The organism is Pseudomonas entomophila, assembly GCF_013523165.1.
Classification (GTDB): domain Bacteria; phylum Pseudomonadota; class Gammaproteobacteria; order Pseudomonadales; family Pseudomonadaceae; genus Aquipseudomonas; species Aquipseudomonas entomophila_A.
Genome location: NZ_JAAMQI010000003.1, coordinates 56,830 through 172,172, shown reverse-complemented (window position 1 = coordinate 172,172; position 115,343 = coordinate 56,830). Strand labels below are relative to the sequence as shown.

79 protein-coding genes and 1 pseudogene (2 of these 80 only partly in view) are annotated in these 115,343 nt (G+C 68.6%); 45 read left to right on the top strand and 35 right to left on the bottom strand.

Going from position 1 to position 115,343, the window contains the following annotated elements; genetic code table 11:
• The 6 genes from G7Z99_RS03675 to G7Z99_RS03650 all read right to left on the bottom strand — a co-directional run.
• Nucleotides 1-1,937, bottom strand: partial view of an MdtB/MuxB family multidrug efflux RND transporter permease subunit gene (locus tag G7Z99_RS03675; protein WP_181092152.1) — the 5' portion only. It extends 1,156 nt beyond the left edge of the window; the window shows 1,937 of its 3,093 coding nt (coding positions 1-1,937); its start codon is at nucleotides 1,935-1,937; its stop codon lies beyond the left edge, outside the window.
• A complete protein-coding gene (locus G7Z99_RS03670) occupies nucleotides 1,934-3,202 on the bottom strand; it encodes an MdtA/MuxA family multidrug efflux RND transporter periplasmic adaptor subunit (RefSeq protein WP_181092150.1) in 1,269 nt (422 codons plus the stop codon). The genes G7Z99_RS03675 and G7Z99_RS03670 overlap by 4 nt, the downstream gene beginning before the upstream one ends.
• Before the next feature lie 576 nt (nucleotides 3,203-3,778).
• Nucleotides 3,779-4,279 (bottom strand): thiol peroxidase, encoded by a 501-nt coding sequence (gene tpx / locus G7Z99_RS03665; protein WP_181092148.1) that lies wholly within the window; start codon nucleotides 4,277-4,279, stop codon nucleotides 3,779-3,781.
• Nucleotides 4,280-4,460: 181 nt separating this feature from the next.
• Nucleotides 4,461-5,750, bottom strand: coding sequence for an HAAAP family serine/threonine permease (locus G7Z99_RS03660; RefSeq protein ID WP_181092146.1), 1,290 nt, complete (start codon nucleotides 5,748-5,750; stop codon nucleotides 4,461-4,463).
• A gap of 194 nt (nucleotides 5,751-5,944) precedes the next feature.
• Nucleotides 5,945-7,138 carry an amino acid aminotransferase gene (locus G7Z99_RS03655; RefSeq protein WP_181092144.1) on the bottom strand — a complete coding sequence of 398 codons (1,194 nt, stop codon included), beginning with the start codon at nucleotides 7,136-7,138 and terminating at the stop codon, nucleotides 5,945-5,947.
• Between the two features lie 166 nt (nucleotides 7,139-7,304).
• Nucleotides 7,305-8,327, bottom strand: a complete 1,023-nt coding sequence (locus G7Z99_RS03650; protein WP_308812276.1) for an Ldh family oxidoreductase — start codon at nucleotides 8,325-8,327, stop codon at nucleotides 7,305-7,307.
• A 414-nt stretch (nucleotides 8,328-8,741) separates the two neighbouring features.
• Between G7Z99_RS03650 and G7Z99_RS03645 the strand changes: the two genes are divergently transcribed.
• The 6 genes from G7Z99_RS03645 to G7Z99_RS03620 all read left to right on the top strand — a co-directional run bounded on the left by G7Z99_RS03645 (nucleotide 8,742) and on the right by G7Z99_RS03620 (nucleotide 16,869).
• Nucleotides 8,742-9,554: a gamma-glutamyl-gamma-aminobutyrate hydrolase family protein gene (locus tag G7Z99_RS03645; protein ID WP_181092142.1), complete on the top strand. Its 813-nt coding sequence runs from the start codon at nucleotides 8,742-8,744 to the stop codon at nucleotides 9,552-9,554.
• A gap of 775 nt (nucleotides 9,555-10,329) precedes the next feature.
• A complete protein-coding gene (gene kdgD / locus G7Z99_RS03640) occupies nucleotides 10,330-11,241 on the top strand; it encodes a 5-dehydro-4-deoxyglucarate dehydratase (RefSeq protein ID WP_181092140.1) in 912 nt (303 codons plus the stop codon).
• 104 nt (nucleotides 11,242-11,345) lie between these two features.
• On the top strand, nucleotides 11,346-12,716 hold the full coding sequence (locus G7Z99_RS03635; protein WP_181092138.1) for an MFS transporter: 1,371 nt from the start codon (nucleotides 11,346-11,348) through the stop codon (nucleotides 12,714-12,716).
• Between the two features lie 76 nt (nucleotides 12,717-12,792).
• On the top strand, nucleotides 12,793-14,346 hold the full coding sequence (gene garD, locus G7Z99_RS03630; protein WP_181092136.1) for a galactarate dehydratase: 1,554 nt from the start codon (nucleotides 12,793-12,795) through the stop codon (nucleotides 14,344-14,346).
• Between the two features lie 34 nt (nucleotides 14,347-14,380).
• Entirely contained in the window at nucleotides 14,381-15,952 is a 1,572-nt protein-coding gene (locus G7Z99_RS03625) for an aldehyde dehydrogenase (NADP(+)) (RefSeq protein ID WP_181092134.1), read from the top strand.
• A 215-nt stretch (nucleotides 15,953-16,167) separates the two neighbouring features.
• Entirely contained in the window at nucleotides 16,168-16,869 is a 702-nt protein-coding gene (locus tag G7Z99_RS03620; RefSeq protein WP_181092132.1) for a DUF3053 domain-containing protein, read from the top strand.
• A gap of 411 nt (nucleotides 16,870-17,280) precedes the next feature.
• Here the strand turns inward: G7Z99_RS03620 and G7Z99_RS03615 are convergent, their stop codons facing one another.
• A complete protein-coding gene (locus G7Z99_RS03615) occupies nucleotides 17,281-18,033 on the bottom strand; it encodes a FadR/GntR family transcriptional regulator (protein ID WP_181092130.1) in 753 nt (250 codons plus the stop codon).
• A gap of 214 nt (nucleotides 18,034-18,247) precedes the next feature.
• Here G7Z99_RS03615 and G7Z99_RS03610 point away from each other — a divergent pair, with 214 nt between their 5' ends.
• From G7Z99_RS03610 to G7Z99_RS03600, 3 genes are all read left to right on the top strand, one after another.
• Nucleotides 18,248-18,589: a hypothetical protein gene (locus tag G7Z99_RS03610; protein ID WP_181092128.1), complete on the top strand. Its 342-nt coding sequence runs from the start codon at nucleotides 18,248-18,250 to the stop codon at nucleotides 18,587-18,589.
• Between the two features lie 195 nt (nucleotides 18,590-18,784).
• Nucleotides 18,785-19,618, top strand: coding sequence for an AraC family transcriptional regulator (locus G7Z99_RS03605; protein WP_181092126.1), 834 nt, complete (start codon nucleotides 18,785-18,787; stop codon nucleotides 19,616-19,618).
• 46 nt (nucleotides 19,619-19,664) lie between these two features.
• On the top strand, nucleotides 19,665-20,264 hold the full coding sequence (locus G7Z99_RS03600; protein ID WP_181092124.1) for a LysE family translocator: 600 nt from the start codon (nucleotides 19,665-19,667) through the stop codon (nucleotides 20,262-20,264).
• Nucleotides 20,265-20,291: 27 nt separating this feature from the next.
• On the opposite strand, the gene G7Z99_RS03595 is transcribed toward G7Z99_RS03600, so the two are convergent.
• The gene (locus tag G7Z99_RS03595; RefSeq protein ID WP_181092122.1) at nucleotides 20,292-21,494 is read right to left on the bottom strand and encodes a sugar transporter; all 1,203 of its coding nucleotides are present in this window, start codon (nucleotides 21,492-21,494) and stop codon (nucleotides 20,292-20,294) included.
• Nucleotides 21,495-21,921: 427 nt separating this feature from the next.
• Nucleotides 21,922-22,977, bottom strand: a complete 1,056-nt coding sequence (locus G7Z99_RS03590) for an NAD(P)-dependent alcohol dehydrogenase (RefSeq protein WP_181092120.1) — start codon at nucleotides 22,975-22,977, stop codon at nucleotides 21,922-21,924.
• Nucleotides 22,978-23,153: 176 nt separating this feature from the next.
• Between G7Z99_RS03590 and G7Z99_RS03585 the strand changes: the two genes are divergently transcribed.
• A complete protein-coding gene (locus tag G7Z99_RS03585; protein WP_181092291.1) occupies nucleotides 23,154-24,056 on the top strand; it encodes an AraC family transcriptional regulator in 903 nt (300 codons plus the stop codon).
• 10 nt (nucleotides 24,057-24,066) lie between these two features.
• Here the strand turns inward: G7Z99_RS03585 and thpR are convergent, their stop codons facing one another.
• On the bottom strand, nucleotides 24,067-24,600 hold the full coding sequence (thpR, locus tag G7Z99_RS03580) for an RNA 2',3'-cyclic phosphodiesterase (protein ID WP_258196941.1): 534 nt from the start codon (nucleotides 24,598-24,600) through the stop codon (nucleotides 24,067-24,069).
• Between the two features lie 163 nt (nucleotides 24,601-24,763).
• On the opposite strand from thpR, the gene lpxO reads away from it, so the two are divergent.
• From lpxO to G7Z99_RS03560, 4 genes are all read left to right on the top strand, one after another.
• Nucleotides 24,764-25,663, top strand: coding sequence for a lipid A hydroxylase LpxO (gene lpxO, locus G7Z99_RS03575; protein ID WP_181092116.1), 900 nt, complete (start codon nucleotides 24,764-24,766; stop codon nucleotides 25,661-25,663).
• Between the two features lie 419 nt (nucleotides 25,664-26,082).
• Nucleotides 26,083-26,730 carry a TIGR04211 family SH3 domain-containing protein gene (locus G7Z99_RS03570; RefSeq protein WP_181092114.1) on the top strand — a complete coding sequence of 216 codons (648 nt, stop codon included), beginning with the start codon at nucleotides 26,083-26,085 and terminating at the stop codon, nucleotides 26,728-26,730.
• A gap of 127 nt (nucleotides 26,731-26,857) precedes the next feature.
• Complete coding sequence (locus G7Z99_RS03565; protein ID WP_181092112.1) at nucleotides 26,858-27,544, top strand: GNAT family N-acetyltransferase; 687 nt, start codon at nucleotides 26,858-26,860, stop codon at nucleotides 27,542-27,544.
• A 710-nt stretch (nucleotides 27,545-28,254) separates the two neighbouring features.
• On the top strand, nucleotides 28,255-29,172 hold the full coding sequence (locus tag G7Z99_RS03560) for a LysR family transcriptional regulator (RefSeq protein WP_181092110.1): 918 nt from the start codon (nucleotides 28,255-28,257) through the stop codon (nucleotides 29,170-29,172).
• 10 nt (nucleotides 29,173-29,182) lie between these two features.
• Here G7Z99_RS03560 and madM read toward each other — a convergent pair whose 3' ends face one another.
• From madM to mdcA, 9 genes are read right to left on the bottom strand one after another with little or no spacing between them, the layout of a single operon-like run.
• A complete protein-coding gene (madM, locus tag G7Z99_RS03555) occupies nucleotides 29,183-29,947 on the bottom strand; it encodes a malonate transporter subunit MadM (protein ID WP_181092108.1) in 765 nt (254 codons plus the stop codon).
• Between the two features lies 1 nt (nucleotide 29,948).
• On the bottom strand, nucleotides 29,949-30,377 hold the full coding sequence (gene madL, locus G7Z99_RS03550) for a malonate transporter subunit MadL (protein WP_181092106.1): 429 nt from the start codon (nucleotides 30,375-30,377) through the stop codon (nucleotides 29,949-29,951).
• A gap of 59 nt (nucleotides 30,378-30,436) precedes the next feature.
• A complete protein-coding gene (gene mdcH / locus G7Z99_RS03545) occupies nucleotides 30,437-31,363 on the bottom strand; it encodes a malonate decarboxylase subunit epsilon (protein ID WP_181092104.1) in 927 nt (308 codons plus the stop codon).
• A complete protein-coding gene (locus tag G7Z99_RS03540; protein WP_181092101.1) occupies nucleotides 31,360-31,983 on the bottom strand; it encodes a malonate decarboxylase holo-ACP synthase in 624 nt (207 codons plus the stop codon). Before G7Z99_RS03540 ends, mdcH begins: the two co-directional genes overlap by 4 nt.
• 27 nt (nucleotides 31,984-32,010) lie before the next feature.
• A complete protein-coding gene (mdcE, locus tag G7Z99_RS03535; protein WP_181092099.1) occupies nucleotides 32,011-32,793 on the bottom strand; it encodes a biotin-independent malonate decarboxylase subunit gamma in 783 nt (260 codons plus the stop codon).
• Nucleotides 32,790-33,644 (bottom strand): biotin-independent malonate decarboxylase subunit beta, encoded by an 855-nt coding sequence (locus G7Z99_RS03530; protein WP_181092097.1) that lies wholly within the window; start codon nucleotides 33,642-33,644, stop codon nucleotides 32,790-32,792. The genes mdcE and G7Z99_RS03530 overlap by 4 nt, the downstream gene beginning before the upstream one ends.
• Entirely contained in the window at nucleotides 33,641-33,937 is a 297-nt protein-coding gene (locus tag G7Z99_RS03525) for a malonate decarboxylase subunit delta (protein ID WP_181092095.1), read from the bottom strand. The genes G7Z99_RS03530 and G7Z99_RS03525 overlap by 4 nt, the downstream gene beginning before the upstream one ends.
• A gap of 1 nt (nucleotide 33,938) precedes the next feature.
• Nucleotides 33,939-34,793, bottom strand: coding sequence for a triphosphoribosyl-dephospho-CoA synthase (locus G7Z99_RS03520; RefSeq protein ID WP_181092093.1), 855 nt, complete (start codon nucleotides 34,791-34,793; stop codon nucleotides 33,939-33,941).
• Nucleotides 34,793-36,454 (bottom strand): malonate decarboxylase subunit alpha, encoded by a 1,662-nt coding sequence (mdcA, locus tag G7Z99_RS03515; protein ID WP_181092091.1) that lies wholly within the window; start codon nucleotides 36,452-36,454, stop codon nucleotides 34,793-34,795. Before mdcA ends, G7Z99_RS03520 begins: the two co-directional genes overlap by 1 nt.
• A gap of 269 nt (nucleotides 36,455-36,723) precedes the next feature.
• Here mdcA and G7Z99_RS03510 point away from each other — a divergent pair, with 269 nt between their 5' ends.
• Nucleotides 36,724-36,903 carry a hypothetical protein gene (locus G7Z99_RS03510; RefSeq protein WP_181092089.1) on the top strand — a complete coding sequence of 60 codons (180 nt, stop codon included), beginning with the start codon at nucleotides 36,724-36,726 and terminating at the stop codon, nucleotides 36,901-36,903.
• On the top strand, nucleotides 36,903-37,550 hold the full coding sequence (locus tag G7Z99_RS03505; protein WP_308812275.1) for a hypothetical protein: 648 nt from the start codon (nucleotides 36,903-36,905) through the stop codon (nucleotides 37,548-37,550). Before G7Z99_RS03510 ends, G7Z99_RS03505 begins: the two co-directional genes overlap by 1 nt.
• 80 nt (nucleotides 37,551-37,630) lie before the next feature.
• On the opposite strand, the gene G7Z99_RS03500 is transcribed toward G7Z99_RS03505, so the two are convergent.
• Together G7Z99_RS03500 and G7Z99_RS03495 are read right to left on the bottom strand one after the other, a co-directional pair.
• Nucleotides 37,631-38,803, bottom strand: coding sequence for an XdhC family protein (locus tag G7Z99_RS03500; RefSeq protein ID WP_181092087.1), 1,173 nt, complete (start codon nucleotides 38,801-38,803; stop codon nucleotides 37,631-37,633).
• 8 nt (nucleotides 38,804-38,811) lie between these two features.
• Nucleotides 38,812-39,036, bottom strand: a complete 225-nt coding sequence (locus G7Z99_RS03495; RefSeq protein ID WP_181092085.1) for a DUF2188 domain-containing protein — start codon at nucleotides 39,034-39,036, stop codon at nucleotides 38,812-38,814.
• A gap of 180 nt (nucleotides 39,037-39,216) precedes the next feature.
• Between G7Z99_RS03495 and G7Z99_RS03490 the strand changes: the two genes are divergently transcribed.
• Nucleotides 39,217-41,223 (top strand): peptidase U32 family protein, encoded by a 2,007-nt coding sequence (locus G7Z99_RS03490; RefSeq protein ID WP_181092083.1) that lies wholly within the window; start codon nucleotides 39,217-39,219, stop codon nucleotides 41,221-41,223.
• On the opposite strand, the gene G7Z99_RS03485 is transcribed toward G7Z99_RS03490, so the two are convergent.
• The gene (locus tag G7Z99_RS03485; RefSeq protein WP_181092081.1) at nucleotides 41,220-41,756 is read right to left on the bottom strand and encodes a cupin domain-containing protein; all 537 of its coding nucleotides are present in this window, start codon (nucleotides 41,754-41,756) and stop codon (nucleotides 41,220-41,222) included. The genes G7Z99_RS03490 and G7Z99_RS03485 overlap by 4 nt on opposite strands.
• A 151-nt stretch (nucleotides 41,757-41,907) precedes the next feature.
• Between G7Z99_RS03485 and G7Z99_RS03480 the strand changes: the two genes are divergently transcribed.
• Nucleotides 41,908-43,458, top strand: a complete 1,551-nt coding sequence (locus G7Z99_RS03480) for an FAD-dependent oxidoreductase (RefSeq protein WP_181092079.1) — start codon at nucleotides 41,908-41,910, stop codon at nucleotides 43,456-43,458.
• Between the two features lie 555 nt (nucleotides 43,459-44,013).
• Here G7Z99_RS03480 and G7Z99_RS03475 read toward each other — a convergent pair.
• Both G7Z99_RS03475 and G7Z99_RS03470 read right to left on the bottom strand, forming a co-directional pair.
• Nucleotides 44,014-44,244 (bottom strand): metallothionein, encoded by a 231-nt coding sequence (locus G7Z99_RS03475; protein ID WP_181092077.1) that lies wholly within the window; start codon nucleotides 44,242-44,244, stop codon nucleotides 44,014-44,016.
• A gap of 2 nt (nucleotides 44,245-44,246) precedes the next feature.
• Complete coding sequence (locus G7Z99_RS03470) at nucleotides 44,247-44,711, bottom strand: phosphotransferase system, HPr-related protein (protein WP_181092075.1); 465 nt, start codon at nucleotides 44,709-44,711, stop codon at nucleotides 44,247-44,249.
• A gap of 158 nt (nucleotides 44,712-44,869) precedes the next feature.
• Between G7Z99_RS03470 and ligD the strand changes: the two genes are divergently transcribed.
• Genes ligD through G7Z99_RS03440 form a run of 6 tightly spaced genes read left to right on the top strand, consistent with a single transcriptional unit; the run spans nucleotide 44,870 to nucleotide 50,672 of the window.
• Nucleotides 44,870-47,368 carry a DNA ligase D gene (gene ligD / locus G7Z99_RS03465; RefSeq protein WP_181092073.1) on the top strand — a complete coding sequence of 833 codons (2,499 nt, stop codon included), beginning with the start codon at nucleotides 44,870-44,872 and terminating at the stop codon, nucleotides 47,366-47,368.
• On the top strand, nucleotides 47,368-47,616 hold the full coding sequence (locus G7Z99_RS03460) for a hypothetical protein (RefSeq protein ID WP_181092071.1): 249 nt from the start codon (nucleotides 47,368-47,370) through the stop codon (nucleotides 47,614-47,616). The genes ligD and G7Z99_RS03460 overlap by 1 nt, the downstream gene beginning before the upstream one ends.
• Nucleotides 47,613-48,644, top strand: a complete 1,032-nt coding sequence (locus G7Z99_RS03455; RefSeq protein ID WP_181092069.1) for an acyl-CoA dehydrogenase family protein — start codon at nucleotides 47,613-47,615, stop codon at nucleotides 48,642-48,644. The genes G7Z99_RS03460 and G7Z99_RS03455 overlap by 4 nt, the downstream gene beginning before the upstream one ends.
• Nucleotides 48,641-49,396: a PIG-L deacetylase family protein gene (locus G7Z99_RS03450; RefSeq protein WP_181092067.1), complete on the top strand. Its 756-nt coding sequence runs from the start codon at nucleotides 48,641-48,643 to the stop codon at nucleotides 49,394-49,396. Before G7Z99_RS03455 ends, G7Z99_RS03450 begins: the two co-directional genes overlap by 4 nt.
• Nucleotides 49,393-49,992 carry a class I SAM-dependent methyltransferase gene (locus tag G7Z99_RS03445; RefSeq protein ID WP_181092065.1) on the top strand — a complete coding sequence of 200 codons (600 nt, stop codon included), beginning with the start codon at nucleotides 49,393-49,395 and terminating at the stop codon, nucleotides 49,990-49,992. Before G7Z99_RS03450 ends, G7Z99_RS03445 begins: the two co-directional genes overlap by 4 nt.
• A complete protein-coding gene (locus G7Z99_RS03440; RefSeq protein ID WP_181092063.1) occupies nucleotides 49,989-50,672 on the top strand; it encodes a glycosyltransferase in 684 nt (227 codons plus the stop codon). Before G7Z99_RS03445 ends, G7Z99_RS03440 begins: the two co-directional genes overlap by 4 nt.
• Before the next feature lie 365 nt (nucleotides 50,673-51,037).
• Here G7Z99_RS03440 and G7Z99_RS03435 read toward each other — a convergent pair whose 3' ends face one another.
• Complete coding sequence (locus G7Z99_RS03435) at nucleotides 51,038-51,925, bottom strand: polyprenyl synthetase family protein (RefSeq protein ID WP_258196940.1); 888 nt, start codon at nucleotides 51,923-51,925, stop codon at nucleotides 51,038-51,040.
• Nucleotides 51,926-52,182: 257 nt separating this feature from the next.
• On the opposite strand from G7Z99_RS03435, the gene fni reads away from it, so the two are divergent.
• The 5 genes from fni to crtB are packed head-to-tail and all read left to right on the top strand — an operon-like array spanning nucleotide 52,183 to nucleotide 58,120.
• Nucleotides 52,183-53,211: a type 2 isopentenyl-diphosphate Delta-isomerase gene (gene fni, locus G7Z99_RS03430; RefSeq protein ID WP_181092059.1), complete on the top strand. Its 1,029-nt coding sequence runs from the start codon at nucleotides 52,183-52,185 to the stop codon at nucleotides 53,209-53,211.
• Nucleotides 53,208-54,488 (top strand): glycosyltransferase, encoded by a 1,281-nt coding sequence (locus tag G7Z99_RS03425; RefSeq protein ID WP_181092057.1) that lies wholly within the window; start codon nucleotides 53,208-53,210, stop codon nucleotides 54,486-54,488. Before fni ends, G7Z99_RS03425 begins: the two co-directional genes overlap by 4 nt.
• The gene (crtY, locus tag G7Z99_RS03420) at nucleotides 54,478-55,644 is read left to right on the top strand and encodes a lycopene beta-cyclase CrtY (RefSeq protein WP_181092055.1); all 1,167 of its coding nucleotides are present in this window, start codon (nucleotides 54,478-54,480) and stop codon (nucleotides 55,642-55,644) included. Before G7Z99_RS03425 ends, crtY begins: the two co-directional genes overlap by 11 nt.
• Nucleotides 55,641-57,131: a phytoene desaturase gene (locus G7Z99_RS03415; RefSeq protein ID WP_181092053.1), complete on the top strand. Its 1,491-nt coding sequence runs from the start codon at nucleotides 55,641-55,643 to the stop codon at nucleotides 57,129-57,131. The genes crtY and G7Z99_RS03415 overlap by 4 nt, the downstream gene beginning before the upstream one ends.
• On the top strand, nucleotides 57,128-58,120 hold the full coding sequence (gene crtB / locus G7Z99_RS03410) for a 15-cis-phytoene synthase CrtB (RefSeq protein ID WP_181092051.1): 993 nt from the start codon (nucleotides 57,128-57,130) through the stop codon (nucleotides 58,118-58,120). The genes G7Z99_RS03415 and crtB overlap by 4 nt, the downstream gene beginning before the upstream one ends.
• Here the strand turns inward: crtB and G7Z99_RS03405 are convergent.
• Nucleotides 58,002-58,538, bottom strand: coding sequence for a sterol desaturase family protein (locus G7Z99_RS03405; protein WP_181092049.1), 537 nt, complete (start codon nucleotides 58,536-58,538; stop codon nucleotides 58,002-58,004). The genes crtB and G7Z99_RS03405 overlap by 119 nt on opposite strands.
• Before the next feature lie 142 nt (nucleotides 58,539-58,680).
• Here G7Z99_RS03405 and G7Z99_RS03400 point away from each other — a divergent pair, with 142 nt between their 5' ends.
• The 6 genes and pseudogenes from G7Z99_RS03400 (at nucleotide 58,681) to G7Z99_RS20085 (ending at nucleotide 66,917) form a co-directional block, all read left to right on the top strand.
• Nucleotides 58,681-58,848: a hypothetical protein gene (locus G7Z99_RS03400; protein ID WP_181092047.1), complete on the top strand. Its 168-nt coding sequence runs from the start codon at nucleotides 58,681-58,683 to the stop codon at nucleotides 58,846-58,848.
• Between the two features lie 398 nt (nucleotides 58,849-59,246).
• Entirely contained in the window at nucleotides 59,247-60,482 is a 1,236-nt protein-coding gene (gene mexE / locus G7Z99_RS03395; RefSeq protein ID WP_181092045.1) for a multidrug efflux RND transporter periplasmic adaptor subunit MexE, read from the top strand.
• Between the two features lie 13 nt (nucleotides 60,483-60,495).
• Complete coding sequence (locus G7Z99_RS03390; RefSeq protein WP_181092043.1) at nucleotides 60,496-63,675, top strand: efflux RND transporter permease subunit; 3,180 nt, start codon at nucleotides 60,496-60,498, stop codon at nucleotides 63,673-63,675.
• Entirely contained in the window at nucleotides 63,672-65,099 is a 1,428-nt protein-coding gene (locus tag G7Z99_RS03385) for an efflux transporter outer membrane subunit (protein WP_181092041.1), read from the top strand. The genes G7Z99_RS03390 and G7Z99_RS03385 overlap by 4 nt, the downstream gene beginning before the upstream one ends.
• Nucleotides 65,100-65,252: 153 nt before the next feature.
• A pseudogene (locus G7Z99_RS20090) lies at nucleotides 65,253-66,062 on the top strand (MCP four helix bundle domain-containing protein); the annotation flags it as partial.
• Entirely contained in the window at nucleotides 66,036-66,917 is an 882-nt protein-coding gene (locus tag G7Z99_RS20085; protein WP_375139133.1) for a methyl-accepting chemotaxis protein, read from the top strand. The pseudogene G7Z99_RS20090 and the gene G7Z99_RS20085, both read left to right, overlap by 27 nt.
• Before the next feature lie 582 nt (nucleotides 66,918-67,499).
• On the opposite strand, the gene G7Z99_RS03375 is transcribed toward G7Z99_RS20085, so the two are convergent.
• The 5 genes from G7Z99_RS03375 to G7Z99_RS03355 all read right to left on the bottom strand — a co-directional run bounded on the left by G7Z99_RS03375 (nucleotide 67,500) and on the right by G7Z99_RS03355 (nucleotide 75,284).
• A complete protein-coding gene (locus G7Z99_RS03375; RefSeq protein ID WP_181092037.1) occupies nucleotides 67,500-68,714 on the bottom strand; it encodes an MFS transporter in 1,215 nt (404 codons plus the stop codon).
• 80 nt (nucleotides 68,715-68,794) lie between these two features.
• On the bottom strand, nucleotides 68,795-72,667 hold the full coding sequence (locus G7Z99_RS03370; RefSeq protein ID WP_181092035.1) for a non-ribosomal peptide synthetase: 3,873 nt from the start codon (nucleotides 72,665-72,667) through the stop codon (nucleotides 68,795-68,797).
• A gap of 183 nt (nucleotides 72,668-72,850) precedes the next feature.
• Nucleotides 72,851-73,600 (bottom strand): maleate cis-trans isomerase family protein, encoded by a 750-nt coding sequence (locus tag G7Z99_RS03365; protein ID WP_181092033.1) that lies wholly within the window; start codon nucleotides 73,598-73,600, stop codon nucleotides 72,851-72,853.
• A 71-nt stretch (nucleotides 73,601-73,671) separates the two neighbouring features.
• Nucleotides 73,672-74,547, bottom strand: a complete 876-nt coding sequence (locus G7Z99_RS03360; protein WP_181092031.1) for an NAD(P)-dependent oxidoreductase — start codon at nucleotides 74,545-74,547, stop codon at nucleotides 73,672-73,674.
• A 155-nt stretch (nucleotides 74,548-74,702) separates the two neighbouring features.
• The gene (locus G7Z99_RS03355; protein ID WP_181092029.1) at nucleotides 74,703-75,284 is read right to left on the bottom strand and encodes a TetR/AcrR family transcriptional regulator; all 582 of its coding nucleotides are present in this window, start codon (nucleotides 75,282-75,284) and stop codon (nucleotides 74,703-74,705) included.
• Between the two features lie 235 nt (nucleotides 75,285-75,519).
• Here G7Z99_RS03355 and G7Z99_RS03350 point away from each other — a divergent pair, with 235 nt between their 5' ends.
• Nucleotides 75,520-75,951: a Rid family hydrolase gene (locus G7Z99_RS03350; RefSeq protein ID WP_181092027.1), complete on the top strand. Its 432-nt coding sequence runs from the start codon at nucleotides 75,520-75,522 to the stop codon at nucleotides 75,949-75,951.
• A gap of 64 nt (nucleotides 75,952-76,015) precedes the next feature.
• Nucleotides 76,016-76,792 (top strand): helix-turn-helix transcriptional regulator, encoded by a 777-nt coding sequence (locus tag G7Z99_RS03345; protein WP_181092026.1) that lies wholly within the window; start codon nucleotides 76,016-76,018, stop codon nucleotides 76,790-76,792.
• Between the two features lie 414 nt (nucleotides 76,793-77,206).
• On the opposite strand, the gene G7Z99_RS03340 is transcribed toward G7Z99_RS03345, so the two are convergent.
• Nucleotides 77,207-94,972, bottom strand: coding sequence for a non-ribosomal peptide synthetase (locus tag G7Z99_RS03340; protein ID WP_181092024.1), 17,766 nt, complete (start codon nucleotides 94,970-94,972; stop codon nucleotides 77,207-77,209).
• Entirely contained in the window at nucleotides 94,969-104,469 is a 9,501-nt protein-coding gene (locus G7Z99_RS03335) for a non-ribosomal peptide synthetase (RefSeq protein ID WP_181092022.1), read from the bottom strand. Before G7Z99_RS03335 ends, G7Z99_RS03340 begins: the two co-directional genes overlap by 4 nt.
• Nucleotides 104,470-104,749: 280 nt before the next feature.
• Here G7Z99_RS03335 and G7Z99_RS03330 point away from each other — a divergent pair, with 280 nt between their 5' ends.
• Nucleotides 104,750-105,529: a helix-turn-helix domain-containing protein gene (locus tag G7Z99_RS03330; protein WP_181092020.1), complete on the top strand. Its 780-nt coding sequence runs from the start codon at nucleotides 104,750-104,752 to the stop codon at nucleotides 105,527-105,529.
• Between the two features lie 608 nt (nucleotides 105,530-106,137).
• Here G7Z99_RS03330 and G7Z99_RS03325 read toward each other — a convergent pair.
• Both G7Z99_RS03325 and G7Z99_RS03320 read right to left on the bottom strand, forming a co-directional pair.
• The gene (locus G7Z99_RS03325) at nucleotides 106,138-106,563 is read right to left on the bottom strand and encodes a DNA methylase (protein WP_181092018.1); all 426 of its coding nucleotides are present in this window, start codon (nucleotides 106,561-106,563) and stop codon (nucleotides 106,138-106,140) included.
• 15 nt (nucleotides 106,564-106,578) lie between these two features.
• Nucleotides 106,579-107,109: a hypothetical protein gene (locus tag G7Z99_RS03320; RefSeq protein ID WP_181092016.1), complete on the bottom strand. Its 531-nt coding sequence runs from the start codon at nucleotides 107,107-107,109 to the stop codon at nucleotides 106,579-106,581.
• Between the two features lie 328 nt (nucleotides 107,110-107,437).
• On the opposite strand from G7Z99_RS03320, the gene G7Z99_RS03315 reads away from it, so the two are divergent.
• The 7 genes from G7Z99_RS03315 to G7Z99_RS03285 form a co-directional block, all read left to right on the top strand.
• Nucleotides 107,438-108,973: an ABC transporter substrate-binding protein gene (locus G7Z99_RS03315; RefSeq protein ID WP_181092014.1), complete on the top strand. Its 1,536-nt coding sequence runs from the start codon at nucleotides 107,438-107,440 to the stop codon at nucleotides 108,971-108,973.
• A complete protein-coding gene (locus G7Z99_RS03310; protein WP_181092012.1) occupies nucleotides 108,970-109,905 on the top strand; it encodes an ABC transporter permease in 936 nt (311 codons plus the stop codon). Before G7Z99_RS03315 ends, G7Z99_RS03310 begins: the two co-directional genes overlap by 4 nt.
• Nucleotides 109,902-110,723 carry an ABC transporter permease gene (locus tag G7Z99_RS03305; protein ID WP_181092010.1) on the top strand — a complete coding sequence of 274 codons (822 nt, stop codon included), beginning with the start codon at nucleotides 109,902-109,904 and terminating at the stop codon, nucleotides 110,721-110,723. The genes G7Z99_RS03310 and G7Z99_RS03305 overlap by 4 nt, the downstream gene beginning before the upstream one ends.
• Nucleotides 110,720-112,186: an ABC transporter ATP-binding protein gene (locus tag G7Z99_RS03300; protein ID WP_181092008.1), complete on the top strand. Its 1,467-nt coding sequence runs from the start codon at nucleotides 110,720-110,722 to the stop codon at nucleotides 112,184-112,186. The genes G7Z99_RS03305 and G7Z99_RS03300 overlap by 4 nt, the downstream gene beginning before the upstream one ends.
• Before the next feature lie 10 nt (nucleotides 112,187-112,196).
• Complete coding sequence (locus tag G7Z99_RS03295; protein ID WP_308812274.1) at nucleotides 112,197-113,543, top strand: OprD family porin; 1,347 nt, start codon at nucleotides 112,197-112,199, stop codon at nucleotides 113,541-113,543.
• 618 nt (nucleotides 113,544-114,161) lie between these two features.
• On the top strand, nucleotides 114,162-115,298 hold the full coding sequence (locus tag G7Z99_RS03290) for an epoxide hydrolase family protein (protein WP_181092004.1): 1,137 nt from the start codon (nucleotides 114,162-114,164) through the stop codon (nucleotides 115,296-115,298).
• Nucleotides 115,295-115,343, top strand: partial view of a winged helix-turn-helix domain-containing protein gene (locus tag G7Z99_RS03285; protein ID WP_181092287.1) — the 5' portion only. The gene runs 1,127 nt beyond the window's last position; only the first 49 of its 1,176 coding nucleotides appear in the window; the start codon lies at nucleotides 115,295-115,297; the stop codon falls past the right edge of the window. Before G7Z99_RS03290 ends, G7Z99_RS03285 begins: the two co-directional genes overlap by 4 nt.

The window sequence follows — 115,343 nt, the reverse complement described above, 5'->3', positions numbered from 1 at the left end:
ATCCCGACCAGGCGCTCGAGCTGCGGTTGCAGGCGGGCGATCACTTCGGTGGCCGTGTCGGCACGCGCGGCATGGGGCTTGAGATTGATCAGCAGGCGCCCGCTGTTGAGGGTCGCGTTGTCGCCGTCGACCCCGATGTAGGACGACAGGCTCTGCACCGCCGGGTCCTCGAGGATGACCTTGGCCAGGGCCTGCTGGCGCTCGCTCATGGCGGTGAACGAGGTGGACTGCGGCGCTTCGGAGATGCCCTGGATCACGCCGGTGTCCTGGACCGGGAAGAAGCCCTTGGGCACGGCCAGGTACAGGATCACCGTGAGCACCAGGCTGGCGATGGCGATCAGCAGCGTCAGGGGCTGGTGACGCAGCACCCAGGTCAGGCCGCGGCCATAGTGGTGCACCAGCCAGTCGATCCAGGCCCCGCTGGCCCGGTAGAAGCGGCCCTGCTCGTGGGCCTCGGGCTCGCGCTTGAGCAGCCGGGCGCACATCATCGGCGTCAGGGTCAGCGAGACCACCAGGGAGATCAGGATCGCCACCGCCAGGGTGATGGCGAACTCGCGGAACAGCCGGCCGACCACGTCGGCCATGAACAGCAGCGGGATCAGCACCGCGATCAGCGAGAAGGTCAGCGAGATCAGGGTGAAGCCGATCTGCCGGGCGCCCTTGAGTGCTGCCTGCAACGGCGTCTCGCCCTCCTCGATGTGCCGGGAGATGTTCTCGAGCATGACGATGGCATCGTCCACCACGAAGCCGGTGGCGATGGTCAGGGCCATCAGCGTGAGGTTGTTGATGGAGAAGCCGGCCAGGTACATCACGCCGAAGGTGCCGATCAGCGACAGCGGCACGGCGATCGACGGGATCAGGGTGGCACTGACCCGGCGCAGGAACACGAAGGTGACCATCACCACCAGCACGATGGCGATCAGCAGCTCGTGCTGCACGTCCCTGACCGCCGCCCGGATGGTCTGGGTGCGGTCGGTGAGCACCGACACGTCCAGGCCGGCGGGCAGGTTGTCGGTGATCGAGGGCAGCGTCTGCTTGATCAGGTCGACCACCTGAATGACGTTGGCCCCCGGCTGGCGCTGGATGTTCAACAGCACGGCCTGGTTCTGGTTGGCCCAGGCGGCGAGGCGTTCGTTCTCGGCGCCGTCGACGATCTCGGCCACGTCGCGCAGGCGCAGCGGCGCACCGTCCTTGTAGGTGAGGATGAGGTTGGCGTACTCCTCGGGCGAGCGCAGCTGGTCGTTGGCGTCGAGCATCGACACCCGGGTCGGGCCGTCGAAGTTGCCCTTGGGCTGGTTGACGTTGGAAGCGCCGATCAGCGTGCGCACGTCTTCCAGGTTGAGCCCGGCCGCGGCCAGGGCATCGACGTTGACCTTGATGCGCACGGCCTGGCGCTGGCCACCGGCGATGCTGACCATGCCCACGCCGCTGATCTGGGCGATCTTCTGCGCCACCCGGGTGTCGACCAGGTCGTTGAGCTTGGGCAGCGGCATGGTCTTGGACGAGATGGCCAGGGTCAGCACGGGCGTGTCGGCCGGGTTGACCTTGTTGTACACCGGCGGGGCCGGCAGGTCGCTGGGCAGCAGGTTGCTGGCGGCGTTGATCGCGGCCTGGACCTGCTGCTCGGCGACGTCCATGTTCATGTCGAGGTTGAAGCGCAGGGTCAACACCGAGGCGCCACCGGAACTGGTGGAGGCCATCTGGCTCAGCCCTGGCATCTGGCCGAACTGGCGCTCCAGCGGCGCGGTGACCGCACTGGTCATGACCTGCGGGCTGGCGCCGGGGTACAGGGTCATGACCCGGATGGTCGGGTAGTCGACCTGGGGCAGCGCCGACACCGGCAGCATGGAGTAGGCGATCAGGCCGGCCAGGACGATCGCCACCATGCTCAGCGTGGTGGCGACCGGGCGAAGAATGAACAGCCGGGACAGGTTCATGCGCCCGCCTTGCCCGCTTCACCGGCCTCGGCTGCGCCCTTGGTCTCTTGGCCCTGCAGGTGCTGACCTGGCGTGGCCGGGACTTGCGCGCTGTCCTGGACCACCTCGACCTGGGTACCGTCGCGCAGGCGGTCGGTGCCTTCGAGCACCAGGCGGTCGCCGGCGGCCAGGCCTTCGAGGATCACGCTGCGTTCGCCGTCGCTGGGGCCGACCTTGACCGGCTGGATCTTGACCTTGTCCTGGGCGTCGATCACGTAGGCGAAGGTACCGTCGGTGCCGAACTGGATGGCCGCGGCAGGCGCGGTCACCACCTGGCGCAAGGTGTCGGCCAGCAGACGCACGTTGACAAACTGGTTGGGGAACAGCGCCTGGTCCTTGTTCTCGAAGCGTGCCTTGAACTTGAGCGTGCCGGTGGTGATGTCGATCTGGTTGTCGAGGCTGGCCAGGGTGCCGGTGGCCTGCAGGCGGGTGTCACCCCGGTCCCAGGCTTCGACCGACAGCGACGCGCCACTGCGGTAGCGTGCCAGCACGGTGGTCAGCTCGCTTTCCGGCAGGGTGAAGGCGACGTCGATCGGCTCGGTCTGGGTAATGACCACCAGTGCCGTCGTGTCGTTGGCAGCCACCAGGTTGCCCAGGTCCAGCTGACGCAGGCCGACGCGGCCGCTGATGGGCGCGCGGATCTGGGTGAATTCCAGGTTCAGGCGGGCGTCGTTCACCGCCGCCTGATTGGTCATGATGGTGCCGCGGTATTGCCCGACCAGCGCCTCGGCGGTGTCCAGCGTCTGCTTGGCGATGCTGTCTTCGGCGTACAGGCCCTTGTAGCGGGCGAAGTCGACCTGGGCGTTCTTCAGCTGGGCCTGGTTCTGGGCCAGCGTACCCTCGGCCTGCTGCAGGGCGATCCGGTAGGTGCGCGGATCGATTTCGGCCAGCAGATCGCCCGCCTTGACCTGCTGGCCTTCCTTGAAGTGCACCTTGACCAGCTCGCCGGAAACCCGGCTGCGCACGTTGACGGTGTTCAGGGCGGTCACGGTGCCGAGGGCCTTGTAGTACAGCGGGAAGTCGTTGACCGTGGCCGGCTCGACCCGCACCGGCACAGGGTCGGTCGACGCCCCGAACCCAGGCCGCCCGCCCTTGCCCGCGTCGGCAGCGGTGTCCTGGTGTGCCGTCGAGGCAGGCCACAGCCACCAGGCCAGTACGGCGACGAGCCCGAGGATCAGCAGGCCGAACAGCCAGCGGCGAGAGGTGCGGGGAGCAGAAGAATGCATGGGTTGAACGAACCTTGTTCGAGGGTGGCGACGTGAGGAGGGTGAACGATAAGCACTTGAACGTGTTTAGCAAAGGCCCTTTACGCGGGTTTTACCTTCATTGACAGGGTTCTGCGTGGCAGGCGACCGTGAGGAAACAGGACCTCGACCCTCGCAGGCGCAGCGTTCTGGCCAGTTGGGCAAGCCGTATGGGAGCCTTCAGGCCCTATCGCCAGTCAGCAGGCTGAGGCCAGGGAGTTGCTGGAACGGGAACTGGTGGGAGCAGGCTTGCCTGCGATAGGGCCTGGTCAGGCGCCGCCTGCAGCGCGGGCAAGCCCGCTCCCACAGGGTCCGCTCAGCAGGCTGAGGCCAGGCAGTTGCCTGGAATTAGGACCAGTGGGAGCTGGCTTGCCGGCGATAGGGCCTGGTCAGGCACAGCCTGCATCGCGGGCAAGCCCGCTCCCACAGGGTGCGGTCGTCAGGCTGAGGACAGGCAGTTGCCTGGAATAAGGACCCGTGGGGGCTGGCTTGCCAGCGATAGGGCCCGGTCAGGCGCCGCCTGCATTGCACGCAAGCCCGCCAGGCCCCAGGTCATGCTCACTTGAGGACGGCGAGGGCCTGCTCGTAGTTCGGCTCGTCGGCGACTTCGCCGACCAGTTCGCTGTGCAGGACCTTGTCGTGCTCGTCCAGCACCACCACCGCGCGGGCGGCCAGGCCGGCCAACGGACCGTCGGCGATGGCCACGCCGTAGGCCTCGAGGAACTCACGGCCACGCAGGGTGGACAGGTTCTTGACGTTTTCCAGGCCTTCGGCGCCGCAGAAGCGCGCCTGGGCGAACGGCAGGTCGGCCGAGATGCACAGCACCACGGTGTTGGCCAGGTCGTTGGCCTGGGCATTGAATTTACGCACGGAGGTCGCGCAGGTCGGGGTATCGACGCTCGGGAAGATGTTCAGCACCTTGCGCTTGCCGGCGAAGTCCTGCAGGGACTTGTCCGCCAGCCCTTCGCCGACCAGGGTGAACGCCGGGGCCTGGCTGCCGACCGCGGGCAGGCTGCCTGTGACCTGAACCGGGTTGCCTTTGAGAGTGACCTGAGCCATGAACGGGTTCCTTGTAGGGATGAAAGAGGATGACGAGTTAAGCATGAAGCCGCTCGAGTGCCTATGCCTTGGGCGGCAAAATGTCTGTAGGCGATGCCTGACGGTTGCGCGGGCATCACGCCCGGCAGCCATGCATCGATCACCGGCCGGGGCCACGAGAGGCCCCGGCCTGTCCGAACACTCAGTCGAACAACCCACCGATCACCGAATACAGCACCGACGACATCGCCACCAGGCCGACCACCACCACGAACGCATTGGACAACGCACCGCGGTACTTCTGCATGGCCGGTACGCGGCGGATGGCGTACATCGGCATGAGGAACAGGATGGCGGCGATCACCGGCCCGCCGAACGACTCGATCATCGTCAGGATGCTCGGGTTCAGGGTCGCGACGATCCAGCACACCACCAGCATGCCGATCGCCACCAGACGATCGAGCCCCTTGCCCTGCGGGCTGCGGCCGGTCTTGGCGATGATGCCCTTGAGGCCCTCGCTGGCACCGATGTAGTGGCCCAGGAACGACTTGGCGATGGCCACGAAGGCGATCAGCGGCGCGGCGAAGGCGATGCTGGGGTTGTCGAAGTGGTTGGCCAGGTAGGACAGGATCGACAGGTTCTGCGCCTTGGCGTCGGCCAGCTGGGCGCTGTCGAGCGTCAGCACGCAGCTGAAGACGAAGAACAGCACCATCGCCACCATCAGCAGGTGCGCGCGGGCCAGCACCTGACCGCTGCGCGCGTCGGCACGTTCGCCATGCAGGCGTTTCTGGTCGACGGCGAAGGCCGAGATGATCGGCGAATGGTTGAACGAGAACACCATCACCGGAATCGCCAGCCACAGGGTGTGCAGGAAGGCGCCGGCCGCTGGCACTTCGCGGGCCGTGTCGAGGATGCCGCCGTTCCAGTGCGGGATCAGGTAGAGCGCCAGCAGCGCCAGCGCCACGATGAAGGGGTAGACCAACAGGCTCATGACCTTGACCGTGGCCTGCTCGCCACAGCGCACGATCGCCAGCAGGGCCAGGATCAGCACGAATGACAACAGCACCCGTGGCGGCGGCGTCATGTGCAGCTGGTGCTCCATGAAGCTGGCGACGGTGTTGGTCAAGGCCACGCTGTAGATCAGCAGGATGGGGAAGATGGCGAAGAAGTACAGCACGGTGATCAGCGCACCGGCCCTGATGCCGAAATGCTCCTCGACCACCTGGGTGATGTCGCCGCCGTCGCGACCGGAGAGCACGAAGCGAGTCAGGCCGCGGTGGGCGTAGTACGTCATCGGGAAGGCCAGCACGGCCAGCACCAGCAGGGGCCAGAAGCCGCCCAGGCCGGCGTTGATCGGCAGGAACAGCGTGCCGGCGCCGATGGCCGTGCCGAACAGGCCGAGCATCCACGTGGTGTCTTGACGTAACCAGCTGCCTGCAGCAGCCGAGTCTGTTTCAAGGCGTGCTTCGACGCCGGGGGCCCGCTCGTTCATCCGGATGCAACTCCACTCGCACGATTGCAACAGGCTGAAGACGCCGCGACGCAGGCCACGCGCACCTCAGCCGAAAAGAGGGGCGCGATTGTGCGCTGGAACGCCTGCACTTGCAAAGCCAAACTGCCCGGCGTGCGACCGGCTGGACGCGGTGGGCCGTCAGGCCGGCCCGCCGCGTGGCGCCCCGTGGGGGGTCACTGCACCGCGGCGAAGGCCTCGGCCACGCGCTCCAGGTTGTCCGGGCGCAGGCCGGCCATGCAGACCCGACCACTGTCGATCAGGTACACCCCGAACTGGTCACGCAGACGGTGCACCTGCTCGACGCTGAAGCCGGTGTAGCTGAACATGCCGCGCTGGCGCAGGAGGAACTGGAAGTCCTGGCCGGGCAGTCGTCGGGCCAGGGCATCGACCAGTCCCTGGCGCATGTCGAGGATTCGCAGGCGCATGGCCTCGACCTCGTTCGCCCAGTCCTCGGCCAGCGCCGGATCGGCCAGCACCGTGGCGACCAGGTGCGCGCCGTGGCAAGGCGGGCTCGAGTAGTTGCGGCGCACCGTGGCCTTGAGCTGGCCGAGCACGCTGGCAGCGCTGTCGGCATCGTCGCTGACCACCGACAGCCCCCCTACCCGCTCGCCGTACAGGGAGAAGATCTTCGAGAACGAATTGCTCACCAGGCACGGCACCCCGGCTCGGGCCATCTCGCGGATGGCGTAGGCATCCTCGGCCAGGCCTTCGCCGAAGCCCTGGTAGGCGATGTCGAGGAAGGCGATCAGCTCGCGTGCCTTGACCACTTCGATCACCTGCTGCCATTGCGCCGAGTCCAGGTCCACGCCCGTCGGGTTGTGGCAGCATGGGTGCAGCAGCACGATGCTCTGGGCCGGCAGCTGACGCAGGGTCGCGAGCATCCCGTCGAAATCCAGGCCACGGGTGGCCGGATCGAAGTACGGGTAGGTGTTCACGGTGAACCCGGCGCCTTCGAAGATGGCACGGTGGTTGTCCCAGGTCGGGTTGCTGACCCAGACCTGCGCCTGCGGGAAGTAGCGCTTGAGGAAGTCCGCGCCGACCTTCAGCGCGCCCGAGCCACCGACGGTCTGCACGGTGGCGACCCGTCCGGCGCTGACCATCGGGTGCTCGGCGCCGAACAGCAGGGCCTGGATCGCGGTCCGGTAGCTGGCCAGACCTTCCATGGGCAGGTACAGCGACGCGCCATGGGCCTGACCGGCCAGGCGCCGCTCGGCCTCAGCCACCGCCGCCAGCTGCGGGACGGCGCCGTCGGCATCGTAGTACAGGCCGATGCTCAGGTTGACCTTGTCGGCGCGCGGGTCGGCCTTGAAGGTGTCCATCAGCGAGAGGATCGGGTCGCCGGCATAGGCATCGACATGTTTGAACACAGCGTGCAGCTCCTTGGGATCAGGATGGGTCGGGAAAGGCTGGGTGCAGGATACGCGTTGTCGCGCCATGGCGACATATCGACCGTGCATCGACGGCCTGCACGGTTGCACGGTCGCTGGCGTGGGCGCACGCAGCGCCTCGCCAGGTTCCTCAGGTGCCTGCGCCTCAGTCGCCGGTGGCCAGCGCCTGCAGTTCGGCAAGTTCGTGCCGGGTCAGGGCCACCCCCTCGCGTGCCGACACGGCCCGCTCGTGGTAGCGGCGCTCACCCGGCAGGCGCTCCAGCCCCACCGCACGCAGTTGCGCCACCAGCTCCCCGGCCCGTTCGGCGAACCGCTGGCCCTCGCTTCGGGTCGGGTCGATGACGATCAGGGCCTGCCCGGTCCACGGCGTCTTGGCCCCTGGGTGCGTGGACCAGTCGAACTCCCAGGAGAAATGCCCGCCGGTCAGCGCGGCCGCCAGCAGCTCGACCATCATCGACAGGGCCGAGCCCTTGTGCCCGCCGAACGCCAGCAGCGCCCCCCCGTCGAGGATCGCCTGGGGGTCGCAGGTCGGCTGCCCGGCGGCATCCACGCCGACGCCTGGCGGCAGGCGGCGACCCTCGCGCGCGGCGATCTGGACGTCGCCGTGGGCCATGGCGCTGGTGGCCATGTCGAAGACCAAGGGGTCGTGGCCAGCGCAGGGCGCGGCGAAAGCGATGGGGTTGGTGCCGAACAAGGGTCGTCGGGCACCGTGGGGCACCACGCACGTCATGCTGTTGACCACGGTCAGTGCCACCAGCCCGACGTCGGCGAAGGGCTCGACATCCGGCCAGAGGGCGCCGAAGTGGTGCGAATTGTGGATGGCCAGGGCGGCGATGCCGGCGCTGCGTGCCTTGTCCATCAGGGCCGTCCGTGCAGCGGCCAGGGCCGGCTGGGCGAAGCCACCGGCCGCGTCGACCTTGAGCAGGCCGGTGGCCACGTCCGACACCACCGGCTGCGCCTTGCCGTCGACCCAGCCGCTGGCCAGCGTCGAGACATAGCCTGGCACGCGAAACACGCCATGGCTGTGGGCGCCATCGCGCTGCGCGGCGGCGCAGTTGTCCGCCAGTACGGCGGCCACCGGGGCACTGCATCCGTGTCGCACCAGCAGGCGGGTCAGCAGCGCGACGAGGTCGGCGTGTGGGAGGCGGACGGTGTCTGAAGGGTTCACAGGCAGGGCAACTCCGTGTCGGGACGCCTAGGCGGCGCGGGTCTCTGCACTGTCGGACGATTCGGCTGGCCTTGTCAAAGGTCGTACGCGACTGCACACCAAGACGCTGGCAAGGGCTGTGATCATTGCAGCGACGCAAACCACCGATTGCACCGTCAACCGATGCGACCGCGCACCCCTCGCAAGGCCTTGATGCCAAAGGCCCGGCGCCCGAATGCGCGGCCTGGGCGCCGTCCGCACCGCGCTTTTACCCGTTTGACATCTCGAACGGCTCTGGCAAGCTGACCGTGAGTCCCGACCGGTCCATCGCCGCACCTGCGGCCAGCCGGCAGTGCTCGGGACTTCAGGCACGGCACACGCGTCTCGCCGGCCTGCACGACAACGGCAGGGCATTTCCCTGTCCCAAGGTGACTTATGTCCAACAGCAACATTGGCGAGAAGACTCAACCCCTGCGCAAACCGGTCGTGTTGATGACCATGGGCACGCAGGAGCGCAAAGGCCATGACTATCAGGTCATGACGCACAAGTACATCACCCCCCTGGTCGACTTCGCCGGCTGCGTGCCGGTGCTGGTGCCGACCTGCTGCGGCACCGACGACCTGGAGGCCTACCTCGACATGGCCGATGGCGTCTACCTGACGGGCGCAGGCAGCAACATCGACCCGGCGCTCTATGGCCAGGCGAACGAAACCCCCGGCAAGACCCAGGACAAGCAGCGCGACCTGTTCGACATCCCGCTGGTGCAGCTGGCCATCGCCCGCGGCCTGCCGATCTTCGGCGTGTGCCGAGGCATGCAGGAAATCAACGTGGCCCTGGGCGGCGATATCTACCAGAAGGTCTATGCCGAGCCGGGCTTCAACGACCACCGCGAGAACCCGGACGACCCGGTCGACGTACAGTACCAGGCGGTCCATGACGTCACGGTCGAGGCCGGCAGCTGGTTGCAGGCCACGCTGGGCTGCGACACGATCCGCGTCAACTCCTTGCACGGCCAGGGCTTGCGCACCCTGGGCGACGGGCTGCAGGCGATCGCCTGGGCACCGGATGGCCTGGTCGAGGCCGTGCACGGCCCGGCGATCTCGCCCTTCCTGTTCGCCGTGCAATGGCACCCGGAATGGAAGGCGGCGAGCAACCCGGACTCGATCCGGTTGTTCCAGGCCTTCGGCGAAGCGTGCCGGACGCAGGCACGCAAGCGTCAGACCGCGCCGCGGCAGGCCATGGCCTGAGCGACGGGCGTGAAGCCATGAGGCGATCCTGATCCAGAAGGCCTGATACGCCTCTAGATGTGATTGCTCGAACGCCCCGATCACCTGTGTGATCGGGGCGTTTTGCGTTTGCAGGCTGTTTGCCAGGGCATTGGCGTGTGGATGGAAATCGCGGGGGAATGCGTTATCACATCGCGAGCAAGCCTGCTCCCAATATGGGAGGCGCACCCGCTATGAGGGGTTTTTTCTGGGAGGGGTGAGCTTGGAGGGGTCGAGTTGCTGATTTTACGGCCCCTGCGGGCCCACATCACACTTGGCAGAAACCATAGAATCTCACAGGGGATCGCGATTGCCTGTACCACTGCGGCGGGAGCCAGTTCAAATCAGCATTGCGGTCCATTTGGGGAGCGGGCTTGCCTGCGATGCAGGCGGTGATGGCAGGCATCTGGACCTGGCCCTGCATGTCCTTTGTATCGGTCCGGACATGATCGACAAACCCACGCTTACCCGTCCGAGTTGTCGTACCTCTTACAGTCGTTTTGATTTCCCAGGCCCCTGTGGAAGCTGGCTTGCCCGCGCTGACGATAGCGCAGGCACCTTGCCTGAAGCCTCCAAACCAAGCTCGGATCAGACTCGACCACCAGCCCAGGCGCCTCAATACTGCCCTTTCTCAACCCGAAGACCTGCTGCCCTTCGCAAAAAATGTTGGCAACCCCTCTAGGCATCCATGCAGTTGTACGATAACTTACCTCAAGCGCCACAATGACAATCAACCGCGCCACAGGATGCCTCCCCCATGACGCCAACCGAACTGCACTCCATCCTTTCCCACGGCCTGCTGTCCTTCCCGTTGACCGACTTCGACGCAGCCGGTGACTTCCACGCCGAAGGCTATCGCAAGCGCCTCGAATGGCTCTCCCCCTACGGCGCCACGGCGCTGTTCGCAGCCGGGGGCACGGGCGAGTTCTTCTCGCTCGCGGCCAGCGAATACAGCCAGGTGATCAAGACCGCGGTCGATACCTGTGCCGGCACGGTGCCGATTCTGGCCGGGGTGGGTGGCGCGACGCGTCAGGCCATCGAATACGCCCGCGAAGCTCAACGCCTGGGGGCCAAGGGTCTGCTGCTGCTGCCGCACTACCTGACCGAAGCCAGCCAGGACGGTGTGGCCGCCCATGTCGAGGCGGTCTGCAAGGCCGTCGACATCGGTGTGGTGGTGTACAACCGCAACGTCTGCCGCCTCAACGCCGACCACCTCGAGCGCCTGGCCGAACGCTGCCCGAACCTGATCGGCTACAAGGACGGGCTGGGTGACATCGAGCTGATGGTGTCCATCCGCCGTCGCCTGGGCGAGCGCTTCAGCTACCTGGGCGGGCTGCCGACTGCCGAAGTCTATGCCGCGGCGTACAAGGCCCTGGGCGTGCCGGTCTATTCCTCGGCCGTGTTCAACTTCGTGCCCCGGACCGCGATGGACTTCTATACCGCCATCGCCCACGACGACCACGCGACCGTGAACCGCCTGATCGACACGTTCTTCCTGCCTTACCTGGACATTCGCAACCGCAAGGCCGGCTATGCCGTGAGCATCGTCAAGGCCGGCGCGCGCATCGCCGGTCACGACGCAGGCCCGGTGCGCACGCCGCTGACCGAGCTGACCCAGGACGAATACGCACAGCTCGCGGCCCTGATGGACACGCTCGGGCCACAATAGGCACCCTGGCCCGGCGGCCTGCCCTGCCGCCCTCGAGCGGGCCCGTGCCCGCTCACCCGACATGATCGACCCCGCATAACAATAACGAGTGGGAGTACTTTCGCATGCAAGCGCCCAAGAAGACGCATGTGCGTTACCTGATTCTGTTGATGCTGTTCCTGGTGACCACCATCAACTACGCCGATCGAGCGACCATTTCGATCGCTGGCTCCGCCCTGCAAAAAGACCTTGGCATCGATGCCATCACCCTGGGCTACATCTTCTCGGCCTTCGGCTGGGCCTACGTGCTCGGGCAGATCCCCGGGGGCTGGCTGCTCGACCGCTTCGGTTCGAAGAAGGTCTACGCCCTGAGCATCTTCACCTGGTCGCTGTTCACCGTGCTGCAAGGCTTCGTCGGCTACCTGCCGCTGGCCAACGCCATCGTCGCGCTGTTCATGCTGCGCTTTCTGGTGGGCTTCGCCGAAGCGCCCTCCTTCCCCGGCAACGCCCGCATCGTGGCGGCCTGGTTCCCCACGGCCGAACGTGGCACCGCCTCGGCGATCTTCAACTCGGCCCAGTACTTCGCCACCGTGCTGTTCGCCCCGCTGATGGGCTGGATCGTCCACTCGTGGGGCTGGGAGCACGTGTTCGTCGTCATGGGCGCCCTGGGCATCGTGTTCTCGCTGGTGTGGCTCAAGCTGATCCACAACCCCAAGGAACACCCGATGATCAGCGCTGGCGAGCTGGAGCACATCGAGCGCAACGGCGGCCTGGTGGACATGGACAAGCCCCGCGCGGCCGGCAATGGCGGGCCCAAATGGGGCTACATCCGCCAGTTGCTCACCAGCCGCATGATGCTCGGCATCTACCTGGGTCAGTACTGCATCAACGCCATCACCTACTTCTTCCTGACCTGGTTCCCGGTGTACCTGGTGCAGGACCGCGGCATGTCGATCCTCAAGGCCGGCTTCATCGCCTCGCTGCCGGCGATCTGCGGCTTCATCGGCGGCGTGCTCGGCGGCGTGATCTCCGACCATCTGCTGCGACGCGGCCACTCGTTGACCTTCGCCCGCAAGGCACCGATCGTGATCGGGCTGCTGCTGTCGACCACCATGGTCATCTGCAACTACGTCGACGCCGAGTGGATGGTGGTGGCGATCATGGCCTTGGCTTTCTTCGGCAAAGGGCTGGGCGCGCTGGGCTGGGCCGTGGTCTCGGACACCTCGCCCAAGCAGATCGCCGGGCTGTCCGGAGGCATGTTCAACACCTTCGGCAACATCGCCTCGATCACCACGCCGATCATCATCGGCTACATCATCAGCGCCACCGGTTCGTTCAAGTGGGCGCTGGTGTACGTGGGGGCCAACGCCCTGGTGGCGGTGTTCAGCTACCTGGTGATCGTCGGCCCGATCAAGCGCATCGAATTGCGCGACCTGCCGCGTGAAGACGCACCGGCCCGGCCGCCGGCCGGCGACCTGGCCGACGCGCGCCGTTGACCCCACGCCGGTGACCTGCAGACCAGGTCACCGGCCGACGATACACGCCTGAGAGCACCGTGAGAGGGGCCTTGTCATGCAACTGATCGAAACATCCGAATCGCCTCGCCACGTCCGCCTGCACCCCGACGACAACGTGGTGGTGGTGGTCAACGAGGGCGGCCTGGGCGAAGGTGCCCGCTTCGCCGACGGCCTGACCCTGGTCGAGGCCGTGCCGCAAAGCCACAAGGTGGCCATCGTCGCCATCGCCAAGGGCATGCCGGTGCGCCGGTACGGGCAGATCATCGGCTACGCCGTCGAGGACCTGCGCCAGGGCAGCTGGGTGCGCGAAGGCCAACTCGACATGCCCGACGCACCGTCCCTGGACAGCCTGCCGCGGTGCGACGCCGTTCCGCCGCCCGCACCTGCGCTGGAAGGCTACACCTTCGAAGGCTACCGCAACGCCGACGGCACGGTCGGCACCCGCAACCTGCTCGGCATCACCACCACCGTGCAATGCGTGACCGGCGTGCTCGAGCACGCAGTCAAGCGCATTCGCCAGGAGCTGCTGCCGCGCTACCCTCACGTGGACGACGTGGTGGCGCTGACCCACAGCTACGGCTGTGGCGTGGCGATCAACGCCCGCGATGCCTACATCCCGATCCGTACCGTGCGCAACCTGGCGCGCAACCCCAACCTCGGTGGCGAGGCGTTGGTGATCGGCCTGGGCTGCGAGAAGCTTCAGGCCGAGCAGGTGATGCATGCCGGCGATCCGTCGGTGGACCTCAGCGAACCCTGGCTGTACAAGCTGCAGGACGCCAGCCTGGGCTTCACCGAGATGATCGAGCAGATCATGGCCCTGGCCGAGACGCGGCTGCGCAAGCTCGACCTGCGTCGGCGCGAGACGGTGCCGGCCAGCGAACTGATCCTGGGCATGCAGTGCGGCGGCAGCGACGCGTTCTCCGGGATCACCGCCAACCCCGCCCTGGGCTTCGCCGCCGACCTGCTGGTGCGTGCCGGGGCCACGGTGATGTTCTCCGAGGTCACCGAAGTGCGCGATGCGATCTACATGCTCACCTCGCGTGCCGAGACGCCCGCGGTGGCCGAAGCGCTGGTGCAGGAGATGGACTGGTACGACCAGTACCTGCAACGCGGCGCCGCCGACCGCAGCGCCAACACCACGCCCGGCAACAAGAAAGGCGGGCTGTCGAACATCGTCGAGAAGTCCCTGGGCTCGATCGTCAAGTCCGGCAGCGGCGCCATCCAGGGCGTGCTGGGGCCTGGCGAGCGCGCCGCGCGCAAGGGCCTGCTGTTCTGCGCCACCCCGGCCAGCGATTTCATCTGCGGCACGTTGCAACTGGCCGCGGGCATGAACCTGCACGTGTTCACCACCGGGCGCGGCACCCCCTACGGGCTGGCCATGGCCCCGGTGATCAAGGTCTGCACCCGCACCGAACTGGCCCAGCGCTGGCCCGACCTGATCGATATCGATGCAGGACGCATCGCCACCGGCCAGGCAAGCATCGAGACCCTGGGCTGGGAGCTGTTCCACTACTACCTGGACGTCGCCAGCGGGCGTCAGCAGACCTGGGCCGAGCGGCACCGCCTGCATAACGACATCACCCTCTTCAACCCTGCTCCGGTGACCTGACTCAGGCTCGCCCCCTCACTTCGAAGGAGTTTCCATGCACGAGATCCTTGGCCACAACTTCATCGCCGGTCAGCGCAGCGCCGCTGGCGAGCAACGCCTTCACAGCCTCGACGCCAGCACCGGCGAGGCCTTGCCCTTCACCTTCAGTCAGGCGACCGAGGCCGAAGTCGATCAGGCCGCGCGCGCTGCTGCCGATGCCTTCGCCGCCTTCCGTCAACTGCCGCCCGCGCGTCGGGCCGAGTTCCTCGAGGCCATCGCCGCTGAACTGGATGCGCTGGACGAAGCGTTCGTCGCCATCGTCTGCCGTGAAACCGCCCTGCCAGCCGCCCGCATCCAGGGCGAGCGTGGCCGGACCAGCGGGCAGATGCGCCTGTTCGCCCAGGTCCTGCGCCGTGGCGACTTCCTGGGCGCACGGATCGACCTTGCGCTGCCGGACCGCCAGCCCCTGCCGCGTCCCGACATTCGACAGATGCGCATCGGTGTCGGCCCGGTCGCCGTGTTCGGTGCCAGCAACTTCCCGCTGGCCTTCTCCACCGCCGGTGGCGATACCGCCGCCGCATTGGCCGCCGGCTGCCCGGTGGTGTTCAAGGCCCACAGCGGACACATGGCGACCGCCGACCTGGTCGGCTGCGCCATCCAGCGCGCGGCCGAGCGTACCGGCATGCCCGCCGGGGTCTTCAACATGGTCTATGGCCATCGCGTCGGCGAATGGCTGGTCAAGCATCCGGCCATCCAGGCCGTGGGCTTTACCGGCTCGCTCAAGGGGGGCGACGCCTTGTGCCGCCTGGCGGCCGAGCGCCCGCAGCCGATCCCGGTGTTCGCCGAGATGTCCAGCATCAACCCGGTGATCATCCTGCCGAGTGCACTGGCCAAGCGCGGCGCGGCCATCGCTCGCGAGCTGGCCGGTTCGGTCACCCTGGGGGCTGGTCAGTTCTGCACCAACCCCGGCCTGGTGCTCGGGGTGCGGGGGCCTGCGTTCGAACAGTTGCTGGCCGACCTGGGCGATCACCTGGGGCAGCAGCCGCCGCAGACACTGCTCAACCAAGGGGGGCTGGACAGTTATGCCCGCGGTCTGCAGCACCTGGATGCCCATGCCGGCATCGAACGCCTGGCCGGCCAGCCCCAGGAAGGCCAGCAGGCCCAGGCCCGCTTGTACAAGGCCCAGGCCGACCTGCTGGTGAACAGCGACGCCCTGCTGCAGGAAGAGGTCTTCGGCCCGGCCACCGTCGCGGTGGAGGTGGTGGACGACGCGCAGCTCAAGGCCGCGCTGCAAGGCTTGCGCGGTCAGCTGACCGCCACCCTGATCGGCGAGCCGGACGATCTGGAAGCCTACGCCTGGCTGGTGCCGATCCTCGAAGAAAAGGTCGGTCGGATCCTGCTCAACGGTTACCCCACCGGGGTCGAGGTCTGCGACGCCATGGTTCACGGCGGGCCTTACCCAGCCACCTCGGACGCCCGCGGCACCTCGGTCGGCACCCTGGCCATCGACCGCTTCCTGCGCCCGGTATGCTACCAGAACTACCCGCAGTCGCTGCTGCCGGCCGCGTTGCAGGACGCCAACCCGCTCGGGCTGCGGCGGCTGGTGAACGGTGCCTGGGAGGGGTAAGGCTGGAGAGCTGCAAGCTGCAAGCTGCAAGCGGAGTGTGTCGAGGGCTCAGGCGATATCGATCTTTAGCTCGCGCTGCGCTCCGGCAACACGGTCTGCTTGTGCTTGTGGCGCGTAGCGTGTGACTCGCGGCCCGTGGCGCGCCGCCGGGGAACCGGGCAGTGATGGCAATGTCCCATGACCGTTCCACTCCCTCACTCAAGGACCCTACCGACATGAACGTCTCATTCCGCCCGCAGTGGTTGCTCGCCCTCGCCCTTCCCCTGGCCCTGGCTGCCTGTGGCGACAAGGAACCTGAGCAGCGTGCGGCTTTCAGCCAGTTCCTGCAGACTCGGATCATCGACAAGCCGGGCGTGCGGGTGCCGCAGCTGACACCGGAAGAATCCAAGGCCTTCGGCGACTACACCAGCCACTATGCCGTGATCACCGACTTCAATGGCAGCATGGATGCCTCGATCAAGCCGATGAAGGGCCTGGTGGAGAAAGGCGCCGTGCGCTCGATCAACGACGTGATCGCACGACGCGCCGACATCGAAAGCGCCAAGACGGGGCTGCACGACATGGGCACCGCGCTCAAGGCGGAGCAGGCCAAGGCCGATGCGGCGCATGCGGCGCTGAAGCAGCCGGACGACCTCAAGCCGGTGTACGACAAGGCCTACGAAAAGACCGTGACCTTGCCTTCCACGACCTTCCTGGGCGTGCTGCCGAACCTGGAAGCGACCCTGGACAGCAGCCTGAAGGTGGCCGACTACGTCAGCGCCCACAAGGACCAGATCGAGGTCAATGGCGCCATCGTGCGCGTCGCCGACCCCAAGGTTCAGGCGGAACTGAACGGCCTGCTGGGCGAGCTCAATGCCCAGGCCAAGACCGTGCAAGAGGCGCAGGGTCGGGTTCAGCAGGTACTGCTGGGACGCTGATCGCGTGTAGGGCATGAGCCGGGCAGGTGTATCGCCGGCTCGAGCAGACAAGGCAGCTCCGGGTGGGCTGCCTTTTTCATGGATGATTGGCAGCTGTGCCGCTGATTGATTTCTGGGGCCGCTTTGCGGCCCATCGCGGCCGGTCCGGCGCCCCGGCGGGGGCCGCTCCTACACCCGTAGCCCCACTGCGGGGTTGCAAGCTATCGCGGTCACCCGTGGGAGCGGCCCCTACCGGGGCGCCGGACCGGCCGCGATGGAGCCTGCAAGGCCCACAAAGATCTTCAAGCCATTTCCTTTTAAATCAATAAGATAATTGATTATTTTGAGATCGGACTGTTCATGACGAGACGGTGACGGACCGGGCGTTATCGCGGGCAAGCCCGCTCCCACGGGGTCATGAGCTGTCTTTACTCATGCGCCTGACGACTGCTGCGCCTGCTGATGCGCATGGCGCAAGCGTTCGCGGCTGTTGCACAGGTGCATGCGCATGGCCAGCTTGGCGCTTTCAGGGTCGCGGCGGACGATGGCCTCGAAGATGGCTTCATGCTCGTAACGCAGGCGGCTGAGGTAGTGCGCCTGGTCGTCCTGGGCCAGGCTCGCCGAGTTCAGGCGGGTACGCGGGATGATGCTGGTGCCCAGGTGGCCGAGGATGTCGGCGAAGTAATGGTTGCCGCTGGCCTGGGCGATCTGCAGGTGGAACTGGAAATCCGCCGCCACGGCATCGGAGGCCTTCGCCGCGCCCAGGTTGATCTCGTCCAGAGCCGCGCGCATGGCCGCCAGGTGCGTCTCGTCACGGCGTTCGGCCGCCAGGCCCGCGGACTCGATCTCCAATGCAATGCGCAGCTCGAGCACCGCCAGCACGTCACGCAGGGTCACCACCGTGGCCGGATCGATACGAAAGCCGTTGCTCGGCGGCGTATCCAGCACGAAGGTGCCGATGCCATGGCGCGTCTCGACCTGGCCGGCTGCCTGCAACCGGGAGATGGCCTCGCGCACCACCGTGCGGCTGACCCCTTCCTCGACCATGATCTGCGATTCGGTGGGCAGCTTGTCGCCGCGCTTGAGCTGGCCACTGCGAATGCGCTCGGTCAGCACCGTGACCAATTCCTGCGCCAGACTGCGAGGCTTGCGCCGGGCCCGTGGCTGTACCTGCTGCTCTGTCATGCCCTGTACGTTTCGTGTGAGGAAGCCAGTGCGCATGATACCTCATGCAGTTGTACGATCACACCGACCCGTGAGAAGCCGTTCCACGGCACGCGCACGCCGAGGCAGGCCAGGCGGTACGTCATCCGCTCGTCCATTGGCGGCATTTTACTGGCCCCTACCCCTTCGAAAGCACGGCAGACTTCGCGTCTTTTCAATGGGTTAGGACAACCTCATGATGTCATTTCCACGCGTTCTGGCCGGGTGCCTGTTCATGGCGGCCGCCTGTTCAGCACAGGCCAGGGGGCTCACTGCCAGCGACCGCCATGTCTGTGAATGGGGCGCGCGTATCGCAGCCGAGGCCCAGCAGTCCAAACTGTCCGGCGTCAGCTTGTATGCCGTACGCAAGCGCCTGCAGACCCGCCGATTCCCCAAACCGTGGATGCGCATGACAGCGTTCGGCATCACCGAACAGACCTACACCAGCGCGTCGCGCCTCACGCCCATGGCGATTCGCCAGACGTATCATGAGCAATGTTTGGCCCATGCGGTGGCCGCACACCAGGCGCGTCGATAGCGTACTTGAGAACTTACATTAGGTTTTTGAAGAAAACATTCTTAAATCAACTTTTTAATTACTATTCTTAACCTTATTTATAGATTAGAACATTCTCGTCTTGTGCGCAGTCACGCGCCTGCGCTGCACAAATCTTCCAGCATCCACGCCTACGCTGTCGTACAGTTCAAGGCCTCCCCTCGTCACGGGCCGCCCATGGACAACTGGATCGACCTGGCCGTGCACGCCGACACCGGCATCGAATCGGTGCGCGCGCATTTCAAAGGCCATGCCTACGAGCCGCACTGGCACGACAGCTTCCTGATCGGCTTCACCGAGCAGGGCGTGCAGCAGTTCCACTGTCGACGCCTGCGGCACCACAGTACGCCGGGGCAGGTGTTCCTGCTCGAGCCCGGCGAGCTGCACGATGGGCATGCGCCGACCGAGGACGGGTTCACCTATTCGACGCTCTACCTGCGGCCCGACTGGCTCGAGAAGGCCTTGGGTGCGCTGTTCGAACAGGCCCCTGCCCAGTGCCTGCCCGGGTTCGCCGACACGCTGAGCCAGGACCCTGCCCTGGCCCGATCGATCGCGCGGGCGTTCCAGGCCGTGCACGCCGGCTCGCTGCGCATGGCCCAGGACGTGGCGCTGGATGACCTGCTCGCTCACCTGACACGCCATGTGCACTGGCGACGCCTGGTGAACCCCGACCCGCGCCTGCCCGGCGTGGCACGCCGCGCACAGGAAGTGATCCATGCCTGCTTCGCCCAGGACGTGAGCCTCGACAGCCTGGCCGAGGCATGCCAGGTGGATCGCTTCAGGCTGACCCGGGCGTTTCGCAGCGCGTTCGGCCTGCCCCCCCATGCCTACCTGGTGCAAGTCCGCCTGGCCAAGGCCCGTCACCTGCTGGCCCGTGGCGACACGCCGGCCCAGGTGGCCAGCGCCGTGGGCTTCGCTGATCAGAGCCACCTGGGCCGCTGGTTCCAGCGGGCGTATCGCCTGACGCCGGCGGACTACCGACGACGCTGCTCAAACCTTCCAGACCGCTAGCCAGACGTGCGGCACCCTGGTGGCTCGATGTCCAGGAGCCCTTGTCATGTCCGCCGTCACGTTGTCGTTTCTGTCGTTCGCCCTCGTCGCCAGCCTCAGCCCTGGCCCCAGCAACGTGCTGATCCTGGCCGAAGGCGCTCGGGTCGGCACGCGCCGTACCCTGCCGCTGGTACTGGCCGCCTGCGTGTCGGCCGCCGCCGTGGTGCTGGTGGTCGGCCTGGGCCTGGGTGCCATCCTGGTGCGCCACCCGCTGATCGAGCAGGCGATGGCCTGGTTCGGGGTCGCCTGGCTGAGCCTGATGGCGTGGCGGATGCTGCGCGCCGCCGGGCAGCCGCTGCAGACCGACGCCGTGCCACGCCACGGCCTGGCGAGCCTGGCTGCGCTGCAGGTGATCAACCCGAAGGTCTGGGTGATGGCGATGGCCGTGATCGGGGTCTTCGCCCTGCCCTCTGGCCAGGACCCGACCGTCACGGTCGCCTGGCTCTCTGCCGCCTTCCTGCTGGTCGCCGTGCCCTGCATGACCCTGTGGGCGGTGCTGGGCGCCGCGAGCGCGTCCTGGCTGAGCAGCCCACGGGCGCTCAAACGCCTCAACCAGGCGCTGGCGATCCTGCTGCTGGCATCGGCGTGGTCCGCGCTGTGGCTGTGACCTGCCGTGGACCGCGCCCGTTCGCCGTCAGCGCCCCCCCGAAGGACCTGACAAGGCCTGGGCGAAACGCCGTGTGTTCAGCGCGGCCAGTACCAGGCCGACCAGGGCCACGCTGCCGCCGACCAGGCCGATGTTCGCCACGCCCACCTGCGAGCTGACGATGCTGCCGAGCAGCGCGCCGCCACCGATGCCGATGTTGTAGATGCCCGAGAACAGGGCCATGGCCACGTCGGTGGCGTCCGAGGCGAGCTTCAGGGTGCGTGACTGCAAGGACAGACTGAAGCTGAGGATGGAAATGCCCCAGCACATGCTCAGCCCGGCGAACACCGGGAAGTGGCTGGAGAGTGGCAGCAACAGCAGCAGGCAGGCGGCCAGCACCCCGATCGACCCCAGCAGCAGGCCATGGGGGAACCGTTCGCTGTAACGGCTGAACAGCACCGACCCCAGCACGCCCGCCCCGCCGAACAACAGCAACAGGACGGTCGTCTGCTGGCCGCTGATCTGCGCCACGTGCAGGGCGAACGGTTCGATGTAGCTGTAGGCGGTGAACTGCGCGGTGATCACCAGGGTGACCAGCAGGTAGACGACCACCAGCGCCGGGCGCTTGAACAGCACCGGCAGGCTGCGCAGCGACCCGGAGTTCTGGCTGGGCAGCAGGGGCAGCGACTTCATCAGGCACAGCAGTGTCGCCAGCGCCACGCCGCCAATGCACAGGAACGTCACCCGCCAGCCCAGGCTCTCGCCCACCACCCGGCCCAGCGGAATGCCCAGGACCATGGCCAGCGTGGTGCCGGTGGCCAACAGCCCCAGCGCCTTGGCCTGTTGCCCCGGTGGCGCCACGCGCACCGCCAGCGACGCGGTGATCGACCAGAAGATCGCGTGCGCCAGGGCGATGCCGATCCGGCTCACCAGCAGCATGGCAAAGCTTTGCGCCATCCAGGACAGCAGGTGGCTGACGATGAACACCGCGAAGACCACGGTCAGCAACCGGCGGCGTTCGACGTTGCGCGTCAGCAGCATCATCGGCAACGACGCCAGTGCCACGACCCAGGCATAGATGGTCAGCATCAGGCCGACCTGCGCAGGGGTCATGGCGAAGCTGCGCCCGATGTCGCTCAGCAGCGCCACCGGGACGAACTCGGTGGTGTTGAAGATGAACGCCGCCAGCGCCAGGGCGATGACGCTCAGCCAGCTACCGCCAGCGTTGGGAGAGGGGGTGGACGTGTGCATGGGCAGGGTGCGGACTCCGAAAGCGCAACGACCCGCCGGCGCCTGGACGAAGGTCGACCAGACGCGGGCAGGTTGTTGTTGGAATGGGAAGTGCGGCCATGGTACGGGCTGCATGTGGCAGGCGGCAAGCGTTGAGGGAGGTGATGGCCGCGCGGCAGGCCATTGCGGTCTCCCTGTGAGAGATTCCATGGGTTCTGCCGAGCGCGAATGCGGGCGCTGCGGCAGATGCTATGGATTCTGCCAAGCGAGACTGTGGGCCCTGCAGGCCCAATCGCGGCCGGCCCGGCGCCCCGGCAGGGGCCGCTCACCCGTAGCCCCACCGCGGCATGGCAGGCCATCGCGGTCACCTGTGTGGGCCCCCGTGCCGCAATCGGGCCTGAAAGGCCCGTATGTCGCAGCCCACCGCGCGGTTGCGCCTGCTACGCCCTCACTCCGCCTTCAAAGTCGCCATGTCGATCACGAACCGGTACTTCACATCCCCTGCGATCATCCGCTCGTAGGCCTCGTTGATGTGGCGGATGTCCAGCATCTCGATGTCGCAGGTGATCTGGTGCTCGGCGCAGAAGTCCAGCACTTCCTGGGTCTCGGCGATACCGCCGATGAGCGAGCCGGCCAGGACACGACGCTTCATGACCAGGTTGGCCGCATGCACCGGCGGGTCGATGGGTTCGATCAGACCGACCAGGATGTGCACGCCACCGAAGGTCAGGGTCTCGAGGTAGGGGTTGATGTCATGCTGCACCGGGATGGTGTCGAGCAGGAAATCGAAGCGCCCCGCCGCCGCGCGCATCTGCTCGGCATCGGTGGAGACGATCACGTGATCGGCGCCCTGGCGACGGGCTTCCTCGGCCTTGGCCGTCGAACGAGTGAACAGGGTGACTTCCGCGCCCAGCGCCTTGGCCAACTTGATCCCCATGTGGCCCAGGCCACCCATGCCCAGCACGCCCACCTTGTGGCCAGGGCCGACACCGTGGTGCTTGAGCGGCGAGTAGGTGGTGATGCCGGCGCACAGGATCGGCGCTGCGCTGGCCGGATCCAGGCTGGCAGGAATGCGCACGACGAAGTGTTCGCTGACCACGATGCTGTCGGAGTAGCCGCCCATGGTGTTGCTGCCATCGACCCGGTCAGGGGTGGCGTAGGTCATGGTCGGACCTTCCAGGCAATACTGTTCCTCGCTCGCCTGACAGGCCGGGCACTGGCGGCAGGAGTCGACCATGCAGCCGACGCCGACCAGGTCGCCGACCTTGTGCTGAGTGACCTTGTCACCAATGGCGGTCACACGACCGACGATCTCGTGACCCGGCATCAGCGGATACACGGCGATGCCCCACTCGTTGCGTGCCTGGTGGATGTCAGAGTGGCAGACGCCGCAGTACAGGATCTCGATCGCCACGTCGTCCGGGCGCGGGCTGCGGCGCTCGAAGGTCATGGGTGCCAGCGGGCTCTTGGATGTCTGGGCGGCATAGCCGATTGCGGTGTACATGCGATGGACCTCTCGATGAAACGGTTAAGTGACGACAGTGTGCAGCGGCAACGCGCGCATGCCCACCGCAGATCCTCCGGCACTCGTGCCTGATTCTCCGGACCTTCACGAGACAGCTGCCAACCTCCGTTGGTTCTGCGAAGATAGGCATGTCCAATCCTCTTTTCGGTTCACCCATGCAGCTGACCCGTCACCTCGACGCCAACACGTCGCTCTGTGCGCTGATCGAAGCGCTGGCCGTGCGTCCCGGCTTCGTTCCCACCGCCCTGCCCCAGGTCAAGGTCCTGAGCTGGGACCACTACGTGGCCAGCAGCCCGCAGATCTACGAACCCAGCCTGATGATCCTCGCCCAGGGCAGCAAGCTGGCGCGCCTGGGCCCACGCACCTTGGAATACGGCGCTGGCCATTACCTGGTGCAAGCCCTGTCGGTGCCCTTCATGTGCGAGACCTTCGCCACCGGTGAGGCGCCCCTGCTGGGGGTGGCGGTCGACATCGACCGGGCCATGCTCGGGGAACTGGTGCAGAGCATGGGCCCGCTGCTCGACGGACCGGTGCAGGCGCAGACGCCCCAGTCGATGACCTCGGCCGCGCTCGATGCGCCGATGCGCGACAGCGTCGAGCGGTTGCTGCGCTGCCTGCAGGACCCGGTGGATGCGCGCGTACTGGGGCCGGCCCGGGTGCGCGAGGTGCTGTACACGGCGCTGCGCGGGCCACAGGCCGGGGTCCTGCGCGCGCTGGTCGAGCAGCAAGGGCATTTCGCACGCATCGGCACCGCGCTGAGCTACCTGCGCGAGCACTACGCCGAGCCGTTGAACGTGGACACGCTGGCCGAGCGCGCCAACATGAGCGTGTCGACCTTCCACGAGCACTTCAAACGCTGCACGGAGCTGGCGCCGATCCAGTACCTCAAGCGCCTGCGCCTGCTCAAGGCCCAGCAGATGCTGATTGCCGAAGGCCTGGGCGTGGCCCAGGTCGCGCACCGTGTCGGCTACCAGAGCACCTCGCAGTTCAGCCGCGAGTACAAGCGCCAGTTCGACTGCAGCCCCGGCCAGGAGCAGGCGCGTCTCGCCTCGGTGTGAACCGCCTCGATCACGCCAGCGTCCAGTCGGCCAGAGGCAGGTAACGGCCCTTGTACGACTCGAACAAGGTGAACTGCCGCACCTTCAACCAGAATGCCGGCGCGCTCGCCGCCTCCGGAACCTGCCCGCGGAACTCGCGCATCAAGGTCAGGTGAGGCCGGTATTCCTGCGCCGGCTGCTGCGCCACCCAAGGCAGCACCGCCTGGTGCAGGTCGTAGGCCAGGCGGCGTAGCGCAGGCGGGGCATCGGGCGCTTCGAGCACCAGGACGCCAGGACGCTGCCAGACCGTCAGGCGATCGAGCACCAGCCGCATCGCCACAGGCCTGGCGACACGCTCGATCGCGGCGCACACGGCCGGCACCTGCAGGCTGTCGACTTCCCCCAGAAACAGTAGCGTCAGGTGGAACTGCCCAGGCGGCACCGGCTTGCCCGTGCGCAGGTTCAGCGCATGGCGAAACCGGGCGATGTCGCGCCGCTGCGGCGCCTCGCAGTCGACGGCGATGAACAGGCGCTTGAAGGGTTGCCCGGTTTCACGTGTGTCCATGACGAAGGATTCCAATCGAAGGGTGACGATTGGAGAGGGCCGACGCCACATTGGTGCGATCGCCTTGTTCCCCGACGAACGTAACAAATTGTACAAAGCCGTCGGCCATTTGTTTATGCTGGCACGTTCACGCCCTGGGCTCGACCTGCTGACCTGTATTCCCATGAAAATCGCACTCGTACTGCTCTTTGTCTTCTCGATCGCCTATGTCCACCTGCGCGGTCGTGTGCGCCACAAGCTGACCCGCCAACTGGGCGATCACTCGAGCTTCCTGGCGCCCATCAACACCCTGCTCTACCTGTGCTCGCGCCACCCGGCCAAGCCGTACTTGCCCGTCGAGGCCTTCCCCGAGCTGCAGCCGCTGAAGGATCACTGGCAGGAGATCCGTGCCGAAGCGCAACAGCTGCTGCAGGTCGGCGAGATCAAGAAGTCCGACAACCACGACGACGTGGGCTTCAACTCGTTCTTCAAGAGTGGCTGGAAGCGCTTCTACCTCAAGTGGTACGGCGAGAGTCACCCCTCGGCCATGACCCTGTGCCCGCGCACCACCGAGCTGCTGCAGGGCATCGGCTCGGTCAAGGCGGCCATGTTCGCCACCTTGCCACCCGGCGCCAAGCTGGTGCGCCACCGGGACCCGTATGCAGGTTCCTACCGGTACCACCTGGGGCTGGACACCCCGAACGATGACGCCTGTTTCATTGAGGTGGACGGCGAGCAGTACGCCTGGCGCGACGGCGAAGCGGTGATGTTCGACGAGACCTATATCCACTACGCGGCCAACACCACCGAGCAGACCCGGATCATCCTGTTCTGCGACGTCGAGCGGCCCTTGAAATACCGCTGGGCGACGGCCTTCAACCGCTGGTTCAGCCGCAACGTGATGTCCGCAGCCGCTGCACCGAACGATGCCAAGGACAAGACGGGCGGCATCAACCGGCTGTTCACTCGGATCTACGCGATCAGGGCGCGCGGCAAGGCGCTGAAGAAGCGCAACCGCATGCGCTACTACCTCGAGAAGTGGGTGGTGGTCGCGGCGTTGGTGGGGCTGTTCATCTATATCTGACGAGGTGGCGGTTGGGCGGTGTTTGCGGGGCCCCATCGCGGGCAAGCCCGCTCCCACCCGGGCCCGTGCAGCCTGCCATTAGCCAGGGTTGCACAACCTCCTTTCAAAAGCTGCCCTCTTCAAAGCTGCACCTCTTCCTTTCAAAGGCTTCACCCCCCTGTGGGGGATCGCCGTCGAGGGGGGACGTGCAGCGATTGAATCGATTGGAGTGCACGGGGATCGAGCGATAAAGCCGCTGACGGATCCGGCCATGACTACGGCGCCCGTGCTCGCCAAAGCCACCCTATGGTCGGACTTTTCTGACCGTCCCCAGTGAACCGAACCATCAAAAAAAGGTCTTTGGCTGACGGTCGTTTACCCGGCCCGTTCGCCGGCCCGCCCATGGGCCTACATTCGTCCTGTACATGCGAAGACTCACAATGCCCGATTCCCGCTCCTTCACTGCCCTCGCCGCCCTGCGTGGTGGCTTGATCGGCGCCATGCTGGCACTCGCCGCGCCCGCTCATGCCGAGGACGCTGCCAGCGACGCCCGCTGGGTCAGCGACAGCCTCAGCACCTACGTGCGCAGCGGACCGACCGATGGCCACCGCATCGTCGGCACGCTCAAGTCCGGGCAGAAGGTGACGTTGATCGGTACCCAGGGCAACTACAGCCAGGTGCGCGGCCAGAGCGGCGACGTGGTCTGGATCAACAGCAGCGACCTGCAGGCGGTGCCCGGCCAGTTCGAGCGCCTGCCCCAGCTAGACGCCCAGGTGGTGCAACTGAGCGACCAGCTCAAGAACATCGACGACACCTGGAAGAACCGCGTGCGGGGCATGCAGGAAACCCTCGATTCACGCAAGGCGCTGATCACCGAGCTGGAAGCCCGCAACAAGGACCTGAACGAACAACTCGACCAGGCGCAGTCCAACCTGCGCGATACCCAGGCGCGGCTGGGCGACGAGAACAAGCAGGTGATGATGCGCTACATGGTGTATGGCGGCAGCATCGCCGGTGCCGGCCTGTTGGCCGGCCTGATTCTCCCGGCCCTGACGCGGGGCCGCAAGCGCAACGATCGGTGGTTCTGAGGGGCGGCGCAGGGGGTGAGCGGCAAGCAAGCCGAAGGCCCTGGCGGAGCACCAGCGTGCAGGCACTGCGGTATGCTTGCAGCTCGCCACTCGCCGCTCATCACCGCTTTCCCGTTGGAGTCATGTGATGTTCATCCTCAGCCGTCTTGACGGCATGCCCCCCGAATCCTTCCAGAGCCAGATCCGTCAGTTGGTGATCGACCACGTCGGGGACGTGAGCAGCGTGGGCATCGCGCCCTCGAACACGCTTTATCCGTTGTACCAATATGGCGTGGGGCTGGAGGTCCATCAGTACCTGGAGGCGCTCGATGGCACCCGTGGGCTGCATGTGCGGCTGACCCTGGCGCTCGACGCCGAGGCACCGGACCGGCTGCTGGGCTTTGCCCTCGGCCTGCCCGCGGCAGACCGGGACGATACCTGTGCGCTGGCGTTCCTGATCGTGGCACCAAAGGCCCGCCGCCAGGGCATCGCCCGGGCCCTGCTGGGCGAGTTGCAGGCCGACTACGCCTGCGTCGAACTGGCGGCGTTCGCGCATCAGGTGCCAGGGTTCGAGGCCATGGGCATGCAGGTGGTGGCCGCCAATGGCCCGCAGGTACTGATGACCAGCACTGGCAAGGTCAGCCAGGCCCTGATCGGACGCCTGGACATCGCGCCGCTGTACCAGACCACCGAGGTGCGGCAGATCCATGCGTACCTGCTCAAGCACAATGGCGAAGACGCGATGGTCGAGGCCGAGCGCCAGCGCGATGCGCGGCTGGACCAGTTGACGCTGGAAGCAGCCCAGTGCACCGAGAGTCGCAAGCGGGTGCATTGAAGCCAGCGGTGACGCTGGCACCGTGCAGGGGGAGTGACAGGCCTGCCCACAAGACAGGCACCGACCTGCTGGCACCCGGTGGAGGCACAGCCCAGCGCGGACAAGCCCTGTTCAGCCCAGCCCAGCCGGCCAGAAAACAGAGGCTCAACCCGTTCCGTGAACGCGGGCTTGCCCGCGATTCAGGCGCCGCCTGGTCGGGCGCTATCGCTGGCAAGCCAGCTCTTATAGAACATAAAATATCTTGTTGATTTTAAAAGGAATAATCTCAGGATTTTGTGGGCCCTGCGGGCCCAATCGCGGCACAGGGGCCGCTCCTACACCCGCCGCAGTGGCACAGGCAATCGCAGTCCCATGTGGGAGCGGCCCCAGTGCCGCGATGGGCCGCAAAGCGGCCCTAAAATCGATTAGCAATGAAGCTCTGGATCCTGCCAGCTATCGCCATGTTCTCTGCGCGACAGCGCGGCGCCAAGGCGGCGGGCGAACTCCCACTGGCCCTCATTCCAGACAACTCCCGGCCATCAGCCCACCGACTGTCCCCCCTGTGGGAGCGGGCTTGCCCGCGATGGCGGCAGCCGCTTCGCCGCATCGTCGGCAGACAGACTACCGGTCAACCGGCGCCCACCAGCCTCTCCCCTGCACCAAAGACCAAGGCCCGTGCGCGCCGTTTCCCCGTACACTGTCACCCCACCGACCGTCTCAGGAGCCCGCCGATGCAGATCGATGAAGAACTCACCCTGAAGAAGCTGGAGATCTTCCTCGCCTTCATGCACGCCGGTAACCTGGCGCGCGCAGCCAGTGCGCTGGACACCAGCAGCGTCAGCGTGCACCGGGCCATCCACTCGCTGGAGAACGCCCTGCGCTGCCCGCTGTTCAAGCACGAAGGCCGCAGCCTGACGCCTTTGGAAAGCGCCTACGTGCTGGAAGAAAAGGCCCGCAAGCTGATCCAGGACACCAGCGAGATGGTGCGCCTGACCCGCGAAGCCGCTGGCTTCTCGTCCGAGCGTTTCAAGCTCGGCGCGCTGTATTCGCTGACCGTGCGTACCGTGCCGCAGCTGATCATGGGCCTGAAACTGCGGCGCAGCGAGCTGAACATCGACCTGACGCTCGGCTCCAACGTGGACTTGATGTACCGGCTGAAGAACCTCGAACTGGACGCGATCCTGGTGTCGCTCGACGAGAGCACCGGTGACGTGGCCTGCGAGCAGTTGCCGCTCTTTGAGGACGAGATCTTCCTGGCCGTGCCGACCGACTCGCCGTTCGCCCAGGCCCGGGAGGTCGACCTGGCGGACTTCGCCGAGTCGACCTTCCTCACCCTCACCCCAGGGTTCGCCACCCACCGCGATGGCGAACGGGTGTTTCGCCAGGCAGGCTTCGAGCCGAAGGTGGCCATGCAGGTGAAAGACATCTTCACCTTGCTTAGCATGGTCAGCTCCGGGGTCGGCTACGCCCTGCTGCCGGGGCGCATCTCGGCGGTGTACGAGAACCAGATCACGCTGATCGCGCTGCGCCCCCAGTACCGCCACCGCCAGCGCATCGGTGCGGTGTTCCTCAAGACCCGCGAGCGCGACCCGAACGTGCTCGCGCTGGTAGCCGAGTGCCGCATGTACAGCCGCCGGCACTCGGCGTGAGGCAGACGCTCTACCCCACCAGCGCCCGCACGCAGAAGTACAGCACCGACGGCCCCAGCAGGCAGCCCAGCCCGGTGTGGAAGGTCGCGGTCAGCGCACCATAGGGCACCAGGCGCCGATCGGTGGCCGCCAGCCCGGCGGTCACGCCGCTGACGGTGCCGGCCAACCCCCCGAAGACCATCGCCGAACGCGGATTGTCCAGGGCCAGCAGGCGCGCCGAAACCGGCGTGAAGACCATCACCAGGATGGCCTTGATCAGCCCGGTGGCGATCGACAGCGCCATCACGTCGGAACTGGCGCCCAAGGCCGCGCCGGTGACCGGCCCGACGATGTAGGTCACCGCACCGGCGCCGATGGTGGTCATGCTGACCGCATCCCGGTAACCGAACGACCAGGCCACCGCCGCGCCGACGATGAACGGCAGCACCGTGCCCAGCAGCAACGCCACCGCGCCGATCAGGCCGGCCTTGCGCGCCTCGGTCGCCTGCACCTCGAAGGCCGTGGCGACGATGGCGAAGTCGCGCAGCATCGCCCCGCCCATCAGCCCGATGCCGGAGAACAGCGCCAGGTCGGCGATGCCTTTCTGTCCGCCGGTCAGATTGCCGCCGACCCAGGCCAGCACCAGGCCGATGACGATGGCGATGGCCGAGCCGTGCACGCGGCCGAAGGTCAGGTACCTGGACAGCAGCACCGACACCCACATCACCGCGCCGACCACGGCGAAGGCGGTGACCAGGCCATTGTGTTCCAGTGCATTGCGCAGAAGATCGATCATCTCAGCGGCCTCCTGCCGGTACGGCCAGCGCGACCGGCTTGGCCGGCACGGTCTCCGGCAAGGGCTCCAGCGGCTCGCCACGGTGGGTACGGCTGATCAGCGCGATGGTCGCGCCGCACACCAGCACCGCGCCCACGGCCGCCAGCAGGGCGACCGGCCCGCCGTGCAGCGCGGTGACCACGTTCTGCTGCGCGGCCATGGCCACCACGATCGGGATGTACAAGGCGCCCCAGAAGCCGACGCCGAACTCGCACTCCTTGCTCAGCCCCCCGTGACGGTGCATGTACAACCGCGCGCAGATCAGCAGGATCATGGCGATGCCGACTCCGCCGACGTTGGACCGAACGCCGAGCAAGGCGCCCAGCAAATCACCGATGACGACACCGGCAAGCGTGCAGATGGCCAGCAGGGCCACTCCGTAGATGATCATTGTGGTTATCCTCGTGATGGATCGATGTGCTTGTTGTTGTTGTTCGAAAACCCACGGCCTCACTGCTCGGCGCTCACCTCCCGACGCATCAGCGCCTCCAACGTGTCGAGCCGGGCGCCTTGACAGGCGACCACCACGCCCTCCTTGAACACGGGCCGGGCCAGGCCGCTGAGCACCGCGCCCGGTGGCAGCTCGACCAGCAGGCGCACACCGCGCTCGTAAGCCACACGCAAGGTGGCGTGCCAGTCCACCGGGCGGCACATGTTGAAGGCCAGGTCGTCGCGCAGCGCGTCGGCCTGGTGAATGATCCGGGCCGTGGTCCCGCTCAGGTAGCCCAAGGTCGGCCGCCGCAGCGCGACGTCGTCGAAGGCGACGGCCAGCTCGGCGGCGGGTGCGTCGAGCAACGGGCAGTGCGACGGCACGCTCATGGCCAGGCGCCTGGCACTGCGGGCGCCCAGGCTCAGAGCGCGCTCGGCGACCGCCGCCAGCGCGGCATCGCTGCCGGCGACGACGAACTGGTCGTCGGCGTTGAGGTTGGCCAGGTACACCGGCGCGGTGGCCTGCCGAATCAGGTCCTCGACCGTCGAACGCGACAACCCGACCACGGCCGTCATGCCATAGCCGTGGGAGTAGGCCTGCTGCATCAACCGGCCGCGCTGCGCCACCAGGCGCACGGCATCGGCGAAGGACAGCGCACCGGCAATCACTGCCGCCGGGTAGGCGCCGATCGACAGGCCGCTCACGTATGCCGGTGGCGGCGCGTCGCGCATCAGGCGACGTGCAGCGGCGACCCCGCTGACCAGCAGGCACAGTTGCACGGCGCGGGTATCGGTCAGCGCTTCACGGCTGTCCAGCTGCTCGACCGGCTCGCCCAATGCATCGCTGGCCTCTTCCAGGCAGGCGCGGGTTTCAGGCTCGTCCTGCCAGTGACGCAGCATCCCTGGGCGCTGCGCGCCTTGGCCCGGGAAGGCGAACAGCACGCTCACGCAGCGTCCTCCTGCGGTTGCCACGGGTCGTCCACCAGGCCGGCGCCGTGGGCACGCTTGAGCAGCACGCGTCGTGCCGGGCCGGCCCATTCGGCCAGGGCCACCGCGCCCCAGGGGGTTTCCAGTTGCGCGTCGATGCGGCAGTCGCCGGTGTTCAGCAGCGCATACAACGCACGGGCCTGTTCACGCGGCATCGGCTGCGCGGCGCGGATCACCAGGTCCAGGTCGCTGCCGGTCTGCAGCACCTCCACCCCGCTCGCCAGCTGGTAGCCCACGCTGCCGGTCGGCCCCCAGGCCAGGCCGTGGGTATCGAGCAGCGGCGTCACACGGGCCAGGGCCGCGAGCGCCGGCCGGCTCAGGGGGGCGCCTGCGTCGAGACGCAACTGTTCAGGGCTGCAGCGTCGGCTGATCGCCCTGGCGGGCAGCCAGGCCCCCAGGCGCTGGTGACGCTGCCCGCCACGGACGCCCACGGCCACCTGGCCCGGGGCACCGACGGCACGGCGCACCACCACGGGTTGCCCGGCCTGGAGCGCCTGGCGCGCCCACTCAGGTGCCTGGGCCGGCAGGTCCGTCGGCGCCATGCCCCACAGCAGATCGTGTGCCCGGTATGTCGTACCCATGTCCACCTCCTGAGGGGCGCGAAGGATTCACCACTGGTCCCGCAGGCGCTGCCGCACCTCGGACGACAAGGCCCGGTTCGATGCGCCCAGGCGTGACGCCAGGCCGGTGCACGTGCCGATGTCCTGCACGGCGCGGGCCAGCACGTCGCACACGGCCTCGACATCGGCCGGGCCAGGTCGCTCGGCGGCCTGCACGGCCACACGCGCCCACAACAGGCCCAGTGACGCGTAACTGTCCAGGTCGTAGGCCATGGGCGCGACCTGGGCGGCCAAGGCCTCGAGCTCCTCGACACTGCGCAGGGTGATGCGCGCCGCCGCGGCCTTGCCCATGGCGTGGACCATCACCCCGCTGTCGTCCAGCGCGATCAACCGCTGCGCCTGGTAACCATGGGCCAGGAACGCACCGGACATGGCCTTGCCCACCAGCAGCCCGATCGACGGGTGGCCGGCCAGCCGGGCCCGGGCGTAGGCGTCCACGGCGGCGGCCAGCGCCTGGTGAATGCCCAGGGCCTCCTCGCGTCGGCCATACGCCTGGCTGGGCACGTCGACCACCGACACCAGGACCCGTGGCACGCCGCCGCGATCGGCCTCGATGGCGTCATCGACCGCCTTGGCCAGGCCCCAGCCCTCCAGCAGCCCGACCTCCCCCTGCCGCGCACGCGGGAACGGGTTGCGGGCGTCCGGCACCACGGCCAGGAAGCGTGCCGGGCGGTTGCCCACCTCGCCATCGACCACCCGCACCGAGGCTGGATAACCCGGCAACGCGGTACCGTGGGTCAAGGCTTGCAGCCAGTTCAGTCCGCGACTCATTGCACATCCTCCTTGAGCACGGCGCGGGCAGCGGCCGCGTCCAGTTGTTCACAGTCGTCGCCCAGGCGAGCCAGACGGGCCAGAAAACGCGCTGCCTGACGGGTGCGCGGCAGCGCGGGTTCGCCAGCGGCCCATTGCGTCACCAGCGCCTCGCGCACCTGGCCCACCTCGTCGGCGACGAAGGCATCGGCCAGGCCGCTGGCATGGCGTTGCGCACCGCCGGTCAGGCTCCAGATGAAGGGTCGGTCGCGCGAATCGTATTCGTCGAGCCCGGCCTCCTGCTCGATCACCTGAGGGCCATTGAGGCCCAGACGGGCTTCGCGGGTGACGATCAGCCGACTGCACAGGCCGGCGGCGATCGACATGCCGCCGAAACACCCGACGGCCCCGGCGATCAGGCCGATCACCGGCTGGTACTGGCGCAGTGCAACGATCGCCGCCTGGATCTCGGCGATCGCGGCCAGGCCCAAGTTGGCTTCCTGCAGGCGCACGCCACCGGTCTCCAGCAGCAGCACCGCCGCCGTGGGGATCCCCTTCTGGTTGTCCTCGACGGCCAGCTCCAGCGCGCCGGCGATCTTCGCACCGCCGACCTCGCCCATGCTGCCGCCCTGGAATGCCCCTTCGATGGCGGCGACCAGCAGCGGTCGGCCATTCAGCGTGCCCTTGGCCACGACCACGCCGTCATCGGCCTGGGGCACGATGCCCTGCTGCTGCAGCCAAGGCGACATCATCCGGTCGAACGGGCCGAGCAACTCGCGAAAGGACCCCTCATCGAGCAACGCCTGGGCGCGCTGCCGGGCGCTGAGCTCGACGAAGCTGCTGCTGCGCAGCAAACGGTCGGTATCGGTCATGGCGCCACCTCTTCGAAGGCCTGTTCCAGGCGCAGGCGCACGACCCCAGGGGTGGCACCGAAATCATGGATGTCCAGGTGCGCGGCCGGCCAGTCCCGGGCGGTGAACAAGCGCTCGAACACGTGGCGCCAGCGTGCCGCACTGCCGTTGACCGAGGTCAGCACCTGGATCGTCAGCATGCCGCTCGTGGCGGGCTCGAGCAGGACTTCCAGGTCGCCGGAACCGACGCAGCCCACCAGCGCGCGGCCCTTGGCCGGTTGCCCGGCGGGGTAAGTGAACGAAAGGGTTTCCATGTCAGAGGCTCCCGAGCCGATCGAGGAACAGGCAGGCGGCCAGCAGGTCGGCTGCGCCACCGGGTGAGGCGTTGAGGGCGAGCAGGCGGCGGTCCAGGGCACGCAGGGCACGGCGCCCGGCCAGGCTGGCGCTGCCGCCGGCGTCGAGCACGGCACAGGCCCCCTGCTGCATGGCCTGCACACCCACCGGGCCTGCCCGCCAGAGCACGCAGGTGTCCTCCAGGCAGGCCATGATCGCCAGCAGAGCGTCCAGCCGGACATGCTGCTCGCTTGCACCTTGGGCACGGCCGCGATGCAGCTGTGGCAGGCCGTGCCGGATGACCGTCGGAAACCCCAGCGCCGCTTCCTGGCGGGCGCCGCCCGCGCCGTAGCGTTGGCGCACCTGTTGGCCATGGCTAGGGACGCTGCGGGGGGCGAAGCGATCCTCGAGCAGCGCGAGGCGACCTGCGCGGGCGGCCAGAGCAGCCGCCCCTCCTGACGCCGGGCCCAACGCGCGAGCGGCCAGCAGCAGGCCCAGCGCCCAGATCGCGCCGCGGTGAGTGTTGATGCCACCGGTGGTGGTCAGCATCGCCGCTTCACCTTCGCGGCCCAGGCGGCCCAGGGCTTCGCGCAGGGGCACACCGACTTCCCCGGCATCGACCGCGGCCTCGGCCATGGCGTGAAAGCAGGGCCACAGGGACAGCGCCGAAGCGTGCATCAGCCCCAGGTGCAGGTCACGGTGGGCACCCTGGCCACGCCGGTCGACCAGGGCGGGCTTGGGCGACAGGTCGGCTTCGTCGATCAGCGCCTCCACGGCCAGGTCAGCCAAGGTATGCGCCAGCGAAGGCGCGTGTTCGGATCGTCTGGACAGGTTCATCACCAGCTCCTGAAACGTGCAGGGGGGGCGTACAGGCCACCGGACCACTCCACCAGCTCGGCGATGCTCTTGGCCGCCAGCAGCTCGCGGGTCGCCTGGGTGCGGTGGATGCCCAGGTCCTCGGGCAGCGCGATCAGCCCTTCGCGGCGCAGACGCTCGGTGTCGCGCGGGTCGTGGCGCAGGCCGATGGCGGTGACCCCGGCGACGGCGGCGATCATCGCCTGGCGCTCTTCGAGCGTCCGGGCCTTGTACAGGTAGGCGATGCCTTCTTCGGTCAGCAGGTGGGTGACGTCATCCCCGTAGATCATCACCGGCGCCAGCGGCATGCCGGTCTTGCGCGCCACCTCGACCGCGTCCAGGGTCTCGACGAAGGTGGGCTTGCCGCCCTCCTGGAAGGTCTCGACCATCTGCACCACCAGCTTGCGGCCGCGTTCGAGCAGGGTCACCGGCTCGGTCATGTCCAGCCAGGCCGGTGTGGCATGGCGGCGGCCACGCGGGTCATGGCCCATGTTCGGGGCGCCGCCGAACCCGGCCAGGCGGCCGCGGGTGACGGTGGAGGAATGCCCATCGCCGTCGACCTGCAAGGTCGCCCCGATGAACAGGTCGACCGCGTACTGACCGGCCAGCTGGCACATCATGCGGTTCGAGCGCATCGAGCCATCGCGGCCGGTGAAGAACACGTCCGGGCGCTGGGCAATGTAGTCCTCCATCCCCAGCTCGGTGCCGAAGCAGTGCACGCTCTGCACCCAGCCGGTCTCGATGGCCGGAATCAAGGTCGGGTGCGGGTTGAGCGTCCAGTTGCGGCAGATCTTGCCCTTCAGGCCGAGCGACTGGCCGTAGGTCGGCAGGATCAGCTCGATCGCCGCAGTATTGAAGCCGATGCCGTGGTTGAGCGACTGCACGTTGTGCCGCTCGTAGATCCCGCGGATCGCCATCATCGCCATGAGCACGTGGACCGGCTTGATGTGCCGGGGGTCACGGGTGAACAGCGGCTCGATGTAGAACGGCCGGTCGGCCACCACCACGAAGTCGACCCAGGACGCCGGGATGTCCACCCGTGGCAGGTCGTCGACCTCGTCGACCAGCTGGTTGACCTGGACGATCACGATGCCATCGCTGAACGCGGCAGGCTCGACCAGTGCGGGCGTGTCCTCGGTGCTGGGCCCGGTGTAGATGTTGCCGTGGCGGTCGGCCATGAAGCCGGCCACCAGCGCCACGTTGGGGATCAGGTCGACCAGCAGCCGTGAATACAGCTCGATGTAGGTGTGGATGGCGCCGACCTCCAGCAACCCGTCTTCGAGCAACTGGCCGATGCGCAGGCTCTGCGGCCCGGCGAAGGAGAAGTCGAGCGTGCGCGCGATGCCCTGCTCGAACAGGTCCAGGTGCTCGGCGCGGCTGACACTGGGCATGATCATGTGCAGGTCGTGCAGCCGCGCCGGGTCGGCCTTGGCCAGCGACCGCGAGAGAAAGTCGGCCTGCTTCTGGTTGTTGCCCTCGAGCACCACCCGGTCGCCGGATGCGATCAAGGCTTCCAGCGCCTCGACGATCCGCTCGCTGGGGATGACCACACCCTCGGCCAGGTGCCGGACGCGATCGAGCCGCCGCTGCTTCTCGGCACGGCGTCGGGACCACTGGGGTGGAGGGGCAGGTCTTGTTGTCATGGGGGACTCCACGGAAGCGTTGTCGTGGAGGGACGGTACTGGGGGGTGTAGGTGGGTATCAATCAACGTGCGGCGCTGATCGTTACCTTCAGAGTAACTGTTCCGAGCATTTTGTAGGGTGTCCGGTCGCGGCATGATCATGGATAGAGACGAGCACTTTCGCCGTCTGTGTTCATCCTCCTCCTGTTTGTAATGCATAACGCTGTTACGAACTCAACCTTTCGCCTGTGCATCCTCGCTGTACACTACCCACACTGAAGGAGAGCTTAATGATCGATCTCATCAAAGCGTTACGTTCGAGCAACAAGCGTGATTTTGCAACCAAGGTCCTGAACCGCTACAGCTCGAAAAAAGCGGTGGGCAGCTTCGCACGTGAATTGTTCCGTACCGAAGATGCGAACTCCATCAACGAGCGCTTCGCCAGAGCCAAGCGCAACGTCTTGCCGTAGTGAGTAACCAAAGGCAAAGTCAGGATCTGCCCCACACCCTTGGTCAGCCTGAGGCCAGACAAGAGACTCACTACAATGTTGTCTATCAACACTTGGTCGCCAATGATACCGATATAGTTGGCCAACTCGCCTATTGTCTTTATAAGCAAAGCAAGCAGAAATACCTTCGCGAATTTCAGCGACTGAATGGGAGACGACCCACTGACGCTGAGTTGCGTATCCATGTGAACTGCGCTGAGCTGCCAGCCCTTGATGATTACCGGGACAAGGCGACCCAGGTTATGGCAGAGGTATTGGCTCAAGCAGCCCAGGAAAAGCAGGACACGCTCGAAAAACACTTCAAGAACCAGCTGTGGGAATTCATCAACCGGCATCAGCCCGAAACCTTGGCCGAAAGAGGCTGGCGAGGCTTCAAAGGGTTGTTGTTCGGAGGCGCAGGCGGCGTCGTTGGCAATGTGTTCACCACCCTTCTGGTGCTGCTTGTCCTGTTTGGCGCGGCCTCCAGCGCTACACAAGATGAGTTCACCAAGCGTGCCAAAGAAAACCTTGTATCGGGGCTGGCCAAGGTCATCGGTATAAGCGTCAGCATTGGCGGCAACGACAAGCTACCCCTGCCCGAGGGCCCTACTGCAGATCGAACGGAGTGACAGATTGAGCAGCCCCCGCTTATGGCATCCGCTTGCTTGTCCGTTGCTGAAAACCGCCTTGCCCCCTTTTCGCGCCTGAATCAGATGGCCTCGCGTGCCTCTATTGCTGGCAGTAGCACCGACCGCACCCTTACCTCTTCCTGATGAATACGCATCGGCCGCAGCTTCAGCGAACCTCCACCCCGCCCATGTAGATGGGCCTGCATCTCGCCCAGAATGGCCATGGCCACGCTTTCCGGAGCGTCGCCGCCCAGGTCCAGGCCGATGGGGTAATGCAGCACCGGCAGCCCAGGCAAGGCCTCTGCCCCATCCTGAATATCGGCCAGCAGCCGTTCGGTCCGATCCCGTGGCCCGAGCTGCCCGACGTAGCACGGCTCGGCGCGCAGGGCCAAGGCCAGCCAATGAGCATCCTGGGTCAGGCTGTGGGACATGACGGCCACCAGCGCGCCTTGCAGGCGCGGGGTCAGGTCGGCCTGCATATCCAGCGTCCTGACCAGCACTTCATCCGCCTCGGGAAAACGCTCGCGCCGGGCAAAATGACTGCGTGCGTCGATCACCGTCACGTGCCAGTCCAGCAGGCGCGCCATGCGCACCAATGGCTGCGCGTCGTGACCGGCGCCGAACACCACCAGCCGTGGCATGGCCGTCAGGTACTCCACGAACACCTCGGGCGCGCCGAAGCGCTCATCCAGCACCACGCCTCGGGAGCGCCTGGCCAGGTACACCGCCTCGGCGGCCTCGCGGATCGGGCGCTCGAGACGGGCGTCGGACAAGGGCGGCATCGGGTGCACCGCGCTCAGCGTCAGCCGCTCGCCGACCGCCAGCGCAGAACGGCCAGGGTCGATCACCGTGGCCACCACCGTCGGAGCGCCTTCGCGGTCGACGCTGGCCAAGGTCTCGACCAGACTCGACGGCCCCTGACCAGCGATGCGCTCGAACAACACGTGCACGCGCCCGTTGCAGCCCAGGCCAAAGCCCAGGGCCTCCTCGCCCGCCTCGCCTTCTTCGGCGGTGCTGTAGCACTGTACCTGGGCGCCTTTTTCGGTCAGCCACCAGGCCTTGCGCGCGATCTCGCGCTCCAGGCAGCCACCGCTCACGGTGCCCTGGTGCGGCCCGATGCGCGGGATGAGCATGCGCGCACCAGGGCGTCGGTAGGCCGAGCCTTCGACCTTGACCACCGTGGCCAGGACGCAGTCTTCAGACGTGTGACGCGCGGCCTGCACAGCGGCCAGCAAGGTTCTGGAAATCGGCATGGGAAGCGTCAGCCTTCGGTACGACGCGGGTCGGCCGAACGCGGGTAGGTGCGTTCTTCCTCGATGGTGCCGTCGGCGCGGTGGATCTTCACCGAGGCCGTCTTGCCCTGCAGGACTTCGGCCAGGCGCCCGACCAGCCCGGCCTTGGTCTCGGCCTGGACCAGCACGGCCTCCGAGCCGGAACGGCGCAGTGCCCAGCCTTGTCCGTGGGTGACGACGTGGTAGGTGTCCATGAGCAGGCTCCTCGATCAGTGGGTGACAGGACTGAGACCGCGCAGGCCACACGGTCGTTTCGTCGAATCCGCCTGCCCCTGGAACCTGCGCGGCCTGCCGCCTGGCAACCGGCGCGTGCTCCGGCCGCGTTTGACCGGTACACTGCCGGCCCTGACCGTGAGCCTGATTCTGATAACGACATGTCCCTTCCGAAGAACCACCTGGAACTGCTCAGCCCTGCCCGTGACGTGGCCATCGCCCGCGAAGCGATCCTGCACGGTGCCGATGCCATCTACATCGGCGGCCCGAGCTTCGGCGCCCGTCACAACGCCTGCAACGAGGTCAGCGATATCGCTGAGCTGGTGGCGTTCGCCCATCGCTACCATGCGCGGGTGTTCACCACCATCAACACCATCCTGCACGACAACGAGCTGGAGCCGGCGCGCCGGTTGATCCACCAGCTGTACGATGCCGGGGTCGACGCGCTGATCGTCCAGGACCTGGGGGTGATGGAGCTGGACATTCCGCCGATCGAGCTGCACGCCAGTACCCAGACCGACATCCGTACCCTGGAGCGCGCCCGCTTCCTCGATCAGGCCGGCTTCTCGCAGCTGGTACTGGCCCGCGAGCTGAACCTGCAGGAGATCCGCACGATTGCCGATCAGACCGATGCGGCCATCGAGTTCTTCATCCATGGGGCGCTGTGCGTGGCGTTCTCCGGGCAGTGCAACATCTCCCATGCCCAGACCGGGCGCAGCGCCAACCGTGGCGACTGCTCCCAGGCCTGCCGTCTGCCCTACACCCTCAAGGACGACCAAGGCCGCGTGGTGGCCTTCGAGAAGCACCTGCTGTCGATGAAGGACAACAACCAGAGCGCCAACCTGCGTGCGCTGGTCGAGGCCGGCGTGCGCTCGTTCAAGATCGAGGGGCGCTACAAGGACATGGGCTACGTGAAGAACATCACCGCCCACTACCGCCAACTGCTCGACCAGGTCCTCGAAGACCGCCCGGACCTGGCCCGTGCCTCCAGCGGCCGTACCGAGCATTTCTTCGTGCCCGACCCGGACAAGACCTTCCACCGCGGCAGCACCGACTACTTCGTCAGCGAGCGCAAGATCGACATCGGCGCGTTCGACTCGCCGACCTTCACCGGCCTGCCGGTCGGCACCGTCGAGGCAGTCGGCAAGCGCGACCTGCAGGTGGTCACCGACGTCCCGCTGTCCAACGGCGATGGCTTGAACGTGCTGGTCAAGCGTGAAGTGGTGGGGTTCCGCGCCAACGTCTGCGAAGCCCGTGGCCAGTTCGAGGAGGACGGTCAGACGCGCTACCGCTACCGCGTCGAGCCCAACGAGATGCCCGCCGGCCTGCAGCGCCTGCGCCCGCACCACCCGCTGAACCGCAACCTCGACCACAACTGGCAGCAGGCCCTGCAACGCACCTCGGCCGAGCGCCGCGTGGGCCTGGCGTGGCAGGCGTGCCTGGACGAGCAGCGCCTGGCACTGACCGCCACCAGCGAGGAAGGCATCCGTGCGAGCGTCGCCCTGGACGGGCCGTTCGGCGCGGCCAACAAACCGGAGCAGGCGCTCGACCAGCTGCGTGACCTGCTCGGCCAACTGGGCACCACCCAGTACCACGCCACGGCCATCGAGCTGCAGGCGCCGCAGGCCTACTTCGTCCCCAACTCGCAGCTCAAGGCCCTGCGCCGCGAAGCCATCGAGGCCCTGACCGCGGCCCGCATGGCCGCTCATCCGCGCGGCGGGCGCAAGGCCGAAACCACGCCACCGCCGGTCTACCCCGAGTCGCACCTGTCGTTCCTGGCCAACGTCTACAACCAGAAGGCCCGCGATTTCTACCACCGCCATGGCGTGAAACTGATCGACGCCGCCTACGAGGCGCACGAAGAGCACGGCGAGGTGCCGGTGATGATCACCAAGCACTGCCTGCGCTTCTCCTTCAACCTGTGCCCCAAGCAGGCCAAGGGCGTCACCGGCGTGCGCACCAAGGTCGCGCCGATGCAGCTGATCCAGGGCGATGAAGTGCTGACGCTGAAGTTCGACTGCAAGCCGTGCGAGATGCACATCATCGGCAAGATGAAGTCGCACATCATCGACCTGCCGACGCCTGGCAGTGCAGTGGCCCAGGTAGTGGGGCACATCAGCCCGGACGATCTGCTCAAGACCATCCGCCGCCCGACCACGGGCGCCTAAGCCCGCCAGGCCGTCATCAAAGGCCCCGTCACCCCGGTGACGGGGTCGGCGACCGGCAGCGGCACCTGGGCGATGCACGCCCGAAGGCGCGATGCATCGCCCTCGCCCGCCTTCAGGGTGCTGAACGTTTCCTGCCCCTGGGGGTAGGCGCCCACTACCGCGAACCCCTCGTGGCTGTCCAGGCAACGGTGCCCGGTGCCGGCCGGCAGGATCAGGACGTCGCCCGTGGTCAGCGTCATCGTCACCCCTCGTTCACCGCCTATCAGCACCGTCGCCGACCCACGCAGCACGCCCAGGGCCTCGTGGGCATCGGGGTGAAAGTGCTGGTACGAGAAGATGCCGGCACGCCAGAGCGGCGTCCAGCCGTGCGCGGCGAATAGGGCTTCGAAGGCCTCCCCTGCATCGGTGCCCGCCGGCCAGGGCACCGTGTAGGCGAGTACCGGCAAGGGGCTGTTCGGGATCGCGCCTTCGTCGTCAAAGCGCCAGTGGCGAGGTGCGGGCAGCACGGTATCGGGTAGCAGCGAACGGGGCATGGGGTCGTCTCCAGATCGAAAGGCACTCAAGCGTGGGCACGTGTCTGCGCCAGGCGTTCCGTGCCAGTCGTCAGGCCAGTGCACCGCTGCCGCGCTCGTCACGGTCGACATCGGCATGGCCCTGTCGTCGACCTGCCTTGGAGGCTAACCCATGACCCTGCATGCCGTGACTCTGCTCGACACCCTGTCCAACCCTGCCTTGACCCGCGTTCAGGTGGGTGACGAGGAATGCGTGCTGGTGCGCCGGGGCGACGCGATCAAGGCCTTCGAAGCCAATTGCCCCCATGCGGGCGCGCCTCTCGAGGAAGGAGCGCTGTGCGAGGGCGTGCTGGTGTGCCCCTGGCACAAGGCCGTGTTCGACCTGGGCAGTGGCGCCATGGAGCAACCGCCTGCCCTGCGTGCGTTGAAACGCTACCCTGTGCAGGTGAAGGACGGGATGGTGTGGGTCGATGACCGCCCGGTGCCTGCGTCGCCCTTGCCGGCCCGGGCCAAGGGTCGTTGTTTCGCGGTGATCGGTGCGGGCGCGGCCGGGGCGGCGGCGGTCGCCACGCTGCGTGCAGAGGGTTTCGCCGGGCGGCTGGTGTGGATCGATCCCGAGGCTGCGCCGGCCTACGATCGCACGGCCCTGAGCAAGTTCGTCATCGCCGGGGAGATGAACCCGGACGAGGTCCCCCCCTTGCTGGAGCGGGCCTTCTACCGCGAGGCCGATGTGGAGCGCGTGCGGAGCAAGGTCAAGGCGATCGACGTCAAGGCCCGGCAACTCCTGCTGGCCGAGGGCCGGACCCTCGACTATGACGAGGCCCTGCTGGTCACCGGCGGTGTGCCGATTCGTCCCTCGTTGCCTGGCGCGAACCTGCCTGGCGTCCTGCTGCTGCGGTCGCGCGAGGACGCCGAGCGGGTGCTCGATCAGGTCGAGCCGGGCCAGCCTGTGGTGGTGATCGGCGACAGCTTCATCGGCCTGGAAGCTGCCTCGGCCCTGCGCCGGTACGGGGCCGAGGTACACGTGGTCACGCGGCACGAAGTGCCACTGGCACGCCAGCTCGGCGAACGCCTGGGCCGCGCCGTGCGCGCGTTGCACGTGCGGCATGGCACGGTTTTTCATGGGCCGACCGAACCAGTGCGTTTCGAAGGGAGCGACCGCCTCGAGGCGGTCGTGCTGGCCGACGGGACGCGCCTGGCAACCTCCATGGCATTGCTGGGCACCGGGGTCGCACCGGCCAGTGCCCTGCTCCCTGCCCTGCGCGATGAGCACGGCTGCCTGCCGGTGGATGCTGGCATGCGCCTGGCCGACGGACTGTGGGCGGCGGGGGACCTGGTGAGCTTCCCTCTGAACGGCGAACGGATGCACATCGAGCACTGGCGCGTCGCCCAGCAACAGGGGGTGATCGCCGCGGCCAACATGCTCGGGCAGGATCGACGTTACACGGAGGTGCCCTTCTTCTGGACCCACCAGCATGACAAGACCCTGGAAGTGTTGGGGCATGCGCAGCACTGGACCCACGCCGAACACCTGGGAGACCCGGAAGGGTTGAATGCCGTGGTGCTGTTGTGCGTCGACGAACGGGTCGAGGCGGTGGTGGCGTGCGAGCATCAGCGCCTGATGGCTGCACTGGCAAGGCGGATGCTCGAGCCGTTGTCGCGCGTGCAAGCCATGGCGTTCGTGCAGGCATGGGAGGGGGATGGGTTGGGTTCGAAGGATTAGCGGGGGCGTGTGTCCCTCGCTTGTTCGCAGGCGCGGATACACGTGTATAAGGTGCTTGGCTGGCATACAGGGTTGCGGGTTTTGTGGGCCCTACGGGCCCAATCGCGGCACAGGGGCCGCTCCTACAGGAGGATCGTGTTGAGCCGAGCAGACTACAACTGCAGCCCACCATAGCTGTCAGGCAGAAGCGGTCCCCTGTAGGAGCGGCCCCTGCGCCGCGATTGGGCCCGCAGGGCCCACAAAGCCCAGCAATAAGCTAGCGCATGGGGCGTGTAAAAATACAGATTCCCCGCACGCCAATCACCAAGAGCGCGTGCTCGCATGGCAAGGGCACAATGTCCGTAAAGACGGCAAGAACCTGTGGGAGCGGGCTTGCCCGCGATGGCAAGCGCCACGGCAGCTACAGGCAAAACACGCCCACTACCGCCCATGCACAACGGCCTGAACCCCTAAAAAGGGGCTCCTTTCACCTTGCTCAATCACCCTGACCGACAAAATACAATACGGCCAGAGCCGACCTGCGCCCTACGACCCAGGCCAGCTCTTCCCCAGGACTCACGGCGAAATCGGATCGCTCGCGGGGAAGGTCTCGTCGAGCGCGTTGTCGACCTTCTCATCGTTGGGCTGCACGGCCGCCGCGCAATCGCAGTCGTTCATGCGGCAATGCTGGTTGTCCTTGTGCCCATTGGCGCACGCTTCGCAGCAGTAGGCCTTGTCGCCCTGGGTCACGGTCGTGGTGTCCACGGTGCACGAGCAGTGCGCGCAGGCACAGCGTTGTTCGCTCATGATCAGTTCCTCTCAGTGTCGTCGTCGGTGTCTACAACGTCATCGGTCCACGGCTGGCCATCCAAAGGGTTGGAGCGCGCCAGTTCGGCCTCGTCCAGGCCGAAGCCGCCGCCGATCTCGTCGGCATCCACATGGGTCAATGACTGGTCGGCCGGCTGCCCGGAACCCAGCTCGTGCGGATCACGCGCGCCGGTCTCGTCGAGCAATGTGCTGGGGCTCATGTCGTCCAGGGTCACGCCATCTTCCTGAACCGTGTCGCTCAGGGCTTCGCCGCCGGTCATGCCGCTTTCGGCCACGCGCTCGGCCGGAAACTCATGGGCCACTTCGCGAGGGTCGCGCAGGTCGCCTGCACGGCCTTGATGTTCGTCGGGATCATTGAAGTCGAGTTCGTGCACGCTGCCCATCCGGTCCTCGATGGTGTCAATCTCACTCGGCGTCCAGGTCGTGGAATCGTCTGCCTTGGCCATGTCGGCGCTCCATCAAGTGGGTTCATGACAATCGACCCCCTGCCCTGGCCAATGATTCAGACTTTTTGTCGGCTGCCCTCGCCAGCCGATAGCGGGAACTCTGGTGCACGCGCCGGCCTCCCACCAAGAGGACAGGCAAACCGCACGGGGACGCGACCATGGCCAAGCCTCTGCAGGAATACCAACGCAAGCGCGACTTCGCCGCCACGCCGGAGCCGTCTGGGGACACCCAGGGCGACACGACGCGCCACGCCTTGCAGTTCTGCATCCAGAAACACGACGCCAGCCATCTGCACTACGATTTCCGCCTGGAGCTGGACGGCACGCTCAAGAGCTGGGCGGTACCCAAGGGGCCCTCACTGGACCCTTCGGTCAAGCGCCTGGCCGTGCACGTCGAGGACCATCCCCTCGACTATGCCGCGTTCGAAGGGCATATCCCCGACGGGCACTACGGCGCAGGCGACGTCATCGTCTGGGACCGTGGCACCTGGGAGCCGGAAGGCGACCCCCAGGCGGCCTACGACAAGGGCAAGCTGCGCTTTCGCCTGAACGGCGAGAAACTCTCAGGGACCTGGAACCTGTTCCGCACCCGCCTGGCCGGCAAGAAAGAGCAGTGGATGCTGGTCAAGTCCCATGATGACCAGGCGCGCAGCGAGGCGGACTACCGTATCGTCGAAGCCCTGCCGGACAGCGTGGTCAGTGACCGCACGCTCGCGCCCAAGGCATCGCCCGCCACCTCCTCCACTGCCAAGCGCTCGGCCAAGGCCGCTAGAACGACGCACGCGCGCTCGTCGGCGTCGGGCAAGCGCACGCTCCCGGACATGCTCGACCCCCAGCTGGCCACGCTGGTGGACGCACCGCCCGAAGGCGACTGGCGCTACGAGGTCAAGTTCGACGGTTATCGCATCCTGGCGCGTCTCGACGGCGACGATGTACGCCTGTTCACCCGCAGCGGTCACGACTGGAGCGCCAAGCTGCCTCATCAAGTGAAAGCGCTCCGGGCACTCGGCGTGGACTCGGCCTGGCTCGACGGCGAGGTGGTGGTCACCGACGCTGAAGGGCATGCGGATTTCCAGGCCCTGCAGAACGCCTTCGACACGGCGCACAGCGAGGCCATCAGCTATTACGTGTTCGACCTGCCCTACCTCGGTGGCCAGGACCTGCGCCAGCAACCGCTCAGCGCCCGACGCGAGGCGCTGCAGGCGTTGCTGGCCGAGAGCGACAGCCCTTTGCTCAAGTACTCCCAGGATTTCGACGCGCCGGTCGATTCCCTGCTCGAAAGCGCCTGCTCGCTGCAACTCGAAGGCCTGATCGGCAAGCGCGCTGACAGCCTGTACAGCGGTCGCCGCAGCCAGGACTGGATCAAGCTCAAGTGCAAGCAGCGTCAAGAATTCGTGATCGTCGGCTACACCGACCCGAAAGGCAGCCGCAGCCGCTTCGGTGCACTGCTGCTGGCACTGCACGACCCGGACAGCGACACCCTGCGCTATGCCGGCAGGGTGGGCACCGGGTTCACCGCCGAGACGCTCGATGGGCTTCATCAGCGCCTGACGCCGCTGCACGCTGAACGTACACCACTGGCCAACCCGCCCACCGGTGCCCAGGCCCGAGGCGTGCATTGGCTGCGTCCGCACCTGCTGGCGGAGGTCGCCTATGCGCAGATGACCCGTGAAGGGCTGGTCCGGCACGCGGTGTTCCATGGCGTGCGGGACGACAAACCCGCCGAAGCCATCGACCTGGAGCGCCCCCTGCCTTCGGCCGAGGTCGCCCGGCCCGCACTGCGCAGCACCTTGCGGCTGACGCACCCGGAGCGGGTGATCGACCCCGGTCACGGCCTGACCAAGCGCCAGGTGGCCGATTACTACGCCTCGGTCGCCGAGCGCATCCTGCCGCACCTCCAGGCACGCCCCGTGGCGCTGGTGCGCGCCCCGGACGGGCTGGGTGGCGAGCTGTTCTTCCAGAAGAACGCCGGGCACTTGAAGATTCCCGCGCTGCGCACCTATCCCAAGACCGAGGTCGGGCAGCCGGTGATGATCATCGACGGCCCCGAAGCCCTGCTCGGCGCCGTGCAGATGAACACCCTGGAGCTGCACACCTGGAACGCCACCGACAAGGCCTTCGACCGACCGGACCGCTTCGTGCTCGACCTGGACCCCGACCCGGCCCTGCCCTGGAAAGCCATGGTCGAAGCCACCCAGCTGACCCTGACCCTGCTCGACGAGTTGGGCCTGCAGGCGTTCCTCAAGACCAGCGGCGGCAAGGGCATGCACGTGGTGGTGCCCCTGACGCGCCGCGCGGGGTGGGACGAGGTGAAAGACTTCACCCATGCCCTGGTCGATCACCTGGCCAGGCTGTTCCCCGAGCGCCTGTCCGGGGTGGCCGGACCGCAGAACCGGGTGGGCCGGATCTTCATCGACTACCTGCGCAACGGCCGTGGCGCGACCACGGTCTGCCCGTTCTCGCTGCGTGCCCGGGAAGGCCTGCCGGTGTCGGTGCCGATCGATCGTGAGGAACTCCCCACGCTCAAGGGTGCCAACCACTGGCACCTGGGCAACATCGGTGAACGCCTGCGTCAGCCGCAGGACCCATGGGCGGCGTTCTGGAGCGTTCGCCAATCGATCACCGCGAAGATGCGCAAGACAATGGGAATGACCTGATGCAAGAACTGATCGACCTGCTGCAATGGCCGGCCATGGCACTGACGGTGCTGGCGGCCTGGTGCATCGGCTCACGCCGCCCCAACCGCCGCCGCGTGGGGTTCTGCTGCTTCATCGCCAGCAACCTGCTGTGGGTGGTGTGGGGCTGGCAACTGCAGGCCTGGGCCCTGATCGTGCTGCAGTTCGTGCTCTGCGGCATGAACCTCAGGGGCTGGAAGAAGAACACCCTGACGCAGGCCACCTCATGAAGCCCACCGCCACTGCCTTAGGCCCGTTGCTCACTGCCTTCGCCGAGCGCCTGCGCATGATCACACCCGAACCGCGCCTGGCCGAACTGATGGGGCTGCTGCGTGACGCCGAACTCGACCGGCTGCCGCTGCCTGGCCAGGGCCATACCTTGCAGCGCTGGCAGACCCTGGCGCAGGTGGCTGGGTGCGACCTGGCCCTGGCGAAGCTTTACGAAGGCCACACCGATGCCCTGGCGATCCTCGCCGAGTGTGCCGGCGCGCACCTGGTCGAGGGCGAGCTGTGGGGCGTCTGGGCGGCCGAGCCACCCGATGCGCGCGCCCGCATCGTTGCCCAGCACGGTGACCAGGTGCGCCTCGAGGGGCGCAAGGCCTGGTGCTCTGGAGCCCAGCAGATCGACCGGGCGTTGATCACGGCCTGGGGCGAGGACGATCGACCGCAGCTGGTCGCCATCGACCTCAAGGACCCGAGCCTGCGCCTGCACGCCGACGGCTGGCAGGCCGTGGGCATGGCCGGCACCGCCAGCGTCGAGGTGCTGTTCGATGACACCCCCGGGATCGCCGTGGGCGGTCCGGGGCAGTATCTGTCACGCCCGGGGTTCTGGCACGGCGGCGCGGGCATCGCGGCGTGCTGGTACGGGGCGGCCGAAGCGCTGGCCGAGCACTTGCGTGCCCATTGCCAGGCCCGCCGCCACGACCCGCATGCCCTGGCCCACCTGGGCGCCGTGGACGCCGCCCTGTTCGGGGCGCGAGCGGCGCTGCGCGACTGCGCGGCCTGGATCGACGCCCAACCCGAGGCCGATGCCCGGCACCCGGTGTGCCGGACCCGCGCCCACGTCGAGCACGCCGCAACCCAGGTCATCGAGCACGTCGGTCGCGCCCTGGGCGCCACGCCTTTCTGCCGCAACGCCCATTTCGCGCGGTTGAGCGCGGACTTGCCGGTTTACCTGCGCCAGAGCCATGCCGAGCGTGACCTGGCGGGCCTGGGCGAGCAGCTCATCGACACTCCAGAGAAGGCTTGGCGACTATGACCGAAAACCTGATCCAGGCCAGCCAGGGGCGACCTTGGTCCGACTGGAAGCACTCGGCCCACCTGGCACGTGCCGGCTGGATCGAACCCGAGGCCCTGTGCGCACCGGGTCGCCGCACCGTGATCGTGGCTCCGCACCCGGATGACGAGATCCTCATGGCCGGCGGCCTGATGGCGGGGTTCGAGGGGCGCGAACAGGACCTGATCCTCATTTCTGCCACCGATGGCGAAGGCAGTCACCCAGGCTCTGCCCACTGGCCCCCGTCTGCCCTGCGTCGCCAGCGCGTCCAGGAAAGCCGGCATGCCCTGCAGCGGCTCAAGCTCGACCTGAATGCGTTGACCTGGGAGCGCCTGAACCTGACCGACGGCGGCGTCGCCCACGACGAGGCCTACCTGGTCAATCACCTGACCCGGCTGCTGGCACCGGGCGACCTGCTGATCACCACCTGGCGCGGCGATGGTCACTGCGACCATGAGGCCATCGGCCGCGCCTGCGCCCAGGCGGCCGTGGCCCGGCAGGCGACCTTGTGCGAGATCCCGGTCTGGGCCTGGCACTGGGCAACGCCGGAAGACCCACGCCTGCCCTGGTCACGCGCGCGCCGGGTGCGCCTGGACCCGCAACGCCTGGCACGCAAGCGCGAGGCCATCGAAGCCCATGTCACTCAACTTCAACCCGATGGCGACCGCCCTGCAGTAGTCCCGCCGCTGTTGCTGGACTGCCTTCTGCAACCTTTCGAACTGGTATTTCTATGAGCCTCGACGCGCAATACTTCGCTGACCTGTATGCCGGTAATGACGATCCCTGGGCCTTTCGTACGCGCTGGTACGAGCGGCGCAAGCGCGACCTGGTGATGGCCAGCCTGCCTCGCCAATGCTACGAGCGCATCTTCGAGCCGGCCTGTGCCAACGGCGAGCTCAGCGCCCTGCTCGCCGAACGTTGCGCCACCCTGCTCTGCCAGGACCTGGACCCCAATGCCGTCGATCTGGCGCGGGCACGGTTGGCCGGGTTCGCCAACGCCCGTGTCGAACAGGGTCACCTGCCCGCGGACTGGCCAGGCGGCAGCTTCGACCTGATCGTGCTCAGTGAAGTGGGGTATTACCTGAACCCGACCGAATGGCTGCAGGTGATCGAGCAGTCGGTCGCCAGCCTCACCTACGACGGCGGCCTGCTGGCTTGCCACTGGCGCCACCCGATCGCCGGCTGCCCGCAGGATGGCCGCGAGGTGCACGACCTGCTGGCCAAGCACTTGCCGCTGTACTCCGTGTTCCGCCACGAAGAAGCGGACTTCCTGCTCGAGTACTGGTCCTGCCAGCCGAGCGTGGTCGACCTCGACGAGACCTGCGCATGATTGGTGTGGTCATCCCGGCGCACAACGAGGCCAGGCGCCTGGGGCATTGCCTGCGCGCGGTGCGGCTGGCGATGCTGGATGTCGAGCAGGCCGGGCATCGGGTCGAAGTGGTAGTGGTGCTGGACCGTTGCAGTGATGGCAGCGAAGCGATCGCCCGGCGCCATGGCGTCCACACCTTGAAGGTGGATGCCGGCAATGTCGGCGTGGCACGTCGCGCGGGTGCTGCGTTCATGCTCGAACGCGGTGCCCGCTGGCTGGCCTGCACCGACGCCGACAGCCGTGTGCCGTCCCATTGGTTGTCCTGGCAAGTGCACTGCGCCGCCGACGCCGTGTGCGGCACCGTGCACATCGACCGCTGGCAGCCGTGGCAGGGGGTGGCGTTGCGGCAGTTGTACAACAGCCGTTACCAGGCCATCGAGGGGCACCGGCACGTGCATGGGGCCAACCTGGGTGTGTCGGCCGAGGCGTATCGGCAGGTCGGCGGGTTTCCGGCGCTGGCGGCGCACGAGGACGTGCACCTGGTCAAGGCGCTGGAAGCGCATGGCGCACAGATCGTCTGGACGGCCCGGCACAGCGTGGCCACCAGCAGTCGGCGTGATTGTCGGGCGCGGGAAGGGTTCGGGGATTACCTGAGCGGACTGGAAGCGGTGGTGGCGGCGACAGTGCAGGCAGCGCCTTGAAATGATACCGCGTGGTTGATTTTACGGGCCCTGCGGGCCCGATCGCGGCACAGGGGCCGCTCCCACACCCGTAGCCCCGCCGCAGCGTTGCAACCATTGCGGTTCCCGTGGGAGCCCGCCCGCTGCCTTGGCGCCGCAGTGTCGCGCAGAGAACATGACGATAGCTGGCATGGCTCAGAGGCTTTAATCCCTGATCGATTTCTGGGGCCGCTTTCACACCCGTAGCCCCACCGCGGGATTGCAGGCTGTCGCGGTCACCTGTGGGAGCGGCCCCTGTGCCGCGATCGGGCCCGCAGGGCCCGCAAAATCAGCTACATCAATGTGTCAGACAACCCACACTCCCTCAGCCAAGCCAGCCACCGGCCTCACCCCCGCATCTTGGCAAACATCGCCTGCACATACCGCCCCAAGGTATCACTCCCTCCCAGGCTCTGTGCCAGGCAGTCATCCGCCCGTGCCAGGTGCTCCAGCAGCCGCTCGCGCACCTCGGCCTCACCACACAGCGCCACCAACGTCGACTTGCCGGCATCCTTGCCCGGGTCCTTGCCACTGGCCGGATCGCAGTCGCACAGGTCATCGTGCAACTGGAAGGCCTGGCCCAGGTCCTGGGCGAACTGCCCGAGCAGCGCCCGGCAGTGGGGCGAGGCATCGCTGATGATGCACGCCATGTCGAGAATGGAACTGAACAGCACCCCGGTCTTGAGCTGGTTGGTGGTGGCGATCTGGGCCGCCGTGCGTGCCTGGGCCCCGTCGTGCAGGTCCTGGAACTGGCCCTGCACCAGCCCCTGGCTGCCCACGGCCTCGGACAACCGGGTCACCAGCTGGGTGCGTGCCAGGGCCGGGACGTCCTCGATCGCCGCGATCACGGCGAAGGCCCGCGACAGCAGCGCGATCGCCGCCAGGATCGCCACGTCCTGGCCGAAGGTCAGGTGCACCGTCGGGCGCCCACGGCGCATCAGCGCATCGTCCATGCACGGCAGGTCGTCCAGCACCAAAGAGGCGGCATGCACCATCTCCACGGCGCAGCCCAGGTCCAGTGCGGCCTGTGCCGGGCCGCCCAGGCCTTCGGCAGCGAGCATCAGCAACAGCGGACGCAGGCGTTTGCCCGGTGCCAGGGTGCCCTCACGCATGGCCAGCGCCACCAGGTCGCGTTCATTGCCCGCTGCTGGCAGCAGGCTGTCGAGCCGACGCTCCAATTCATCACGCAGCTGCTGCAGGTGAATGTCGATCCCTGTGTCTATAGTTGCGGACAAGTGTGCGGCCATCGTTCCCTCTGTGCGTATGATCGAGCCCCTGACGGGCCTGGTGGTGAATGTACGGCGTCGAAACGGACCTGTCGCTCACGTCTTCAGCGTAGCTCAAGGTTTTTCGGCCTGTCGGGAACGTCTGCAATGCGGCGTTGCCTGAGCCTTGATGCGATTCAAAGCTGTACAGCCCTACCGATCTTGTACAACACCCATGTGCACTGACAACACGCCGTACCGATGATTCCTGGTTACTTGGAGCAAGCATGCGCGAACCCGACCTGACCCGTCGCAAGGATGAACACCTGGACATCGTGCTGGACCCGCGCCGCGCGACCGTCGCTGTCGAGGCCGGCTGGTCGGCGGTGCGTTTCGAACACTGTGCCCTGCCGGAGCTGGACCTGTCCCGGATCGACCTGCGCAGCCAGTTGCTGGGCATCCCGTTGGACGCACCGCTGCTGATCAGTTCCATGACCGGCGGCGCGCGCCGCGCGACCCATATCAACCGACACTTGGCCGAAGCTGCGCAAGAGCTGGGCATCGCCATGGGCGTCGGTTCGCAGCGGGTCAGCCTGACCTCGGTGCACGACCACGGCCTGACCCGCGAACTGCGCAGGCTCGCCCCGCGCATTCCACTGCTGGGCAACCTGGGCGCGGCGCAGCTGCTCCAGCCCGATGGCCTGGACCTGGCACAGCGCGCCGTCGACAGCCTCGAGGCCAATGGCCTGATCATCCACTTCAACCCCTTGCAGGAAGCCGTGCAGCCGGAAGGCGACCGCGACTGGCGGGGGGTGTTGGCGCAGCTGGAACGCTTGACCCAGGCGCTGCCGGTGCCGGTGATCGCCAAGGAGGTCGGGGCCGGGATTTCGGCGGCGGTCGCACGCCAGCTGGTGGCGGCCGGGGTGCAGGTGATCGATGTGGCTGGCGCCGGTGGCACCAGCTGGGCGGCGGTGGAAGCCGAACGTGCTGTATCGGCCAGCGACCGCGCCGTGGCCGACGCCTTCGCCGGCTGGGGCATCCCGGCGGCCACCTGCGTGCGCCAGGTGCGTGACGCCCTGCCCGACACGCTGCTGATCGCCTCGGGCGGCATCACCAACGGTCTGGACGCTGCCAAGGCGATCCGCCTGGGCGCCGACCTGGTCGGCCAGGCAGCCGGCGTGCTGGTTGCCGCCACGGACTCCACCGAGGCAGTGATCGAACACTTCCGCGTTATCCTGCAGCAATTGCGCATTGCCTGTTTCTGCACCGGGTCGGCTGACCTGGCTGCCTTGCGCCAGGCGCGCCTGCTGCCATGACCCATTTCGCCGTGGTGGCGCCTGCCTATGCCAGCCATTTCCAGGCGTTCGAGGTGCTGTCGGGCGCGTTGCTCGACCGCGGTCACCGCGTCACCTTCTTTCACCAGGCCGACGCGGCGCGCTGGCTGCAGGACCGGCGCATTGGCTTCGAGTCGATCGGCCTGGGCAGTCACCCGCCTGGCACGCTGGATGCACAGCTGCGCCTGGCCGCATCGCCCTCGACCCCCTGGGCCCTGCACCGACTGATTCGCCAACTGGCCGACACCAGTCGATTGTTCATCGAGCACCTGCCCGCGGCGTTCGCCGCCCAGCGCATCGAGGCGGTGCTCTGCGACCAGATGGAAGGCGCCGGCGGCCTGGTGGCCGAGGCGCTGGGCTTGCCGTTCATTTCCCTGGCCTGCGCCTTGCCGGTCAACCGCGAAGCCGGCCTGCCCCTGCCAGTGATGCCGTTCGCCCCTGGCCAGGACCCTTACAGCCTGCGCCGCTGCCACGCCAGCACGCAGGTCTACGACTGGCTGATGAAGCCGGTGGACGAGGCGCTGATGCAAGGTGCCCGGCGCCTGGGGGTGCCCCCGCGCCGCGGCCTGCACAGCTACCTGTCGCCGCGGCTGCAATTGAGCCAGACACCGGCCGCGCTGGACTTCCCGCGCCAGGCAGCGCCAGCGCACTTGCACCCGGTCGGGCCGCTACGACGCGCCCTGCCCGACCGGCCAGGCCCCTGGCCCATCGACCCGGCCCGGCCGCTGGTGTTCGCCAGCCTGGGGACGCTGCAGGGCGGACGGCTGCGCCAGTTCCAGCGCATCGCCCGCGCCTGCCGAGCCTTGGACGTCCAGTTGCTGGTGGCCCATTGCGGCGGCCTCGGCCCTGCCCAGGAGGCGACCTTGCAGCGCTGCGGCGCCAGCTGGGTGACCGACTTCGCGCCGCAGCGCTGGATCCTGGAACAGGCCGATGCCGTGGTGACCCATGGCGGCCTGAACACCGTGCTGGACGCCATCGTCGCACGCACGCCGATGCTGGTCATGCCCATCGCCTTCGACCAGCACGGCGTGGCGGCCCGGGTCGCGCACCATGGCCTGGGCCTGTGCCTGTCGCGCCACGCCAGCGCCAAGCGCATCGCCGCCGCCCTGCGTCAGGTGCTCACCCTGCCGACCCACGCCCATGCCCGGCAGGCCGAAGCCCTGGCCGCCAGTGGCGGGGCGCCGCGTGCCGCAGACCTGATCGAGGCCGCCCTGGGCGTGCCCACGTCTTCACCTTTGGAAACCGTCGATGACCTATGACCTGATTCTCGCCGGCACCGGCCTGGCCAACGGCCTGATCGCCTGGCGGCTGCGTCAGTGCCGCCCCGAGCTGAACGTGCTGTGCCTGGAGCAGGCCGAGACGCTGGGCGGCAGCCATACCTGGTCGTTCCACCTGACCGACCTGAGCGTGCACCAGCAGCAGTGGATCGCGCCCTTCGTAAGCCGGCGCTGGCCCAGTTACCGGGTGCACTTCCCGGCCTACAGCCGCACCTTGCACAGCGGTTACGCCAGCATCACCGGCGAGCGTTTCGCCCAGGTCCTGACCGATGCGCTGGGCGACAGCCTTCAGCTGAACCAGTCGATCCACGCGCTGACCCCGACCGAGGTGCGCCTGGCCGATGGCCGACACCTGCGCGCCAAGGTGGTCATCGATGGCCGGGGCGCGCCGAGCAGCCCGCACCTGGTGCTGGGCTACCAGGCCTTCCTCGGCCAGCTGGTGCGCCTGGAACGCCCTCACGGGCTGACCGCCCCGATCATCATGGACGCTCGCGTGGCCCAGCACGACGGCTACCGCTTCGTCTACGTGCTGCCGTTCTCGGCCGACACCGTGCTGATCGAGGACACTCACTATGTGGACCAGCACCGCACCAGCGCCGAGCAGCTGCGCGCGCACATCGCCAAGTACGCGCAGCACCAGGGCTGGACCATCGCCGAGTGCCTGCGCGAGGAGCACGGCGTGCTGCCGATCACCCTGGCCGGCGACGTCGAGGCCTTCTGGGACGCCACCGACGGGCAACCGCTGAGCGGCCTGCGCGCCGGGCTGTACCACAGCACCACCGGCTACTCGCTGCCCGATGCCGTGCGCCTGGCCGACTGGCTGGTCGCCCAGCCTCTGGACGACGCCGCGGCCCTGGCGGCCGGCATGCGGGCCTATGCCCGCGAGCACTGGCGAACCCAGGGCTTTTACCGTCTACTCAACCGCATGCTGTTCCTGGCCGGGCGGCCCGAAGCGCGCTGGCAGGTGATGCAGCGCTTCTACCAGCTGCCCGACGGGCTGATCGAACGCTTCTACGCGGGTCGCAACACCTGGCGCGACCGCAGTCGGATTCTCATGGGCAAGCCACCGGTTCCGGTCGGTGAAGCCGTCGTCGCCGCGTGGCGACATTCCCCAAGGCATTTCAAGGAGCATCGATGAACCCTGGCAAATCGGCAATCGTCATCGGCGCAGGCTTCGGCGGCCTGGCGTTGGCCATCCGCTTGCAGGCCGCCGGCGTACGGACCACGCTGCTGGAGCGCCGCGACAAGCCCGGCGGACGGGCCTACGTGTACAAGGACGAAGGGTTCACCTTCGATGCCGGCCCGACCGTGATCACCGACCCGAGCGCGATCGAGGCCTTGTTCGAGGTGTCCGGCAAGCGCCTGGAAGACTACGTCGAGCTGCTGCCGGTCGACCCGTTCTACCGCCTGTGCTGGGAGGACGGCACGGTCTTCAACTACAACAACGACCAGGCCATTCTGGAGCGCCAGATCCAGGCCCTGGAGCCGGCCGACGTGGACGGCTACCGGCGCTTTCTGGACTACTCGCGCGCGGTGTTCGACGAAGGCTACGTGAAACTCGGCGCGGTGCCGTTCCTGTCCCTGCGCGACATGCTCCAGGCCGGCCCGCAACTGATGCGCCTGCAGGCCTGGCGCAGCGTCTACTCCATGGTGTCGCGCTTCATCCGCAACGACAAGCTGCGCCAGGCGTTCTCGTTCCACGCGCTGCTGGTCGGCGGCAACCCGTTCGCCACCTCGTCGATCTACACCTTGATCCACGCCCTGGAGCGCCAGTGGGGCGTGTGGTTCCCCAAGGGCGGCACAGGGGCCCTGATCGATGGCATGGTCCGGCTGTTCCAGGACCTGGGCGGCGAGCTGGCGCTCAACGCCGACGTCGCGGCGCTGGAAACCCAGGGCGATCGCCTGACCGGTGTACGCACCCACGACGGCCGCCACTGGCAGGCCGACGCGGTGGCCTCCAACGCCGACGTGGTGCACACCTACCAGCAGCTGCTGGGCGATCACCCACGCGGGCGCGCCGAAGGCCAGCGCCTGCAGGGCAAGCGCTTCAGCAACTCGCTGTTCGTCATCCACTTCGGCCTGTCGCGCCCGCAGCCGCAGCTCGAGCACCACACGGTGTGCTTCGGCGCCCGCTACAAGGGCCTGATCGACACGATCTTCAACGGCCCGGCGCTGGCCGACGACTTCTCCCTCTACCTGCATTCACCGTGCGCCACCGACCCGAGCCTGGCACCGCCCGGCTGCTCGGCGCACTACGTGCTGGCGCCGGTGCCGCATCTGGGCAACGCCGAGGTCGACTGGACGGTGGAAGGGCCGGCCTACCGCGACCGGATCTTCGAGTACCTCGAGCGCCACTACATGCCAGGGCTGCGCCGCGATCTGGTGACCAGCCGCATCTTCACCCCGCTGGATTTTCGCGACACGCTCAACGCGCACCTGGGGTCGGCCTTCTCGCTGGAGCCGGTGCTGCAGCAGAGCGCCTGGTTCCGTCCGCACAACCGCGACGCCCGGGTCGAGAACCTCTACCTGGTGGGCGCCGGTACCCATCCAGGCGCCGGCGTACCGGGGGTGATCGCCTCGGCCAAGGCCACTGCCGGGCTGATGATCGAGGACCTGCATCGATGACGACAGGCGACGAGGCGCTGCTGACCCATGCCGAGCGCAGCATCGCCGTCGGCTCCAAGAGCTTCGCGGCAGCGGCGCGGCTGTTCGCGCCCTCGACCCGGCGCAGCGCGGTGATGCTCTACGCCTGGTGCCGCCATTGCGATGACGTGATCGACGGCCAGGAGGCCGGGCACGATGCGCAGCCGGTCGACCCGGCCGAGGCGGCGCGCCGCCTGGTGCACCTGCGCGAACAGACCCTGGCGGCTTATGGCGAGGCGCCGATGCACGAACCGGCCTTCGCCGCCTTCCAGTACGTCGCCCGGCGCCATGGCATTCGCCGACGCGAGGCCTTCGACCTGCTCGAAGGCTTCGCGATGGACGTGCAGGGCCAGGCCTACGTCACGCTCGACGACACCCTGCGCTATTGCTATCACGTCGCGGGCGTGGTCGGCCTGATGATGGCGCGGATCATGGGCGTGCGCGACGAGCGCGTGCTCGACCATGCCTGCGACCTGGGGCTGGGCATGCAGTTGACCAACATCGCCCGCGACATCGTCGAGGACGCCAAGGTCGGGCGGTGCTACCTGCCTCGTCAATGGCTGGATGACGCCGGGATCGCACCTGAACAGCTGGCCGCGCCAGCACAGCGGGACGCCCTGGCGCAGGTGGCGATTCGTCTGGTCGAGCACGCCGAGCCGTACTACGCCAGCGCCCGCGACGGCATGGGCGCCCTGCCCTGGCGTTCGGCGTGGGCGGTGGCCACGGCGGCGCGGGTCTACCGGCGCATCGGATTGAAGGTCAGGGCGACCGGGGCGCAGGCCTGGGACGGACGCCTGAGCACCTCGAAGGCGGAAAAGCTCGGCGCCTGTGCCATCGGCCTGGGCCAGGCGCTCATTTCTCGGTTACGACCGGCGAGGCCACGCGACCCTCATCTGTGGCAGCGTCCCGCGATGGGCGACGCAACGGACCGCCCTGCCGCGTCCGCAATTCTGCCCGCAGGCGATCGATAGGCGGCGCGTAGAGGAACCCGAAGGACACGCAGTTCTCGCGGCCGTGCACGGCGTGGTGCATCAGGTGGGCCTGATAGAGGCGCTTGAAGTACCCGCGTCGCGGCACGTAGCGGAACGGCCAGCGACGGTGGACCAGGCCGTCGTGGGCGACGAAGTACAGCAGCCCGTAGGCGGTCATCCCGGCACCGACCCATTCCAGCGGGTTCCAGCCGGCATTGCCCAGGGCGATCAGCACGATGGCCAGCCCGGCGAACACCACCGCGAACAGGTCGTTCTTCTCGAACCAACCCTGACGCGGCTCGTGGTGCGAACGGTGCCAGCCCCAGCCAGGGCCATGCATGAGGTACTTGTGCGCCAGGTAGGCGATGCCTTCCATGGCGGCCAGCGATACCAGAAAGGTCAGGGTGTTGATGAGCATGAGGCCTCGATGGCGCGAACGGTTGCAGGAATGGAGTGCCTGCCAGGGGCGACGGTTCCGTGTGCCCGTGACGGAAGTGAACAGCTTGACGTGACTGTAGCCTAATGCAAGCAAGCCACCCATTCATTGATGGAGAGCAGCCATGGCAGACCCCACCGAACCGGACCAGGATTACCCGAAGGATCCCTACGTCGATGACACCGACCTGGAACCGGGCAATTACGTCCCCCACCCCGATGACCCACCGCACAAGAAAGGGCCCGATTGGCCGGAGGGCCAGGTGGCGCCGGAAGATCAGTCCAGCGGCTGAGGCACAGGCTGTCACAGGGCCTTGTGGGAGCGGGCTCGCCCGCAACAGTGTCCGGTTCATCACCGCCTGCATCGCGGGCAAGCTCGCTCCCATACCCGTAGGGGCACGCCCAGCTTGTTCAGGCAAGGGTGAACGTGCGGGTTCTTCGCGGTCCGCTGGAACCCGCCACTTCAGGTGTCAGGCCAACCTGCACTGGCAGTCCACCCTGTGGGAGCGGGCTTGCCCGCGAAGGCGATGGAAGCTTCACCCTCGCGCCGACGACTGTTCCATGCCTGCCGGACATGCCCACCCGCCAACCCATCACTCCCGGTGATAATAACCTTCGCCCCATTCGATTCGTTCCCCCCGCGCGCGCCGCGCAGAATCCGCCCACTTTCTTCACTCTGGCGGATCTTTCCATGGAACATTCACTCACATCCCTGCGCTATCCCCTGGCCGCTCTCGCGGCCGTGGTGATCAGCGCATGCGGCCAGGCGCCGGAAACCGCTCGGCCTGCCAGTGCACCGACGGTCAGCGTGGCCCAGGTGCTGGAACAACCGATCACCGAATGGGACGAGTTCACCGGCCGCCTCGAAGCGCCCGAGACTGTCGAGGTGCGCCCACGCGTCTCCGGGCAGATCGACCGTGTCGCCTTCACCGAGGGTGCCCAGGTCACCAAGGGTGACCTGCTGTTCCAGATCGATCCGCGCCCGTTCCAGGCTCAGGTCCGCCAGCTCGAAGCGCAACTGCAACAGGCCCGTGCCTCGGCCAGTCGCAGCGAGAACGAAGCCCAGCGCGGCCAACGCCTGCGCAGCAGCAACGCCATCTCTGCCGAGCTGGCCGAATCGCGCAGCAGCGCCGCCGCCGAAGCGCGCGCGGGTGTGGCGGCGATCCAGGCGCAGCTGGACCTGGCACGCCTGAACCTGAGCTTCACCCGCGTCACCGCGCCGATCAGTGGCCGTGTCAGCCGCGCCCAGTTCACCGCCGGCAACATCGTCACCGCCGACGTCACGCCGCTGACCAGCGTGGTCTCCACCGACAAGGTCTATGCCTACTTCGACGCCGACGAGCGGGTCTACCTCAAGTACACGCAGCTGGCCCGCGACGGCCAGCGTGGGCAGACGACTCCGGTCTACCTGGGCCTGTCCAACGAGACCGGTACGCCGCACCTGGGCCAGATGAACTTCGTCGACAACCAGGTCAACCCCCGCACGGGCACCATCCGCGGGCGTGCCGTGTTCGACAACCGTGACGGCCAGTTCACCCCCGGCCTGTATGCGCGCCTCAAGCTGGTCGGCAGCGCCACGTATTCGGCGGTGCTGATCAACGACGAGGCCGTGGGCACCGACCTGGGCAAGAAATTCGTGCTGGTGATGGATGCCGACGGCAAGGCCAGCTACCGCAGCGTTGAACTGGGTCCCAAGCTCGAAGGCCTGCGCATCGTGCGCGACGGCTTGCACAAGGGCGACCGGATCGTGGTCAAGGGCCTGCAGCGCGTGCGCCCCGGCTCGACGGTCACGCCCCAGGACACGCCGATGGCCAGCGACGCCACCCTGGCCGCCCTCGCCCGCCAACGCCAGGCCCTGCAAGCCAGCCAGGCCGGGCAGCCCGCCGCCGCCGTGAAACTCGCCAGTGCCCCGGCACCGCGCGGTTGAAGGATCGAACCCCATGAACTTCTCACGCTTCTTCATCACCCGGCCGATCTTCGCCGCGGTGCTTTCCCTGATCCTGCTGATCGCCGGCAGCATCGCGCTGTTCCAGTTGCCGATCAGCGAATACCCCGAGGTCGTGCCGCCCACCGTCGTGGTGCGCGCCAACTTCCCTGGCGCCAACCCCAAGGTCATCGGCGAGACCGTCGCTGCGCCTCTGGAGCAGGCCATCACCGGCGTCGAGCACATGCTCTACATGTCCTCGCAGTCCACCGCCGACGGCAAGCTGACGCTGACCATCACCTTCGCCCTGGGCACCGACCTGGACAACGCCCAGGTGCAGGTGCAGAACCGCGTCACCCGTACCCAGCCCAAGCTGCCCGAAGAGGTCACGCGCATCGGCATCACCGTGGACAAGGCCTCGCCGGACCTGACCATGGTCGTGCACCTGACCTCGCCGGACAACCGCTACGACATGCTCTACCTGTCCAACTACGCCATCCTCAACATCAAGGATGAGCTGGCACGCCTGGGTGGCGTGGGCGACGTGCAGCTGTTCGGCATGGGCGACTACTCGCTGCGTGTCTGGCTCGACCCGAACAAGACCGCCTCGCGCAACCTGACCGCCAGTGACGTGGTCGCGGCGATCCGTGAGCAGAACCGCCAGGTCGCTGCCGGCCAGCTGGGCGCCCCGCCCGCACCGGGCGCCTCGAGCTTCCAGCTGTCGATCAACACCCAGGGCCGTCTGGTCACCGAGGACGAGTTCGAGAACATCATCATCCGGGCCGGCGCCGACGGCGAGATCACTCGCCTCAAGGACATCGCCCGGGTCGAGCTGGGGTCGAGCCAGTACGCCCTGCGTTCGCTGCTGAACAACCAGCCGGCCGTGGCCCTGCCGATCTTCCAGCGCCCCGGCTCCAACGCCATCGACATCTCCAACGACGTGCGCGCCAAGATGGCCGAGCTGAAGAAGGAGTTCCCCGAGGGGATGGACTACAGCATCGTCTATGACCCGACGGTGTTCGTGCGCGGCTCGATCGAAGCGGTGGTGCACACCCTGTTCGAAGCCCTGGTGCTGGTGGTGCTGGTGGTGATCCTGTTCCTGCAGACCTGGCGCGCCTCGATCATCCCGCTGCTGGCCGTGCCGGTCTCGTTGATCGGTACCTTCGCGGTGATGCACCTGTTCGGCTTCTCGCTCAACGCCCTGTCGCTGTTCGGGCTGGTGCTGGCCATCGGCATCGTGGTCGACGACGCCATCGTGGTGGTGGAGAACGTGGAGCGCAACATCGGCCTGGGCCTGGCTCCGCTGGACGCCACGCAGAAGGCCATGAGCGAAGTGACCGGGCCGATCATCGCCACGGCGCTGGTGCTGTGCGCGGTGTTCGTGCCGGCGGCGTTCATCTCGGGGCTGACCGGGCAGTTCTACAAGCAGTTCGCCCTGACCATCGCAATCTCCACGGTGATCTCGGCGTTCAACTCCCTGACCCTGTCGCCGGCGCTGGCCGCCGTGCTACTCAAGGACCACCATGCGCCACAGGACCGCTTCTCGCGCCTGCTCGAGCGGCTGCTGGGCGGCTGGCTGTTCGCCCCGTTCAACCGCTTCTTCGACCGCGCCAGCCACCGCTACGTCGGCGGCGTGCGCCGGGTGATCCGCTCCAGCGGCATCGCGCTGTTCATCTACGCCGGGCTCATGGGCCTGACCTACCTGGGCTTCGCCTCGACCCCGACCGGGTTCGTCCCGGCGCAGGACAAGCAGTACCTGGTGGCCTTCGCGCAACTGCCCGACGCTGCCAGCCTGGACCGCACCGAGGCAGTGATCAAGCGCATGAGCGAGATCGCCCTGGCGCAACCGGGGGTGGCTGATTCGGTGGCCTTCCCGGGCCTGTCGATCAATGGCTTCACCAACAGCCCCAACAGCGGCATCGTCTTCACCCCGCTCAAGCCGTTCGACCAGCGCAAGGACCCGAGCCAGTCGGCGCAGGCGATCGCCGCCGCGCTCAACGCGCAGTTCGCCGACATCCAGGACGCCTACATCGCGATCTTCCCGCCACCACCCGTGCAGGGCCTGGGCACCATCGGCGGGTTCCGCGTGCAGATCGAAGACCGGGGCAACCTGGGCTACGAGGCGCTGTACCACGAAACCCAGAACATCATCGCCAAGAGCCAGCAGGTGCCGGAACTGGCCGGGTTGTTCACCAGCTACCAGGTCAACGTGCCGCAGGTCGATGCCGCCATCGACCGTGAAAAGGCCAAGACCCACGGTGTGGCGATCAACGACATCTTCGACACCCTGCAGATCTACCTGGGCTCGTTGTACACCAACGACTTCAACCGCTTCGGCCGGACCTACCAGGTCAACGTGCAGGCCGAGCAGCAGTTCCGCCTGGATGCCGAGCAGATCGGCCAGCTCAAGGTGCGCAACGACCGTGGCGAGATGATCCCGCTGGCGACCTTCCTCAAGGTCAGCGACACCTCAGGTCCCGACCGGGTCATGCACTACAACGGCTTCATCACCGCCGAGATCAACGGCGCAGCGGCGCCCGGCTACAGCTCCGGTCAGGCCGAGGCGGCCATGGCGCGCCTGCTGACCGACGAGCTGCCCAACGGCATGACCTTCGAGTGGACTGAGCTGACCTACCAGCAGATCCTGGCCGGCAACACCGCCCTGCTGGTGTTCCCGCTGTGCGTACTGCTGGCCTTCCTGGTGCTGGCAGCGCAGTACGAGAGCTGGAGCCTGCCGCTGGCGGTGATCCTGATCGTGCCGATGACGCTGCTGTCGGCAATCACCGGGATCATCCTCACGGGGGGTGACAACAACATCTTCACCCAGATCGGCCTGATCGTGCTGGTCGGGCTGGCGTGCAAGAACGCCATCCTGATCGTCGAGTTCGCCAAGGACAAACAGGCCGAGGGCCTCGACCCGCTGGCTGCGGTGCTGGAGGCGTGCCGTCTGCGCCTGCGCCCGATCCTGATGACCTCGATCGCCTTCATCATGGGTGTGGTGCCGCTGGTGTTCTCCTCCGGTGCCGGCGCCGAGATGCGTCATGCGATGGGCGTGGCGGTGTTCTCCGGGATGATCGGCGTGACGGTGTTCGGCCTGTTCCTGACGCCGGTGTTCTTCTTCCTGATCCGCCGCCACGTCGAACGACGCCAGGCGCGCCGGGTCGCCCACACCCCGCTGCAGGAGACCCAGGCATGATGCGGTTCAGCCCTTTCCTTCCGAGCCTGCTGGTGCTGGCCCTGTCGGCCTGTGCGGTCGGCCCCGACTACCGTGCGCCCCAGCCTGAGCCGGCGCGCCTGGACGCGGCGCAGGGCACGGCTCGGTTCGACCAGGCGCGCTTCGAAAGCGCCTGGTGGCACCAGTTCGAGGACCCGACCCTGGATCGCCTGGTGCAGGCTTCGCTGACCGGCAACCGCGACCTGCGCGTGGCCTTCGCCCGGCTCAAGGCCGCGCGTTCCATCCGCGAGGACGTAGCCAACGACGACCTGCCGGTGGTGACCAGCGGCGCCAGCAGCACGCTGGGTAAGGGCCAGATCCCGGGGCAGACCGATCGCCGGGTCAACAGCGAACGCTACGACCTGGGCCTGGACATGGCCTGGGAGCTGGACCTGTTCGGGCGCATCCAGCGCCAGCTGGAAGCCAGCCAGGCCCGCGAGGACGCCGCCCAGGCCGACCTGCGCCAATTGCAGGTCAGCCTGATCGCCGAGCTGGTGGATGCCTACGGCCAGTTGCGCGGCGCCCAGCTGCGTGAGCGCATCGCCGCCGACAACCTCAAGACCCAGCAGGACTCGCGCCGGATCACCGAGACCCTGCGCGACGCCGGGGTCGGTAACGAGCTGGACGTGGTCCGCGCCGAGGCGCGCCTGGCCGCCGTCGAGGCCAGCCTGCCGCAGCTGCAGGCCGAGCAGGTCCGCGCACGCAACCGCATCGCCACCCTGCTCGGGCAGCGCCCGGAGCAACTGAGCATCGACCTGTCGCCCCAGCGCCTGCCGGCGATCGCCAAGGCGCTGCCGGTGGGCGATCCCGCCCAACTGCTGCGCCGCCGCCCGGACATCCGCAGCGCGGAACGGCAATTGGCGGCGGCCACGGCCGAGGTCGGCGTGGCAACGGCCGACCTGTTCCCGCGGGTCAGCCTCAGCGGCTTTCTGGGCTTCACTGCCGGGCGCGGGTCGCAGATCGGCAGCTCGGCGGCCCAGGCCTGGACGCTGGCCCCGAGCATCACCTGGCCGGCCTTCGACCTGGGCAGCGTGCGGGCGCGTCTGCGCGGCGCCAAGGCCGAGGCCGAAGGCGCACTGGCCAACTACGAGCAGCAGGTGCTGCTGGCCCTGGAAGAGTCGTCGAACGCCTTCAGCGACTACGGCAAGCGCCAGCAACGCGTGCGCGCCCTGATGCGCCAGAGCGAGGCCAGCCGCAAGGCCGCCGAGCTGGCCTCGATCCGGTACCGCGAAGGCACCGTCGACTACCTGGTGCTGCTCGACGCCGAACGCGAACGCCTGGCCGCCGAAGACGCCCAGGCGCTGGGCGAAGTCGAGCTGTATCAGGGGGTCGTGGCGATCTACAAGGCGCTGGGGGGCGGCTGGGACGTGGCCACTGGCTCGCCCGGTACGCTCGCGGCGCGGTAGCGAGCGGCGAGCGGCCTGTCGTTCGCCTAGGCGTACAGGCCGCTCTCTTGCACGTCGACTCTCTGCAAGAACGGCGCTCAGCGTGCGAAGCGTCTGCATGGATGATGCTTTCACCCGCTCTCATGTTCCCCTTCAAGCGGCCGATAATGCGGCATGGTCTCGGCAGGCGAGGCCACTGCCGGAACCGCACTGATGAACCTTCGCTCACTGAACATTGCCCCTCGGGCCTCCCTGTGTTTTGGTCTGATCACCCTGCTGGTGATTGCCTTGGGCGGGTTCGCTTACCTGCAACTGGGCAAGCTGCGCAGTACCGAACAGGCGATCGAAAACAACTGGTTGGCCAGTACCCAAACCGCTGACGATATCCAGATCGCAGTGCTGAAGGCGCGGCTGGAGAGCATCCGCCTGCTGGCTGCCAACCGGCCGGAGGACCGCACAGCCGCCATCGCCCAACTGAACAGTGCCCGCGACGCACTCAACGACCGCACCGACTATTACCGCCAGCACCTGGTGTCGAGCGAACAGGAACGCCAGACCTTCGAAGCGGCCGCCACACGCATGACCACCTTCTTGGATGGGCTGGCGCACATCGTCGCGCTGGATGCCACCGACCATGACCAGGCGGTGGCGTACGCGAACACTGAACAAAAGATGCATGCCGAGGCCTACCAGGCAGAGCTTACCCGCCTGCGCGAGCATAATGTGGAGGGCGCTGCGGCGGCGGGTGCAGAGGCCACCGACGTGTATACCCATAGCAACGTCGTGATTGCCGTGGTGGTGGCCGCAGCGCTATTGCTCACGCTCGTGCTCGCGGTGCTGCTCACCCGCAGCATCGTGGTACCGCTCGCCGCGTCGCTGTCGATGGCCGAGAACATCGCCCAGGGCGACCTGCGCGCCTCCGTGGCAGTGGTAGGTGTCGATGAAGCCAGCCGGTTGATGACGGCGCTGAATGCCATGCAAGGCAACTTGCGCACCACCATCGGTGAAATTTCTGACGCCTCGGCGCAATTGAGCGCCGCCGCGGTCGAGATGACGGCCATTACCGAAAGCGCCAGCCGCACGCTGCACCAGCAGAACAGCGAGATCGAACAAGCCGCGACAGCGGTGAACCAGATGAGCACGGCGGTCGAGGAAGTGGCGCGTAACGCCACCTCTACCTCACAAGCGGCCAAAGATTCAACCGTCGCGGCCGAAGCGGGTAACCAGAAGGTGACGCAGACCCTGGCGGCCATGCGCAGCCTCAAAGACCGCGTCGACCTCACCGCCGAGCAGGTGCAGCAATTGGCCGGGCAAACCCAGGACATCAGCAAGGTATTGGGTGTGATCGGGGCCATCGCCGAACAGACCAACCTGTTGGCCCTGAACGCCGCCATCGAGGCTGCCCGTGCGGGCGAACAAGGCCGCGGCTTCGCGGTAGTGGCGGATGAAGTGCGCGCGCTGGCGCACCGTACTCAAACCTCGACCGGCGAAATCAAGGACATGATTGCTTCGATCCAGTCTCACAGCACCGCCGTGGTCACGGCCATGGGCGACAGCTTGCGTGAAGTGAGCACGACCCAAGGCACGGCAGACGATGCCGGGCAATCGCTGCACGTGATTACCCACGCCGCGCAGATGATCGACAACCGCAACCAGCAGATCGCGACGGCCTCCGAAGAGCAGGCCTATGTAGCCCGTGAGATAGACCGCGCCTTGGTCAGCATCCGCGACCTGGCGCTGCAAAGCAGCGAAGGCACACGGCAAACCCTGATCGCCAGCGGGGAATTGTCGCAACTGGCGGTCAACCTCAACCAGATGGTGGCGCGCTTCCGTACGTGACCCTTCTGTCATCGGGACAACGCTATGGGCAGGGGGCTGGGAAAGCGTGTGGGGAATGCGCCTTGGGCCGATCAGCCAGTCATCCACTGATGCGGCAGTAGAGACCGGCCATTACGAGCCTGTGGGAGTTCGCCCGCCGCCCCGGCGCCGCGCTGTCGCGCAGAGAACATGGCGATAGCTGGCAGTGCTCAGATGCTGTATTGCTGATCGATTTCTGGGGCCGCTTTGCGGCCCATCGCGGCCGGTCCGGCGCCCCGGCAGGGGCCGCTCCCACATGGGACCGCGATTGCCTGTGCCATTGCGGCGGGTGTAGGAGCGGCCCCTGTGCCGCGATTGGGCCCGCAGGGCCCACAAGGTTCTATAATTAATTCCTCCTAAATCAACAACTTATTTTATGTTCTATGAGAGCGGGCTTGCCCGCGATAGCGTCCGGTCCGTCACCGCCCGCATCGCAGGCAAGCCCCATAGGACCGCAATAGGCCCAGCAGGTCCATGGAGTCAACCACGCCTGTCCATCGACCGTTCACGGCGCAGCCACCACACATGAACGGCTTGCAGCTTACCGCTTCAAGCCCATGCGCCCTACCGCGCCCCCGGCGTGAACCCTGCCCGGTCCGCTCGCCAGACCACTGCCGCGCCGATCACCGCCAACCCTAGCAAGGCCGCCGGCAGGGCCGACGCCCCATACTGCTGCAGCAGCACCCCGCCGCCGATCCCGCCCAGGGCCACCGCCAGGTTGAACACCGTCACCAGCATCGACTGTGCCACATCGCCCGCCTCCCCAGCCGTGTCGGCAATCGCCGTCTGCAACAGGGTCGGGGCGCCGCCGAAGGTCATGCCCCACAGCACCACCCCGGCCAGCACCACACCGGTGTGCGCACCGGCCAGGCCCAGCACCAGCGCCGCCACGGCGAAGCCGGCCAGGCTGAGCAGGGTCACGCGGCGCAAGGCGCGATCGACCCACAGCCCGGTCGCCCACACGCCCAGGATCGACGATGCGCCGAACAGCAGCAGCACCAGGTCGACGCGCTCGCCCAACCCGACCGACGCCAGGTACGGCGCGATGAAGGTGTAGAGCATGTTGTGCGCCAGGATCCACACCAGAATCACCGCCAGCACCGAGCGGATGCCCGGCAGCAGGAAGATCGCGCGCAGCGATTGCCGCCGTTCGGCTGGCTGGCCGGCGAAGTTCGGCAGCCCCCAGCGCACCCACACCGCCAGCACCAGGGCCAGGGCGGACATGATCCAGAACACCCCGCGCCAGTCGGTCAGCCCGCCAAGCCAGGTGCCCAGCGGCACCCCCAGGCACAACGCGATCGGCTGGCCGACCCCGACCACGGCCAGCGCTCGCCCCTGCTGGGCACTGGGCACCAGGCGCCGGGCGTAACCGGCCAGCACGCCCCAGACGATCCCGGCGGCCATGCCGGCCACCAGCCGCGAGGCGAGGATCACGGCGTAGTCGGACGACAGCGCGGTGATGCCGTTGAACACCAGCAACGCGACGATGGCCAGCAGCAGCAGCGGTCGGCGCGACCAGCTGCGGGTGGCGGCGACGATGGGAATGGCGGCGAGCACCGAGCCCAGGGCGTACACCGAGACCAGCTGCCCGGCCAGGGACTGGGAAATCCCCAGCCCGGCGCTGATCTGTGGCAGCAGGCCTGCCGGCAAGGTCTCGGTCATGATGGCGATGAACCCGGCCAGGGTCAGGGCCAGCAGCTGGGCCAGTGGCAGGCGGGCCGTCGTGGGGGCCGTTTCGAGCGGGGTCGGGTCGGCCGTGGCGGAAGAAGGAAGTGTCATGGTCTGCGTCCTTTCAGAGACAAGAAACACCCACGCCCGGTCGACGACCGGGACGCGGGCAGGTGCGCGGTGGTGAAGGGTCAGGCCAGGCGCTGCTGGCCTGGACGATGAAGGGCCTCGGCCTGCCGGATCAGCGCCAGCAGTTCGTCGAGCCCGGTCGGTTTGAGCAACTGGTAATGGTCGGCCACGCTGTCGAGCACCACTGGCGTCCAGGGCAATTGCCCGAGCGCCTGCTCGATGAACGAGTAATCGTCGCCTGCCGCCTTGAGCAGGCTCACCGGTGCCTGGATGCGGTGCTCGAGCAACGCCTCGAAGCTGTAACGGAACTCGTAGGTCAACTCGACCACCTCGGTGATCCGCTCGATCAGGCCCTGGTCCAGCCCGTCGAAGCGCGCCTGGATGAAACGCACGAAATCCTCGCGGTCGCGCAGGCGCTCGAGCGCGCCTTCGACCTCGGCCGTGGGCAGCACCCCGGCGAACACCGAGTAGAGAATGCACAGGAAGGCCGGGCCGGCGTAGCGCTGCTGACCCGCCAGGCGATAGGCCGGGCGGCGGGTGCGCGGGTTGCCCGGTGCGATCAGCACCAGCGACTCGACCTGCTCGCCCAGCGCTTCGAGCTGACGGGCCACCTCGAAGGCCACACGTGCGCCGAAGGAATAGCCCCACAGCGTGTACGGGCCCTCCGGCTGACGCTCGCGCAGCAGGGCGACGTCGGCACGGGCCATCTCGGCCAGCGTGGCGTGGGGCACTTCGCCCGGGTTGATGCCCATGGCCTGCACCCCGTAGAACGGCCGCGCCGGGTCGCTTTTCAGGGCCAGGCCGCGCAGGTTCATCGGGTAGCCGCCCAGGCCGGGCCAGCAGAAGATCGGGCGCTGGCGCGTGCGCACGGCGTTGAGTTCCACCAGCCGCGAATGGGCCTGCCGCGACGCCGCCTGCACTTCGCCGGCCAGGGCCTCGACGCTCGGGTGGCTGAAGATCGCCTGCAAGGGCAGGCGCGCGCCCAGCTCACGGTTGAGTCGGTTGATCAGCACCACGGCCAGCAGCGAGTTGCCGCCAGCCTCGAAGAAATCGTCGGTGACCGACACTGCCTCGCACTGCATCACCTGGCACCAGACCGCCGCGACGGCCTGCTCGCCCGCCGTGCGTGGCGCGATCAGCGCGCGGGCCTGACGCGCCGTGCGCACCGTCGCCTTGAGCGTCTGCACATCGACCTTGCCATTGGCGGTCAGCGGCAGCTCGTCGAGCACCACGAACTGGTCCGGGACCATGTAGTCGGGCAACAGGCTTTCCAGCTCCTGCTTGAGCAGTTCGGCAGGGCCCTGGATGTGCACGGCATCTTCCTTCATGCCTTCGCTGCGCACCTGCGCGTCGCTGACACGGCCACCGAGCGCGAAATAGCAGGCCTCGACCGGCCGATCAGGGCCCAGCAGCTGGCGCAGGCGCGTGGCCGTGGCCAGGTCGTGACCGCTGCGTGAACTGTAGCCCGACGACATCAGGCCCAGGTGCAGGTCGTTCATCTGCAGGGCCTGCAGGCGTCGGCCCAGGCCGATGTAACGCTCCCAGGCCGGCAGGTGGCCGGCCACCAGCGACAGCGCGAAGCTGGACTGTGCATAGGAGCGCTGATTGATCGCGATCACCTGGTTCTTCTCGATCACCGCGTCGCCCAGGCGCTCCAGGCGCTGTTCGCGCAGCGCATACAGCCCGGCCGGCAAATCGTCGACCTGGTCGCCGTGGGCCTGCACGTAGACCTGCACGGGGCTGGGCTCGGCGGCGTGCGCGGCGCCCACCAGCGGGTAGCTGCCCAGGTAGCGGTCGCCTTCATCGACGGCCAGGTGCTCAAGCACCTCCGGGCGATGCAGGCCAGCGCCCAGCCCCAGGCCGTGCTCGGGCAGCACCTGGTCGAGCAAACCCAGCACGTGGCCTGCCTCCATTTCCAGGACTTCATCGACGTTGGTCTGGTACACCGCCTCGATGGCGCGTGCGCGGCCCACCAGGTGCAGCAGCGCACGGGAGTGCCCAGTGGACGGCCGCGCCTGGATCAGCATCAGTTCGTGGGCAGTGGGCGCGAAATAGTGGATGCCATCGGCCAGCCCTTCCACGCCTTCGACCTCCAGGTACAACTGGTGCGCATAGAGCGCCCCTGGCGAGGCGTAGGCATACTTGGGCAGCAACCGCTCCTGGCTGTAGAAGGGCCCGAGGTTGCGCAGCAACGCGCCGAGCGTGTCGAGGGTCAGCGCGCCGCTCGCGCCGGGGTGCTGCACAGGCTGACGGGTCAACAGGTCGAGGAGTGTCTGCCGGTCCACCCGCCCGCCTTCGAACAGGCGGTAGGTCTTGCGCGCAAAGGCACGCGCCCGCTGGTCGTCGCTGGCCGCGGCACCCGGCAGGCGCAGCACCGCCCTGCCCTCGTCCCGACCGGGCTGGCGCTCGCCCAGCTGCCCGAGCTGGGCCTTGACCTGGACCTTGCTGGACTTGGACAAGTGGTGCGCGCCATGCTGGCCCTGGTCCATCAGGATCGCCTCGCGCGGGTTGAGCGCCACACAGGCCACCAGGCTCTGCCGCTGACCCTCGGCGTCGGCATGGACGAACACGGCGGCGCTCTTGACCCAGGCATGGTTCTCGATCGCCACGCGCACTTCATCCAGCTCGATGCGGTGCCCGCGCAGCTTGACCTGGTTGTCGGCCCGGCCAATGAACTGCACGCTGCCATCGGCGTTCCAGCTGGCCAGGTCACCGGTGCAGTAGAGGCGCACCGGGTGCGCGTGGCCCGGCAGCAGGCGTTCGACGAACCGCTCGGCGGTCTGCTCCGGCCGGCCCCGGTAGCCGCGGGCCAGCTGGCGACCACCGATGTAGAGCTCGCCTGGCGTCTCGGGCGTTTCGATGGGTGCGCCGGTGGCCGGGTCGAACAGGTGCAGGGTGGTCTCGCTGGCCGGGAAGCCGAGCGAGACGATCTGCGCGGTGTCCGCCAGGCAGGCCGCATCGACCAGGCGCGACGAGGCGTTGATGGTGCACTCGGTGGGGCCATAGAGGTTGACCAGACGCACCTGCGGCAGGCAGTCCAGGCAGGCCTGGGCCAGCTTGCGGGTCAACGGTTCACCCCCACTGTAGAGGTGCGTCAGCGTCCGGCAATCAGCGAAACCCGGCTCGTTGACCAAGGCCTGGAGCAGGGTCGGCACGCCCTGCAACACGCTGATCCGGTGTTCGACCAGGGCTGCGACCAGCGCCTCGGGGTCGCGATGGATGCCGGGCGCGCCGATGACCACGTGGGTGCCGTTGGCCACCGCCAGCAGCTCCCACTGCGCGGCATCGAAGCTCATGGGCGTCTTGCGCAGCAGCGTCTGGCGCGCGTCCACGCCGTGGGCATCGCGCAGCCAGCCGAGCTGGTTGATCAGGTTGGCGTGGGTGATCTCCACCCCTTTCGGCTGGCCCGTGGTGCCCGAGGTGTAGATGACGTAGGCCAGGCTGTGCGCGTCGACGAGCACGGGTGCCTGGGCACGCGTGTCATTGGCCGCCGGGCGCGCGGCCCCGTCGTCGCAGACCAGGTGCACGCCTTCCAGGGCCAGGGCACGCAGGCTCGGCAACAGGGCCGGCTGGGTGTAGATCACCGTGATGCCCGCGTCCTCGATCATGTAGCGGATGCGCTCGCGGGGGTATTCCGGGGCCAGTGGCAGGTAGGCGCAGCCGGCCTCCAGGATGCCCCAGGTGCCGATCATCATGTCCAGGGACGGGTCGACGAACAGGCCCACGCACTGGCCCGGCTGCACACCGGCATCGCGCAGGCGCCAAGCGGCCTGCTGGCTGCGCCGGCGCAGCTGCGCGAAGCTCAGGACGCCCTGCGGGCTGCTGACGGCGATGCGACCAGGCGATGCCTCGGCCTGGCGGGCGAACAGCTCGATGAGTGTACGCGCCGGGACGTCCGTCGACGGCCCCGCTCCCTCTGTGCAACCAGCCAACATCCGTGGTGTTCCTGAACTCACCGCATCCATGAGCGCGCTCCAGTGTGATCGATAGGCGCAGCCTGCCCGCACTCAGGGGGTGAGCGAAGGCGGTGTGGGCTGCGAAAAAGGCGTTGTGTCGATGCGATGACGTGAGGGCCGAAGCCTGCCCGGCATCGCGGGCTGATCGGTCAGGCGACCGGGTCAGTGTCGTTCCAGCAGGTTGCCATGACCGCCGATGCGGTCGGCGATGCCACTGGCGCGCAAGGCATGCCAGTACAGCACCACGTTGTTGGACAGCACCGGCTTGCCCAGCCACGCCTCGGCGATCATCGCCGCGCGGGCCATGGCCACGTTGGTGCCGACCTGGACGATGGCTTCGACCTCGGGGCTGTCGACGGCGCGGATGGCGTCGAAGATCTGCCGTTCGGTGATGTGCGCGATGTTCGCCGGGCTGGACGCGCCGAGGCCGCGAACGGCGAGCACCTGGTAATCGTTGTCGGTGAAGAAGTGGCTGACCGTCTCGTCGCCCAGTGGCAGGTAGGGCGTCAGCACGGCGATCCGACGGATCCCGCCCAGGGCCTCCAGGGCGGCGCGGTAGGCGTCCGGGCTGGTGGTGACCGGCACGCCGCCGCTCATCTCGAGGAACGATTCGGTGACCATTTCGTGGCTGCCGGGGCCGTCCCAGTAGCTTTCCGGGGACACGCCGACGATGATCCGATCGGGCTTGCAGGTCAGCAGCCCATGGATGGCATCGGAGGTCGACAGCCGGATGTTGTTCAAGACGTTCATGAAGCCAGGGCGCTGGTCCATCGATTCATCCTGGATCAGCATGCGGCTGGCGTGGTTGGTCACGCCATAGGGCCGCAGGGCATCGGTCTCGGGCTGCATCGAGGTGTTGGTCGAGGGCAGGATGATGCCCATCTTCAGGCGATTGCCAAGTGAATCGGTCATGACGGCTCTCAAGGTCGACGGCAGTAGCATCGACCCCCGAACGGGAACACACGCTCTACGCAGCGCGGGGACTACTTGGCCAGGAACGAGGCAGCCATGTCCTTCTCGGCATGCCCGGCTTCCAGGGCGCGCTTGAAGCGCTGCAGGCCCGCTTCGACGCTGTCGACCTTGACGCCGGCCTCACGGGCCGCCTCGATCACCAGCTCGGCATCCTTGGCGGCGTTGGCCACCGAGAACGTGGTGCTGTAGTCGTCGGCCATGATCGCGGCGGACTTGAGCTGGAAGTACAGGTTGTCCAGCGGGCCGCCCTTGACCACGTCGACCACCAGCGCAGGGTCCACGCCCAGCGCCTCGGCGATCGACAGGCTCTCGGCCACGCCATGGGTCAGGGCCAGGACCCAGCTGTTGAGCGCGAGCTTGAGCTTGCTGCTGACGCCGGGCTGGTCCGAGACCCAGACGGTGCGCTGGCCGATGGCGTCGAACACCGGCTGGACCGCGTCGCGCTGGGCGTCGGCGCCGGAGGCGATGATCACCAGCTTGCCCTGCTCGGCCGGGCCCTTGGTGCCCTGCACCGGCGCGTCGTAGAAGGCCAGGCCGTGTTCCTGGGCGAAGGCCTGCAGTTTTTCGGTGGCCGGCACGCCGACGGTGCTCGCCTGGATCCACACGGTGCCCTTGGCCAGGCCCGGCACTGCGGCGCGCATCGCATCGAGCACGGCCGGCCCATCCTTGAGCATGGTCAGCACGATACCGGCGCCACGCACGGCGTCGGCAGCCAGTTCATGGACCTGCACGCCGTTGTCGGTCAGGGCCGAAGCCTTTTCGAAGGTGCGGTTCCAGGCACGGGTCTGGAAGCCGTTCTTCTGCAGGTTGCGGGCGATCGCCGCGCCCATGATGCCGGTGCCGAGAACGGCGATGGTGCGGGTGTCTGCGTGTTCGACCTGGGTCATGTGAACATCCTTTTAGTGAATCGTTGAAGACGGAGTGTCAGGGGCGCGGCGATGCCGCGCGGTTGAAACCTGGGTGGTCGGGCTCGACGCGAGCGCCGAGCGGTGTTGACCGGTGATGAAAGACAGGAACGGCGTGTCGGCCCGCCTGGGCAGGCTCACAGCGCGCCAACGGCCACCTCGACGATGTCGGCCAGTCGCTCGGAACGGTCTTCGCGCGCACCGCCCTTGCCGATCACCCGGATGCCCTGGATGGTGCTGACCACGAACCGCGCCAGGGCCTCGGGGCGGCGGCTGGCCTCGATCTCGCCAGCGGCCTGCCCGCGCAGGAACAGCGCGGTCAACGCCCGCTCCATGCGGCTGAAGTTCTTGGCCACCAGCTCGGCGATGCCACTGTCATGGCGGGCTACCTCCAGCGAGGCGTTGGCGACCATGCAGCCCAGGTTCTCGGTGTCGTGCAGCTCTTCGGCGACGATCTTGTGCAGCAGGCGGCGGATCAGCTCCTTGACCGGGCCTTCCTCGGCCAGCAGGGCGACGTTGAAGGCGGTCATGTCGTAGTAACGGCTCAGGGCGAACTCGTACAAGCCCTGCTTGCTGCCGAAGGCGTTGTACAGGCTGCCGCGTCCCAGGCCCGTGCCTTCGACCAGGTCCTGGATGCTGGTCCCGGCATAGCCGCGCTGCCAGAACACACGCATGGCGGCCTCGGCGATGGCATCGGGATCGAATTCTCTGGATCTCATCTGTGCACCGGTTATGGAACGAACGGTACAGAAACTATCACCCGACTCACGACACCGTCAATGGTTCAAATTTTATTTTTTAGCAGTCTAAATCTGGTGCTTGCACGCTTCGTCAAGATGATGCAGCTTGAAAAAAGACCGCCTCGCCAGGATCTTTATGCCAATTTCTGGAACGATTGTTACAGAATTAGCGCAGGCGCTCATTTCACCTCTCTGGACAAGGAAGCAGCGTTTCATGTCGAACCCCCTCTTGCGCACCGGCAACCCCCAGGCGCCCTATGCCGAATCCATCGCCCTGCCTGCTGACGCCAAGCTGGTCTATGTCAGCGGCATCCTGGCCGACATCGCGGATGGCGACGCTGTCGCAGGAACGTCCGCCGCCTACGGCGATACGCACACCCAGGCCTTGTCGGTGCTGAGCAAGATCCAGGCGATCCTGGCTCAGCATGACCTGCAGATGCGTCATATCGTGCAATTGCGGGCGTTTCTGGTCGGCACCCCCGAACACGGCGGGCGTCTGGATTTCGCCGGTTTTCAGCGCGCCTATGCGGCGTTCTTCGACGATCCTGACCTGGGCGCCAAACCGACCCGCACGGCGATCCAGGTGGTGGCCTTGCCCCTGCCTGGCACGCTCGTGGAAGTCGACGTGGTCGCGGCGCACCCTTGAAATGCATCAAGGCGGGGCCTGCTGAACGGCCAGGCCCCGCGTTCGTCGAGTCACGGAGGACACCATGACCCCACCTTCATTCGCCGACATCGGCAAGGTCATCGCCAGCCTGGGCAGCCGACACTTCACACGGACGTTCCATGCACTGGTCGAAGCGCATCTCACGGCACCCGTAGACCAGCTCAACTGGCACTCGACCGAGACGCTGCCTGCCTCGGACGCGCTGGCCGAACGGTTGGGTTCCCGGCCTGGCGAAGCAGGTTCCGGGCGCACGCTGAACTTGCGTGCGCAGGCCGACACGGGGCGGCGCCTGACGGTTCGCCGCTTTGCGCCTGGTCAGGCCTTTTCCGAGCATGAGCGTGACCACCTGCACACCATCGCGCCACTGCTGTTCTCCTTGCTCGGCCAACACCAGCGCCTGGCCCTGCCACTGGCCGAGACCGCCCGACCTGCACAGAGCCTGGAAAGCCGCTTTCACCAACGCCTGCAACAGAGCGGGCTGACCTTGTCCGAGCGCGAGACCCAGGTGTGCCTGGGATTGTTGGCCGGGCGCACCGCCGCGCAGCAGGCCGAAGCGTTGAACCTGACGGTCAACACGGTGGACAGCTACCAGCGCCGGGCAGCGGTCAAGCTGAACATTCGAGGCCGGCACTCGCTGATGCGCTGGCTGTATGCGGACACCGCGCTCGAGCCTGGCGAAGAGGCACCGTCGCCTCGGATGCTCGCGGCAGGTCAACCCGTGCCCGTGGCATGCTGGCTGGACCTGCCAGCGCGAGCGGGTCGTCATCTGGGGCTACCGGTCCCGACGTCCAGCTGGAAGGCAGCGGGTCGCTTTTCCTGAACCGCTTCGCCTGAAGACGCATCGCCGGCCCTCCCTGGCCGGGGTGCCTGGGCGGCCGTCATCGCGGGCAAGCCCGCTCCCACACGGTGATGCCAGGACAGGATTACCTGACAGAGGGTGTGGCTGATGTCATGGCCTGCAGGCCCAGAACACCACGCTCGCCACCAGGGCAGGATTGCCTGGCAGAGATGTGGCTGATGCCGTGGCCCTGCAGGCCCACCCCACCATGACCGATCTCTTCCCTGTGGGAGCCGGCTTGCCGGCGATCGCGCAGGTGAATCCACCACCGCTTTCACCGACCAGCCGCGCCCTTCGATGCCCACGGCTACGGCCCTTGGGCCGCGCGCCCAGGCGCACCTGCCCTGCCCGCTTGCGCGGCCACACCATCGACCGCGCGCCTTCCCGTCGTCCCACTCAAGACGTCACCCGCGCCGTCGCGTGGGCCAGGGCCTCGAACCACCAGGCCGTCAGGCTATACACCTGGGGCACCTTGAGCACGCTGAAGTGATCGCCCGGCCCTTTCCAGCAGCGCAGCTGCGGCAGCGTCCGGCGCCACCCGTCGGCCATCGCCTGCTGTTCACGGCGGTTGCCGTCGGCCTCCTGGGCCGGGTCGTCCACCTGCACCAGCCCGACCGGGCCGTCGTAGCCGACCGCAGGACGGTACGGCAGGCGCAGCGCTGCTCCGAACGTGCGCACGATGCCGGCCAGGGCGGTCTCGGCCAACCGCGCGGGCAGTAGCCCCGCCTGCACCATGGCTTCGCGCAACCGCTGCAGCTGCACGGCCTCGTCCGCCGCCAGGAAAGCCGGCCCGCTCAGGCCCAGGTCCTTGCCGCTGGCCGCTTGCAATGCCTCGACCAGGGTCTCCAGCACTCGGCTGAAGGTGTAGCCGGCTGGCGCCTCCAGCGGCCCGGTCGGAGCTTGACTGTCGATCAAGGTCAACGACAGCACGTCACGCCCGCGGGCCTGCAGCGCCACGGCCAAGGCATGGGCACCCCAGCCCCCGAACGAATGCCCGAGCACGTGCAAGGGCCCTTCCGGGTACAGCGCGTCGATCGCCTGCGCCTGGCATTCGGCCGCCACTTCGAGGCTGGCATGAGGCGCCCGGCGCCCGTCCAGGCCGCGCGGTTGCAGGCCATGCACCGGCCACTGCGCCCCCAGCGCCTCGGCCAGGCCGATGAAGCCGGTCACACTGTCACCCGCCCCCGGCACACAGAACAGCGGCGCCTGCCCAGGCTGGCCGGCCTGGATCGTCAGCAGCGGTTGGAAGCGCTCCACGGTCGGCACGGCCTCGCCGGCTGTCGCCAGCGCCTCGCCCAGCACCTGCCCGACCACGTGCACGTGCGGTGCACGCATCAGCCCCAGGTGATCGCCTGGCACGTCGAGGCACTGCAACGGCAATGTCGGCAAGGCTTCAGCCCAGCCGAGCGTCGCGGTGGTGCCGGCTGGCACCTGGCCGCGTTCACTGGCCCGCAACAGCCAGACCGGCAGGTTGGACGGCTCCAGGTGATAGTGGGCCAAGGCATGCCCGTGGGCGACCTCGCGCGCCAGGTACTGCCGCACCTGCTCGTCCTCGGCCTCTTCCAGCGCCGGGTACAGCAAGCCCTGGGCGCGGATCGCCGTCAGCAGCGCCTCGAACCCGAGGTCGGTGTGACGATCGAGTGCCGCCAGGTGTTCCAGCGCCGCCGCTCCGGCATCGCCTTGCGCCTGCCAGTGGGCCGTGCAATGCGCCAGCAACTGGCGGTGCAAGGCCCGTTCGCCGTCCCAGCGCGCCTTGCCCTGATCGGTCAGGCGTGGCACGTAGCTGTCGAGCAGCCCGACGAAGGCCACGCTGCGATCCAGCCCGTCGAGCTGTTGCGCGACTTCATAAGCCAGCACCCCGCCGAACGACCAGCCGACCAGGCGGTATGGCCCGTGCGGCTGGGCGTCGAGGATCTGCGTCACCAGCCGCGCGGCCAATGCCTCGATCGTGTCGAGCTGCGGCGCGTCCAGGGCGATGCCGGCCAGCCCATGGACCGGGTAATCGCCCGGCAGGTGCTGCGCCAGCACCGGGAACCAGCTGTCCAGCCCGGTAAAGTCATGGATCAGGAACACACCCGGGCGCGTATCGCCAGGCGCGCCGCGCAGGCGTTGTGCGCCGCAGGCCACTGCACCGGCACGGCTGTCCAGCAGCGCGGCCAGGCGGGCGACGCTGGGGTGCTGGAACAGCTCGGCCAGGGTCACCTGCACGCCGGCCTTGTGCAGCAGGCCGACCAGGCGAATCGCCGACAGCGAATGCCCACCGTGCTCGAAGAAGTCGTCGTGCCGCCCGACCTGCTCGAGGTCCAGCACCTGCGCCCAGGCCAGGGCTAACTGTCGCTCGCGCGTGGTGGTCGGGGCCTGCTGCACGTCGGCTTCGACAATGGACGTGTCCGGTGCCGGCAAGGCCCGTCGATCGACCTTGCCGTTGCGGGTCAAGGGCAAGGCCTCCAGCACCCTCAAGGTCGCCGGGCGCATGTGCGCCGGCAACCGCTCGGCCAGCCAGGCCCGCCAGTCACCCAGCGGCACCTGCGGGTCGCGCAGGGTGACGTAGGCCACCAGGCGCGCCTCGCCCCGCTCTGCCGCACGTGCCAGCACTACCGCCTCGCCGACGCCAGGGCAGCGGGCGAGCTGCTGCTCGATTTCGCCCAGTTCGACACGCATGCCGCGGATTTTTACCTGGTCGTCGTTGCGCCCCAGGTAATCCAGCGTGCCGTCTTCGCGCCAGCGCACCAGATCGCCGGTGCGGTACATGCGCGCTGCGGGCGTGACCGTGAACGGGTCGTCGAGGAAGCGCTCGGCGGTGAGTGCCGCGCGGTTCAGGTAACCCCGCGCCACACCCGCGCCACCGATGTACAGCTCGCCCGGCACACCCAGCGGGACGGGCCGCTGCTGGGCGTCGAGCACGTAGAGCCGGGCGTTGTCGACCGGCCCGCCGATGTGCAGCGGCCCACCCACGCGCAAGGTGCCGGAACTGGCGACCACGGTGGTCTCGGTCGGCCCGTAATTGTTGACCACGGCAAAGCCTGGGTCGTGATCGAACTGCCGCAGGCGGTCACCGCCGATCAGCAAGGTGCGCAGGCTCGGGTGACGCAGGTGCCGGCTGAAGGCGAACTCGGCCACCGGCGTCGGCAGGAAGGCCACCTCCAGCGGCTGGGCCTGCCACCACGCCAGCAGGGCATCGAGCTGCTGGTGATCCAGCTCGCTCGGCGGCAGGTGCAGCACTGCACCGGCGCACAGGGCGGGCCAGACCTCCCAGGCCATGGCATCGAAGCCGAAGCCCGCGACGCTGGCGGTGTGGCTGCCGGCGCTCAGGGCGAAGGCCCGGCAATGCCAGTCGATGAGGTTGTTCAGGGTGCCGTGCTCGACCATCACGCCTTTCGGCTCGCCAGTCGACCCGGAGGTGTAGATGACGTAGGCCAGGTGCGCGGTCGACAGCCCGGCCGGACGCACCGGCTCGACGTCGGTCGGCCAGTCCGGTTGGTCGATGCTCAGGCTCGGCAGGCCCAGGTGCGCCAGGCGCGGCGCGAGCGCCTGCTGGGTCAGCACCAGGGTCGGCGCGCTGTCGCTCAGCAGGTAGTCGACCCGCTGCGGGGGGTGGCCCGGATCGACCGGCACGTAACCGGCACCGGCCTTGAGCACGGCCAGCAAGGCCACCACGGTCTGCACGCCGCGCTCGGCGAACACCGCCACCCGGTCGTCGAGGCCCACGCCACGCACGACCAGCTGCCGGGCCAGCGCCTCGGCCTGGGCGTTCAGCTCGGCATAGGTCAGGCACTGCACCCCACACTGCACGGCGATCGCGTCAGGCCGCTGTCGTGCCTGCGCCTCGATGCGCTGGTGCACGGTCAGCGTCGTCGGCGCGCCGGTGCCCTGCGCGTTGAAGACCTCCAGCACCTGTTGGCGCTCGTGCGCGGGCAGGCAGCTGATCTGCGTGAGCGGCGTGTCCGGCTGCGTTTCGAGGGCCTCGACCAGGCGCCGTGCGGCGCAGTCCAGGTAGGCGCAGAGCCGCTGGGCAGGCTGCCCGTTGGTGGTCAGTGCTGTCAGCTCGAAGGCCTCGCCCAGGTCATCGACGCTCACGGTCAGCGGGTAACTGCTGCGCTCACGGGCCTGCAACAGGTCGATCCCGTCCCAGACCGTGACCTGCTCGTCGGTCAGCGGGCGCTGTGCGCTGTGCCGGTAGTTGAACAAGGCGGTGAACAGCGGCGCACCACTTGGCAGGCCGCTGCAGCGCTGGGCCAGGGCCAGGGGCGCATGCTCGTGCACCAGCAAGGCGCTCAGGCGTGCATGGGCCTGGGTCAGGCCCTGGCGCACGCTCTGCTCGCCCAGGTCCAGGCGCAGCGGCAGGGTGTTGATGAACACCCCCAGCGCGCGCTCGACCCCGTCCCCGCCCTGCAGGCGGCCCAGCAGCACGCTGCCGAACACCACCTGCTCGCGGCCGGACAACTGCCCCAGCACCTGGGCCCAGGCCAGGTGCATCAGGCTGGCGGCGCTGACCCCGGCAGCACGGGCCTGTTCGCGCAGGCGTCGGCTCAGGTCGGCGTCCAGGCGCTGGCACGCTTCGTCCGGCAAGCCGCCGCTGTCGGCCACGTCCTGGCCGTAGGGCAAGGTCGCTTCCTCCAGATCACCGAGCTGGGCGCCGAAGAAGGCTTCGTGCTCGGCCTGGCTCGGGCCTTGCTGGGCCTGGGCGATGTGCAGGCGATAGGGCACCGGGGCCGGCAAGCGGGCGTGTTCGCCTGCCAGCACGGCCTGCAATTCCTGCCCCAACAGGTCGAGGGCCATGTGGTCCATGATCAGGTGATGGAACTGCAAGACCCCGATGCGCTGACCGCTGTCCGGGTCCTGGGTGTGCAGCAGGCGCATGAGCGGCGCCTGGCGCAGGTCCAGCGCGCCCGGTTGTGCCAAGGTCTGTGGCGAGACCGCCTGCACCGGCAGCCAGGCCTCGCGCCAGACCACCTGCATGGGCGCTTCCAGCCCCTCCCAGCACAGTGCCGTGCGCAGCACGTCGTGCCGTGCGATCACGTGCTGCAAGGCTTCGGCGAAGGCTTCGAGGCGGCCCTGGTCGGCAAAGCCGAAGCGCGCCTGCAACAGGTACGGGTCGTCCTCCCCCGCGGTCAGGTGATGGAAGAAGATGCCGCTCTGCAGCGGCCCCAATGGGTAGATGTCCTGCACGTTGCCCACGCCGCCCGGCACACAGGCGACGATCTGGTCGATCGCCGGCTGATCGAGGCTGGCCAGGGGCAACAGTGCCGGGGTGATGTGCGTGCAGCCCGGCTCGATCCGGTTGGCCGGCACGGCCGTGTGCGTGGACGTGTCCAGGGTACGGGCCAGTGCGGCCAAGGTCGGCTGGGCGAACAGCTGGCCCACGTCCAGGGCCAGGCCCAGGCGCCGCAGGCGTGCGACCAGCGTCACCGCCAGCAGCGAATGGCCGCCCCGCTCGAAGAAGTGGTCGTGTCGCCCGACCTGGTCGAGGTCGAGCAGCTCGCACCACAGCGCCGCCAGGCAGGTTTCCAGCTCGCCCTGGGGGGCCTGGTACTCGGCACCGGCGCTGGCCTGGGCATCGGGCGCCGGCAAGGCACGCCGGTCCACCTTGCCATTGGCGGTCAGCGGCCAGGCCTCCAGCGCCACCAAGGCCGCCGGCACCAGGTAGGCCGGCAGGCGCGCCTGCAGGGCGGCGCGCAGGTCACCGACCGACAATGGCGCGGCACCTGGGGCGGGGATGACATACCCCACCAGGCGGGCGTCGCCGCCGCTGCCGTGCTCGGCGAGCACCAGGGCTTCACGCACCTCGGGCAGCGCTGCCAACTGGCTCTCCACCTCGCCCAGTTCGATGCGCACACCGCGCACCTTGACCTGGTCGTCGTTGCGTCCCAGGTACTCCAGCGTGCCGTCGGCGTTCCAGCGCGCCAGGTCACCGGTGCGGTACATGCGTGCCTGGGGGTCGGCGGCGAACGGGTCGCGCAGGAAGCGTTGCGCGGTCAGCTCGGGCTGGTTCAGGTAGCCACGCGCCACCCCGGCGCCGGCCACGTACAGCTCGCCCGCCGCGCCGGTCGGCACCAGGTGCTGGTGCGCATCGAGCAGGTAGACGCGGGTGTTGGCGATCGGTCGACCGATGTCCAGCGCCCCGCCCGCCCACAGCCGTCCCGAGGTCGCCACGACGGTGGCTTCGGTGGGCCCGTAGTTGTTGATCACGGCAAAACCGGGGTCGTGCTCGAAACGCCGCAGGCGATCGCCCCCGATCAGCAGGGTGCGCAGGGTCGGGTGCGCCCGGCGCTGGGCGAGCAGGTGCTCGGCCACCGGCGTCGGCAGGAAGGCCACCTGCAGCGGTTGCGCCAGCCACCAGTCGAGCAGCCGCTCGACCTGCTCGTTGCCCAGGTCCGCGGGCGGCAGGTGCAGGGTCGCCCCGGCACACAGCGCCGGCCACAGCTCCCAGGCCATGGCGTCGAAACCGAAGCCGGCGACGCTGGCGGTGTGGCTGCCGGCGCCCAGTTCGAAGGCCTGGCAATGCCAGTGCACCAGGTTGACCAGCGTCTGGTGCTCGACCATCACGCCCTTGGGCTGCCCGGTCGAACCGGAGGTGTAGATCACGTAGGCCAGGTGCCGGTCACACAGCCCGGCCACCTCGGGCGCCTGTTCATGGGTCGGCCAGCAGGCGTCGTCCAGCGCCACCCTGGGCAGGCTGGACGGTGGCAGGCGCTCGAGCAGCGCCTGTTGCCCCAGCAGCAGCCGTGGCTGGCTGTCGGCCAGCAGGTAGGCAATGCGCTGCGCCGGATGCGCCGGGTCGATCGGCACGTAGGCCGCGCCGGCCTTGAGCACCGCCAGCAGGCCGATTACCGTGTCGGGGCTGCGCTGGGCGAACACCGCGATGCGGTCGTCCGGGCGCACCCCCTGCGTCAGCAGGTGATGCGCCAGGGCGTTGGCACGCCGCTCGAGTTCGGCATAGCTCAGTTGGCGCTCGCCCACCTGCACGGCGATCGCCTCGGGCTGCGCGGCCGCGCGGGCCTGGATCAGCGCCGGCAGGGTCGGCCCGCGCGGCACCGCCAGGGCGGTGCCGTTCAAGCGGGTCAGCAGGTACTCGCGCTCGGCGCCGTCGACCAGCGGCACCTCGGCCAGGGGCGCCTGATCGTCGGCCACCAGGGCCTGCAACAGCCGCTCGAAATAGCCGGCATAACGGCGCACGGTCGCCTCCTCGAACAACGCGGTGGCGTAGTCGAGGGTGCCCACCAGCGCGCCGCCCTGCTCGCCCAGGTTCAGCGACAGGTCGAACTTGGCCACCTGGGTCGTCTGCTCCAGCGGCTCGATGCGCAGCCCGTCCAGGGTCAGCGCGCCGGCATCGCCCGGCAACCAGTTGACGGTGGTCTGGAACAGCGGCGCGTGGGCCAGGCTGCGGCTGGGCCGGGTCAATTCCACCACCTGCTCGAACGGCAGGTCCTGGTGCGCCTGGGCCGCCAGCACCTGCTCGCGAACCCGTGCCAGCAAGGCGGCGCCATCGGTGACGTCGGTGGTGCCGATGCGCACGGCCAGGGTGTTGACGAACAACCCCACCACGCCCTCCAGCTCGGCGCGGGTGCGCCCGGCCACGGGGCTGCCGATGACCACGTCGGCCTGGCCGGACAGCCGGGCCAGCAGCGCGGCCCAGGCACTCATGAGGGTCATGTACAGCGTTGCGCCATGGCGCTGCGCCAAGCCGTGCAGACCCAGGGCCAGCCCAGGGTCGATGCGGATCGCCAGGCTTGCCCCGGCAAAATCCTGCTGCGCCGGGCGCGCGTGGTCGGTCGGCACGCTGGACAGGTCGGGGGCGCCGGCCAGGGCCTGGCGCCAGTAACCGGCCTGGCGCTCGAAGCGCTCGCCCACCAGCCAGCGCCGCTGCCAGGCGGCGTAGTCGGCGTACTGGATCGGCAGCGCCGGCAGGGCCGCGTCGATGCCCTGGCAGTCGGCCTGGTACAGCGCCAGCAGCTCGCGGGTCAGCACGCCCATCGACCAGCCATCGGCGACGATGTGGTGCACGGTCAGGCCCAGCACGTGGTAGTCCTCGGCCAGTTGCCAGAGGTGCCCGTGCAGCAGTGGCCCTTCGGCCAGGTCGAACGGTGCCAGGGCGATCTGCTCCAGCTGCACGGCCAGGGTCTCGGGGTGCGCGCGCAGGTCGTGACGCTGCAACGGCACCGGGCGCGACGGCTCGCCGAAGCGAATCGCGACGCGGTCCTCATCGCTGACGAAATGGCTGCGCAGGGTTTCGTGGCGTTCGACCAGGCGCGCCAGCGCACGGCCCAGGGCCGCGTCCTGCAAGGAACCGCGCAGGCCCAGGGCCAGGGCGATGTTGTAGGCCTGGTTGCCACCGCCCAGCTGGGCCAGGAACCACAGCCGCTGCTGGGCGAAGGACAACGGCATCGGCCCCTCGCGCACCAGGCGCGGGATGTGCTCGGGCAAGGCCTGTTCCAGCCCGCCCAGCACCTCGGCCACACGGGCCAGCTCACCCAGCGCGAACAGGTCGGCCAGGGGCAGCTCCAGGCCCAGGCGCTGGCGCACCTGCGAGACCATGCGCATGGCCGACAGCGAGTGCCCGCCCAGTTCGAAGAAGTGATCGTGTCGCCCGACCTGCTCGACCTGCAGCACCTCGCTCCAGATCTGCGCCAGGGCGATTTCCAGTTCGCCCTGCGGCGGCACGTAGACCTGCCCGGCCACGGTAGCGTGGGGCGGGACGGGCAAGGCCCGCTGATCGAGCTTGCCGTTGGCCGTCAGCGGCAGCGCCGTCAGCTCGACCAGCGCCGAGGGCAGCATGTAGTCGGGCAGGCTGCGCTGCAGCTGCGCACGCAGCTCGGCCGGTGTCAGGGCCGCGGCATCGGCCTGGCAGGTGTAGTAGCCCACCAGACGCAACGGCCCGGGTTCGTCGGCCCGCGCCAGCACCACGGCCTCGTCGACCCCCGGCAATTGCTGCAGGCAGCTGGCGATCTCGCCCAGCTCGATGCGAAAGCCTCGGATCTTGACCTGGTCGTCGTTGCGCCCCAGGCACTCCAGCTGGCCGTCGGCACGCCAGCGCCCCAGGTCGCCGGTGCGGTACCAGCGCGCCCCAGGGCAGTCGCCGAACGGGTCAGGCACGAAACGGGCCTCGGTCAAGGCCGGCTGGCCCAGGTAGCCGGCGGCCACCCCGTCGCCGCCGATGTACAGCTCGCCGACCACGCCCAGCGGCGCCAGGCGACCCTGGGTGTCGAGCACGTGAACATGGGTGTTGCCGATCGGCCGGCCGATGGGCAGCGAGGAGGCGTCGGGCGCCACCGTGGCGACCTCGCAGGTGGTGGCGAAGGTGGTGGTCTCGGTCGGCCCATAGCCGTTGACCAGGCGCAAGCCGGGTGCCTGCGCCAGCAGCAGGGCGAAGGTCGCCGGGTCGGCCCGCTCGCCGCCGGTCATCAGCAGGCGCAACGAACCCAGTGCCGGGCCGATCACCCGGGCATAGTGGTTGAACAGCGCAGTCGTCAGGAAGGCCACGCTGACCTGCGCCTCGACCAGCGCGTTGGCGTAGCGGTGCGGGTCGACCAGCGTCGGGTGGTCGATCACCACCAGGCGCGCGCCATTGAGCAGCGCGCCCCAGACTTCCAGGGTGCTGGCGTCGAAGGCCGGGTTGGCGGCCAGGGCCATCACGTCGCGGGCGTCGAGGTCGGTGTAGCCGTCGTTGAGCACCAGCCGGGCGATGCCACGGTGGGTCACCTGCACGCCCTTGGGCGCGCCGGTCGAGCCGGAGGTGTAGAGCACGGCGGCCACCGCGCTGGCGTCGTGTGCGCGCTGCAGCGGATGGTCCGGCAGGCTCGCCAGGTCCAGGCCATCGAGGTCCAGACTGGGGGCGCCGAGGCGGGCCAGCTCCGGGCCCTGGCCGATGACCAGCGCGGCCTGGCAGTCCTCGACCATGAAGCGGCGCCGCTCCAGCGGCGCGTGGACGTCGAGCGGCACGTAGACCGCCGCGCACTTGATCACCGCCAGTTGCGCCAGCAGCAGTTCCAGCGAGCGCGGCAGTTGCAGCACCACGTGCGCGCCTGGCTGCACGCCACGTGCCTCCAGGACATGGGCCAGACGGTTGGCCTGGGCCTCGAGCTGGGCGTAGCTGAGCGTGCGCGGGCCATCGACCACGGCACAGGCCGTCGGTGCCTGGGCCACGCGGGCCTCGAACAGCTGGGCCAGGGTGCGGTCGCGGGGGTAGTCGCGTTGCGAGGCGTTGAAGGCGCGCAACTGGTCGCGCTCGGCGGCCGAGAGGATCGACAGACGGTTCAGGGTCAGGCCGGCCTCGGCGGCCGGGCGCCCCTCGCCTTCGCGCAACGCCTCGACGATCGTCGCCAGGGCCTGGCGCAGGTAGGCGCAGACACGCTGCGGATCGATCTCGGCCACGCTCTGGGTGGTGATGGCCAGGGCCTCGCCCAGGTCGTCGACGCTGACGGTCAGCGGGTAGTGGCTGCGCTCTTCGGCGTGCAGCACCTCGATGCCGTCCCAGGCGCTGTCGGCCGGGGCGGCGGCCTGGCCATGGCGGTAGTTGAGCAGGCTGGCGAACAGCGGCGCCCCGGCCGGCAGGCCGCTGCAGCGCTGGGCCAGGGCCAGTTGCGCCTGTTCATGGGCCAGCAGCCCGGTCAGGCGCTGGTGGGTGCGCGCCACCGCCTCGCGGACCGACAGCCCGTGCAGGTCCAGGCGCAGCGGCAAGGTGTTGATGAACACCCCCAGGGCCCGTTCGGCGCCCTCGCCGCCTTGCAGCCGCCCCATCAGCACGGTGCCGAACACCACCGTGTCGCGCCCGGCCAGTTGCCCGAGCACCTGCCCCCAGGCCAGGTGCACCAGGCTGGCGACGCTGACGCCCAGGGTTCGCGCCTGGGCTCGTACGGCCTGGGCCAGCGCGGGTTCCAGGGCCAGCTGCGCCTCGCGCAGCGACGCATCGGTTGCACCCGGTGCCAGGCCATAGGGCAAGGTCGGCTCGTCGATGTCGCCCAGTTGCGCCGTGAAGAACGCTTCCAGCGCCGCCTCGTCCAGCCCCTGGCCGACCTGGGCGATGTAGGTGCGGTACGGCACCGGCGCGGCGAGTGCGGCCTGCTGCCCGAGCATCGAGGCGCGCAGCTCGGCGGTCAGGGCATCGAGCGCCACGTGGTCCATGATGACGTGGTGGAAGCGCAGCACCGCCAGGAACCCCTGGCCTTGGGAGTGCGCCGCATAGTCGAGCTGCAGCAGCGGCGCCTGAGTGAGGTCCAGCCGCGCCGGGCGCTCCAGTGCCTCGAGGCTGACCGCCTGCACGCTCAGCGGCGCCTCGCGCCAGACCACCTGCACAGGCGCGGGCAGGCCCTCCCAGTGCAACGCGGTGCGCAGGATGTCGTGCCGCTCGATCGCCGCGTTCAAGGCCTGGACGAAGGCGTCCAGGCGCGCGCGGTCCCTGACCGCGAAGCGTGGCGCCAGCAGGTACGGGTCGGCCTCCGGCGAAGCCAGGTGATGGTAGAGGATGCCGGTCTGCAAGGGCCCCAGTGGGTAGATGTCCTGCACGTTCGGCGCACCGCCCGGCACCGCCGCGACGATCCGCTCGATCGCCGCCGCGTCGAGTGTCACCAGGGGCAGCAGCTCGGGGGTGATCTGCGTGCACCCTGGCGGGATGCGGTTGGCCGGTACCTGGGGCTGGGTGTCGGCGCTCAGGGTGGCCGCCAGCGCGGCCAGGGTCGGCTCGGCGAACAGCACGCGGATGTCCACGTGCAGCCCCACGCGGCGCAGGCGCGCGACCAGGGTCACCGCCAGCAGCGAATGGCCGCCCAGCTCGAAGAAGTTGTCCTGCCGCCCGACCTGGGCGACGCCGAGCAGGTCGCACCACAGGTCGGCCAGGCGCGTCTCCAGCTCGCCTTCCGGCGCCTGGTAGGCGCGGCTGAGCACCGCGCGCGCGTCCGGGTCGGGCAGCGCCGCGCGGTCGAGCTTGCCGTTACCGGTCAACGGCAGGTCCGGCAAGGCCACATAGGCCGAGGGCACCATGTAGTCCGGCAGGCCGGCGGCCACGTGGCGACGCAGCGTCTCGATGCCGGGGTCGTCCTGCCCGGGGTGGGTGGCGTACCAGGCCACCAGGCGCTCGCCGCGCAGCAGCACCGCCACCTGGCGCAACGCCGGGTGCGTCGCCAGGCGCGCCTCGATGTCGCCCAGCTCGATGCGCAGGCCGTGCAGCTTGACCTGGAAGTCGTTGCGCCCGAGGAACTCCAGCGCACCGTCGACGCGCTGGCGCACCAGGTCGCCACTGCGGTACAGCCGGTCGCCGGCGACGAAGGGGCTGGCGATGAAGCGTTCGGCCTGCAGCGCCGGCAGGTTCAGGTAGCCGCGGGCCACGCCGACCCCGCCGATGTGCAGCTGGCCCGCCACCCCGGGGGGCACCAGGCGGTCTTGCTCGTCGAGCACGTACAGCCGGGTGTTGGCGATGGCATGGCCGATCGGCAGCGTCTGCGCGGGCACTGGCTGGTCGGGCGCCAGGGTCCAGGCGCTGCAGTCGACGGTGGCTTCGGTCGGGCCGTAGACGTTGTGCAGGCGTACCCATGGCAGGCAGGCACGCACCTGGCGGGCCAGCTCGGCAGTCAGCTCGCCCCCGCCACAGACCACGTCGGTCAGGCTGGCGCACTGCGCTGGGTCGGCACTGTCGAGGAACTGCCCCAGCAGGGCCGGGACGAACTGCACCACGTTGACCTGCTGCCGGGCGATCAGCTGCGCCAGGTAGTCCGGGTCGCGCTGGCCATCAGGCCGTGCCAGCACCAGGCGCAAGCCGCTGCACAGGGGCCAGAACAGCTCCCAGACCGAGGCATCGAAGCTGACCGGGGTCTTGTGCAGCACGGCCGCCCCGGTGTCGGCGGCCGTCGGGCACAGCTGGGCGCTCCACTGCACCAGGTTGCAGACGCTTTTGTGCTCGACCATCACGCCCTTGGGCGTACCGGTGGAGCCGGAGGTGTAGATGACGTAGGCCAGGTGATGCCCGCCGATGGCGGGTACCCGAGGGTTGTCGAGGCAGCCCTGGGACCACGTCGGACAGTGCAACGCGACCAAGGGCGGCACGCCCTCGCCGAAGCGCTCGCAGGTGCTGGCATCGACCAGCACCCGGCTGGCGCCGCTGTCGGCGAGCATGTAGGCCAGGCGCTCGTCCGGGTAGCCAGGGTCCAGCGGCACGTAGGCCGCACCGGCCTTGAGCACCGCCAGCAGCCCGATCACCAGGTCCGGGCCGCGGGCCAGGCACAGGCCGATCCGGTCGTCGCTGCCGATGCCCTCGGCGATCAGGTGGTGCGCCAGACGGTTGGCGGCCTCGTTGAGCGCCCGGTAGCTCAGCTCACCGTCGTCGTGGGCGACCGCAATGGCGCTCGGCTGACGGCGGGCCTGGGCTTCGAACAGCACGTGCAGGGGGCGGTCCAGTTCGAAGGCATGGGCAGTGGCCTCGGCCTGGGCCAGCAGGTCTGCACGCGCCGCCTGCGACAGCAGCTCGACGTCGGCCAGGCGCGTGCGCGGCGCGTCGACCATGGCCCAGAGCAGCGTGCGCAGGTACTGGCCATGACGCTCGATGGTGGCCGGCTCGAACAGCGCGGTGGCGTAGTCGAGGGCACCGACGAAGCCGTCGGCCTGCTCGCTGACGCTCAGGGTGAGGTCGAACTTGGCGAAGGTCGGCTGCTCGTCCAGCGGCGCGGCCTGCAAACCAGGCAGGTCGAGCCGCGCGCCCTGGCTGCCGTCCCAGGCCAACGAGACCTGGAACAGCGGGCTGTGGGCCAGGCTGCGCGGTGGCCGCACACGTTCGACCACCTGTTCGAAGGGGATGTCCTGGTGGGCCTGGGCTGCCAGCACCTGGGCCTTGACCTGGGTGAGCAGGCCGTCGACGTCCTCGACGGCCGCCATGTCGAGGCGCACCGCCAGGGTGTTGACGAACAGGCCGATCAGGCCTTCGACCTCGGCGCGTCGGCGGTTGGCCACGGGCAGGCCGATGACCACCTCCGGTTGCCCGGCCAGGCGCGCCAGCAGCGCCGCCCAGGCGCCCATGAAGACCATGAACGGGGTCACGCCACGGGCCTGACAGGCCTGGGCAATGGCCTGACTCAAGGCCGGCTCGAAGGTCAAGGGCAGGCTGGCGCCGGTGTAGTCCTGCCGGGCCGGACGCGGGTGGTCGGTCGGCAGGGTCAGCAAGGCCGGCGCGCCGTCCAGGGCCTGTTGCCAGTAGTCGGCCTGCTCGGTCAGGCGCGGGCCGACCAGCCACTCGCGCTGCCAGGCAGCGTGGTCGGCGAATTGCAGCGGCAAGGCCGGCAAGGGATCGTCCCGACCGTCGCGCAGCGCTGGGTAGAGCGCCATCAGCTCACGGGTCAGCACGCCCAGCGACCAACCGTCGGCCACCAGGTGGTGCACGGTCAGCAGCAGCACGTGGCGGGTGTCGTCCAGGCACAGCAGTCGGCCGCGGATGGGCAGGCCATGGCGCAGGTCGAAGGCGGCGTGGGCCTCCTCGATCACCTGCGCGCGCCAGGCCTCGGCGTCCTGGCCGCGCAGGTCGTGCCAGCTCAGGGTCGGCAGGGTCCCCAGCGGCGCGGCCTCGGCCCACGGTTGGCCGTCATCCTGGCCGAAGCGGGTGCGCAGGCTGTCGTGCCGTTCGACGATGCGCAGGATCGACCGCTGCAGCGCCTCGACGTCGAGCGGCCCGTCGAGCCGCAGGCCCAGCGGGATGTTGTAGGCGCTGTTGGCCTCCTCCATCTGCGCCAGGAACCACAGGCGTTGCTGGGCGTACGACAGCGGCACGCGGCTGCCACGGGGCAAGGCCGGGATCGGCGGCAGTGCAGCGTTCTGCGCACCTGCCGTGTCGTCGAGACTGCGGGCGACGGCGGCCAGTTCGCTGTCGGCGAACAGCCGCGCCAGGCTCAGCTCGCGACCCAGCCGCTGCTGCACCTGGGCGACCATGCGCATGGCCAGCAACGAATGCCCGCCCAGGTCGAAGAAGCGGTCGTGACGCCCGACCTGGTCGATCCCCAGCAGCTCGCCCCAGAGCGCGGCCAGGGCCTGTTCGCAGGCGCCGCGCGGCGCTTCGAAGGGCGCGCTGCCCAGTGCCTGGCGGTCCGGTGCGGGCAATGCGCGCCGGTCGACCTTGCCGTTGGCGGTCAGCGGCCAGTGGGCCAGCGCGACCCAGGCGCTGGGCACCAGGTGGCCTGGCAGGCGCGTGGCCAAGGCCACGCGCAGGCTGTCAGGGGTGGCCGTCGCGCCGTCGCGCAGCGAATAGTAGGCCACCAGGCGGGCCTGGCCGGGGCTGTCCTCCAGGGCCAGCACCAGGGCCTGCTCGATCTCGGGCAGCCGCGCCACCTGGCTTTCGACTTCACCCAGTTCGATGCGCACGCCGCGGATCTTCACTTGGTCGTCGTTGCGCCCCAGGTACGCCAGGGTGCCATCGGGGTTCCAGCGCGCCAGGTCGCCCGTGCGGTACAAGCGCGCCCCCGGCACCGTGCTGAACGGGTCCTGCGGGAAGCGTTCGGCGCTCAGCGCCGGCTGATTGAGGTAGCCGCGCGCGACACCGGCACCGCCCACGTGCAGCTCGCCCGCCACGCCCAGCGGCACCGGCCGCAGCGCGGCGTCGAGCAGGTAGACGCGGGTGTGGCCGATCGGCCGGCCGATGTCCAGGCCCTGGCCAGGGATCACCGGGCCGGAGGTGGCCACCACCGTGGTCTCGGTCGGGCCGTAGTTGTTGATCACCGCGAAGCCTGGGTCCTGGTCGAAGCGGCGCAGGCGGTCGCCGCCGATCAGCAAGGTGCGCAAGGTCGGATGGCGCAGGCCGCGGCCGAAGGCATGTTCGGCCACCGGCGTGGGCAGGAAGGCGACCTCCAGCGGCTGGGCCAGCCACCAGTCGAGCAAGGCATCGACCTGCTGGTTGTCCACGCTGTCCGGCGGCAGGTGCAGCACCGCCCCGGCGCACAGCGCCGTCCATACCTCCCAGGCCATGGCGTCGAAGCCGAAGCCGGCGACGCTGGCGGTGTGGCCGCCGGCTTCCACGGCGAAGGCCTGGCAGTGCCAGTTCACCAGGTTGTCGAAGGTGCGGTGCTCGACCATCACCCCCTTGGGCTGGCCGGTGGAACCGGAGGTGTAGATGACGTAGGCCAGGTGGTCCGGGGTCAGGCCCGGCACCTCAGGCGCCTCGGCACGGGCAGGCGTTTCGGTGCGGTCGATCAGCAGCACCGGCACTGCCGTGTCGGTCAGGCGCGCCTGCAAGCGCTGCTGGGTGAGCACCAGCACCGGCGCGCTGTCGTGCAGCAGGTAGGCGATGCGCTCGTCCGGGTGGGCGGGGTCGATGGGCACGTAGGCGGCGCCGGCCTTGAGCACGGCCAGCAGCGCCACCACGGTATCCAGGCCGCGTCGCGCCAGCACGGCGATGCGCTGGTCGGGGCCTGCGCCGCATTCGATCAGCCGGTGGGCCAGGGCGTTGGCCTGGGCGTCGAGGTCGGCGTAGCTCAGCTGTGCCTCGCCGACGCGTACCGCGGTCGCCTCGGGAGTGGCCTGGGCCCACTGGGCGATGCGTGCGTGCAGCAGGCGGGCAGGTGCTGGCCGTGGGGTCGGCCCGGCCAGCGCGCCCAGCAGCCGGTCGCGCTCGTGGGCCGGCAGCACGTCGAGCTGGTCGACGGGGGTGTGCGGGGCCTGGGCCAGTGCGTCGAGCATCTGCGCCATGGCCTGGGCCAGGTAACCGCACAGGCGTGCCGCCTCGATGCCGGGCGCGGCCTGCGCGGTCAGGGCAAAGCCCTCGCCCAGGTCGTCCACGCTCATCACCAGCGGGTAGTTGCTGCGCTCCTCGGCCAGCAGGACCTGGATACCGTCCCAGGTGCTGGCACCTTCGACCGGCGGCGCACTGTGACGGTAGTTGAGCAGGCTGTTGAACAGCGGCATGGGCGGTGCCACGCCACTGCAACGCTGGGCCAGGGCCAGCGGCGCATGCTCGTGGCGCATCAGCGCGGCCAGGCGTGCCTGGGTGGCGCGCACCGCGTCGAGCACCGGCCGCTGGTCGATGTCCAGGCGCAGCGGCAAGGTGTTGATGAAGATGCCCAAGGCCCGCTCGGTCGCCTCGGCGCCCAGCAGCCGACCCATCAGCACGGTGCCGAAGACCACCTGCTCGCCCCCGGCCAGGCTCGCCAGCACCCGCGCCCAGCCCAGGTGGAACAGGCTGGCGACGCTGATGCCCAGGCGGCGCGCCTGGGTCCGTAGCCCCTGCGCCAGCGCAGCGTCCATCGGCTGGCTGTGTTCGAGGATCGCCTCGTCGTCGTCCAGGCGCTGGCGTGCGTAGGCCAGGGTCGGGCGTTCCACGTCACCGAGCATGTCGCGGAAGAACGCCTCGTGGGCTGCCTCGCCCAGCCCGAGCACGGCCTGGGCCACGTAGCTGCGAAACGGCACCGGGGGGCCGAGCCGCTCGGCCTGCCCGCTCAGGCAGGCCTGGACCTCCTGGCGGATCACCTCCAGGGCGCTGTGGTCCATGGCGATGTGGTGGAACAGCAGGGTGGCCTGCACCGCGCCGTCGGCGCCTGCCGGGTGGCAGACCAGGCGCAGCAGGGGCGCCTGGTCGAGGGGCAGCCGGGTCGGCAGCGCGGTGGCGTCACGCGTCACGCTCAGTTCGGCCGTGCGCCAGACCACCTGCAACGGGGTCTCGAGGCCCTGCCAGTGCACCGAGGTGCGCAGGATGTCGTGCCGGGCGACGACATGGCGCAACGCCCCGATGAAGGCCTCCAGACGCGCGGCGTCGGCGAAGGCGAAACGCACCTGCATCAGGTACGGGTCGGCCTCGCCGGCGCTGGCGTGGTGGTAGAGGATGCCGGCCTGCAACGGGGCCAGGGGGTAGATGTCCTGGACGTTGGCGTGCCCGCCGGGGATGTCGCGCAGCAGGTGGTCGAGGGCAGCCTGGTCCGGCACCTGGCCGCCCGGTGTCAGGGCGACCAGGTCGAGCATGGCCGGGGTGATGCGCGTGCAATCGGCAGGGATGGCGTTGACCGGCGTCTGCTGCGGCGTGGGGCTGCCCAGCTGGCCGGCCTCGAGCAAGGCGATCAGTGCCGGCTTGTGCTGGCGCAGCTGCTCGACCAGCCCCTGTTCCTGCAGGGCCTGGCGGTTGCCCTTGACTACCAGTTGGCCGTCCTTGAGGCTGAGGTGGATGGCGTTGGCCGTCAGGGTGGCCAGTAATTGATCGATGCTCACAGGATGATCTCCATGCTCTCTGTGATGGCGGCATAACCCGCCAGCGTGGGGTGCTCGAACAGGGCGCGGACGTCGGCTTCCAGGCCTTCCTGGCGAAGCCGGGCGATGAGGTTCACCGCCAGCAGCGAATGGCCGCCCAGTTCGAAGAAATTGTCGTGTCGGCCGACCTGCTCGACGCCCAGCAGCTCGGCCCAGACCTGCGCCAGCAGGACCTCGACCTCGCCGCTCGGTGCCTCGAAGGCCCGGCCTGGCAAGGCGTGAGCGTCCGGCGTCGGCAAGGCGCGGCGGTCGAGCTTGCCGTTGGGGCTCAGCGGCCAATGGGTCAGGTGCATGAACAGCGCCGGCACCAGGTAGTCCGGCAACTGCTCGAGCAAGGCGGCGCGCAGGGCCGCTGCGGTGTGCACGGTGCCGCTGTACCAGGCCACCAGGCGCTGGGCGCCCAGGGCGTCGGCCCGTGCCAGCACCACCGCCTGTTCGATGCCCGGCACGCGCAGCAGGCTGTGCTCGATGTCGCCCGGCTCGACCCGCAGGCCATTGAGCTTGAGCTGGTCGTCGTTGCGTCCGAGGAACATCAGCTCGCCGTCGAGGCGCCGCTGGACCCGGTCGCCGCTGGCATACAGCCGCTCGCCAGGGGCGAAGGGGCTGTCGATGAAGCGCTGGGCCTGCTCGTCGGGGCGGTTGAGGTAACCGCGGGTCACCCCCGCGCCGCCGATGTACAGCTGACCCGGCACGCCCTCGGGGACCGGTTGCAGCTGGGCGTCGAGCACGTAGAGCCGGGTATTGTCGATCGGCTGGCCGATCGGCAGCGCGGTGGCCGGCACCGGCTGCTCGGGGTGCAAGGTGAACAGGCTGCAATCGACGGTGGTCTCGGTCGGCCCGTAGACGTTGTGCAGGCGCGCCCACGGCATGCGCTGGCGCACCTGGGCGGCCAGGGCCGCGGTCAGCTCGCCGCCGCCGCAGACGATGTCCACCAGGCTGGTGCAGGCCAGGCAACCGTCGTCATCGAGGAACTGCGCCAGCAAGGCCGGCACGAACTGCACCACGCTGACCTGGTGCTGACGGATCAGCGCGGTCAGGTAGGCCGGGTCGCGCTGCCCGTCGGGGCGCGCCAGCACCAGTGGGACGCCGCTGCACAACGGCCAGAGCAGCTCCCAGACCGAGGCATCGAAGCTGATCGCGGTCTTGTGCAGGACCACGCGCTCGGGCGTCTCGGGCCAGACGCGCCGGGCCCACTGCACCAGGTTGACCACCTGACGGTGCTCGACCATCACGCCCTTGGGCACGCCGGTGGAGCCGGAGGTGTGGATCACGTAGGCCAGGTCATGGGCGCTCGGCCGGCACACTGGCGCCTCGGCCTGCGTCGGCAGGTGCTCAAGGGCATCCAGGTCGATCACGACCTGCCCGGCCAGCGCCAGGCGACCGCGGGTCGCGCCGTGCACCAGCACTGCGCGCGGGGTGCTGCTGTCGAGCAGCGTACGCAGGCGCTCGGCCGGGTAGCTCGGGTCGAGCGGCACATAGGCGCCACCGGCCTTGAGAATCGCCAGCAGCCCGACCACCATCGCCGGGCCGCGCTCGACGCACAGGGCCACGCGGTCGTCGCGGCCCAGGCCGTGCGCCAGCAGGTGATGGGCCACGGCGTTGGCCTGGGCCTCCAGGTCGCGATAACGCAGCGCGACACCGTCGGCGTACAGCGCGATGGCCTCTGGCCGACGCCGGACCTGGTCGGCAAACAGTGCTGGCACGGTCTGCGTCAGGTCGTGGTCCTGCGCGGTGTCGTTGGCCGTCGCCAGCATCCGGTGCCGGGTCGCCTCGTCCAGCACCGCGACCTGTTGCACGGGGCGTTCGGGGTCCGCATCCAAGGCCTCGGAGAGGCTCGCCAGGGCCTGCTCGACCAGCCCGGCCAGGCGTGCGGCGCCCACCGAACCAGGCGCGCTGGCGCCCAGGTGCACGGCGCTGCCGAAGTCGTCCACGTCCAATGTGAGGGCGTAGGTGCCCGGCGCCTGGATCGGGTCGAAGTCGATGCCCTCCCAGGCAGCCTGACGGGTGTCCTGCCGGGCCTGTCCGGCCGCATGACGGTAGTTGAGCATGGCGTTGAACAGCGGCAACGGCGCCGGGACGCCACTCCAGCGTTGCGCCAGGGCCAGGGGTGCCTGTTCGTGGGCGAGCAAGGCCAGCAGGCGGGCATGGGTGTCGCGCAGCGCCTGGTGCACGCTGCGTTCGCCCAGCTCGACCCGCAGCGGCAGGGTATTGATGAACATGCCGATGCCACAGTCGGCGCCCTGCCCGCCTTGCAGGCGACCGAGCAGCACGGTGCCGAACACCACGCGCTCGCTGTCGCAGGCCACGCCCAGCACCCGCGCCCAGGCCAGGTGGAACAGGCTGGCCAGGCTGACAGCGCAGGCCTGGGCCTGGCGACGCAGCCGCTCGACCAGAGCCTGGGGCAGCGCGCGCCGGGCCTGTTCGGCCGGCCCGGCGACGACGCCTGGGGTGTCGAAGGCCAGGGTCGGCGTGTCGATGTCGCCCAGTTGCGCGCGGAAGAACGCCTCGTGGTCGGCCTGGGCCGCCCCCTGACAGGCCTGGTCCACGTAGTTGCGGTAGGGCACCGCTGGGGCGTGCGGCGTCCCCTGCCCGGCCAGATCATCGAGCCACTCCTCGCGCAGCACGTCCAGGGCCAGGGCATCGAGCACCACGTGGTGAAAGCGCAGGATCGCCTGCACCGTGCCTTCGGCGTCGGGCGCTGCGTGCCACAGTTCGATCAGCGGGGCCTGGTCGAGGGCCATCGGGCGGCGGGCATGGGCTTCGCCCAACAGTGCGACCGGCACCTGCTCGACCCGCAGGGCCGCCTGGCGCAGCACCACTTGGTGCGCCGTTTCCAGGCCGGCCCAGACGATCGCCGTGCGCAGGCTGTCATGGCGGGTGACGCTGCGCTGCAGGACGGCGGCCACCTGCTGCAGGCGCGCCAGGCTGTCGAAGCGCAGTGGCAGGTGCAGCAGGTAGGGATCGTGTTCGGGGGTGCTGAAGTGATGGTACAGAATGCCCTGTTGCAAGGGCGCCAGCGGGTAGATCTCCTGCACGTTGGCCGCGCCGCCCGGCACCTGGGCGACGATGCGGTCGATGCTCGCCTGGTCCAGGTCGGCCAGGGCCAACAGTGCCGGGGTGATGTGCGTGCAGCCGTCTGGCACACGGTTCGGCGGCGTGATGCGCGTGTCGCCCGGGCCCATGCCACTGGCCAGCGCGGCCACGGTAGGGCGCGCCAGCAGCACGCGCACGTCGATGCCCAGACCGCGTTCGCGCAAGCGCTCGACCAGGCTCACGGCCAGCAGCGAGTGGCCGCCCAGTTCGAAGAAGTCGTCGTGTCGGCCGACCCGGGCCAGGCCCAGGACCTCGGCCCAGACTGCGGCGATGGCCATTTCCAGTGCGCCGTGCGGTGCTTCGAAGCCTTGCCCCACGAGGCTGTCGGAGGTCGGTTCGGGCAAGGCCGCCGGGTCGAGCTTGCCGTTGCGGGTCAACGGCAGCGCGGCCAGGGCAGTGAACGCCGACGGCACCATGTGGCCTGGCAGGCAGTGTTGCAGGCCGTCACGCAGGGCCGCGGGCGTGACGGCCGCGTCGCCGGTGAACCAGGCCAGCAGGCGCCCGTCGCGGACCAGCACCACGGCGCTTTCGACGCCTGGCTGGGCCAGCAGCGCCGCCTCGATCTCGCCCGGTTCGATGCGCATGCCGCGCAGCTTGACCTGGGCATCGACCCGCCCCAGGTAGTCCAGGGCGCCGTCTTCACGCCAGCGCACCCGATCGCCGCTGCGGTACATCCGTGCGCCCTGCCCCGCGGCGTCAGGCCCGGCCACGAACGGATCGTCCAGGAAGCGCTCGGCGCTCAGCGCCGGTTGCCCCAGGTAGCCGCGTGCCACGCCCTCGCCGCCGATGTACAGCTCGCCGACCACGCCCACCGGCACTGGCTGGCGACCGGCATCAAGCACGTAGAGGCGTGCATTGGCGATCGGCCCGCCGATGTGCAAGGCGCCGCCCGGTTGCAGCCGCCCCGAGGTCGCCACCACCGTGGTTTCGGTCGGGCCATAGTTGTTGATCACGGCAAAGCCGGGGTCGCGGTCGAACTGGCGCAGGCGGTCGCCGCCGATCAGCAAGGTGCGCAAGGTAGGGTGATGCGGCGCACCGCGCAGCCAGTGCTCGGCCACCGGGGTGGGCAGGAAGCCCACCTCGATCGGCGTGCGCTGCCACCAGGCCAGCAGGTCCTCCAGCGCCTCGCTGACCAGCCCGCGCGGTGGCAGGTGCAGCACGGCGCCCTGACACAGCGCCGGCCAGGTCTCCCAGGCCGCGGCATCGAAGCTGAAGCCGGCGACACTGGCGGTCTGGCTGCCGGCCTGCAGGCCGAACGCCTCGGCGTGCCAGTGCACCAGGTTGACCAGGCTGGCGTGTTCGACCATCACGCCCTTGGGCTGGCCGGTGGAGCCTGAGGTGTAGATCACGTAGGCCAGGTGCCGGTCGTCCAGGCCTGGCAGGCGCGGATTCTGGGCCGACTGCCCGTGGCCGTCGAAACGGTCGAGGTTCAGCTGCGCGCCGTCGCCGACGCGGGCCTGGGTGGCGTCGTCGGTCAGCACCAGCCGGGGCGCGGCGTCGCTGAGCAGGTAGGCCACCCGCTCGGCCGGGTAGCCGGGGTCGACCGGCACGTAGCCGGCCCCGGCCTTGAGCACCGCGAGCAGCCCCACCACCCGATTCGGCGTGTTGCCCAGGCAGACCGCCACGCGGTCCTCGGGGCATACGCCGTGGGCCAGCAGCGTGTGCGCCAGGCGGTTGGCCTGCTGGTTGAGCTGCGCGTAGCTCAGGCACACGTCGCCCTGGCGCAGCGCCGGGGCCGAGGGTCGCTGGGCCGCCTGGGCTTCGATCAAGGCGTGCACGGTCAGGCCGCGCGGGTAGGCCCGCGGCGCGTGGCCGCGCTGCAGCAGGTGCGCCTGGGCTGCATCGTCCAGGATCGACACTCGATCGACGCGCCCGGGCGTGGCCTGGGCCAGGGCATCGACCAGGCGCGCCAGGGCCGTCTCGACCCACCCGGTCACGCACGCGGCGCCCAGCGTCGGCACGGCCAGTACCTGAAGGTCGAAGTGGGTGTTCAGGTCATCGACGCTCAAGGTCAGCGGGTAATGGCTGCGCACTTCGCCGTCGAGCACGCGCACCCCGGCCCAGGCGCCCTCGCCGTCCTGCGGGCGCGCCTCGGCGCTGTGCCGGTAGTTGAGCAAGGCGCTGAACAGCGTGGCGCCCTTGGGCAGGTCGGCGCAGCGCTGGGCCAGGGCCAGAGACGCGTCCTCGTGGGCCAGCAGCGCGTTGAGCCGGCCGTGCACGTCGCGCAGGGCCTGACGGGCGTCCTGTGTGGTGTCGATGCGCAGCGGCAGCGTGTTGATGAACACCCCCAGGGCCTGGCGGGCATCGCCGCCCTGCATGCGCCCGAGCAGCACGGTGCCGAAGACCACATCGTCGCGACCGGCCAGCACGCCGACCACCCGCGCCCAGGCCAGGTGCACCAGGCTGGCGACGCTGACGCCCTGGCGCCGGGCCTGCTCGCGCAGGGCCTGGTTCAGGGCGGGCGACAGGGGCCGGCGGCATTCGTCCAGCGGGGTGTCGTCCTCGCGCACGGCCAGGCCGCATGGCAAGGTCGGCTCGTCGACATCGCCGAGCATGGCCTCGAAGAACGCCGTCTGCGCGGCCTGATCGGCCCGCCCGACCTGGGCGATGTACTGACGGTACGGCACCGGCTCAGGCAGGACGACGTCGGGCTGCTCGAGCAGGCTCGCCAGCTCCTGGGCGACCCGGACCATGGCCTGGTTGTCGAGGATCAGGTGATGGAACAGCAGGATCGCCACGGTCTCGCCGGTGAGCCGGTCCTGGGCATGGGACAGGCGCATCAGGGGCGCCTGGTGCAAGGGCAGGCGGGCGCTGTGGGCCTGCACGTGGGCCTGCAACTGCGCCAGCGGCGTGTCGCCGTCCGTGATGTCAGGCAGCTCGACGGCCTCGACCGTCAACGGGGCCTGGCGCCAGACCACCTGGTGCGGCTGCGCCAGACCTTCGTGGCAGACGGCGCTGCGCAGGATGTCGTGGCGGTCGATGACCTGCTGCAGCGCCGTGGCCCAGCGGGTCAGGCGCGCCAGGCTGTCGAACGCCAGGCGCCAGCGCAGCAGGTAGGGGTCGCCGTGGGTGGCGCGCAGGTGGTGGTAGGTGATCCCGGCCTGCACCGGCGACAGGGGGTAGATCTCCTGCACGTTGGCCGCGCCGCCGGGCACCGTGGCGACGATGCGGTCGATGGCGGCCTGGTCCAGGGTGGTCAGGCTGAGCATGGCCGGCGTGATGTGCTCGGCGTCGGGCGGCACGCGGTTGGCCGGTACCTCCACGGTGGGCGCTGTGTGCCGTTCGAGCGCGGCCAGTTCGGCCAGGGTCGGGTGGCTGAGCAACTGGTGCACGCTGCCGGGCAGGCCGGCCTGGCGCAGCCGGTCGACCAGCGTGACCGCCAGCAGCGAATGGCCGCCCAGCTCGAAGAAGTTGTCGTGACGACCGACCTTGGGCACCTGCAGCACGTCGCACCACAGTGCGGCCATGGCGACTTCCAGCGGACCTTGCGGTGGCTCGTGGGCCTGGCCGCTCATCTGCGTCGGGTCCGGGGCGGGCAAGGCGCGGCGGTCGAGCTTGCCATTGGCGGTGAGCGGCCAGTGCGCCAGCGCGGTGAAGGCCACCGGCACCATGTGCGCGGGCAGCCGTTGGCGCAGGGCCTGGCGCAGCGCTTGAGGGTCGGGCGAGACGCCTTCGGCGGTGGTGTACCAGGCCAGCAGCCGCTCGTCGCGCACCAGCACCACGGCGTCCTGCAACCCAGGCTGGGCGGTCAGCGCCGCTTCGATCTCGCCCAGCTCGATGCGCATGCCGCGCACCTTGACCTGGTCATCGTTGCGCCCGAGGTACTCGAGGGTGCCGTCGGGCAGCCAGCGGACCAGGTCGCCGCTGCGGTACAGGCGCGCCTCGGGACGGTCGCTGAACGGGTCGGCGACGAAGCGCTCGGCGGTCAGGTCGGGGCGGCCCAGGTAGCCACGCGCCACCCCGACGCCGCCGATGTACAGCTCGCCCACCGCGCCGATCGGCAGCCTGCGCCCTTGCGCGTCGAGCACGTGCAGCTGGGTGTTGGCCACCGGTGCGCCGATGTGCAGCACCCGGTCGGCGCTGACCTGGCCCGAGCTGGCCACCACCGTGGTTTCGGTCGGCCCGTAGTTGTTGATCACCCGGTAACGGCGAGGGCTCGGGAGCTGGCGCAGGCGATCGCCGCCGATCAGCAGCACGCGCAAGGTCGGATGATCGTCGGCCAGGCCGAAGGCGTACTCGGCGACCGGGGTCGGCAGGAAGCTCACGTCCAGTGGCTGGGCACGCCACCAGCGCAGCAGCGCGTCGATGTTCTCGCCCTGGGGCTGGGCAGGCGCCAGGTGCAGGGTGGCCCCGGCGCACAGCGCAGGCCAGACTTCCCAGGCCATGGCATCGAAGCTCAACCCGGCCAGGCAGGAGGTATGGTGGCCTGGCCCCAGGTCGAAGGCCTGCAGGTGCCAGTCGACCAGGTTGGCGAGCATGCGCTGCTCGATCATCACGCCCTTGGGCAACCCGGTGGAGCCGGAGGTGTAGATCACGTAGGCCAGGTCGGCCTCGCTCGGGGTGCTCACGGGGGGCAGGCCATCCTCGGCGCCCAGCGGTGGCAGTGCGTCCAGCTCCAGCACCGGCAGCGGGCCGTCCGGCCGGCGCGCGCGCAGGCTGGACAGGCTCAGCAGCAGGCACGGGGCGCTGTCCTCGAGCAGGTAGGCGATGCGTTCGCCAGGCAAGGCGGGGTCGATCGGCACGTAGGCGGCCCCGGCCTTGAAGATGGCCAGCAGGCCGACCATCAGGTCCAGGCCCCGCTCGAGCAGCACGGCCACCCGCTGCTCGGGCCCGGCGCCCTGGCCGCGCAGGTGGTCGGCCAGGGCGCTGGCACGCTGGTCGAGTTCGGCGTAGGTCAGCTGGGCCTCGCCATGCACGGCGGCCACCTGTTGCGGGCGCAGCTGCGCCTGACGCTCGATGCGCCGATGAACCTGGCGGCTGCCGGCGGCGGGCAGTTCGCTGCGGTTCCAGTGGTCCAGTTGGCGCTGTTCGGCCGGCGTGAGCAGCTCGAACTGCGACAGGCGTGTGTCGGGCGCGGCCAGGCCCTGGTCGAGGGTCTGCAGCAGGCGTGCGGCCAGGGCCTGCGCCTCGTCGTCGTCGAGCCAGCCGCGGTGGTGCACCAGGTGCAGCCAGGCGCTGTCGGTCTGGCGGTTGCTGCGCACGTGGATCGCCAGGGGCGTCGCTTCATGGCCGTTGGAGACCTTCACGGTGTCGGCCTGGGCCTGGCCGTAGGCGTACTGATGGTTGTCCTGTTCGTAGGACACCGACACCTCGAACAGCTGGGCGCGCTCTTCGCGGGCCAGGCCCAGGTGGCGGTTGAGGTCGCTCAGGGGGAAACGTTGATGGCGCAGGTCGCGGCGCAAGGTGTCGCGCACGCGCCTGACCAGCGCCTCGAACGTCAGGTCGTCAGGGGTGGCCAGGTGCACGGCGCTGACCTGGGCGAAGTGTCCGAGGGTGGACTTGAAGTGCCCGCTGCGGTTGAGCATCGGCACGCCGACCACCCATTCCTGGCGCTGCCAGACGCGGCAGACGTACAGGTGCAGCGCCGCCAGCAGCACATGGAAGGCCGAAGCGCCCTGGATCTCGGCGAAACGCTGCATGCGCGCGTGCAGCTCGGCCGGAAACACCTGCATGCAGTTGCCGGCCGGCGACGGGTCGCTGGCGCGGCGCAACTGGCGACGGGGTGCCAGCAACGGCGCAGGCAGGTGACGGTACTTGTCCAGCCAGTAGGCCTTGTCGCGCAGGTAGCGCTCGGAGGCCTGGTAGCGCTGGTCGTCCGCGACGAACGCAGCGTACGAGGCGGCGGCGCCCGGCAGCGGGAGGTTCTGGGTCAGCGCGGTGTAGTGCTCGCCCAGAGCCTTGAGCATCTGGCCGAAGCCCCAGCCGTCGAGAATCAGGTGGTGGGCGTGGGTGATCAACCAGTGCCGGTCGGCGGCCAGGCGCACCAGACTGAAGTGCAGCAGCGGGCCGCCGTCCAGAGCGTGGTGGTGCTGCAGGGCGGCGCGCACCTGGGCCTGCGCGGCGGCCACCGGGTCGCTGGCCTGGCTCAGGTCGTACAGCGGCAGGTCGAGCGGCAGGTCGGCGACGAAGCGCTGCCCTGGCACGGTCGTGTCACTGCCAGGCGCTGCGGGCACCAGTACCGTGCGCAGTGCATCGTGAGCCCTCAGCAAGTGAGTCAGCGCTTGCTCCAGCAGCTCGGGCCGCAAGGGACCTTGCAGATCGACGTAGCCGCCGATGGTGTAGAGCGGCGAGTCGCCGTGCCCGATTTGATCCAGCCAGATGTCACGCTGAGCCGCGGTCAGCGGCAAAACTTCGGTAACAGACATGGCGGCAAGGTCCCTCTTGGCGAATGAGGCGGCGATTCAAGCACCCCACCCCCGGCCTGTATGTCCCCCCAAACCCGGACACCGGAGGGCACTGTCCCAGGTCAAGGTGTCAACGTGCCACCACTGGGCTGCCAGGGATGCCCGATGGCCAACTGTCCCCTTTTTTCGGTACAGACACGGGGCGGGATTCGGGCTTGAATCGGCCCCTTGACTGCCGACCGACCGTCCGGTCATGCACGGCACGGATGCCAGAGACGAACCAATCCAGGATGATGACGGCATGAAATTCAGCCACCACAGCACCCATGAACCCGATCCAGCGCTGTACCTGCGTCTGGGCGAACTGATCGCCAGCGCGGGCGAGGCCTCCTTCGCCGAGCAGCTGTTCGCGTTCGTCGGCGACCAGGTACCGATCCAGGGTCTGGACTTGCAGGAGTGGTCGGTGCACGCCGACCCTCGTCGGGTACGGGTATCGCGTACGCTGGGCCAGGCGACCCCCGAGCATCCACCTCGGGCGCCCGAGGCGCTGGCCGCGTCGATGCTCGACAGCGTGCTGGACATGGAAGCGCCCCTGCTGGTGCAGTACAAGGCCGCCCAGGACCTGCCGCGGTCTGCGCGCGCCGGGCATGCCTGCTCGGTGGTGTCGTGCCGCGGCCCGCTGCGCTGGGTGATCGGCTTTCACCGCTCGGCCCAATTGCGCGGGTTCAGCTTGAGCGAGCTGTCGCTGCTCAAGGTGCTGTCCGATACCCTGCTGCCCTTGGTCGAACAGCATGCCCAGATGACCCCCCTGCCGGCGCCGACCGCCGGCACCGACGACATCCCCGTCGACCCGGGCTCGCTGCGCTCGGCTTTTGCCGGACGCCTGGCGCACCAGGCGGTGACCCTGTCGGCCCGCGAGCAGGAGGTGTGCCTGGGGCTGCTGACGGGGGTCACCGTGCCGGAGCTGGCCGAGCGTTTGAAGGTCAAGGGCAGCTCCGTGGAAACCTACCTCAAGCGCGCCACGGCCAAGCTGGGCGTAAGCGGGCGGCGTGGGTTGACGCGGTGGATGGTGGGCGTTTGAGGGGGAGGTGACGGGCGGGGGCTGTAGAGGCCTGTCGTGAGCGTGATTCATCCCCCTGTGGGAGTCCGCCCGCCGCCTTGGCGCCGCGCTGTCGCGCAAAGAACATGACGATAGCTGGCAGGATCCGGAGCTTCATTGCTAATCGATTTTAGGGCCGCTTTGCGGCCCATCGCGGCACTGGGGCCGCTCCCACATGGGACTGCGATTGCCTGTGCCACTGCGGCGGGTGTAGGAGCGGCCCCTGTGCCGCGATTGGGCCCGCAGGGCCCACGAAATCCTGAAATTATTCCTTTTAAAATCAACAAGATATTTTATTTTCTATAAGAGCGGGCTTGCCCGCGATGCAGGCGGTGATGGGTCGGACGCTATCGCGGGCAAGCCCGCTCCCATAAGCTGCTCGCGCAGCCATGCCTACACCAACAGACTGCAGAGATCTGAGTGGGAGCTGGCTTGCCAGCGATTAGGGCCCTGTCAGGCACCGCCTGCGTCGTGGGTAAGCCCACACATCAGCCCATGCGGTCGGGCATGTACCGAGTAGAAGAAGACAGTTGCTCCCACAGGATGGGCTGCCCTTGCCTATCAGGCAGGTGAACGTACAGTCGATACGGCTATGGCCGTTCACCCACGCCCAACCCTTCGATGAAGATGGTCGCCGTCTTCGCGCCGATGCCTTCGAAGGCCATCAGCTTCGGCATCAGCGATGCAGGGTCGTCGATCAGCTGGCTGACGCTTCCGGCATGCACCTGCTCGAGCCGCAGGGCGAGCGCATGCAGGCGCCGGGCCGTGGACTCGTCATAGCGGGCATAGCCGCCCTGCCCCAGCACCCTCACCAACTGCCGGTGCTCGGTCCCATGCAGGGTCCGGGCGTCGGCCAGCACGCCCGCAGCACGCAGGCAATCGAAGGTCTTCATCGCCACGGTCGCGCGTATGCGCTTGCCCATCAGAAAGCTGGCGACCAGCCACTGAAACCGTGCAGGTTCACCGCCGTGAACGAGGTCCAGGCCCAGGTCGGCCGGGGTCACGCGCGCGGTCATGTCAGGCCGCCCTGCTCACTGCCAGCCCAGCTCACGGCGAATCGCCGCGCGGTACGGGGTGTCCAGTTGCCGGGGCACCTGCTCGATGTAGTGACGCGCATGCTGCCCTGCCTCGCCCTCGAGCTGGTCGAGGTAGCCGATGGCGTCCTCCTGGGAAGGCAGGCGGTTTTCCACCCCCGCGAACCGCGGCGGCAGGCCGGTCCAGATGACGGCGTCCAGCCCTCGGGCCGCCGCCCAGGGAATGAGGTGGCCGCCGTGCCCCTGCCTGACCAGCGCACTCCCGACGCCATCGGTGCGCTGCTCCGGGATCTGTTCGCGTGCGCGCAGCATCCGGCAGGCGTCTGCCAGGTCATCGGTGTCGACCAGGCTCCAGAACACCGGAAGCGCTGGCGCGGTCAGGCACAGGGCGGTGGACAGCTCGCCCCCATCGGCGACGCGGCAGAACTCCACTGCCACGTCCGGGCCATCGGCGCGCCAGTCGCCCTGCACACGCAGAGGGCCGGTTTTCCAGAGCAGGGAGCCCCAGCCAAGGCAGGCAATCTTCATCTGTGGGTCTCTCAGGTCAAAGGTGGCTTGTCTGGAATGGACACTGGCCGCTGGCCAGCGTTTCCCCCGATTCGTCCGGCTGTCCGGGCATGTCCTGCCTCACCGGTCCGATACAGCGCCTTGCCGATGCGGGAGCACGCTAGCCGCATGGGCAGATGTAACAGTGTGTTTCAGCTATAGACGTTATATAATTACATTACATATCATGGCCGCCCTCTTCATTCGATGAACGATCGTTCATCCACGGGGCAAGGAAGGCCTTTACCGCGCGGCTTCGCGGGCGACGCCGACCTTGCCGCCGGTCGTCAACCAGAAGGAATGCTTCCCCGTGGTCATCCAGCACCGCCTGAAACTGCTCGCGGCCTCGTTCGCCGCCTGGGCTGCCGTCTCGTCCGCTACCGTGGCCGCCGAAGCGCGCGTCTTCGACGTCGTGGCGCCGTTCGAGATCGTCGGCCTGGACCCCTCGGTGTCCGGCTTCATCTTCCAGCGCATGCAAGTCACCGAAACCCTGCTCGAAGCGGACGCCGACGGCCAGCCGATCCCTGCCCTGGCCGAGCGCTGGCGCGTGTCCGAGGACGGCAAGACCTGGCACCTGACACTGCGCCAGGGCGTCACGTTCCACGACGGCAGCCCCCTGACCGCTGCCGCTGCGGCCCATGCCTTGAACGTCGCGCGCAGCAAGCCGGGCATCCTGCGCAATGCGGCGATCCGTGCCATCACCGCCGAGGGCAACGATGTCGTCCTACAGCTCGACCAGCCCTTCGCGCCGCTGCTGTCGCTGCTGGCGCATTCCTCGACCAGCATCCTGGCGCCGGCCGCCTACGATGCCCAGGACGCGGTGAAGGCGATCATCGCCACCGGCCCCTACCGCACCACCCTGGTCGAACCCCCGCAACGCCTGAAGACCGAGCGCTTCGAGGCGTACTGGGGCGCCAGGCCGGTCATCGAGAAGGCCACCTACCTGGGCGCTGGCCGTGGCGAGACGCGCACGCTGATGGCCGAAAGCGGCGGCGCCGAACTGGTGTTCCAGCTCGACCCGCCCAGCATCGCCCGGCTGTCCCGCGCGCAGAACGTGCAGGTGCTGACCGGCCCGGTCCCTCGGGTGGTGATGCTGGCGGTCAATTCGGGCGCCGGCGCCACGGCTTCTGTCGAGGTGCGCCGTGCCCTGAGCCTGGCGATGCAGCGCGAAGGCATCGCGGCGGCCGTCCTGCGCGCCCCGGGCACTGCGGCCACGCAGATGTTCGCCGCCAACGTCACGGCCTGGCACGACGCCAGCCTGCCGCCGCTGCGCCATGACCCCGCGGCGGCCAAGGCATTGCTCACGGCCGAGGGCTGGATGCCCGGCCCCGACGGCATCCTGGAAAAGAACGGCGAGCGCCTGCACCTCAAGCTGCTGACCTTCGGCGATCGCCCTGAACTGGCGCTGATCGCCACTGCGCTGCAGGCCCAGCTCAAGGACGTCGGCGTGGACGTCGAGGTGGCCGTGGAGAACCTCAGCGCCATCCCGGCGGCCTATCATGACGGCAGCCTGCAACTGGCCCTGTTCTCGCGCAACTACGCCCTGGTGCCCGACCCGCTGGTGACCCTGTATGGCGACTTCGGCCAGGGCGGCGCCGAGTGGGGGCCGCTGGGCTGGAAGGACCCGGTCTTCGACCAGGCCATGACCGCGCTGCTGAACAGCCGGACACCGGCCGAGCGGCAGGCGCTGCGCCACACGATGCTGGCCGAGGTCCAGCGCGAGCTGCCGCTCATTCCGGTGGCCTGGTATCGCCAGTCGATCGCGGTCTCCAAGGACGTGGAAGGCGCGGCCATCGACCCGTTCGAGCGCACCTTCGGCCTGAGCACGATGCGGTGGGCCCAATGATCCGACTGCTGGGGTTTCGCCTGTTCCAGGCGTTGATGGTGGCGCTGCTGGTCGGTGCCCTCACCTTCCTGCTGATGAGCCTGCTGCCGGGCGATGCCGCCTACCGCATCGCCGCAGGCCGCTACGGCTATGACATGGTCAACGGTGCGGCGGCACAGGCCGTGCGCGCCGAACTGAACCTCGACCAGCCGGTGCTCTGGCGCTTCGTCGGCTGGATGGGCGACGTGCTGACCTTCGACCTGGGCACGTCGCTGGTCTCGGGCACGCCGGTGGCCGAGGTGGTTCGCCACGAGCTGGGCAGCTCGGTGCGCCTGGCGCTGGGGGCGGTGCTGCTGTCCCTGCTGATCGGCCCGCCGTTGGGCGTGCTGGCCGGCCTGCGCCCCGGGGGCTGGCTCGACAAGGCGCTGCTGCTGTCGAGCACGGCCACCCGCGCCGTCCCGCACTTTGTGCTGGGCGTGGTGCTGGTGCTGGTCTTCGCGGTCTCGCTGGCCCTGCTGCCGTCGGCCGGGCACGGCACCTGGGCGCACAGCGTGCTGCCGACACTGACCCTGGCCCTGGGCCTGGCGGCGGTGTCGTCGCGGGTGGCGCGGGACGCCACGGTCAAGGTCGCGGCCTCGCCGTTCTATGCCTTCGGCCGGCTCAAGGGCCTGGGCGCGGCGCGGGTGTTCCAGCGCCACGGCCTGCGCAACATCGGCGTGCCGGTGGTCACCTACCTCGGCGTGCAGCTGGTGTACCTGATCGAGGGCGTGGTGGTGGTCGAGACGCTGTTCGCCTGGCCTGGCATCGGCCATGGACTGGTGCACGCCATCGTCCAGCGCGACCTGCCCCTGGTGCAGGGCACGGCCCTGGCGATGGGCCTGATGTTCGTGCTGCTCAACACCGGCGTCGACCTGGCCAACCACTTCATCGACCCGCGCAGGAAGAACGCATGAACCTCGAACTCGCCATCGCCGACGCGGCGCCATCCCCGCGTCACCTGCCGCGCCTGATCGGCTACGCCCTGCTCGCCCTGCTGGTGGCCCTGGCCCTCCTGGTGCCGATGCTCTGGGGCCTGGACATCGCCCGGCAGGACTACAACGCCATCCTCTCGCTGCCCTCGGCCGCCCATCCGCTGGGCACCGACCACCTGGGGCGCGACATGCTCGCCCGCCTGGCCTCGGCCGTGCGCCTGTCGCTGGGGCTGGCCGTGGTCAGCGTGGTCACCGCCGCCCTGCCCGGCGTGCTGCTGGGCATCCTCGCCGCCTGGAAAGGCGGCCTGACCGACAAGTGCCTCGGCCTGCTGGCCGAGATGTTCCTGGCCCTGCCGGGGCTGCTGCTGGTGCTGCTGGTGGTGGCCATCCTGCCAGGCTCGTTCATCGCGCTGTACGGTGCGGTCGCCCTGGTGCTGTGGATCGAGTACTTCCGCATGACCCGTGCGCTGGCGCGCACCGTGCTGGCCTCGCCGGCGGTCACCGCCACACGGCTGCTGGGCTTCGGGCCGGCGTACATCATCCGTCGCCACCTGTGGCCGGAGCTGGCCCCGGTGATCCTGACGCTTGCGGCCTTCGGCGCGGCCTCGGCGATCATGGCCATCGCCGCGCTGGGCTTCATCAGCGTCGGGGTGCGCCCGCCCACCGCCGAGCTGGGCCTGATGATCACCGAACTGCTGCCCTACTTCGCCGAGGCACCGTCCATCATCGCCCTGCCGATCCTGGTCATCTTCCTCATCATTCTGTCGCTCATGTTGATCGCTGGAGGGCGTAAAGCGTGAAACCGCTCCTGAAGACCCATGCCCTGGAAATCCGCACCGCCGATATGCAGCTGGTGCAACCCTTGTCGATCGCGCTGTTCCCTGGCGAGGTGCTGAGCATCATCGGCGAGACCGGCTCGGGCAAGAGCCTGTTCGCCCAAGGCGTGGTCGGCAACCTGCCGGCCGGCCTGCACGCCCGAGGCCGCGTTGTGTTCGGCAGCGGGTTTGCCGAAGACGGCGAAGGCGCCGGCCGTCAGGCGCTGTGGGGCCGCGAGATCGCCGTGCTGCCCCAGGAACCCTGGCTGAGCCTGGACCCGACCATGCGCGCCCAGGCCCAGGTGGCGGAGACCTACGAATACGTGGTCGGCACACCGCGTGGCCAGGCCCGCACCCAGGCCGCCCGGGACCTCGATCGCCTGGGCCTGGCGCACACCCAGGACCGCTACCCCTTCCAGCTCTCCGGCGGCATGGCGCAGCGCCTGGCGTTCGCCGCCACCCACGCCGGCGGCGCCCGCGTGATGGTGGCGGACGAGCCGACCAAGGGCCTGGACAGCGCCCGCATCGGCGAGGTCATCAGCCTGCTCAAGGCTGGCCTCGAGGACGGCGGCGCGCTGCTGATCATCACCCACGACATGGACGTCGCCCGTCGCCTGGGCGGCAAGGTGATGATCATGCTCAAGGGCACGATCGTCGAAAGCGGCCTGGCCGACGAGGTGCTGAATCACCCCCAGCACCCCTACACCCGACGGTTGCTGAACGCCGACCCGGCGCACTGGCCCGCGCCGGTTCCTCAGCGGTTCAGCGGTGAGCCGGTGGTGCGCGCCCGCGACCTGGCGGTCAGCCGCGGCGGGCAGACGCTGTTCAGCCACCTCGACTTCGAGGTGCGGGCAGGCGAGATCGTCGGCGTCACCGGACCGTCCGGCTGCGGCAAGTCCACCTTGGGCGACGTCATCCTCGGGCTGATGGATGCCCAGCAAGGCCGTATCGAGCGCCGGCCTGGCACCCCGCGGGTTGCTTACCAGAAGCTGTTCCAGGACCCGGTCGCGGCCTTCCCGCCGACGGTGACGCTGGCGCGCACCCTGAACGACCTGGTCAAGCTGCACCGGCTCGACCCGCACCGCATCGGCCCGCTGCTGACGCGGCTGCGCCTGGAGCCGGCCTTGCTGAACCGCCTGCCGGGCAACGTCTCGGGCGGCGAGCTGCAACGCTTCTCGCTGCTGCGCGTGCTGCTGCTCGACCCGGTGTTCATCTTCGCCGACGAACCCAGCTCGCGCCTGGACCTGATCACGCAACAGGAGATGCTCACGCTGCTGGTCGAGACCGCACGGGAACAGGGCACCGCCGTGCTGCTGGTCAGCCACGACGAGGCCCTGATCGAGGCCGTCTCGGACCAGCGCATTCGCCTGGGCGCACAGGCGAATGCGCCTGCCTGCGCCATCGCCGACGCCTCGCCCCGTCCTTCGCCCGCCCCGCTCAACGTATAGGCCACACTCCGTGAAGACTTCTCTGACGACCTGCTCCTTCGGGCTGGTCCTGCTGGCCAGCCCCCTGGCCAGCGCCGACTCCGCGCAATCGAACGCCAATGGCTTTCTCGAAGACAGCCGCTGGGGCGTGCTGAACCGTTCAGTCTTCGACCAACGCGATTACCGCCACGGCGGGCGCAACGGCGCTGCACGCAACGCCTACAAGCCGCGCGCGGCGCGCAATGGCAAGGCTGAGGAATGGGCCTACGGACTGATGGGTACTTTCCAGTCCGGCTTCACCCCTGGCCTGATCGGTGTCGGCGTGGACGCGCATGCCTACCTGGGCGTACGCCTGGACAGCGGCGGTGGCCGCGCCGGCAAGGCTCGCCTGCTGGGCCTGGACAACGAAGGCCACCCGAAATCGAGCTACGGCCGCGGCGGCGCGGCGGTCAAGCTGCGCCTGGCCGACACGGTGCTGGCGTACGGCGAGCAGCGGGTCAAGACGCCGGTGTTCAGCTCGTCCGACAGCCGCCTGCTGCCCGAAACCGCCACCGGCTGGTTCTTCACGAGCAAGGACATCGAACAGGTGACGCTGGTGGCGGGCCACTTCACCGAAAGCACCGACCGCAACGCCAGCAGTCACGACCGAGGCTTCGTGGTGAACTATTCCAATGGCCGGCAAGGCGACAGCGTCGATGTGATGGGGCTGGTCTGGGCGCCGTCGAGCACGTTCACCGGCAGCCTGTACACCTCGCGCTACGAGGACACCTGGCACCAGCACTACCTGGGCAGCACCTTCGCGCACGCGTTCGACGACCAGCGCAGCCTCAGCCTGGACCTGAACCTGTACCGCACCACCGACACCGGCCGGGCCCTGTCCGGGCGCATCGACAACACCACCTGGAGCCTGATCTCCCGCTACAGCCAGGGGCCGCACACCGTCAGCCTGGGTTGGCAGCAGGTCGATGGGGACACGCCGTTCGATTACGTGACCCGAGGTGCGATCTACCTGAGCAACGCGGTGCAGCTATCGGACTTCAACGCCCCGCACGAGCGGTCCTGGCAGGCCCGTTACGACCTGAACCTGGCGACCTACGGCGTGCCGGGCCTGAGCCTCTCGGCCGCCTATGTGCGCGGTTTCGACATCGATGGCCGGCACGCCGACCCCCGCGGTGGCTACGCGTACCTGGGCTATGGTCAGGGCGGCCAGCACTGGGAGCGCGACCTGGAAGCCAAGTACGTGGTCCAGAGCGGCCAGGCCAAAGGCCTGACCGTCTCGCTGCGCCACAACGTCCACCGCGGCAACGCTGCCCAGGCCGAGCTGGACGCCGACCAGATCCGCCTGGCCGTGGAGTTCCCCCTGACCGGCACGTTCTAGCGTCCCGAGGGCCAGGCCTTTCAACGTCCTTACCTAACACGATGTGGACCACATTGCTGATCTGGCAGAGCGGTTCACCCTTTGTGTGGGAGTCCGCCCGCCGCCTTGGCGCCGCGCTGTCACGCAGAGAACATAACGATAGTTAGCAGGGTCCGGAGCTTTACTGCTAATCGATTTTAGGGCCGCTTTGCGGCCCATCGCGGCCGGTCCGGCGCCCCGGCAGGGGCCGCTCGCCCGTAGCCCCACCGCGCAGAATTGCAGGCTATCGCGATCACCTGTGTGGCGGCCCCAGTGCCGCGATTGGGCCCGCAGGGCCCACAAAAATCTGTAATTAATTACTTTAAAATCAAAAATTTATCTTATGTTTTATGAGAACGGGCTTGCCCGCGATTCAGGCGGTGATGCACCGGACGCTATCGCGGGCAAGCCCGCTCCCACACAGATGGCCGCGCGTACCTGCATCATGCCGGTGAATCGATGGGTGCAACACGACGCTATCCTGGCGCTTTTTCCAAAGACGTTGAAAGGCCTGGTCGTGAGGACGCATCGAGCAGCGCTGCCCGGAATTTTACGGGCGTGGTGACGTTCCAAACGGTTCTGGCCACAGGAGCGCGCAGGATGAAGCCTTTCACGATCTCGGTACCGGACGCGCGGTTGACCGCCATCCAGCAGAAAGCGGCCCAGTTCGACTGGGACCGGCTGCCCGACACGGGTGGCTGGCGCTCGGGCGTGGGCAAGGCCGACCTGCGTCGTCTGGTGGCGCACTGGCTGACGCGCTTCGACTGGCGCGCCGTGGAGCGGCGACTCAACGCGCTGCCCCACTTCATCACCGAGGTGGCCGGCGAGCCGCTTCACTTCATCCATGCACGGGGCGATGGGCGCAAACCGCCGGTGTTGCTGCTGCATGGCTGGCCGGGTTCGTTCATCGAGTTCGAAGCGTTGATCGCACCGCTCGCCGCGGACGGCCACGATGTGGTCGTGCCGTCGCTGCCGGGGTTCGCCTTCTCCACCCCCATCGCCGACCTGGTCGGCCCGCGCCAGGCCGGCGAGCGGCTGCACGCGTTGATGCAGCAGCTGTTCGGCACCACGCGCTACGTCGTCCAGGGTGGCGACTGGGGCGCGCACATCGCCAGCTGGATGGCCCACGACCGCCCGGACGCCCTGCTCGGCATTCACCTGAACATGGTGGAGATCCTGGCCCAGGACACCGCCCCCAGCACACCCGAGGAAGAGGACCTGCTGGCGCGGCGCAAGGTGCTGCTCGACCAGGAATCGGGCTACAGCCACGAGCAGCGCACACGCCCCCAGACCCTGGGGGTCGCCCTGGCCGACAGCCCGGTCGGGACCGCGGCGTGGATCCTGGAGAAGTTCGGCCAGTGGGCGGACGTGCCCACGCGCGACGACGGCAGCCCGGATCTGTGGGCGCGGTTCGACGAGGACACGCTGCTGACCAACCTCATGCTCTACCTGACCACGCCCGCGGTGGTGACCGCCCAGTGGATCTACCAGGGCCAGCAGGCAGAAGGCTCGACCCAGTTCGCCGCGGGCACGCGGGTGAGTACCCCGGTGGGCATCGCCGCGTTCCCTGACCCTGTATTCCTGCCCAGGCCGCGTTCGCTCGTGGAACAGACCTACACCGTGGTCCACTACAGCACGCCGCCCAAGGGCGGCCACTTCGCCGCACTGGAGCAGCCCGACTTGCTGCTGGCCGACCTGCGCGCCTTCATTGCGACCCTGACGGGAGGCCGCCCCTGATCACCCTCTCCCAGGCCGAGGCGCGGCGTATCGCCCTGACGGCCC

Excerpts from the sequence above, each read along its gene's own strand:
- G7Z99_RS03670 (WP_181092150.1), bottom strand. The coding sequence starts at position 3,202 with ATGCATTCTTCTGCTCCCCGCACCTCTCGCCGCTGGCTGTTCGGCCTG.
- tpx (WP_181092148.1), bottom strand. The coding sequence starts at position 4,279 with ATGGCTCAGGTCACTCTCAAAGGCAACCCGGTTCAGGTCACAGGCAGC.
- G7Z99_RS03660 (WP_181092146.1), bottom strand. The coding sequence starts at position 5,750 with ATGAACGAGCGGGCCCCCGGCGTCGAAGCACGCCTTGAAACAGACTCG.
- G7Z99_RS03645 (WP_181092142.1), top strand. The coding sequence starts at position 8,742 with ATGTCCAACAGCAACATTGGCGAGAAGACTCAACCCCTGCGCAAACCG.
- kdgD (WP_181092140.1), top strand. The coding sequence starts at position 10,330 with ATGACGCCAACCGAACTGCACTCCATCCTTTCCCACGGCCTGCTGTCC.
- G7Z99_RS03635 (WP_181092138.1), top strand. The coding sequence starts at position 11,346 with ATGCAAGCGCCCAAGAAGACGCATGTGCGTTACCTGATTCTGTTGATG.
- garD (WP_181092136.1), top strand. The coding sequence starts at position 12,793 with ATGCAACTGATCGAAACATCCGAATCGCCTCGCCACGTCCGCCTGCAC.
- G7Z99_RS03625 (WP_181092134.1), top strand. The coding sequence starts at position 14,381 with ATGCACGAGATCCTTGGCCACAACTTCATCGCCGGTCAGCGCAGCGCC.
- G7Z99_RS03620 (WP_181092132.1), top strand. The coding sequence starts at position 16,168 with ATGAACGTCTCATTCCGCCCGCAGTGGTTGCTCGCCCTCGCCCTTCCC.
- G7Z99_RS03615 (WP_181092130.1), bottom strand. The coding sequence starts at position 18,033 with ATGACAGAGCAGCAGGTACAGCCACGGGCCCGGCGCAAGCCTCGCAGT.
- G7Z99_RS03610 (WP_181092128.1), top strand. The coding sequence starts at position 18,248 with ATGATGTCATTTCCACGCGTTCTGGCCGGGTGCCTGTTCATGGCGGCC.
- G7Z99_RS03605 (WP_181092126.1), top strand. The coding sequence starts at position 18,785 with ATGGACAACTGGATCGACCTGGCCGTGCACGCCGACACCGGCATCGAA.
- G7Z99_RS03600 (WP_181092124.1), top strand. The coding sequence starts at position 19,665 with ATGTCCGCCGTCACGTTGTCGTTTCTGTCGTTCGCCCTCGTCGCCAGC.
- G7Z99_RS03595 (WP_181092122.1), bottom strand. The coding sequence starts at position 21,494 with ATGCACACGTCCACCCCCTCTCCCAACGCTGGCGGTAGCTGGCTGAGC.
- G7Z99_RS03590 (WP_181092120.1), bottom strand. The coding sequence starts at position 22,977 with ATGTACACCGCAATCGGCTATGCCGCCCAGACATCCAAGAGCCCGCTG.
- G7Z99_RS03585 (WP_181092291.1), top strand. The coding sequence starts at position 23,154 with ATGCAGCTGACCCGTCACCTCGACGCCAACACGTCGCTCTGTGCGCTG.
- thpR (WP_258196941.1), bottom strand. The coding sequence starts at position 24,600 with ATGGACACACGTGAAACCGGGCAACCCTTCAAGCGCCTGTTCATCGCC.
- lpxO (WP_181092116.1), top strand. The coding sequence starts at position 24,764 with ATGAAAATCGCACTCGTACTGCTCTTTGTCTTCTCGATCGCCTATGTC.
- G7Z99_RS03570 (WP_181092114.1), top strand. The coding sequence starts at position 26,083 with ATGCCCGATTCCCGCTCCTTCACTGCCCTCGCCGCCCTGCGTGGTGGC.
- G7Z99_RS03565 (WP_181092112.1), top strand. The coding sequence starts at position 26,858 with ATGTTCATCCTCAGCCGTCTTGACGGCATGCCCCCCGAATCCTTCCAG.
- G7Z99_RS03560 (WP_181092110.1), top strand. The coding sequence starts at position 28,255 with ATGCAGATCGATGAAGAACTCACCCTGAAGAAGCTGGAGATCTTCCTC.
- madM (WP_181092108.1), bottom strand. The coding sequence starts at position 29,947 with ATGATCGATCTTCTGCGCAATGCACTGGAACACAATGGCCTGGTCACC.
- madL (WP_181092106.1), bottom strand. The coding sequence starts at position 30,377 with ATGATCATCTACGGAGTGGCCCTGCTGGCCATCTGCACGCTTGCCGGT.
- G7Z99_RS03540 (WP_181092101.1), bottom strand. The coding sequence starts at position 31,983 with ATGGGTACGACATACCGGGCACACGATCTGCTGTGGGGCATGGCGCCG.
- mdcE (WP_181092099.1), bottom strand. The coding sequence starts at position 32,793 with ATGAGTCGCGGACTGAACTGGCTGCAAGCCTTGACCCACGGTACCGCG.
- G7Z99_RS03530 (WP_181092097.1), bottom strand. The coding sequence starts at position 33,644 with ATGACCGATACCGACCGTTTGCTGCGCAGCAGCAGCTTCGTCGAGCTC.
- G7Z99_RS03525 (WP_181092095.1), bottom strand. The coding sequence starts at position 33,937 with ATGGAAACCCTTTCGTTCACTTACCCCGCCGGGCAACCGGCCAAGGGC.
- G7Z99_RS03520 (WP_181092093.1), bottom strand. The coding sequence starts at position 34,793 with ATGAACCTGTCCAGACGATCCGAACACGCGCCTTCGCTGGCGCATACC.
- mdcA (WP_181092091.1), bottom strand. The coding sequence starts at position 36,454 with ATGACAACAAGACCTGCCCCTCCACCCCAGTGGTCCCGACGCCGTGCC.
- G7Z99_RS03510 (WP_181092089.1), top strand. The coding sequence starts at position 36,724 with ATGATCGATCTCATCAAAGCGTTACGTTCGAGCAACAAGCGTGATTTT.
- G7Z99_RS03500 (WP_181092087.1), bottom strand. The coding sequence starts at position 38,803 with ATGCCGATTTCCAGAACCTTGCTGGCCGCTGTGCAGGCCGCGCGTCAC.
- G7Z99_RS03495 (WP_181092085.1), bottom strand. The coding sequence starts at position 39,036 with ATGGACACCTACCACGTCGTCACCCACGGACAAGGCTGGGCACTGCGC.
- G7Z99_RS03490 (WP_181092083.1), top strand. The coding sequence starts at position 39,217 with ATGTCCCTTCCGAAGAACCACCTGGAACTGCTCAGCCCTGCCCGTGAC.
- G7Z99_RS03485 (WP_181092081.1), bottom strand. The coding sequence starts at position 41,756 with ATGCCCCGTTCGCTGCTACCCGATACCGTGCTGCCCGCACCTCGCCAC.
- G7Z99_RS03480 (WP_181092079.1), top strand. The coding sequence starts at position 41,908 with ATGACCCTGCATGCCGTGACTCTGCTCGACACCCTGTCCAACCCTGCC.
- G7Z99_RS03475 (WP_181092077.1), bottom strand. The coding sequence starts at position 44,244 with ATGAGCGAACAACGCTGTGCCTGCGCGCACTGCTCGTGCACCGTGGAC.
- G7Z99_RS03470 (WP_181092075.1), bottom strand. The coding sequence starts at position 44,711 with ATGGCCAAGGCAGACGATTCCACGACCTGGACGCCGAGTGAGATTGAC.
- ligD (WP_181092073.1), top strand. The coding sequence starts at position 44,870 with ATGGCCAAGCCTCTGCAGGAATACCAACGCAAGCGCGACTTCGCCGCC.
- G7Z99_RS03460 (WP_181092071.1), top strand. The coding sequence starts at position 47,368 with ATGCAAGAACTGATCGACCTGCTGCAATGGCCGGCCATGGCACTGACG.
- G7Z99_RS03455 (WP_181092069.1), top strand. The coding sequence starts at position 47,613 with ATGAAGCCCACCGCCACTGCCTTAGGCCCGTTGCTCACTGCCTTCGCC.
- G7Z99_RS03450 (WP_181092067.1), top strand. The coding sequence starts at position 48,641 with ATGACCGAAAACCTGATCCAGGCCAGCCAGGGGCGACCTTGGTCCGAC.
- G7Z99_RS03445 (WP_181092065.1), top strand. The coding sequence starts at position 49,393 with ATGAGCCTCGACGCGCAATACTTCGCTGACCTGTATGCCGGTAATGAC.
- G7Z99_RS03440 (WP_181092063.1), top strand. The coding sequence starts at position 49,989 with ATGATTGGTGTGGTCATCCCGGCGCACAACGAGGCCAGGCGCCTGGGG.
- fni (WP_181092059.1), top strand. The coding sequence starts at position 52,183 with ATGCGCGAACCCGACCTGACCCGTCGCAAGGATGAACACCTGGACATC.
- G7Z99_RS03425 (WP_181092057.1), top strand. The coding sequence starts at position 53,208 with ATGACCCATTTCGCCGTGGTGGCGCCTGCCTATGCCAGCCATTTCCAG.
- crtY (WP_181092055.1), top strand. The coding sequence starts at position 54,478 with ATGACCTATGACCTGATTCTCGCCGGCACCGGCCTGGCCAACGGCCTG.
- G7Z99_RS03415 (WP_181092053.1), top strand. The coding sequence starts at position 55,641 with ATGAACCCTGGCAAATCGGCAATCGTCATCGGCGCAGGCTTCGGCGGC.
- crtB (WP_181092051.1), top strand. The coding sequence starts at position 57,128 with ATGACGACAGGCGACGAGGCGCTGCTGACCCATGCCGAGCGCAGCATC.
- G7Z99_RS03405 (WP_181092049.1), bottom strand. The coding sequence starts at position 58,538 with ATGCTCATCAACACCCTGACCTTTCTGGTATCGCTGGCCGCCATGGAA.
- G7Z99_RS03400 (WP_181092047.1), top strand. The coding sequence starts at position 58,681 with ATGGCAGACCCCACCGAACCGGACCAGGATTACCCGAAGGATCCCTAC.
- mexE (WP_181092045.1), top strand. The coding sequence starts at position 59,247 with ATGGAACATTCACTCACATCCCTGCGCTATCCCCTGGCCGCTCTCGCG.
- G7Z99_RS03390 (WP_181092043.1), top strand. The coding sequence starts at position 60,496 with ATGAACTTCTCACGCTTCTTCATCACCCGGCCGATCTTCGCCGCGGTG.
- G7Z99_RS03385 (WP_181092041.1), top strand. The coding sequence starts at position 63,672 with ATGATGCGGTTCAGCCCTTTCCTTCCGAGCCTGCTGGTGCTGGCCCTG.
- G7Z99_RS20085 (WP_375139133.1), top strand. The coding sequence starts at position 66,036 with ATGACGGCGCTGAATGCCATGCAAGGCAACTTGCGCACCACCATCGGT.
- G7Z99_RS03375 (WP_181092037.1), bottom strand. The coding sequence starts at position 68,714 with ATGACACTTCCTTCTTCCGCCACGGCCGACCCGACCCCGCTCGAAACG.
- G7Z99_RS03370 (WP_181092035.1), bottom strand. The coding sequence starts at position 72,667 with ATGTTGGCTGGTTGCACAGAGGGAGCGGGGCCGTCGACGGACGTCCCG.
- G7Z99_RS03365 (WP_181092033.1), bottom strand. The coding sequence starts at position 73,600 with ATGACCGATTCACTTGGCAATCGCCTGAAGATGGGCATCATCCTGCCC.
- G7Z99_RS03360 (WP_181092031.1), bottom strand. The coding sequence starts at position 74,547 with ATGACCCAGGTCGAACACGCAGACACCCGCACCATCGCCGTTCTCGGC.
- G7Z99_RS03355 (WP_181092029.1), bottom strand. The coding sequence starts at position 75,284 with ATGAGATCCAGAGAATTCGATCCCGATGCCATCGCCGAGGCCGCCATG.
- G7Z99_RS03350 (WP_181092027.1), top strand. The coding sequence starts at position 75,520 with ATGTCGAACCCCCTCTTGCGCACCGGCAACCCCCAGGCGCCCTATGCC.
- G7Z99_RS03345 (WP_181092026.1), top strand. The coding sequence starts at position 76,016 with ATGACCCCACCTTCATTCGCCGACATCGGCAAGGTCATCGCCAGCCTG.
- G7Z99_RS03335 (WP_181092022.1), bottom strand. The coding sequence starts at position 104,469 with ATGTCTGTTACCGAAGTTTTGCCGCTGACCGCGGCTCAGCGTGACATC.
- G7Z99_RS03330 (WP_181092020.1), top strand. The coding sequence starts at position 104,750 with ATGAAATTCAGCCACCACAGCACCCATGAACCCGATCCAGCGCTGTAC.
- G7Z99_RS03325 (WP_181092018.1), bottom strand. The coding sequence starts at position 106,563 with ATGACCGCGCGCGTGACCCCGGCCGACCTGGGCCTGGACCTCGTTCAC.
- G7Z99_RS03320 (WP_181092016.1), bottom strand. The coding sequence starts at position 107,109 with ATGAAGATTGCCTGCCTTGGCTGGGGCTCCCTGCTCTGGAAAACCGGC.
- G7Z99_RS03310 (WP_181092012.1), top strand. The coding sequence starts at position 108,970 with ATGATCCGACTGCTGGGGTTTCGCCTGTTCCAGGCGTTGATGGTGGCG.
- G7Z99_RS03305 (WP_181092010.1), top strand. The coding sequence starts at position 109,902 with ATGAACCTCGAACTCGCCATCGCCGACGCGGCGCCATCCCCGCGTCAC.
- G7Z99_RS03290 (WP_181092004.1), top strand. The coding sequence starts at position 114,162 with ATGAAGCCTTTCACGATCTCGGTACCGGACGCGCGGTTGACCGCCATC.